We start from the raw sequence: 112,819 nt of genomic DNA, 5'->3' as shown, positions 1-112,819 counted from the left end.
GTCTTCGTCGACGGCAAGCTCGTCTCCTGCCGCGGCGGCAAGATCGTCATCACCACCGCACCCCAGCGCAATCCGGCCAGCGTGCGCCCGGCGCTGCCGGCCGGCAAGCTGCCCGTGCTCACCCGGCTGCCCTGACCCCCCCAACGATCGGCCCGTCACCTCTCGGTGGCGGGCCGATCCAATACGCGATGAAGACCGACCGCGGACGCGTGTCCTGCCCCTTGTTCGGGCGACGCGTCACGTAGTACTACTCAAGCAAGCCCCGGCCTGCCGGGGCATGCTGAACTCATGCCGCTGACCAAGCCTCTGTCGGGCGCCGACGAACTGGCCGCCGACACCCCGCCGACCCGCGACCGCGCCGTCGACGTAGCCCGCCTGGCCGCGCTCATCGTGGTCATGTTCGGCCACTGCGCGCTGCTGCTGGCGACGATCGACTCCGGCGGCGTCCGAATTGGCAACATCCTCGGAGAGATTCCGGCACTCACGCCGGTGACGTGGATCGTGCAGGTCATGCCTCTGTTCTTCCTCGCCGGAGGCGCCGCGGGGGCATACGGCTGGCATGCAGGCAAGTCGTGGGGCACGTGGCTGGTCGCGCGTGCGCAGCGATTGTGCCGTCCCGTCTTCTGGTACCTGGCGGTCTGGACGGTCGGACTGCTCGCCGTGCGACTGACCCTCGGCGCGGACTCCGCCGCAGACCTCGGTCGCGAGTCCGTCGCGCTGCTGTGGTTCCTGGGCGTGTACCTGGTCGTGCTCGCCTTCGTCCCCGCTCTGACCCGACTGTCGACGGGCCGCCAGGTCGCGGTCTTGGTGGCCGGTCTGCTGGCCGCGGCCACGGCCGTCGACAGCATCCGGCTCTCGGTCGGTACTCCGATGGCCGGAGTCGCGAACTTCGTCATCGTCTGGCTCATCCCGGTCGCGCTAGGCGTCGGGTACGCGCGACGGTTGATCAGCCCGCGCGTCGCGCTCGCGGTGGGGGCCGGTGCGCTCATCGCGCAGACAGTACTGGCGATGGTCGGGCCCTACGAGGTGTCGCTCGTCGTCACCGGAACCGAGCACTTGTCGAACGTTTCGCCGCCCACCCTGCTTCTCGCGTTGCACTGCACCTGGGTGTCCGCCGCGTTCATCGCCTGTGCAGGGGCGATCCAGCGGTGGGCTCAGCGCCCACGGGTCTGGTACGTCGTCGCGGTCGGCAACGGGGGAGCGATGACGCTGTACCTCTGGCACATCGTCGCGATCGCCATCGCCGCATTCTCACTGCACGCGATCGGCCTCGATGCGTATAACGTTGACGCACCGTACTTTTGGGCACGGCTCGCCCTTCGCGCCGCCGTGTTCGCCGTCGTCATGTTCGTCCTGTTCCGACTGCTCTCGCCGCTCGAGCATCGCCGCCTGCCGTGGTGGGACGCACCAGTGGGCGCCACCGGGGCACGGTCAGTCGCGGCCGGTGTGCTGATCGTGCTCGCGGGCGTGGCGATGGTGCTGCTGGCCAAGAACGGGCTGACCGGAACCTTCGGCTGGACGATGCTGGGTTGCTTTACGGCGTCGGCTGTTTCGGCGCGGGCCATGGCACGGGCCTAGGCTTGGCCCTCACCCGCTGCGGCCACCAGAACCACCGGCCGAGCAGCGCGGCGATCGACGGTGTCATGAACGCGCGGATCACCAATGTGTCGAAGAGCAGACCCATGCCGATGGTGGTGCCCATCTGCGCCACCACGGTCAACTCGCTGACCACCATCGACATCATCGTGAACGCGAACACCAGGCCTGCCGCGGTCACCACCGATCCGCTGCCACCCATGGCCCGGATGATCGCGGTGTTGACACCCGCGGGCAGTTCCTCCTTCAACCGGGCGACCAGGAGCAGGTTGTAGTCGGCGCCCACCGCCAACAGGATGATCACCGCCATGGCCATGACCATGAACTGCAGCTCGATGCCCAAAATGTGCTGCCACACCAGAATTGACAGACCGAAGGACGCCCCGAGCGACAGCACGACGGTGCCCACGATCACCGCGGCGGCGATGACGCTGCGCGTGATGATCAACATGATGGTGAAAATCAGCGCCAGCGCGAGGATGCCCGCGATCATCAGGTCGTAATTGTTGCCCTCTTGCATGTCCTTGAACGCCGCGGCGGTACCGCCGACGTAGATCTTGGCCCCTTCGAACGGCGTGCCTTTGATGGCCTCTTTCGCGGCCTGCTTGATCGCGTCGATGCGTTCGATACCGTCGGCGCTGAGGGGATCGCCCTCGTGCTGGACGATCATTCGCACGGCACGACCGTTGGGCGAGATGAAGTTCTCCATGCCGCGCCGGAATTCCTCGTTGTCGAAGATCTCAGGCGGCAGGTAGAACGTGTCGTCGTTCCACGAGTCGTTGAAGGCATCGCCCATCGCCGACTGGTTCTCGCTCATGGCGGCCTGCTGATCCTGCATGCCTCCTTGAGAAGCGTGCATCGTCAGCATCATGGTCCGCATGGTGCGCATCGACTCGATCTGCTCGGGCATCAGCGCCAACAGCTGCGGCATCAGCGCATCGAGTCGCTCCAGGTCCGGAATCAAGTCCTGGACATTGTCGGTCAGCTTGTTCGTGCCGTCGATGGTGTCGAAGATCGACCGTACCGTCCAGCAGACCGGGATGTTGAAACAGTGCGGTTCCCAGTAGAAGTAGTTGCGGATCGGACGCATGAAGTCGTCGAGATCAGCGATGTGATCCCGCAATTCGGCCGTGTCGGCGGCCATGGTCTTGGTCTTCTGCACCATGCTGTGCGTGGTCGCGTTCATCTCGCCCATCAACGCCATCATCCGCGTCATGGTGTCGATGTTCTTCTGCATCTCGTCGGCCTGCACCAGCATGTCGGCCATGCGGTCCTGGGTGTACTTGCGGTTCAGGTCCTGGCCGACCCCGCCGAGACTCATTTGCGCTGGGATCGTGCTGAATTCGATCGGCTTGCCGTTGGGGCGGGTGATGGTCTGGACCCGTGAGATGCCCGGCACCCGGAAGACCGCCTTGGCGATCTTGTCGATCACCAGGAAATCGGCCGAGTTGCGAAGGTCGTGATCGGTCTCGATGAGCAGCAACTCAGGATTCATGGTCGCGGGGGAGAAGTGCCGTTCGGCGGCCGCGAAGCCCTGATTCGCCGGCAGATCGGCGGGCAGATACAAACGGTCGTTGTAGTTGGGCTGGTACCCGGGCAGCGTCAACAATCCGACCAGTGACAATGCGACGGTCGCGAGCAAGACCGGCCCGGGCCAGCGCACGATCGCGGCGCCGATCTTGCGCCAACCACGGATGCGCATGGCGCGCTTGGGTTCCAGCAGACCAAAACGGGTCGCGATCGTGATGATCGCCGGACCGAGCGTCAGCGCAACGAACACCGCCGTCGTCATACCCACCGCCAGCGGCACACCCAGTGACTGGAAGTACGGCAGCCGGGTGAACGACAGGCAGAAGGTGGCGCCGGCGATCGTCATACCCGAGCCCAACACCACATGGGCGGTGCCGCGGAACATGGTGTGGAACGCCGACTCTCGGTCCTGACCCAGCGTGCGGGCTTCCTGGTAGCGCCCGATGAGGAAGATCGCGTAGTCGGTGGACGCCGCGATCGCGAGCGTCACGAGTAGGTTCGTCGCGAATGTCGACAGCCCGATCAGGTCGTGGTACCCGAGGAAGGCCACCACTCCGCGCGTGGCCGCCAGCGCCAGGAAGACCATCACCAGTGTGATGAGCATGGTGCCGATCGACCGGTAGACCAGCAACAGCATCGTGATGATGACGGCGAACGTCGCGTACTCGATGATGCGGATGCTGCGGTCGCTGGCGATCTGCTGGTCGGCGACCAGGGCGGACCCGCCCGTGACGAAGACCTTTACCCCCTGCGGAGGCGGGATGCTGTCGACGATGCTCTTGACGGCTTCCACGGACTCGTTGGACAGCGCCTCGCCCATGTTGCCGGCCAGATAGGCCTGGACGTAGACGGCCTTGCCGTCGGCGCTCACGGCCGCGGCCTCTGTCAGCGGGTCGCCCCAGAAGTCCTGGATGTGCTCGACGTGCTTGTCGTCGGCTTCGAGCCTGTCGACGAGTTCGTCGTAGTAGCGGCGCGCGTCGTCGCCCAACGGCTGCTCGCCCTCGAGGACGATCATCGCCGAGCTGTCGGATTCGAACTCTTCGAAGACCTGGCCGACGCGCTGCATCGCGATCACCGACGGAGCCTCCGAGGGGCTCATCGACACCGAGCGCATCTGGCCGACGACCTCGAGTTGCGGCACGGTCACGTTGAGCAACGCGATCAGCGCGATCCACCCGACGATGATGGGTAGGGCAAGCCGCCGGATCCACTTGGCCAGGGCAGACCGTTCGGAATGCGCGGCGTGTTCGGTTGAAGGCGCGGTGGGAGCGCTCACCAGGAATTCACCTCGGCGGAGCTCCTCCCTAGGGGTGTTAGGACCGCCTTAGTTCCTACCAGATGTGGGCCTTGAAACGGTAGTCAGATCCGCCCTGCAGCGAACTCTGCAGCTTGGTTAACCAATCCGGCCTGGACATAGGCGACGTGTGCGCCCATGTCGCGTCCCCCCTCGAAGCAGATCGGGTCGTTCGGGACACACAGGTCGATCGTCTTGGCCGCGTAGTCGGGCCCCACAGACGGCAGCGGCCCGGGCGACAGCCGATCGGCAAAGCTGCTGCGCGGACCGCCGAACAGGGCGACCGCGGCGACGTGCGGAACGACCGTCGGCGCCATCTCGGCGGTGGCGACGTCCATCACCGCGGCACCCTGGGAGTAGCCACCGAGCACCATCCTGGTCGCGGGGCAGCCCGCGGCCATCGATTGCACGTGCGCACGGGTGTCCTCGGCGCCTGCACGCGTGCTCACCGCAAAGTCGCGACTGGCGGGATAGTCGACGGCGTAGACACCCAGGGACCGGTCACCCAACCGCGACCGCACCGAGTCGACGAAGGCCTGTCCGATTCCGCCTACACCCGGCGGCTCGGTGGTCCCGCGCGCGAAGACGATCTCGACCTCCGGGCACGGGACCGCCTGGGCAGCGGGGACACCGATCAGTGCGGACAGCGTGATTGCGGCGGGCAGGAGGGCCGCGCGACCGGCGAATGGGCTCATACGGGTATTTCGCCGCGCGGGGCCAATACGTGACATCACGCCGGACGCCGTTAACGAGACGTCAACGGAGCGGACCAAGGGCAAAACGGACCGATGACGGGTCGCTAGGCGTCCGCACAGCTTTCAAGATGCCGAGCACGGCGAAGCAAATTACGCTCGCTTCGCCGATCTTGACTGCGCAGCGCGGGTGCGGCGGAATCCGGCCGGAAGGCGAGGCGACGTGGACACGGTGCTCGGGCTGTCGATGACATCGACCGGTATCGCGTGGGTCCTGCTCGAAGGCGAGGGCGCCGATGCGAAGACGGTGGATCACGACCACTTCACCGTCGTCGCCGACGTCGCCACCGACGGCGACATCTCCACCCACGAAGCAGCGGTGCGGGGCGCGCGGGCGATCGCGTCCGCCAGCGGTCATCGCGTCGAAGCGATCTGCATGACGTGGAGCGCCGATGTCGACGCGAAGGCCGAACTGCTCCGGAAGTCGCTGTCCGACATGGGGTTTACGAAGGTGGCGACGGTACGGATGACGGACGCCGCTCGAACGTGGGCCGGCACGCTCGAGTCCTCCGATGAATTCGACGACGTCCAGGTCGCGCCGGCCCGCGGCGCCGCGCTGTCCAGACCGGTACTCAGTGCTGCCGCGCCGTCCACACCGGTAGGGAAGTCGACGCGGCAGCGCTCCCGGCGCCGGTTGAGTTCGCACGGCCGGGCCGCGATGGTCCTCGCGGCGGGCGTGGTCGCCCTGTTCGCCTTCGGTCCGGAACTCGCCGGCTGGGATTCGCCGGACGCCAGGGTCGACCCTTCGGCCGAGACCGCGCCGATGACTCCGGCGGCCGCGGTGTCGGACGCCGGCCCGTCGATCAGCGTCCATGCCGTGCCGTCGGCGCCCGTCGTCCCGATCGTGGTGAAACAGGTGATTCCGCGACCGGTACCGGCACCGGCCGCGGTCGCGTCACCAGAAGCGGTATCCGACGTCGCCACCGACACCGCCGTCGCTGCAGAGGTCACCGCGCAACCGGCCACGGAAACGGTGGCACCGGTGGCCCACCTACATCAGGCACCGATCGCGACAGTCGTTGTGGCGCAAGCAGCTCCGGCAGCGCCGAGCCCGGCGCCCGCTGCCCAACCCGCTACGGCGCCGCCGGCGTTCGTGCCACCCGCGGATCCGATTCAGGCGGCGTTGAGCCCGCTGTTCGGCGGGCTGCCCTGACCCGCGCTACGGCGCGGTGGTCCAGTTCCAGATCTCGGGCTGGCTCGGCGGGTAGTTCATGCACACATCGGTCGCGTGCGCGACGACACCCTTGTTGTTGAAGAAGAGCTTGGCCCAGTTGCCCCACCGGGTGGCCATCTGCTCGTAGAACACGTTGGTGGCGGTGTTCTCCGCGTACTGACGGCGACCGGCGTAGTCCAGCGAGAAGAACCAGTAGATCCGGTCGCGGGCGCCCTTCTGTACGTCGGCGGGCCGGTTCCGGTAGTCGATCATGTAGCGCTCGAAGTAGAACGGGTCCTCATCGCGAACGGCGGCCATGTACTGGTCGACCGTGCAGGTGGTCCTCATGATCCGGTTCGGGATCGGGTAGTCGTCGGTGGCGTCGGCGGCTGCGGTGGCCGGGAAGATCATCGCCGCGCAGCCGAAGGACGCCAGCGCAATGGTGGCTTTACGAAACACTTTCGGACTCCTAGCTCTCGCGGTCACGGGCTTGGTCGAGGGTGTGCAGGAGGTCGGGGCAGTAGAAGCGCAGCGCTCCGGCCAGGAACTTCCACGACTGGTCGGTGCTGTTCTGACCCCGCGCCAGCTGCTTCTGGACGAACTGCGCCGAAGCGAAGGCGTCGCGGTCGACACCCTTGCGTATCCGCTTGCAGGTGATCTTGCCGATCCAGGCGTTGTAGTCCTTCTGCCCGTAGATGCCGTACGTGTGCAGCTCGTTACTGAAATCGGTGTCGATGTCCTGCGCTTGGGCGGGTGCGGCCAGCACCAGCGCCGCCGCTGCGGCAGCAACCCCACTGATCAGTCGTTTCATGACTGTGCTCCTTCCCCCCCTGACGGCGTCAGTTCCCTCGGTTTCGGCCACGCTACAGGCACTGGACGTTCTCGCACCCGCTGTGGCCACCAGAACCACTTACCCATGAGCGCCGCGATGGACGGCGTCATGAATGCCCGGATGACAAGAGTATCGAACAACAGGCCAAGTCCGATGGTCGTTCCGACTTGTCCGATCACTGTCAATTCGCTGACAGCCATCGACATCATCGTGAACGCGAACACCAGACCCGCAGATGTCACGACCGAACCGCTGCCGCCCATCGCCCGGATGATCCCGGTCCGGATGCCGGCGTGCAGCTCTTCTTTCATCCGCGACACCAGCAGCAGGTTGTAGTCCGCGCCGACCGCCAACAGGATGATGATCGCCATCGCCATGACCATCCAGTGCAACTCGATGCCCAGGATGTGCTGCCAGATCAGGATCGACAACCCGAACGACGCGCCGAGCGAGATCACCACAGTGCCAACGATTACCGCGGCCGCAACGACCGCGCGGGTCAACAGGAGCATGATCGTGAAGATCAGGGCGAGCGCGAGGATGGCCGCGATCATCAGGTCGTAGCTGTTGCCGTCCGACATGTCCTTGTAGACCGCCGCGGTGCCCGCCAGGTAGATCGTGGAGCCCTCCAGCGGCGTGCCCTTGATGGCCTCCTTGGCGGCCTGCTTGATCGCGTCGATGCGCGCGATGCCCTCTGGGGTCATCGGGTCACCGTCGTGGGCGATGATGAAGCGCACCGACTTGCCATCCGGAGAGATGAAGTTCTCCATGCCCTTCTTGAACTCTTCGTTGTCGAAGACCTCCGGCGGAAGGTAGAAGGAGTCGTCGTTCATCGACGCGTCGAAGGCATCACCCATGGCAGTCGAGTTCTCCTGCATGGCTGCCATCTGGTCCTGCAGACCCTTTTGCGACGAGTACATCGTCAGCATCATCGTCCGCATCGTCTTCATCGTTTCAATCATCGGCGGCATCAGCGTGACCATCTGCGGCATCAGCTGGTCCAGTCGCTCCATATCGGGCAGCAGGTCCTGGATGTCGTCGGTCATCGTGTTGATGCCGTCGAGGGTGTCGAAGACCGACCGGAACGCCCAGCAGATCGGGATGTTGAAGCAGTGCGGTTCCCAGTAGAAGTAGTTGCGGATCGGTCGAAAGAAGTCGTCGAAGTTGGCGATGTTGTCGCGCAACTCGGCCACGTCGACCGTCATGTCCTTCATCTTCGTGACCATGCTGTGCGTGGTCGCGGCCATCTCCTCGGTGAGCTTGGACATCCGCTCCATGTTCGCGATGGTCTTGGACATCTCGTCGGCCTGCACCAGCATGTCGGCCATCCGGTCCTGCAGGTACTTCTGGTTCATCTGCTGGGTGGTGCCCTGCATGCTGATCTGGAACGGAATCGACGTGTGCTCGATGGGTTTCCCGTCGGGCCGGGTGATGGCCTGCACGCGCGAGATTCCGGGCACGCGGAAGATCTGCTTGGCGATCTTGTCGATGACCAGGAAGTCGGCGGAGTTGCGAAGGTCGTGATCGCTCTCGATCATCAGCAGTTCGGGATTCATCCGGGCCGGCGAGAAGTGCCTGTCGGCCGCCGCGTATCCCTCGTTGGCCGGCAGATCGGCCGGCAGGTAGTTGCGGTCGTTGTAGTTGGTCCGGTAACCCGGCAGCGCAAGGAGGCCGACCAGCGACAGGGCCACCGTCGCGACCAGGATCGGTCCGGGCCACCGCACGACGGCGGCGCCGACCTTGCGCCAGCCGCGCACCCGCATCGCCCGTTTGGGTTCGAGCACCTTGCCGAACCGGCTCGCGACGCTGATGATCGCCGGCCCCAACGTCAGCGACGCAATCACCGAGGTCACCATGCCGACGGCCAGCGGCACACCCATCGTCTGGAAGTACGGCAACCGCGTGAAACTCAGGCAGAAGAGCGCGCCCGCGATCGTCAGACCGGACCCCAGCACCACGTGCGCCGTGCCGTGGAACATCGTGTAGTACGCGGTCTCTCGGTCTTCTCCGGTACCGCGCGCCTCTTGATAACGGCCGGTCAGGAAGATCGCGTAGTCGGTTCCCGCGGCGATCGCCAACGTCACCAACAAGTTGGTCGCGAACGGGGAGAGCCCGATGATCTCGTGGTAGCCGAGGAACGCCACCATGCCGCGGGCGGCGGCCAACTGCAGGACGACCATCACCAACGTCAGGATCACGGTGATGATCGACCGGTACACGAGCAGCAGCATCGTGATGATGACCGTGAACGTGAGGGCCTCGATGACCCGCATGCTGCGGTCGCTGGCGATGTGTTGGTCGGCCGCCAGTGCCGCCGGACCGGTCACGAACACCTTCACGCCCGGCGGTGGCTGCATGCCATCGACCAGGTCCTGGACCGCCTCGACCGACTCGTTGGCCAGCGCTTCGCCCTGGTTACCGGACAGGTACACCTGCACGTAGGCGGCTTTGCCGTCGCTGCTCTGCGCGCCGGAGGCGGTGAGCGGATCGCTCCAGAAGTCCTGGACGCTTTGCACGTGCTTCGTATCGGCTTCGAGCTTGGCGACCATCTCGCCGTAGAAGGCGCGGGTGTCCTCGCCGAGGGGTTGCTCGCCCTCGATCACGATCATGGCCGAGCTGTCGGAGTCGTACTCCTGGAAGACGTGGCCGACACGCTTCATCGCGATCATCGACGGAGCGAAGTCCGGGCTCATCGAGACCGCGCGCTCCTGGCCGACCGTTTCCAGCTGCGGCACAGTCACATTGAGCACCGCGATGACCGCGATCCAGCCCAGGATGATCGGGACCGCGAACGTGCGGATCGTCCGCGGGATGAAGGGCCGCTTGGCCCGGCGGACGGAAGGGAAGGCGTCCGTCGGCGCCTCGTTCGTCGGTGAGGTCATGCGGATTTCACAAAGCAGAAGGTTTGGGCGTTCACGCCAGTGGAGGTTCTTTCGTCCTTGATCTCGTCATCGACGGTGATTCGGCAGGTGATGGTCTGGCCGTCTCCCTGCGCGACGATGTTGGGCGCGGCCGACGGCGCCGTGGTCTGAAGTGTCAGCGACCAGGGCAACGACGCGCCGTCGATGCGCTGCGGCCTGGCGTCGAGGTCCAGATAGTTGATGTCGGCATACGAGCCGGTACCGAAGATCTCGTATTTGATGACCTTCGGGTCGAACGGTTCGGGGTCGTCAGCGAACACCCGGGGGGTGACGATGACGCCTTCGGCGCCGAAGAAGGTCCGGATGCGGCTGACCGTGAAACCCGCGATGGTCACCACAACGATGATGACGATGGGCAGCCAGACCTTTCTCGCCTTCCGGAGCATTACTGCGTCCGCCCGATGCAACCCATATCCGCCCTCAAGTCGTATTCGTCGCTGTGCATGCGTCTGTGCGTAACTTAGCCCGTATAAGTTCTCATTGAGCCCTAGGTTAACTCAAGTCAGAGTGCTGCTGGTCACCCGCGCGTCAACCGTGTGGGCCAGGTCACGACGACTTGATTTCGAAACGGTCCAGGTAGCGCTCGATGAACGCTTCCGCCTCGGCATGACCTCGGGTTATGCCGAGCCCCCGTTCGAGAAGGACGATGCGGGCCAAGCTGGTGACGATCATAGACATGACCACGGGCGGGAATGCCTCTACGTCGGCGCCGTGGGCCTTCATCGCCGCGGCCACCACGCGCTCTTCGACGCCCCCGAACCGCTCGGCGTAGGCCGCGATCTCACTGCGGATGTCCTTGCGGTGATTGGCCAAGGCCATGAACTCCATGAAGAGCCGCGCCCCGTGGGTGCTGTTCAGGCGCCACAGCGCGTGCAAGGGTTCGTCGGCATCGGCGGCTTCACGCTGACGGGACAGGTTGGCCTCGGCGCCTTCGCGCAGCACGGCTAGGAACAAATCGTCCATGCTCGGGAAGTAGTAGTGAACCAACGCGGGCTTCACCCCGGCCCGGGCCGCCACCCTCCGAGACGTGGCTGCGGCGTAGCCCTCTTCGAGCATGACCTGGGCGGTCGCCTCGATCAGGGCTGAGCGAGCGGAAGACTCGCGTCCACCCCTTGACCGCTCGCCGACGGGGCTGCTAGACATGGCGCCAGCCTAGATGTTGGGCGATCGCCCAACAAGTGAGGGGAGCTGCGGCGATGGCGGGTCGGGTGGCAGGCAAGGTCGCATTCGTCACCGGTGCGGCACGCGGTCAGGGACGCAGCCACGCGGTGCGGTTGGCACAGGAGGGCGCCGACGTCATCGCGGTCGACATCTGCCGCGGTTTTGAGGACTCGACCGCACCGGCGGCCACTCCCGAGGACCTCGCCGAGACCGCCGACATGGTCAAGAACCTCGACCGACGCATCGTCACGGCCGAAGTCGACGTCCGCGACTTCGACGCGCTGAAGTCCGCCGTCGACAACGGCGTGGAACAGCTTGGTGGCCTCGACATCGTCGTAGCCAACGCCGGCATCGGCACCACCGGCGTGAAGCTGCACAAGATGGCCGAGGACCGCTTCGACGAGACGATCGACGTCAACCTCAGCGGCGTATGGAAGACCGTCAAAGCGGCGGTTCCACATCTCCTGGCCGGCGGCCGCGGCGGATCGATCATCCTCACCAGCTCGGTCGGCGGCACCAAGGCCTACCCGCAGGTGGGCCACTACATCGCCGCCAAGCATGGTGTCGTCGGGCTGATGCGCACCTTCGCCGTCGAACTCGGAGCGCACTCGATCCGGGTCAACAGCGTGCACCCGACCCATGTCTGCACCCCGCTGTTGATGAACGAACCGACCTACCGACTGTTTCGTCCGGACCTGCAGAACCCGGGACCCGACGATCTCGCGCCGATCTGCCAGTCGTTCCATTTCCTTCCGATCCCGTGGGTGGAGCCGGTCGACATCAGCAACGCCGTGCTGTTTCTCGCCTCCGACGAAGCCCGCTACATCACCGGTGTGACTCTGCCCGTCGACGCCGGCAGCCTCCTGAAGTAGGGGAGAACCGATGACCGCTGTTGACGAGAAGGCCCACGGCAGCGCCGTTTACTACGACCCATACCGGGTGGACATCGTCGCCGACCCGTATCCGACGTATGCCCGCCTGCGGGAGGAAGCGCCGCTCTATTACAACGAGTCCTACGACTTCTGGGCGCTGTCGCGCCACGACGACGTCGAGCGGGCGCTGCTCGACTGGCAGACGTTCTCCAACAGCCGCGGCGACATCCTCGAACTCATCCAGTCGGAGTTCGAGATGCCCAAAGGCGTGATGATGATGGAGGATCCGCCGGTTCACACGAGGCTGCGCGGCCTGATGTCGCGGGTGTTCACCCCGCGCCGGATGGCCGAGCTCGAGGACCAGATCCGCCAGTACTGCGTCAACTGCCTCAATCCGTTGGTCGGCGCGGAGCGGTTCGACATCATCGCCGAGCTCGCGTCGATGATGCCGATGCGCGTCATCGGGATGCTGCTCGGCATCCCCGAATCGGAGCAGGTGACGGTGCGCGACGCCAACGACGCGAGCCTGCGCACCAAACCCGGCTCACCCATGAAAGTGGTGCGCGCGGACAAGATCGCCGACGGCAGTATCTACGCCGAATACGTTGACTGGCGCGCGAAGAATCCCTCCGACGACCTGATGACCGCCCTCCTCAACGTCGAGTTCGAGGACGAGGACGGCGTGACGCGCAAGCTGACCCGCAAAGAGGTCCTGCACTACACGCAGGTGGTCGCGGGCGCAGGCAACGAGACCACCGGCCGGCTCATCGGCTGGCTGGCGAAAGTGCTCGCCGAGCACCCCGATCAGCGCCGCGAGGTGGTAGGGGACCGCTCGTTGTTACAGCGGGTGGTCGACGAGACGCTGCGGTACGAGCCGACCGGTCACAACGTGGCCCGTATGGTCACAAGGGGTTTCGAGGCCCACGGGCGGACCGTGCCGGCCGGCAGCGCGATGCTGCTGATGTTCGGCGCCGCCAACCGGGACCCGCGCCGCTACGACAATCCGGACACCTTCGACATCCATCGGGACAACATCAGCCACATCACATTCGGCAAGGGGGTGCACTACTGCCTGGGCGCCAACCTCGCCCGGTTGGAGGGCCGCGTCGCGCTCGACGAGCTGCTCAACCGCTGGCCGGAGTGGGACATCGACACCGAGACCGCGCGGCTCGCGCCGACGTCGACGGTCCGCGGCTGGGAGCGGCTCGACGTCGTATTGCCCTGAGGCGGGCAGCTTTGGGACTTAACAGGTTGATCGCACGCACCTGATGCGTGCGATCAACCGGTTAAACGGTTTTCTGCGGAGCCGGCGGTTTGCGACGGTGCCGTTTGGGGCAAGCTCGTCGCATGAGCAAGATCATTTCTCGTGCGATGGTCCTCGCCGCAGCTGCCGGCCCGATCGCGGCATTCTCGATCGCAACCGCGGCAACCGGCGCGGCGCAACCCCTCGACTGCCCGAACGGGTGGTGGGATCCGGTGGCGAACGTGTGTCGCGGTCCGGTGGCAACCGCTCCGTTGGCATGCGCGCCGGGCGAGTACTGGAATCCGATCTCCAACGTGTGTCGCCCACTGGGCCAGTACTAGTCGCGATCCGGCCAGGCTGCCTGCGCTCTAGTCGAGCGCGAAATCGATGACGCCTCGGATGATCTCGCCCTCCAGCAGGTCGTCGTACGCGGTGTTGATGTCGTCGAGCCGATACCGGCGGGTGATCATCTCGTCGAGCTGAAGTAGGCCCGACTGGTAGAGGGTGGCCAGTCGGCTGATGTCGGCTCGCGGGTTGCAGGAACCGAAGACGGTGCCGACGAGGTTCTTGTTCCACAGGATGAAGTCCTGCAGCGCGATCTTCGCCGATCGTGTTGTCTGCGCCGTCATCCCGGTCAGCACGCAGGTGCCGCCCTTGCGCGTCAGCTTCAGGTAGGCGTCGACGTCCCCGCCCGCGATCAGCGACGGCGCGGCCACCACGCTGTCCGCCATGACCCCGTTGGTGAGGTCGCGGACCAGATCGAGCGCTTCTGCGACGGTCGAAACACTGTGTGTGGAACCGAACTGCAGCGCTGCCTTCTGCTTGAACTCGACGGGATCGACGGCCACGATCTGCGCGGCGCCGTTGATCCGCGCGCCTTGGATCGCCGCGGTTCCGATGCCACCGGCACCGATCACCACCACGGTGTCACCCCCGCGCACGTTGGCGCGGTTGGCCGCCGAACCGTAGCCCGTCGGAACCGCGCAGGACAGCAGCGCGCTCGTGACGAGCGGCAGGCGCGGGTCGATCTTCACCAGCGAGTGCGCCGACACCACGGTGTGCTCGGCGAAGGCGCCGACCTTGGACAGATGGCCGAGTGGACGGCCGTCGGTGGTGTGGTGGCGAAAGGTCTGGTCGGTCGGCATGCCCGGCACCATCGTCCCGGCGCCCTCGTCGCACAGGTACTCCAATCCGGAGGCGCACCAACGGCACTGGCCGCACACCGCGACGAACGACATCACGACGTGATCGCCGACCGCGAATTCGGTCACACCCTCGCCGATCTCGAGCACCCTGCCAGACCCCTCGTGGCCCCCGATCATCGGGAACATCGGTGTCAGACCGTACTGGCGGGCGATCTCGTTGGAGACCGACATGTCGCCCTTGAGGATGTGATCGTCGGAGTGACACAACCCGGCCGCGGCCATCTCGACGAGCACCTCACCCGCGCGCGGCGGGTCGAGTTCGAACTCTTCGACCGACCATGGACCGCCGACGTCGTGCAGGATCGCCGCACGGCTCCTCATCGTGTCGGGCGGAACGTGACCGGCAGATGGATGGGGGAGCGGAACGGCAGGCCGGCGAGCCGGGTGTCCTCATCGACCTGCAACTCGAAATCCGTTGCACGGTCGAACAAACTGGTCAGCATCACCCTGGTCTCCACTCGCGCCAGGTGCATTCCCAGACAGCTGTGCAGTCCACCGGCGAACGAGGTGTGAGCACGCCGCGGGCGGTGGATGTCGAATACATTCGCGTTGTCCCAACGCTTTTCGTCGCGGTTTGCCGATCCGATACAGAGGTTGACCTGTGCGCCCTCCGGTATGGGGACACCGTGGATTTCCACGTCGCGCGTCGTGGACCTCGGCACGCTCACCAACGGCGTCTCGAACCGCAACCCCTCCTCGAACGCGGCTCCGATCAGCTCGCGGTTGCGTTGGACCGCCTCGAGTTGGTCAGGGTGCGTTAACAGGAGATACAGCAGGTTGCCCGACGACCGGTAGGTGGTCTCCAGCCCGGCGGGAAGCAAGAGTCGCAGAAACGAGATGATCGCCTCGTCGGTCAGCCGTTCACCGTCGATCTCAGCGCCGACCAAGTCGCCGATGACGTCGTCGGTCATCCGGCGGCGCCGCTGGTTCACCTGCTCCTGGAAGTACGCGCCGAGTTCGACCGAAGCGGTCAATCCCGCCTCGATGTCTTCGGTGATCGAGATCAGTTCGAGTGAGAGGCGGCGGAACATCTCCAGATCGTCTTGCGGGAGCCCCAACAACTCTGCGGTGACGCGGGTCGGGAACTCGAAGGTCACCGCCTTGACCAGGTCGACCTCGCCGTCGTCGATGAACTCGTCGACCAGCTTCTCGCAGATCGGGACAATCACCTCGGGTTCCCACTGGGCCAGCGCGGTCTGCCGGAACGCCTTGGCCACCAGGCTGCGGTGGTCATGATGTTGTTTGCCGTGCATCCCGAGGATGGTCGGACCGAACACCAACTCGATGGTGCGGTGGTACACCTCCGAGCCGTAGACGTCGCTGTCGCGGAAGGCGTTGTACACGCTGTCGTAGTCGAACAGCGTCCATTCCTCCGGTGGCAGGAGCTCCGGCGGGATGTCGGTGGTGTCCATGATGGTGCCGCGCCACACCGGCTCCGTCGTGCGCATGCGCTCGAAGAATCCGTAGGGATCGCTGGCCACATCGGGAGCGGTCTGGTCATCCGAACGGGTGCTGATCGTCACCTTGCCTCCCGGCAGCGGGGTTGGCGCTCTACCCGCCCATCTTTACTATTTTAGGGAATCTAGGTCAAGGTAAGCGCAGGGCGGCGGAGCCACTGAAATCACGTATTGGCGCGGCGTTGTGCCTCGAGGGGGACGACGGGCGGACGGGCCGACGGTCCGCGCGTGATCGCATGCAACCTGATCTCCGGCACGTCCACCGCCGGGTCGACGGTGTCGAGCCAGGCGACGGCGTCGGCCACATCCGCTGCCCGGATCGCGTACATCTCGAACGGCACGTCCTGAAGCATCTCGGTCTCGACGGGCCCGGGAGTGACGACGTGCACATTGATTCCGTCGCGGTCGACCTCCTGCGCCAGCGCGCCGGCGAAAGCGTTCATACCCGCCTTCGCCGCCGAGTAGGCGGTGCGGGCGCGCATCGGCTCATGCGCCGCCGACGACGAGATGAACACGAACCGGGAGCCGGCCCGCATCCGTGGCAGCGCGGCCGACGTCACCACGAAGCAGGAGTCCAGGTTCGCCGACATCGTCGCGCGCCACTGCTCGAAAGTCTGTTTGCGGGCGTAGGTTCCACCGAGGACACCCGAGGCGTGCACGAGCACGTCGATGGTGCCTGCCGCCTCGACGGCGGGGGAGAACCCCGACGGCAGGCTCGCGTCGGCGACGACGTAGCGCGCGCCCATCTCCTCGGCGGCGGCCCGTAGCGGCGCCTCCCGCCGTGCCGTCAACACCACGTCGTAACCGAGTTCGGCGAGCTTGCGCCCGCACGCCTTGCCAATTCCACCGCTACCGCCGGTGATCAAAGCCGTTCGCACGCATTGCCCTTCAAGCCGTCTAACGCTTCCGCTGCGCGAGCGCCTGCGGTGACAGTGCGACGATCCGTTGTTCGGGATTTCCTGCCAACAGGTAGGTCTGAGTGTCGGCGACGTGCTTGGCGGCCAGCTTTCGTGCGCGTTCGCCGTCGCCCGCCTCGATCGCGTCGGCGATCTTGGTGTGGACGGACAACGCGATGCGGCGCTTGTTCATCGCCGGGTACTCGCCTCTGGCGGCGCTGTCTTCGGCCCACCAGTTCAGGTGCCCGGTCCACAGTGTCTCCAGGCTGCCGACGACCGCGATCACCGTGTGATTACCGCAACCGCGGACGATCTCGTCGTGGAACTGCCCGCCGATCTCGGTGAATCGCGCTCCGTCGTCGATGTGTTCGGCCATCGCCGCATTGAGGTCCCTGAGCTTGGGGATGAGCGTCTTACCGCGGTCGGGTCTGCGCGCGGCGAGCGCCGCACACATCGGATCGAGTTCCTGTAGCGCCGTACCGAGGTCGGCGAGCGGCACGTAGTCACTCTGCAGCAGCAAGCCCAGCATGTAGGCGGCGCTGGCTTTGGCGGGCGCGTGCACGACCGCTCCGCCACGGTTGCCTCGACGCACCGAGACGAGGCCTTCAGTCTCCAGAATTCGCAAGGCTTCTCGTAACGACACCAGGCTCACGCTGAACTGCTCGACGAGCACTTCCTGACGCGGCAGCAGGTCACCGTCGTTGAGCTCACCCTCGATGATCTGGCGGCGCAACTCGTCGGCGACGATCTCCGCTGTGCGGCGCGCCCCGAGGCGGCGACGTGCCTCGGGCCCGATTCCCAGTGTTGTCATATCTTAGCAATATTAACAGTGATAGCCCGGCCACCTGCAGGGTTGCCGTGCCATGCGGCGATGGTCACTAAGATGACGGCGGACCGGGAGGTATGCGTGGGCGACGGTGTGAGTGGCACGGTAGCCACCCCGCTACACGATGTGCGGGTCCTCGAGATCAGCGACCGCATCGCCGGGGCGTACTGCGGCAAGCTTCTTGCCGATGCGGGCGCCGACGTGGTCAAGGTCGAACCACCCGAAGGAGATCCGCTGCGCCGGGTCACGGTCACCGACAGCACGCTCCGTGACGATGCCGACTCGCCGCTGTTCTGCTATCTCAACGCCGGAAAGCGCAGCGTCACAGCCATTTCAAGTCATCTGCTGTCGTGCGCCGACATCATCGTGGTGACCGCGGATGAGGCCACGGCCCGCCGGTACGGTGTCGACAGCGACGCGCTGCTGGCGGCCTCACCCGGATGCATAGTCGTCTCGATCTCTGACTTCGGCTGGACGGGGCCGTGGTCTCGGCGGCCCGCCACCGAATTCACGCTGCAGGCCGCGTCGGGGCTCACCGGGTTTCGTGGCGATCCGGCGGGTCCGCCGATCTCGATCGGCGGAGACCTGGGGGAGTACATGGGTGGAACGTGGGCCGCCTACGGTGCGCTGGCTCTGCGGCGGCGCGTACGTGACGGCGGAGCGGGTGGCCACCTCGACATGTCGATGCTCGAGGCCATCACGCTGATGCAGAGTGGGGAATGGCTGCATTCGGCGCTCCTGCAAGTCCCGCCCGTGCGGCGGTCGGTGGAGGTGCCGTCCATCGAACCCGCCAAGGACGGCTACGTCGGCATCAGCATGGTGACCGGCCAGCAGTGGCTGGACTTCGCTGCGATGGTCGACTGCCCGGAGTTGACGGAGATCGCCCAGTTGCAGTTCCAGATCGGCCGGTGGGACTACCGCGACTGGATCCGCGAACGCATCGACCCGTGGATGAGGCAACGCACGGTCGCCGAGATCGTCGAACTGGGACAGCTGTTCCGGTTGCCGTTGGCGTCTTTGGGCAACGGCGCGACCATTCCGTCGATGGACCACCTTCGCGAACGCGGGGTCTACATCGACAACCCGGCCGGGTTCCGTCAGCCGAGGCCCCCGTGGCTGATGTCGAGCGCGCGTCCCGCACCGGTGGCCACCTCACCCGCGGTCGGGGACGGTGACGATGAAAGGCTCTGGGAACCACGGGATCTGCGTGCCGAATCGGCGCCGACCGGGCGCATGCCGCTCGCGGGGGTGCGGGTCGTCGACTTCACCGCGTTCTGGGCCGGTCCGGCTGCCACCCATTCGTTGGCTGCGTTCGGCGCGGACGTCATCAAGGTCGAATCCATCCAGCGTCCGGACGGTATCCGCTATTCGGGCGGGATGCGCAAGGACGTCGACGACTGGTGGGAGTACGGCTGGGTCTTCCACGCGATGAACACCAACAAGCGGTCGGTCACCCTCGATCTGCAGTCCGAGGAGGGCCTTCGGCTGGTTCGGCGCCTGATCGGCCAGGCGGACGTCGTGGTGGAGAACTTCTCGCCGCGCGTGATGGAGCAATTCGGCCTCGACGCAGCGGAACTGCTCGCCCTCAATCCGCGCCTGGTCGTGGTGCGGATGCCCGCGTTCGGATTGACTGGACCCTGGCGCGACCGCGTCGGTTTCGCTCCGACGATGGAGCAGATCGCGGGCCTTGCCTGGGTCACTGGGATGCCCGACGGCCCGCCGATCGCCCCGCGCGGAGCCTGTGATCCGCTCGCCGGTGCGCACGCCGCCTTCGCGACGCTCGCTGCACTCGAGTTCGCCGACCGTACCGGTGAGGGGCAGCTCGTCGAGGTGCCGATGATCGAAGCGGTGCTCAACGTAACAGCCGTTCAGACAATCGAATACGAGGTGTTCGGGCGGGTGATGGAACGACGAGGCAACCGGGGGTACGGGGCGGCCGTACAGGACGTCTATCGGTGCGCAGGCGACGACAGCTGGATCGCACTCGCCGCGCGCACCGAAGACGAATGCGCCGCGCTGGCCGATGTCACCGGAGATGCGGAGCTCGAGACCTGGCTTGGCGCACGCGACGCCGAAGCCGCCGCGGAGGAGTTGGTACGTGCGGGCGTGCCCGCCGCAGTCGTGGTGTCGCCATCGCTCGTCACCGAGAACCCTCAGCTGCGGCACCGCGGGTTCTTCGAACGCCTTGACCATTCCCGTACCGGGGAAAACCTCTACCCGTGCCCACCATTCACGCCGCTGGCCGACAGCGAAGCCTGGCTGCAGCGCCCACCGCCGACACTCGGTGAGCACAACGCCGAGGTCCTCACCACACTGTGCGGTCTGACCGCAAGCGACCTGGAGCGGCTCGAGGCCCAGGGTGTCATCGGGTCGCGGCCGAAGGGGTTGTGAATTCAGCGTCGCCGCAGCGACATCGGCATCGAGTGGTAGATCGTCATGTTGTTGGTGAGGCTCGGATAGGTGACGTCGACCCGCCCGAGCGTGATGTCCTCGGCCCTGCACAACACCTCGTCGAGCACAGCGCGAATCTCCGCCCGGGCCAGCATCGCACCGAGGCAGTGGTGTGGTCCGCCGCCGCCGAAAGCCACGTGCGGGTTGTCCGCGCGAGCGATGTCGAATGCGAACGGATCGGCGAAGACGTCCTCGTCGCGGTTGGCCGACCGCAACATCGACACCACGCGCTCGCCTCGGGGGATCGTGACGCCGTCGATCTCGACATCGACCTTGGTGACCCTGCTCCAGAACGCCACCGGGGTGGACCATCGCAGCACCTCTTCGACTGCGGACTGGCGCACCGATGGGTCCGCGCGGTAGCGCTCGATCTGGTCGGGATTGTCGACGAACGCCCGGAGCCCGTAGGCCAATGCGTTCTTCGTGGTGTCGCTGCCCGCGAACGCGATCACGAAGAAGAAGATGTCGAGTTCGGTGGCCGGAATCGACAGCTGCTCGCCGTTCTCGTCGGTCACCACGGCCGTGGCCAAGGTGCTCCAGATGTCGTCAGTGGGGCGCAGGCGCTTCGCGGCGGTCAGTTCCGAGGCATAGGTGAAGACCTTGCCGAACAGCTCGAGATGCTGCTGTTCGGCCTCCCGTCCCGACGAGGCCGAATTCGCCTGCAGGATCAGGTCGAAGGTCTCGAAGATCTCCGGTCTGTCCTCCTCGGGTATGCCCACGATGTCGCCGATCACCGACATGGGCAGAGCATCGGCGACATCGGCGATCCAGTCGCCGCCGCCGCGCTCCAGCAAGTTGTCGATCAGGCCGGCGGCCCGCGTGCGGATGTCCTGTTCGAGCTTCCCGATCGCCTTCGGGGTGAACGCGTGTGACATCACCCGGCGCCGCTTGAGTAGTTCGGGCGGATCCATGTTGATGATCGTCGGGAACGCTCCCACCGCACCCACACCTTGGATCAGCGGTCCCTCGGCGGCGGTGAACGATTCGGTATCGCGGTGGATGCGGTGCATGTGATGCACCTTGGTCGTCATCCAAAAATCGCGCTTCAGCGTCGCCGCCACCCGGTCGGTGAGTTCGTGTTTGAAGATCGGTCGCTCGCGCCGCAGCTCTGTGAACAGCGCGTCGGGAAAACTGTTCTGCCACAACGCCGGATCGGACAGGTCGACCGGAGTGGTCGTGACCATGTGCGGTTCCCTTCGCCGTCCTTGACCCAGAATGCCTAAAATAGTAAAAATAGGCAACGGACAGCGCCGCTGAGCCCGGCTGGTGCGTGCGCGGACGGAGTTGCGATGACGGACACGGTCGACGATCCCACCCTCGACCCGTCGGAGCGTGAGTTCGGGCCCAGCGGTATCAGCCTGTCGACCTACCGGTTCCCGACCGGATGGTTCATCGTCGGGTTCTCCTCGGACCTGGCCGACGGTCAGGTCAAACGCGCCCACTACTTCGGCGAGGAGCTGGTGATCTTCCGGACGCAGTCGGGTCGGGTCAACGTGCTCGACGCCTACTGTCAGCACCTGGGTGCGAACATGGGCGTCGGCGGCACCGTCGAGGGCGAGAACATCGTCTGCCCGTGGCACGGCTGGCAGTGGACCGGTGAGGGCACCAACGCGCTGATCCCGTACAGCAAGATCGGCTGCAAACAGAACGTACGGATCAAGCGCTACCCGTGCACCGAGTGGTACGGCTTCATCCTCGTCTGGCACGAACGTCACGGCCGCGCGCCGTACTGGCAGCCACCGGTGTTACCCGAACTCGAGACCGACGAGTACTACCCGCTGCACCCCCACACCCGGATGGTCAACAGGGTCAAGGTGCATGCGCAGATGATCATCGAGAACGCGGCGGACCCCTACCACGTCCAGTACGTGCACAAGGCGGCCAATCCCGCCAACACCGCGTCGTTCGAAGTGTCCGGCTACCACCTGCATGCGACGGTGAACGCGAATTTCGGTGGGGGACGGGCCAAGACGTGGCTCACCCCGAACGGGCCCGTGGACGCGAAGATCATCTACGACAACTATTCGCTGGGCCTCGGCGTCGTGCGCTTCCCGTCGGAGCTGGTCGCCACCGTCCAGGTGACCGGCCAGACGCCCGTCGACGAGGACTACACCGATTACTTCTACACCCAGGCATCCATCCGCGAAGCCGGTGATCGCGGTGACAAGCCCACCGGCCGGGCGGCGAAGTTCTTGCAGCTGCAGCAGGAAGTCATCAAACAGGACTTCTTCACCTGGGAGAACATGAAGTACCTGGAGAAACCGAACCTTGCGCCCGAGGAGGCCCGCGACTACGCCGCGCTGCGCCGCTGGGCGCACCGGTTCTATCCCGGTACCCAACCGTCGGCGTCCGACTTCGGGTACACGGCGACCGGCGAACCCGACCCGTCCGCGGCGCAGGTTTGATGCCCACGGACCGGACATGGCGCGTGGAGCCCGCGGCTTTCGGCGTCGAACGGTTCACGGTCGCTTCGGTTCTCGACCGCCGTGCCGACCAGTTCGGCGACGAGGTGATGATGTCGATCGACGGTGCGCCCATCACGTTCGCCCAGATGCGCGACCGGTCCCGCGCCGCCGCGGCGATGCTGGCCGATCGTGGCGTGCGCCGCGGTGACACCGTCGCGCTGTTCGCCGGTACCTGTCCGGAGTGGGTGTACTTCTGGCTCGGCGCCGCCCGGTTGGGCGCGGTGAGTGCGGCGGTCAACGCCGCGAACAAGGGTGATTTCCTGTCGCACGCGCTGAACGTGTCGCAGGCCAGGCTGGTGGTGACCGACGAGGCCCGTCGCGCTCGACTCGCCGAGGTGGTCGACCAGCTCGACGCTCCGGCGGCGACCCTGCTGATCGACGATTCGGTCGCCGCGGAGTTGAGCACATCGCACGGCGTCACCTGCCCGACGGTGCACACCGATGCCGACGACGTAGGAGTGCTGTTCTTCACCTCGGGAACCACCGGTCCGTCGAAGGCGGTGGCGACCACGTGGCACTACCTGTTCGTCGCGGCCGCCACCGTCGCGTCGGCGTGGGAGTACGGCCCGGGCGACGTGATCTGGACGGCGATGCCGCTGTTCCACCTCAGCGCCGCCCCGACGGTGCTGGCGCCGATGCTCGTCGGCGCCACCAGCGTGTTGGCGGGCGCGTTTCACCCCGCCGAGGTGTGCGACGAGCTGCGGGCCTGTGGCGCAGCGGGGTTCGCCGGGGCGGGTGCGATGGTGTCGATGCTGTGGACTCTGCCGCCCGACCCCCGCGACGCGCAGCTCGGGATCCGCTTCATCTCGGCCGCACCCATTTCGGCTGAGCTGTACCGCGCGATCGAGGACCGCTACCGGTGCCGCGTGGTGACGATGTACGGGCTGACCGAGGCGTTTCCGATCGCATATAAGGCGGTTTCGGACGACGGCGTCCCGGGTACGTCAGGACAAGTCAACCCGGCCTTCGAGGTACGCATCGTCGACGGGGACGGCCGCCCCGTCGCCGTCGGGGTGACGGGTGAGATCGCGTGCCGGCCGCGGACAGCGCATGTGATGAGCGAGGGGTATGTGTCGTCCGCGCCCGGGCACCGCGGCCTGCGGATCGAACCCCACTCGGAGTGGTTCCGGACGGGCGATCTGGGTTTCCTCGACGACAACCAGAATCTGACGTTCGTCGACCGCGCCAAGGACTCGCTGCGCCGACGCGGGGAGAACGTGTCCTCGGTCGAGCTCGAGCAGGTGGTGATGCAGCACTCGGCGGTCGCCGAAGCCGCCGCGGTCGCCGTCCCGAGCGATGTGGGTGAGGACGACATCCTCGTCGTCGTGGCCGTACGTCCCGGTGCGACGGTCGACCTTCCCGAGCTGCTGGACTTCTGCGCGGCGCGCATGCCGTACTTCTGCGTGCCCCGGTACCTCGAAGTGCTGGACGAGATTCCGAAGAACGTCATCGGGCGGGTGCGAAAGGATCTTCTGCGGCAACGGGGCCTGAGCTCGGCGGTATGGGACCGCGAAGCCCACGGCTACCTGCTGAGTCGGTGAAGGAGTCACACGATGGCATTGAGCTACCAACAGCAGTACGTGCTCGACGGGCTGGCGGGGCGGGCAGGAATCCTCAACCTCGACGCCAGGCACAACCGATTGTTCTCCAGCGGTGACCTGACCGGCTGGCTCGCCACCTTCCGGCATTCCGGTGCGACCTACACCAGGGGCGAGGAGTCGTTCACCACCCTTGCCGACGCTTTCGACGGTGGAAATGGTCGGCGACTGGTCACCGTCGACCACGACATCACCGTCGACGGCGTCGAAGCGACTCAGCAGTGCGTCGCATTGCTGTTCTGTGACAACGAACTCCAGGCCACCGGCAGCTACACCGACCGTCTCGTCTACGAGCGCGGCGGGTGGTACTTCGCCTCGCGCCGACTGGCCTGGGATGCGGTTCCCCGTGAGAGCGCGCTGCCGGGGTGACCGAGACTGTGCGCTACGAGCTGGCGTTCGGCACGTATGACGACGCGTTGCAGATGGTCGGCACGCGCACGGAGCCGCGGTACGCCGGGACCGCAGTGAGCGCGGCCCGCATCCAGCACTTCGCGGCCATGGTCCGCGACTCCAATCCGGGCTACTGGGACGACGATTTCGCCCGCCGCCAGTGGGGCGGGTTGCTGGCCCCACCCGGGCTGCTGATGGGGTGGCTGATCCCGCCGCCGTGGCTGCCGAACCGCCGACCGCCGCTCGCCGCGATCGCGATTCGCGTGCCGCTGCCCGGCACGACGTTCATCAACGCCGCCAACGACGCCGAGTTCCCCTGCGCCATCGTGGAAGGGGATCGCTTGCACGTGATCGAGGAGGTCGTGTCGGTCTCGCCTCCAAAGCGCACTCGCCTCGGGATCGGCCACTTCGTGCAGACGTGCGACGAGTTCCGCCGCGACGACGGCACATTGGTCGCCGTCAACCACAACACCTTGTTCCGGTTCACACCCGAGGCGCAAACGTGAAGGCAGAGGACGGCGTGCACTGGGAGCGGGTCACGGTCCCTACGGACCTGCCGGAACTGGTGGACCACATCGACTACCAGCGCGTCGTGATGAACCCCGGTGCAACGTGGGATTACTTTCCGGCACACTACGATCCGCGCTACGCCGAACAGCAGGGGTATCCGACGATCTTCGTCAACACGATGCACATCGCCGGATTCGTCGACCGTATCGCCACCGACTGGGCCGGCCCCTACAGCCGGGTGGTGCGCCGCAAAATCACCCTGCTGGGCTCCATCTACGCCGGCGACTCGATGGTGGGTCGCGGGCGCGTCGTGGCCAAGCGGGACAGCGGCCTGGTCGATCTGCAGATCACCGTGAGCAACCAACGCGGCGAGCTGTGCTGCCCGGCGGAGCTGACGCTCGAGCTGTCACGTTAGGTCGGGCATCTTGTCCGCGCTGATGGTCGTCTGCAACTCGACGTACTCCGACAGTCCCTCCGCACCGAACTCGCGACCGATTCCGGACTGCTTGAACCCCCCGAACGGCATGGTCGTATCCAGCGTGTACATGTTGATCCCGTAGGTGCCGGTCCGAATCTGCGCGGCGATCTCCAGCCCGTGCGCGACGTCGGCCGTCCAGACCGAGCCTGCCAGCCCGTAGTCGCTGTCGTTGGCGATCCGGATCGCGTCGCGTTCATCGGCGTAGGTCAGCACGGTCAGCACCGGCCCGAAGATCTCCTCGCGGGCGATACGCATCTCGTTGGTGGCGTCGGTGAACAGCGTCGGCTGGACGTACCAACCGCGCTCACGCGGTGAGTCGGTGCCGCCCAACACCATTCGCGCCCCCTCGGCGAGCCCCGCTTCGATGTAACCCTGCACCCTCTGCTGTTGACGTTGCGCCACCAGCGGGCCGATGTCGGTGGCATCGTCGGCGGGATCACCCACCTGAAGACCCGACATCATCGCGCTCAGCGCGTCCACCACATCGTCGTGTCGGCGTTCGCTCACCAGGATCCGCGTCTGCGCGACGCAAGCCTGCCCGTTGTTCATCAGGCTGGCCGTCTTCAAATGCTCGACCGTGCGGTCGATGTCGGCGTCGTCGAGGATGATCGCCGCCGACTTGCCGCCCAACTCGAGGCTGACGCGTTTGAGTTGCTCCCCGCATACGGCGGCGATATGGCGTCCGGTGGCCGACGAACCGGTGAACGAGATCTTGTCCACTCCGGGGTGACGCACCAGGTGCTCACCGGTGTCGCGTCCGCCGGGAAGGACCGAGACGACGCCTTCGGGGAGGTCGACTTCCTCGAGCATCTCGGCCAGCCACAGCGCGTCGATGGGCGTCTCGGGAGCCGGTTTGACCACGACCGCGCAGCCTGCGATGAGCGCCGGGATCATCTTCGGCATGATGAGGAACTGCGGCACGTTCCACGGCACGATGGCACCGACCACGCCGACGGGCGCGCGCCGGATCTGTACGTCGCCGAACAACCCTCGGCGCCGCTCGATCCACGGGAACTCCTTCGCGGTGGCCAGGGTCAGATGCATCTGGGCCAGCGCACCGGTGGCCTGCCCCAACCGGCTGAAGCTGCGCGGCGAGCCCATCTCCGCGGTGATGAGGTCGGCCATCTCGTCGGTGTGAGCCGCGTAGACCGTCGCGAGCTTCTCGACCTTCTCCATGCGTTCGTCAACGCTCATCCGCGGCCACGGGCCCTCGTCGAACGCTGTGCGCGCGGCCTGCACCGCGCGGTCGACATCGCCGGCGGCGGCCTCCGGTGTCTGGCCGATCCGCTCCTCGGTGTGCGGTGAGATGACCGCGATACGTTGCCCGGTGGCCGGCGCTTCCCAATGGCCGCCGATGAAAAGCCGTTCGTATGTCAGCGATCTCAAGACAGCGCCTCCTCGTCGACCCACGGGCGAGTTCCGCATCGAGCGCACCGTACGCCCGCCAAAGTCGCTATTTATGCAAACTTAGCAAAATGGCGAGCCGGGACGGTGCGCCGACTCGGCCGCGAAATGGCATTCCGGAAGGCGTCCACTCGAACTTTCCCTGCCGGAATGCCATTTCGCGAAAGAGGGGCGAGTGTTGCGAAAACCGCGGGTGATGGCTCTCGCGGGCGTATCGTCCGCTCAGGGTCGGCGATGATAGGGAGGTCATCGATGGCGCTCGTGAAGTGGCCGTCATTGCGCCGGGCTACGCGATGGGCTGCAGCGACGGTGGCCGCCGCGATGCTGCCGGCCCTCGCTGCCGGCGGTGCGAGCCCAACCGCACAGGCCTTTTCGGATCCGAGCCTTCCGATCGAACACCTGGAAGTGCCGTCGGCGGCGATGAACCGCACCGTTCGCGTCGAGTTCCTCGGTGCCGGCGACGACTCACCGGCGTTGTATCTGCTCGACAGCATGGAGGCGGGCGACGAACTCAACGGCTGGGACATCAACACCCAGGCCTTCGACTGGTATGACGGCTCCGGCATCTCGGTGGTGATGCCCGTCGGCGGCAAGTCGAGCTTCTACTCCGACTGGTATGCGCCCGCGGTCGGCAACGGCACGACCTACACGTACAAGTGGGAGACCTTCCTCACCCAGGAACTGCCGGTGTGGCTGGCCTCCAACAAAGGGGTCCGGCCGACCCGCAACGCCGTGGTCGGGTTCTCGATGGGCGGTTCGGCGGCGCTGATCCTGGCGGCCTACCACCCGCAATTGTTCAGTTACGCCGGATCGCTGTCGGGCTTTCTGAACCTGTCCGCGCCCAACGGCCCGGGTCAGGTCAGGGTTGCGCAGATGTGGAACGGCGGCTTCGATCCCGCCGCGATGTGGGGCCCGCCCGGCGATCCGGCGTGGGCCCGCAACGATCCCACGGTGCAGGCCGGTCGGCTCGCCGCCAACGGAACGCGCGTCTGGATCTACTGCGGCGACGGCACACTCACCGATCCCGCGCTGACCAATCCCGACGCACCCATCGCCGGGCTCGGCTTCCTCGAGGGCTTCGCGATCGAGTCGAACCGGGCGTTCGTCGACGCATACATCGCCGCCGGCGGGAACAACGGCGTCTTCAACTTCCCCGCGGGCATCCACAGCTGGGGCTATGCAGGCCAGCAGTTACAGCAGATGAAACCCGATATTCAGCGAGTGCTCGAAGCCCAGCCGACAAACCAACAGTGAAGCGGCGCACACGGTTTCGCGCTAGGCGTCGTCGCTGGGGGTGGAGTCGGGATCGGATGCGTCCAAGACGCTGACCGCGATGCCGTACGGCAAGAACCGCACCTTGCGGGCGGGATCGGTGTTGTTCTTGTTGGCCCGCAGCGCATCCAACTCGGTGGGGTAGACCTGCTCGATGTGCGCACCGCCGTCGTCGTCCACGGTGTATATCGCCCACACCCCGTCACCGGTCTCCCCGGTGGTCTCCGGTTCGCGTCGGGGCCGCGACGAGCGGGTGAACTCGTCAACCAGGTTGGCCCAGCCCGCGCGTTCCCCTGACGTGCTGAAGAACCTGCCGAAGCCGTCGAGCGCGTCGCGCAGACCCTCACCGGCTTCGCGCACGACGCGGTCGAACTCCTCGGGGTCGAACCCGAACGGGCCGTTGCTGCTCATCGTGCCTCCTCCTGGGGCGCCCGCACCTGTGCGCGGTATCTCTTCCAGTGTGCCCGCATGCGGGGAAGTAGTCGACTGAAGCGATCCCGAAGTGGTAGGCAACCTCTATGGCCATCTCCCGGGCCGACGCCCTGGCCGCCGTCGAGCGATCCCCGGCCGCGGTCGCCGTCCACGATCGCGAGGCGTGGGTCGCGGCCTTCACCTTCGACGGGATCGTCGAAGACCCGGTCGGTTCGCAACCGCACCGCGGGACGACGGCCATCGCCCGCTTCTACGACACCTTCGTCGGTCCGCGCGACATCGCGTTCCACCGCGACGTCGACATCGTGGTCGGCTCGACGGTGATCCGAGATCTGGAGCTCGAGGTCCAGATGGCGGCCGGTTTGACGATGCGGATTCCCGCCTACCTGCGCTACCACCTCGAAGTCGACGCGGACGAGCTGAAAATCGCTGAGCTGTCAGCCTATTGGGAACTTCCGGCGATGGTCGGGCAGTTCCTCAGAGGCGGGATCCGATCGGTGCCCGCCGGGCTGCAACTGTCGCGGGGGCTACTGACGAACCAGGGCATCGTCGGGGCGCTCGGCTTTCTCGGCGGCTTCCGTGGGATCGGCCCCCAGGGCAAGCGACGGTTCGACGAGTTCCTGGCGGCTGCCCATGCCGGTGACGAGGTCGGGCTGCGGCGCTGGTTGGGCGGCGGCGCACAGATCACCGCAGGTGAGCACACGCCGATGGGCAGCACCGAGCTACTCTCCCGGCTGACCGGCGCCCGCTCGCGCAAACTGATCGGTTCGGGGCACAGCCTGGTGTGCGGCATCGAGGGCGCCGGGTCGCGCGATGTGCTCATCGCCGACGTGGCGGCGACACCGTTCTCGATCAGGCGAATCCGCTACTACGCCGCCCCGGTGGGCTGAACCCACCCGACGTTTCGCCTCCTCGGGCCCGGGGCAACCCAGCAACCATGCGACACACTGATTCACGCGAGATCGCCGTTGTGGGTGTCGTCGTGGCCGCGGTGCTGGCGTCGTGCCTGATCCTGCCCACAGTCGGACGGCTCGCGACGCTCGAGCACATATGGGCGGCCGCCGCGATCTTGGGCATCCCGACCGTCGCGGTGCTCACCGTTACCGGTTACCGGTACTACGGGCCTGCCCGCAGCATGGCCGTCGCGGTGGTCGTGATGAGCGTCGCCCTGCTCGCGAGCTGGGTGTTCTCGGTTTACGTCGTGGCCGCCGCGATGAGCGGTTCGACGACAACGCTGGCCATGGGGGTCCTGCTGTACGGGACACCGGCCCTCATCGTGGCGGTGCTCGGGCTTCTGGCGCTCAAGCTGGTGCCTCCCCGGTTTCCGTCGAGGGACCGTTTGACCACATCCACGGCGGGTAATCCGGCCGCATGACTCCGCGCGAAGACGACGACAGCAGCGAAGAGGGCGTCACCGAGGACGACCACGTGGCAACCTCGCGCGCCGGCAAGGACAGCGGCGGCGACGACGGCACCTACGTCGGCCAGACGTTCTCCGACGACGCCTTTGACGCGGAGGAGAGCGGGGCCGAGGCACGCAGCAACGACGGTCGTTGACGGTCAGGCACACGGGGTCGCGGAACGGTCGCGGGAACGTCGCGAGGGGCGTGTACGAGGTGTCTCAATTCGGTCGCGGCGGTCGCGTCGCGTGCAGCGCGAACTGGGCGCGTGAGACTGTATGAGCACCATGCCTGTCGACGATGAGCCCACCGAGATCACCTACGAGGAATTCGGCCGCAGATTCTTCGAGGTTGCCGTGACCGAGCAGCGCGTCGGCAGCGCCATCGCCGACATCGCCGGCGACGAGTTCGAGATGGGCCCGATCGCTCAGGGTCCGGGCAAGATCGCGAAGGTCACCGCCAAGGTGCGGATCCAGGAACCGCGACTGACCCGCCACGTGGGCCCGATGATCACGTTCGCCATCCGCATCCCCCTGGAGATCGACATGATGGTCGATCTGCGCATCGACAAGCCGAAGTTCATGGTTTTCGGCGAGATCGCGCTGAATGCGACCGCCCGTGCCGCGGAACCGTTGCTCTTGATCCTCGACGTCGAGAAACCGCGGGCCTCCGACATCTCCATCCATGTCACGTCCAAGTCGCTGCGGGGGGAGTTGGTTCGCATCCTCGGTGGCATCGACGCCGAGATCCGGCGGTTCATCGCCGCCCACGTCGCCGGCGAGATCGACAGCCCGGCCTCCCAGAAGGCCAAGGTGATCGACGTGGGCTCCACCATCGACACCGCCTGGACGGGCGTCTGAGGGTTCCACAGCGTAGGCTTCCCGGGTGCTTAGCAAACCCGTGTCGGCGCTCGCGCTGACCTCCGGACTTCTCGCCGCAGCGGCCGTGGTGGCCGCGCCCGCGCAGGCCGACCCCGTCGACGACGCCTTCCTAAACGCGGTGTCCGAGGCCGGCGTCGTCATGAGCGATCCGAGCAGTGCCGTCGCCGTCGGCCAGCAGGTGTGCCCCATGCTGGCCGATCCGGGCCAGAACGCCGCCAACGTCGCGGCCAAGGTCGCCGAAATGGGCGGCATGTCGCTGGGCCCGGCGACCATGTTCACCGGCATCGCCATCTCGATGTTCTGCCCTGCAATGGTGTCGTCGATCGGCAGCGGTAACTCGCCGATCCCGCTGCCGTTCCTCGGGATCTAGACCCCGCCAGGGTCTGCTAAGGACGCAGGGCCGCCGTCACCCGCTCGACGCCGGCACCGACCGCGAGGTCACGGTGTCGTGCGGTCACCTCGGCGCCGCCGGTGCGCAGCACATCGACGACGTCGGCCACGACACCGGCCTTCTCGGCGCTGACCTCCGCCCCGAGAGCCCACCACGACATCAGCGCGTCGAGCCCGCGCCCGGGGTCGGCGCCGTGGTCGACGAGCGCCGCGACGGTCGCGGGCAGCACGAGCCGCGCGGCCCTGTCGATGGGTTGAGTACCGTCGGGCAGCGCTGCCTGGACCGGCGCACCGGCACGGACCAGGGCGCGCACCATTTGCGGGTTGACGTTATCGCTGTCGCTGCTGAGCACGTGCAGTGGTGTCGCGCCCTCGGAGTCGAGCACCGCCGGGCAGACGCCGTTGGCCAGGGCGTGGTTCAGCGCCACCGTGCGACCGTTGCGCACGATCTCGTGCAGGATCCTGGTGTAGCGCTCACCGTGAGCCGACAACTCGATGCGGCGTCCCGCGTCGGCGCCGGCATCGATCAACGCCACCGCGATGCCCAACCCCGGTGAGCGCACCGCGTACCAGAGCGGTGATGCACCACACGCGTCCACCGGATCGGGATCGGCACCCATCGCGAGCAGTTCGATCACCGCCGAGTCGCCGCGCTGCGCCCGGTCGAACAGGTCAAGGACGTCCGGTGGTAACGGCTCGGTCCAATCCGGTGGGGCGACGCCGAGCGCGGCCAGCGCCCTCAACGAAGCCTCGCGTTTGGGGCCGAGGTCGTACCAGGGCCACGGGCCTTCGCCTCGGGCGACGAAATCGGAGACCGGCATGCGGGTTTCGGTGATATTCGGCCGTTCGCCGTCGGCGTGGTCGGTCCGGAAGACCACATCGGCGCCGTCTGACAGGACCACGACCCGTGCGGGCCCGTCCTGATACCGGGCGAGTTCGGCCACAGCCAGGATTGTGCCCAAACGCGAAGAGGGGCACCCTCGCGGGTGCCCCTCTCGTGCCCTCTTTCACGAACCGGCTACTTGACGTCTACGTAGACGAGACGGTCCTGATGCGTGATGAAGTTATGGCTACTCCCGATCACCGGGCTGCCCGCATCGATCCGGGTGAAGGTGGGGCCCTCGCGGACCGCGACCACCTCGGCCTCGCTCAGCGGGGCGGTGCCCACCTGAGTGACGACGACCCTGTATCCCTCAGCCTTGAGCTGGTTGATGGTGTCCTGTGCGTTCTGCCCCCCAGAAGGTGCGGCGGCCACCGGTGCGGCCAGCCCGATCAGGGCGGCTGCCAGTCCGCTCGCTACAGCTGCGATTCCTATCTTCTTCATATGCTGCCTCTTTTCCATGTCCGCGAGCCGCCGAAGCGGTCTTCCGCCAACGAATTTCGGTGTTGGGCGCGTCCGATCGGCTCATAGGCGGCAACGAAGAAGGAGCCGGTTTAATTCCCTGGCAGGAAATGGCCGAAAGAATGGCAGATTTTAAGCGGCGCAACGTTGTTCGGTGTGCGCAATAACGTCAGAGCAGGCGGCCCAACCGGCTCAGTTGCAGCGGACGGCCGACGGCACTCAACTGTCCGAGAATGTCCTCGAGCCTGGTCAGCGGCAGGTCCATCCGCCACTCCGCCACCGACGCCGACAGCCGTACCACCCCCGGCGCGAAGCTGATTCCGGTCAGTTGGACACCGTGCGGCAGTTCAGGCAGCCGCACGGGATAGGCCGGGGTCCGCGCCGGCAGCGGACAGCGGGTCCGGCGAAAGGTGATGCAACGTGGTTTGAGCCACAGCGTCGAGCCGTCGAGATGGGCGTCGACCTCGAGGTGGCCGGCCCCCGGTCGTCGTGCAAGGCGCAGCCGGGCCACACCGTCGGCGCCGATCGCGCCCGCGAGCCTCGGCGCGGCCCAACGGAACACGTCGTCGAGAACCGGCGCCGGAATCTCCAGCGTCAGATCGACGGGCGCCGCGACCAGGACCGGTGGTGCCGTCGGTCGTATGTGGACGTTGTGCAACACCGCGGTGGCATGGTCGAACCGCGCCTCGTTGCACCGGATGTCGCGTGCGGCCAACCGGACGTCGTTGAGCTGGCCGACCGACAGGCCGCGGGGGTCGAGATGCGAGTCGAACTCGGTGACCGTCAGCGTCAGGTCCGCCTCATCGAGTTTGACGCTGAGCCGCCTGCCCACCACCAGCCGGCGCACCGTCATGAACAGCGTGCGGTACGCCGCGGCGGCGCCTGTGGTGACCGGCGTTACCGCGGCCGACGACCACAACGCGGTCAACATGTCGATCGGTCGGAACGGATCGAATCGGCGCAGAGGTTCCGGGCGCGTCATGCCTCCAGCATTCCCCGCCGGGACCGGTTCCGTACAGTCGGGCCCATGACCTCCGTGGTAATCGTCGGCAGCGGCTTCACCGGTTTCGAATGTGCGCGGACTCTGGCCAAGAAATTGCGTAATGAGCGCGCCGACGTCGAGATCTCACTCATCTCGCCGGTCGACTACATGCTGTACACGCCGCTGTTGCCGGACGTCGCGGGCGGGTTGGTCGATGCCCGCTTCGTCGCGATCCCGCTGGCCAACGCGTTACGCGGCGTGCAGGCGATCCGCGGCCGGGTCGACGAGGTCGACTTCAAAGGACGCACCGTCACGTTCACCGATCCCGAGGAACGGTCGCGCGCGCTGTCATGGGATCGGCTCGTGCTGACGCCCGGTTCGGTCACCAAGCTGTTCGACGTGCCCGGCCTCGCCGAGCACGCGCGTGGTCTCAAGTCGACCGCCGAGGCGTTGTTTCTGCGCGATCACGTGATCCAGCAGCTCGAACTGGCCGACGTCGACGACGATCCGGGCCGCCGTCAGGCACGGCGCACGATCGTCGTGGTCGGCGCGTCGTACTCGGGGACGGAACTCGCGGTGCAACTGCGGGCGCTGGCCGACTCGGCAGCCAACCAGATGGGCTTCGACCCGAGCGAGGTCAAATTCCTGCTGCTCGACCTCGCCGAGCAGGTGATGCCGGAAGTCGGGGAGAAGCTGGGCGCTGCGGCGCAGCGTGTGCTCAAGGAGCGTGGCATCGATGTCCGGCTGGGGGTCACGCTCAAGGAAGTGCACGCCGAACACGTTGTGCTCAGCGATGATTCGCTGGTCCGCACCCATACCGTGGCGTGGGTCACCGGTGTGACGGGAGCGCCGCTGATCGAAAAGCTCGGGCTGCCGACCGAGCGCGGCCGGCTGAAAGTGACCACCGAACTCCAGGTTCCCGGCCATTCCGGGGTATTCGCTGCGGGCGATGCCGCCGCGGTGCCCGACGTCACACAGCCGGGCAAGATCACGCCGCCGACCGCCCAGCACGCCACCCGGCAGGGAAAGGTGTTGGCGCGCAACGTCGCAGCCAGCCTCGGTGTGGGCAAGCCGAAGCGTTACAAGCACCGCAACATGGGCCTGGTCGTCGACCTGGGCCCGCGCTACGCCGTGGCCAATCCGCTCAACATCCAGTTGTCGGGCTTTCCCGCCAAGGTCGTGACCCGGGCCTACCACGTGTACGCCATTCCGCGGTTCGTCAACCGCTGGGCGGTGACACTGGCATATCTGACCGATGTGTTCTTCGACCGGCCCGTCGTCTCGTTCGGGCTGTCCACGCAGGAGGACGCGGAGTTCTCGGCCAGCGAGGGTATTCCGACGCCGAAAGCCGGCTGATTCAAACCCGTTGAACCGGGGAACTGTGTCGGCATGGCTACTTATCGCGTGCTGAATCCCAAGGGCGAGGTTGTCGACACGAAGGACATCGAGAGCGCCGACGACGCCCACGCCTGGTTCGTCGACCAGAAGGCCGACCCCGAACTCGGCTGGCGCATGGAGGTCAAGAACGACGATGGCGACTGGGACTTCTTCGACAGCAGCGAGGGCGACCGCAAGTACTAGCGCTGACAGTGTCGTGTCACTCGCAGTCCGCGACCGACCGCATTTGTACGCCTGAGCGCGGCGTGTCGCGGTGCAGACACGGTCGCTCGCGGGAGGAAAAATGAGGGCGTGCCGAAGCTGAGTGCGGGACTGCTGCTCTACCGGGTGCGTGACGGCGCAGTCGAGGTGCTCATCGGCCACCCGGGCGGGCCGTTCTGGGCGCGCAAGGACGAAGGGGCCTGGTCGATCCCCAAGGGCGAATACGACGAGGGCGAGGACCCGTGGGCCGTCGCGCGCCGTGAATTCGAAGAGGAACTGGGCAAACGCCCGCCGGAAGGCCCGCGCATCGAGTTCGCACCCGTCAAACAGCCCAGCGGCAAGATCGTCACCGCATTCGCGGTGCGCGGCGACCTCGACCTGGACGGCACCTTCTCCAACACGTTCACCATGGAGTGGCCGAGAGGGTCGGGCACGATCAGGGAGTTTCCCGAAATCGACCGGGTGGGTTGGTTTTCCGTGGCGCAGGCTCGGTCCAAGCTGTTGAAGGGTCAGCGGGTCCTGCTGGACCTGTTGCTGGCGGCAATCGCAGACGACGCACCGGTCGAGTCTCGATCGCATTGATCGTCAACGCGCGGCCGTGGATTCGCCAGCCGGCCCGTGTCCGCAGATACTCGTCGTCATAGCGCAGATGCCACACCAGATCGGACGCCTGACCGTCGCTGACCGTCCAGTGGTGGGCGATGCAGGTGATGCGGCCGAGTGCGTAGTCGGGTTCGTCGGCCGCGGCGTACACCTCGCCGACGATCGCGTGTTCGGTCCTGGGCACCGCGGCCAATGCGGCCATCGCCGCCCGCACCCCGTCGCGGCCTTGGTGGCGGCGCACCGGCTCCAGCGCCCGCGGCGGGTCCGGCAGCCGCAGCTCGGCGCTCTCGGTGAACAGCTCGGCGACGTCGTCGAAGCGGCGGTCGTCGACGGCGGAGGCGTAGACGTGCACCAGGTCGGCCAGCGCCAGTCGGTCGGCGGTGCGCAGCCTCATGCGCCAAGCCCCAGCCGCTGCGCGCATGCGGACAACGCGTCGCGCGCTTCGCCGATATCGGCCGTCGGCGGCATGGCCAGGATCAAGCGGTCCGCACCGAGCGCCTCCAGTTTGGCCGCCCGCTCACTATCGACCTTGGTGACGAGATGCCCGAGCGAGAGTTCCAGCGCATTGGGGTCACGCCCGCACCGTTCGGCCTCCTCGCGCATCAACGAGACGAGTTCGGCCAGTTCTGCGCCGCCGACGCCGAGCGGTTGAAACCCGTCGCCGAGCCTACCCGCTCGCCTTGCCGCCGCCCTGCTGTGTCCTCCAATGTGAATTGGTATGTGCGACAGGGGCTTCGGGTAGCACATGGCGTTGTCGAAATCGAAGAACTCGCCGTGGAAGTCGGCTCCTTCGGGGCGGTCCTGCCAGAGCAGCCGCAGCACGGCGAGTTGCTCGTCGGCGCGCCGACCCCGGCTGCCGAAGTCGGCCCCGCACGCCTCGATCTCCTCTTTGAGCCAACCCGTCCCCACGCACAGCCGCAGTCGTCCGCCCGAGAGCGCGTCGACGGTCGCCACCCGCTTGGCCAACACGACGGGGTGATGGTTGGGCAGCACGAGCACGCCGGTGGCGAGGCCCAGTCGCCGGGTGTGACCGGCCAGGAAGGCGAGCAGGTCGAGCGGATCGGGCACGTCGCAGTCGGCGGGCAGTTCGACCCGGCCGGACGCGTCGTAGGGGTAGACGCTGGTGTACTCCGACATCAGCACGGTGTGCTCGACCACGACCAGTGACTCGAACCCGCAGGCCTCCAAATGCGTGGCGAACGCGGCCATGAAGGCGGGGTCTGCGGTGACGCCCGCCGCAACGGGCGCGACGACGGCGTATTTCATGGCAGCGGCGGCAAACCGTTGCTTTCCCGGATGTCCCGGCGACACTCGCGGCGGGTCTGGCCGGTCTGCTCCATGCACACCCGGACGGGCGATTCCTCGGCGACCGGCAGCGGTGGGTCGGTCACCTCGGTGGTGACCGTCGGGCTCGGGACGTCGCCCTCGGTCAGTGACCAGATCGTGGCGCCCGTGCTCTGCAGGGTCGAGCAGTAGGCGGTCGAACCGTCGTCGGTCTGGGCGGTCGCGCCCTCGGGGGAGCAGTCGGCCCCGATCACCGCGGCGGAGTCGTCGGCGGGCGTGGACGCCGTTGTGGTGGCGGCGTCGTCGTCGGTCGCGGTGGTCGTGGGAGTGTCGGTCGCCGTGGTCGTCGGCGGCGGCGGAGGTGGCGGTGGAGGAGGTGCGGCTGGCGGCGTCGACGACGCAGCTGTCGCCGACCTGCCCGGGGTGTTCGCGCGTTCCTCGCCGAACAGGAAGGCCGCCACCACGACCGCGGCGACCAGCAGCACCGCGAGCACCGCGGGCACCAGCAACCCCGGCCGCAGCCACGACTTCTTCGGTTGGGCGGCGGCCACGGCGAGTCGGGTGCTGTCGGGGTCCGACGAGGCGACGCCGAGGTGGTGGCTGAGCGCCCTGGCGAAGTCCGCGCAACGCTCGAACCGGTCTTTGGGGTTCTTCGACAGCGCCTTGGCCAGCACGGGGTCCAGGTTCGCGAGGTCCGGTCGGTGGGAGCCGATCGCGGGCGGCGCCGCCGACAGGTGCTGGCTGATGACCACGGCCGGATTCGAGTTGCGAAACGGCGGCGACCCGGTCAGCAGATGAAATGCGGTGGCGGCCAACGCATATTGATCGGCGCGGCCGTCGAGCGTTTCACCCATCAACTGCTCGGGCGCGGCGTAGGACACCGTGCCCACCGTCATGTTGGTCGCGGTGAGACCGCTGACGTCGTCCGCCCAGCGGGCGATCCCGAAATCGGCCAACAGGATTCGCCGATCGTCTGCCTCGGGCCTGGCGAGCAGGATGTTGGCGGGTTTGACATCGCGGTGCAGCAGGCCGCCTTGGTGGGCGTAGTCCAGGGCGTCGGCGATGGCGGCGACGATCGCGGCGACCTCTCTCGGAGGCATGCCGTTGGGATGGTGCTCCTTCAGCAGCTGCCCCGCGTCGGTGCCGTCGACGTAGTCCATCGAGATCCAGATCTGGCCGTCGGCCTCGCCGCGATCGTGGATCCCGACGATGTGCGGGTGCCACAGCGTGGCCGCGATGTCGGCCTCACGCTGGAACCGTCTGCGGTACTCGTCGTCGGCCGACACCGACGCCGGAAGCACCTTGAGCGCGTCGCGTCGGGGCAGGCGCGGATGGTCGGCCAGATAGACCTCACCCATTCCGCCGGAGCCGAGTAGTCGCACGATGGTGTATCCGGCGAAAGTCTCCCCCTCGGCCAACGGCATGGGCGAATAGTACGAGACGACTACAGATCGAGTGTCAGATGGGAACCTTCGGCGGCGCGGGAGATGCAGATCAGCATCAGCCCGCCGTCGCGTTCGGTGTCGGTGAGCAGCGTGTCGCGGTGGTCGACGGCGCCGGCCAGCACCCGGGTGCGACACGTACCGCAGAAGCCCTGCTGGCACGAATACGGCGCCTGAACACCGGATCTGCGCAGCGCTGCGAGCAGCGTCTCCTCGGCGCCGACGTCGATGGTCTGGTCGCGTGCGGCCACCGTCACCGAGAAGTTCGTGCCGTCCTCGACGGGCGGGGCGGCGAACCGTTCGAAATGCAGTTCCACGTTGTCGCGCCCGACCAGCCGCTCGCGGATGACGGTCAGCATCGCCGCCGGACCGCACGCGTAGACCGCGGTGCCGTCGGGGCAGTCCCCGAGCAGGTCGTCGGCGTCAGGTAGTCCGTCGACGTCGTCGGTGCGAATCTGCACGCGAGAGCCGAACCGTGCGACTTCCTCGATGAACGGGAGGCTGTCTTGGCTGCGGCCGGTGTACACCATCGACCACTCCACACCGAGCGCCTGCGCCAGCCGCAGCATCGGCAGGATCGGGGTGATGCCGATGCCGCCTGCGACGAACCGCAGCCGCCGGGTGGGGGAGCCGTAGCCGGGGACGGTCAGTGGGAACGCGTTGCGGGGCCCGTGTGAGGTCACGGTAGCGCCGGTATGCAGCCCCTCGTGCACTTCGATCGACCCGCCGCCGCCGTCGGGGATGCGCCGCACCGCGATGCGGTAGCTGTCGGCGCGGGCGGGATCGCCGCACAGCGAGTACTGCCGCACCAGCCCGCTGGGCAGCGTGATGTCGATGTGCGATCCGGGATGCCACCGGGGCAGCAGTTCGCCGTCGGCGGCGACCAGTGTCAGCGCCACGACGTTCTCGTCGCGGGCCACCACCTCACGCTCGGCGACCCGCAGGATCAGGGTGCGGTCGAGCTCGCGGGGAGGTGTGACCTTGCGGACGGCGCCGGCCAACGCTTCCATTGAATTGATCACGACGTCGGCGACGCCGATCATCGCGTAGCGCCGGCCCGGCCGCAGCGGATGGGCAGGCAGTTGCCGGTAGCGCTCGCGCAGACCCATCAACGGTGCGCGGCGCGCGCGGCGGGTGAGGTGGCCAGGTAGGCAACGGCCTGGGCGGTCGACCCCATGTCCTCGGGCGAGTAACCGGGCCGGAAGTAGGACAGCGTGTTCGCCCCGAACAGGGTCCGGAACTTCGGCAGCAGGCCCAGTTCGGAGTCGCGCATCCGCAGGCGCTGCATCTGGAACCAGCCGATGTCGCTGCTGGGATCGGACTTCAGCAGGTACCAGGTGCCGCGTTGGAAGAAGGTGAACATCGCCGTCGCAGCGACCGTCATCGCCCGGATCCGGTCGGGATAGCTGTCGTGGAAGTAGACCGCCACGTCGTGGGCGACGCAGCGGTGCTCGACCTCTTCGCTGCCGTGCCAGCGGAACAGGTCGACCAGGGTCGGGTCCGCTCCGTAGTCGTCCCAGGTGGAGTTCAGCGCGAAGTCACCGAGCACGGCGGTGTAGTGCTCGATCGCCGCGATCAGCCACAGCCGCTCGCACAGGTTGCTGAGGCGCCGTTCGGGGTCGTCGAAATGCTTTGGCGCCAAGACCTTTTCAAACATATAGCCGACGAGGTCCAGCATCGGCTTCGGGTCGACCCCGTTGCCGATGAGGAAGTCGGAGATCACATCGTCGTGGGCTGCGGCGTGCGTCGCCTCCTGACCGATGAAGCCGCGGATGTCGTCGGCGAGCTTGGGATCCCTCACCAAGGGCAGCGCCTCGTTGTAGGTGCGGACGAACCAGTGCTCGGCGGCGGGCAGCACCACATTGAACAGGTTGATCATCGTGGAGGCCACCGGATGGCCGGGGATCCACTCGAGGGGCACTCCGGACAGGTCGAAATGCACCTTGCGGGCCTGGATCTGTACCGGGCCGGGGTCGACCTCGTGTGCGAAACGGCGTGGACGCATGGCTTCCACCGGCTGAGCCGGCAAATGGCCCCCAGGGCGGGCCGGCGATAGTGCCATCGGCTCCTCCTTCGTGCCGCACAGTCTACGTGCGGTAGGCGGGAGGGCAGGTTTGCGGTAGGCGGGGCGCGTCTATAACACGTACATGGCTGCGATCGACGACGTTCTCGGATGGGCCAAGCAGCAGGTGGCCGACCGGGTTCCGAAGGCGGACCTGGACCAGCGCGATCCGGACTACATCCGTGAGCAGCTGCCGGGGCTGTGGCTGCTGGCGTCGTTGTACTTCCGCGCCGACGTCCGCGGCCTGGACCGCATCCCCGCCGACGGCCCCGTGTTGCTGGTGGGCAACCACAGCGGTGGCAACCTCCCGCCCGACACGTTCGTGTTCACGCTGGCGTTCAGCTCGTACTTCGGCGTCGAGCGGCCGTTCTATCAACTCGCACACAATCTCGTCGTCTCGATGCCCGGCCTGGGTTCGCTGCGCAAGTTCGGCACCGTGGCCGCCAACCACGAGAACGCCAAGCTGGCGCTGGAGTCCGGTGGGGCGCTTCTGGTGTACCCGGGCGGCGACTACGAGGTGTTCCGCCCGTCGTGGCACCGACACGAGGTCGATTTCGGCGGTCGCAAGGGCTACGTGAAACTCGCCCGCGACGCCGGTGTGCCGATCGTGCCCGTCGCCAGCGTCGGCGGTCAGGAAGCCGCGTTGTTCCTCGACCGGGGCCAGTGGTTGGCGCGACTGCTGAGGGCCGACCGGCTGGCCCGCCTCAAGAGCGTGCCCATCCTGCTGGCGCCGCCGTGGGGGCTGACCGTCAGCGACTTCATCCCGCGGCTGCCCCTGCCGACGAAGATCGCGATCGAGGTGCAGGACCCCATCGATGCCGACGACATCGCGGCCAGCGACGACGACGTCATCAACGACAAGGTGTTGAGCAGCCTGCAGGCAGGAGTCGACAAATTGGCCGCCACCCGACGCTTCCCGGTTCTGGGCTGACGACGATGAGAGTTCAACGCCAGTGCGTCATCGACGCCGACCGCGACCAGGTGTGGAAGGTGGTCAGTGACCCGCAGTGCTATCCGGACTTCATGGCCAGCCTGGAGCGCTGGGAGACGCTGACCGATCCGCCCGCCGGCCTCGGGTCCCGCTACACCGTGCACTGGAAGGTCGGTTCGGTGCCGATCGGCGGCACCGTAGAGGTCGTCGAGTTCGACGCGCCGCGTGAGGTGTCCTGGATCGGGCTCACCGGGGTCTCACAACGCGGCCGGTTCCGGTTGCGCGAAACCGGAGACGGCCGCACCAAGGTGACGTTCCGGTTGTCCTACGAGTCCGCGGGCAATCTTTTGGGCCTGATCGCCGACCGGGTGGCCGCGCGCCAGGTCGGCCGCACGATGAGCCGGACGCTGACCAATCTGCGCCAGATGGTGGAGGGCTGACCCTCAGCCGGCCGGGGGTGGCGGCGGGGTGCCCGCGCCGGGGGCGCCCTGGATCGGTACCACCGGGGTCGGAGTGACGGTGGTGACGCCGTTTCGACCGACCGTCGGACCGCCCGAGGGACCTTGCTCGGCGATGAAGTCCGCCGCCTTCTGGCTGCAGTCCAGCATCAGCAGCATCCGGCCGCCCGAGGTGATCTTCTGTTGGTCGACCAGGCACTCCGCCTGGGGGAGCACGCTGCCGACCGAACCGCCGAAGTAGGCCTTGACGCCCTGGGACTTCAGGATCTGCAGCGCCCGGTTGTACGGTTCGCCGACCACGTTCACACTGCTCGGTTGCGACATCGCGATGCCGGCGCCGACGAGTGCCGCCGAACCGACAGCCACGAGCCCGCCGCTGAGCACAACAAGCTTGTTCACGTGATCTCCTCAGGTCGGTGCGGTGCGAACATATCGCAGCCGTGACGAATGTGAAACCGGAGCAGACGGCGTCGGCGTTACACCGCGGGGCGCACCGCTTTTCGCATGACCTCGCCGAGCCGCGCCGCGGTGACGTCGTCGAAGACGTGCTCGAGCAGCAGTTTCCTACCGTCCGGGCCGGCCAGCGGCACTCGCCAGTTCGGATACTCGTCGGTGGTGCCCGGCTGATTCTGGGTGCGCAGGTCGCCGACGGCGTCGGCCAGCGACAGCGACAGCAAGCGCGACGGGGTGCGGCCGAGATAGCGGTGCAGGGCCTCGACGATCTGCGCGGTGTCGGCCTCGGTATCGCCGCTCAAGAGCCCGACGCGGCGCAGCTCGTCCAGCCAGCTGTTCTGCTGCTCGCGGTCGTCGGCCAACTCCTCGGCGGCCGGCCGCGTCAGCAGCCCGAGTTCGTCGCGCAGGCGGACGTGTTCGCCGGCCAGATAGCCGGCGGTCGGAGGCAGGTCGTGTGTGGTGACGGCCGACAGGCAGTACTCGCGCCACCGCTCGGCGGCCAGCGGGGCCCCCGCCGGTCCGTGAGCGCCGTCGCGGTCGGCCTCGAACCACAGAATCGAGGTACCGAACAAACCGCGCTCATTGAGGTAGTCGCGCACCCACGGTTCGACGGTGCCGAGGTCCTCGCCGACGACGACGGCTCCCGCCCGGTGGGCCTCGAGCGCCACGATGCCGATCATCGCCTCGTGGTCGTAGCGCACATACGTGCCGTCGGTGGGCCGCGCCCCGTTCGGAATCCACCACAGCCGGAACAACCCGATGATGTGGTCGATCCGCACACCGCCCGCGTGCCGCAACACCGCGTTGACGAGTGCGCGGAACGGCTCGTAGGCGAGCTTCTCGAGTTCGTCGGGCCGCCAGGGCGGTTGCGACCAGTCCTGGCCGAGCTGGTTGAACTCGTCGGGAGGAGCGCCCGCTGTGACGCCGAGCGCGAGCACATCCTGCAGGGCCCACGAGTCCGCGCCGTGGGGGTCCACGCCCACGGCGAGGTCGTGCATGATGCCCAGGCTCATCCCGGTCTGCAGCGCGGTGGCCTGCGCCGCGGTGAGCTGGTCGTCGAGCTGCCACTGCAGCCAGCGATGGAAGTCGACGGAGTCGGCGTGCTCGGCGGCGAACTCAGCGACGGCGTCACCCGCAGGATGCTGCAGTTGCCGAGGCCATTGGTGCCAGTCGGCGCCGTACCGTTCGGCCAGCGCGCACCAGACGGCGAAGTCGTCGAGGCTGCGGCCCTCGCGCTCCCGGTAGGCGGCGTAGGCCAGGTCCCGCCCCGCCGAGCGCGGTACCTCGTAGACCGCTTCCAGCGCCGAGCGCTTCGCCTTCCACGCCGCGTCACGGTCGACCTGCTCGCCGCGGTGGGCACGCGACTGCACGGCCTCGCGCAGTTTGCGTAACCGGTTGCGGCGGCGGACATAGGCGTATTCGGGGATCGCTTCGACCCGCAGATAGATCGGGTTGACGAACCGGCGCGAGGTCGGAAGGTACGGCGAGGGCTCCATCGGCGCGACCGGAGCGGCCGCGTGCAGCGGATTGACGAGGATGAATCCCGCGGCATGTTGGGCGGCCGACCACACCGCCAGGTCGGTCAGATCGGTCAGATCGCCGATACCCCAAGACTTTTCGGACCGCACGCTGTAGAGCTGGGTGGCCAGGCCCCAGTTCCTGCCGGAAGGGGGCACTAGCGACGCGGGGGAGACGATGACCGGGGTGCTGAACTCCGCCCCGTCGGCGTGCAGCTCCAGGCGGTGGTATCCGATCGGCAGGTCGGCGGGCGTCTCGAAGGTCGCTTCGCCGACCAGTCGTCCGTCCAATTCGTAAGGGGGTCTGTTGTTTTCGAGTTGGGGCAGGTCCGTCCGCATCGACCCGTTCTCCAGTCGGATTCGCAGCGACACCGCGTTTCCGTGCGTGACGTGCACCCAGAACGTCGAAGTGGCGCCGGTGCGCCCGATGATCGTCGGCGGAAGGTGGCGTGACCAGTACTCGCGGTCGTGCGCGGCGAGTGCGGCGGCGCGGTCGTCCTCGGTGCCTGCGGCGACGCCCAACGCGGCCAGCACCGAGACCAGCGTCGAGGAGGCCACGGCGATGCGCGTCCCCGTCCAGTCTTCGTAATCGGTTGCGACACCGTAGCGTCGCGCCAACTCCACTAGCGACGCGGCGGGCCCTGTCATGTCGCCAATCTTGCCCGGAATCGGTCACCACGTCTCATCACAGGCTCGCTCATACCCGATCTGCGCGAAGTCAACCGGCACTGAATCCGGCCTCGGCTCTGGTGGGTAGTGTCGGCCGGTATGGCGCCCGACCGACAGGAGACGGCCGAGGCGCAGAGTCGGCGGGCGCGACTCGCGGTGGCAGCGCTGTTCTTGACCAACGGCGCCGTGTTCGCGAACCTGCTGCCGCGCTACCCCGAGATCAAGACCGATCTGGGGATGTCCAATTCGGCGTACGGCGCGGCGGTCGCCGCGTTCTCGGCGGGGGCGCTGGCGGCGGGGCTCAGCGCGGCCGCGCTCATCCGGCGTTACCGCTCGTCGCGGGTGGCTGTCGTCGGCACCATCGGAATCGGTGTCTTCGTGATGCTCGCCGGCATGGCGACGTCTCCGGTGTTGTTGGCCGCCGGGCTGTTCGCGGCGGGGGCCTGCGATGCGGTGACCGACGTCGCGCAGAACGCACACGGCTTGCGGGTGCAACGCATCTACGGTCGTTCGATCATCAACTCGCTGCATGCGGTGTGGGCGGCGGGCGCGATCATCGGCGGCGTGATGGGCGGGACGGCGCTCGCGTTGGGCATTTCGCGCCCGCTGCATCTCGGCTTCTCAGCGGTGCTGTGCAGCGTGGTCGTCATCGTTGCGTACCGCTTTCTGCTCCCGGGGTCCGATCACGACGACCACCGGCAGGGGCGCGCCGACCGAGCGGGCGGTGCCGGCGGTGCGGTGTACGCCGCGCTGCTCGCGCTGGTACTGATCGCGGTGGCCGGTGCGATGGTCGAGGACGCCGGCAACTCCTGGGCCGTGTTGTATCTGCGTGACGCGCTCGCTGCGCCCGGGCCGATCGCGGTGTCGGGCTACATCGCCGTGGTCACATTCCTTTTCATCGGCCGACTGGTCGGTGACCGCCTGGTCGACCGGTTCGGGGAACGCACCGTGGTGCGCACGGGTGGCGCGATCACCGCGATCGGTATGGGCCTGGCGCTCGCGTTCCCGTCCGTTCCGGGCACGATCGCCGGTTTCGCGATGGCCGGCCTCGGCGCGGCCACCCTGGTGCCGTCGGCCATGCACGCCGCAGATCAGCTGCCGGGCCTGCAAGCGGGCAGCGGCCTGACCATCCTCACCTGGCTGATGCGCATCGGGTTCCTCGTCGCCCCGGTGCTCATCGGGGTGATCGCGGACGCGACGAGCCTGCGTACCGGCCTGCTCGTCGTGCCGATCGCCGGCATCGCGGTCGTGTTGTTGTCGGGTGTGCTCAGTGCGCGACGCCGCCAAGCTCGATCGTGAGCACGCCGCCGACGACGAGCGCGATACCCAGAGCCATCACCCAGGTCAGTGGTTCGGTGAACACGAAGCGCGCGATGACCGCGACCAGCGCCACGCCGCACGCGGTCCACACGCCGTAGGCGACGCCGACCGGCATCCCGAGCGCCAGCGTCAGCCACAGCAGATAGAACGACGCCAGGTAACCCAGGACGATCGGTGCGATCCAGGCCCTTCTGCGGAACCCCTCCGAAGCCCGCAGCGACAGCGTCGCGAATACCTCGAAGACGATCGCGCCGGCCAGTGTCCAGTACATCACCGGTGTTCGACCACCCGGTGCGAACCGAGCTCGATCAGCAGCACACCGGCGATGATCAGGCCGATGCCGGCGACGATCGGCCAGGTGAACGGGTCACCGAACAGGACAGCGGCGAGAACCGCGGTACCCGCCGTTCCGACCGCTCCCCAGATTCCGTACGCCACCCCGACCGGCACTCCGGCGCGCAACACCAGCGTCAGGAATGTGAAGGCCGCGAGGTAGCCCCCGACGACGACGAGAAGCCACGCCGAATGATCCTGGGACGCCCGCAGCGACAGCGTCGCCGCGACCTCGACGACGATCGCACCGGCCAGCAGGGCCCACTTCTGCACGCGATCAAGCTAGCCGACCGGTGGGCTGTGCCCGTGCGGCGAGAGCGGAACCGCTGACCGGACGGCCTGTTCGGACGCGCGCGTAGCCTGAACTGGCTGTATTCCATCGATGGAGGAGTCCCATGCCGTACGACGTGGAGTTCCGGTGACCGCAGGGGCACGGGGCCGCGACGACGCGCTCGTTGTCGACACCGCGTACGGACCGGTTCGCGGCCTCGACGACGGCACCGTGAAGGTGTGGAAGGGGGTCCGGTTCGCCGCCCCGCCTGCGGGTGAGCTGCGGTGGCGGGTGCCCGAACCGCCGCAGCGCTGGTCCGAACCGGCGGACGCCACGAGCGTCGGCCCGGTGTGTCCGCAGCCGACGGATGCGCGCATCCCGATCGACCTCGGCGCTCCGCAGGGCGACGACTGCCTGAGCCTGAACGTGTGGGCGGCGTCGAACATCGAGCCGGGCGCGGGCAAACCGGTGATGGTGTGGGTGCACGGTGGCGCCTACGTCCTCGGTTCGTCGGCGCAGCCGCTGTATCACGGCCGCACGCTCGCCGCCGACGGCGATGCCGTGATCGTCACGGTGAACTACCGCCTCGGAGCGTTGGGCTTCCTGGACCTGTCGGCGGTGAGCGACGACTTCGCCACCAACCTCGACCTGCGCGACGTGCTGTTCGCGCTGCAGTGGGTGCGCGACAACATCGCCGGGTTCGGGGGAGACCCGAACCGCGTCACCGTCTTCGGAGAATCCGCCGGTGGCGGGATCATCACCACGCTGCTGGCCAGCCCGGCCGCCGCCGGCCTGTTCGGCGCGGCGATCGCGCAGAGCTCACCGGCGACCTCGGTCTACGACCGCGAGCGCTCGCAACGGGTGGCGGCGCTGTTGCTCGACCGGCTCGGGCTGAGCTCCAGCGACGCCCAGCAGTTGGTTTCGGTGCCCACCTCCGCGCTGATGACTGCCTCCAAGCAGGTTTTCGACCACATCCCGGTGAGCACCCCGGGCACGCTGGCGTTCGCGCCGATCATCGACGGCGATGTGGTGCCTGCGCATCCGGTCCAGCTCGCCCGGGATGGGCGCACCCTCCCGGTGCCGCTGATCATCGGCACCAACAAGCACGAAGCCGCACTCTTCCGCTGGATGAAGTCGCCGCTGATGCCGATCACGCCCAAGGCGATCCGGGCGATGTTCGCCGAGATCGCCGCCGAACAACCCGACCTGCAGCTGCCCGACGAACAGCAGATCCGCGCCGCGTACCGGGGCCGAGGAAAGACCATCGGTATGGGCGTCGCGCGCGATATCGGGTTCCGGATGCCGTCGGTCTGGTTCGCCGAGGGTCATCGCGAGGTCGCACCCGTGTACCTCTACCGATTCGACTTCGCCACCCCGATGTTGCGGCTGCTGCGGCTCGGCGCCGCGCACGCGACCGAATTGCCGTACGTCTGGGGCAATCTGGTCGCCGGCCCCAAGGATCCGACCTTCAAGCTCGGCGGGCGCAAGACGGGGAAGGAGGTCTCGGCGCGCATCCGGCGGCGCTGGGTGAACTTCGCCGTCGACGGCACACCCGGGGGCTTCGCCGGCGACCCGGTGTGGCGGCCGTACCGCACCTCCGATCGCGCCACCTTGCTCATCGACGCCGAGGACAGGGTGGTCGACGACCTCGACCACGATCTACGCACCGCGTGGGGCGATCAAGTGCTGAGCTTTCGCTGAGACGTATGCTGGGCCCGGAGGTTTCGAAGTGGATGTGAGTGGCGCCTTCTCGCACGTATTGCCGCCGTTGATGCACGATCCCGTGGTCTTCGCGGTGCCGTTCTTCCTGCTGCTGCTGGTCATCGAGTGGGCGGCCGCCCGCAAGTTGGCCCACGAGGAGGCCGATCGTGCACCGGCCGGTGCGTATCAGCGGTCCGACGCGTGGGCCAGCATCTGGATGGGCGTGGTCTCGATCGGCACGAGCGGGGTGCTGAACTTCATCGCGCTGCTGGGCTATGCGGCGTTGTTCGTCTACGTCGCGCCGTGGCAGTTACCCGCAAATGCGTGGTACACGTGGGTGATCGCGATCGTCGGGGTGGACCTGCTCTACTACGTCTATCACCGGATGGCGCATCGGGTGCGGCTGATCTGGGCCACTCATCAAGCGCACCACTCCAGCCAGTACTTCAACTTCGCCACCGCGCTGCGCCAGAAGTGGAACATCAGCGGTGACGTGTTCCTGCGGGCGCTGCTGCCGCTGTTCGGCGTACCGCCGTGGATCGTCTTCGCCAGCTTCTCCATCAACCTCATCTACCAGTTCTGGATCCACACCGAACGCATCGGGAAGCTCTGGGGCCCAATTGAATTCGTGTTCAATACGCCGTCGCACCACCGGGTGCACCACGGCATGGACCAGCAGTACCTCGACAAGAACTACGGCGGCATCTTCATCCTGTGGGATCGGCTGTTCGGCAGCTTTGCGGCCGAGACGGTCCGCCCGCACTACGGGCTGACCAAGCAGGTCGACACCTACAACATCTGGACGTTGCAGACACACGAGTACGTGGCGATCGCGCGTGACGTCCGCAGGGCGCGGCGGTGGCGCGACAGGCTCGGCTACATGTTCGGCCCGCCCGGGTGGGGGCCGGCGCGACCGCCGCTCGTCGCAGAGCAGCCGCCGGCCCCCGTCAGCGCCTGAGCCACGCAGCGCCTCTGCGCGCCGTAGTCTGCGCTGTGTGAACACCGTCTTCGACGCCCCGGTCAACGCCGGTCTGGTCGAACGTTCGCTGGCGACAAGCACGTTGGGCTCGGTGTGGCTGGACGAGCGCGTCGGCCCGCCGCGGCCGCAGTTCCCCGCCCTGACGAAGCCGGTCACCTGCGACCTGATCGTCGTCGGGGGCGGATACACCGGCTTGTGGACCGCGCTGCACGCCGCGCGACGCGACCCCGATCAGCGCATCGTGCTCATCGAAGCCAACCGGGTGGGCTGGGCAGCCTCCGGCCGCAATGGAGGCTTCGTCGAGGCCAGCCTGACGCACGGCGCCGCGAACGGAAAAACCCACTGGCCCAATGACTTCGACGTTCTCGAGGAAATGGGCTTGGACAACCTCGACGGTATGCAGGCCGAGATCGCCGAGCTGGGCCTCGACACCGACTGGCAGCGCACCGGCACCCTGACAGTGGCCACCGAACCGCATCAGGTGGAGTGGTTGCGCCAGGCCGCGGCCGACGGCGAGGGGGAGTTCCTCGACACCACCCAGGTTCGCGACCAGGTGGCCTCACCGACCTACCTCGCCGGCCTGATCGACGCCCACACCTGCGCGATCGTGCACCCCGCCAAGCTGGTGTTCGAACTCGCCAGGGCGTGCCAGGACGCGGGCGTGCGCCTCTACGAGCACACCAACGCCGCCCGGCTGGATTCGGGTGGCGTCGGGTTGCGTATGCAGACCGGCCAGGCCGTCGTCACCGCGCGGCAAGCAGTGCTCGCGACCAACGTCTATCCGAGCCTGCTCAAGCGCAACCGGCTGCATACGGTGCCGGTGTACGACTACGTGTTGGCCACCGAACCGCTCACCGACGACCAGCTGGGCCGCATCGGCTGGCGCGGCAGGCAGGGAATCGACGACTGCGCCAACCAGTTCCACTACTACCGCCTCACCGCGGACAACCGGATCGTCTGGGGCGGGTACGACGCCGTCTACCACTTCGGGCGCAAAGTGCGGCCCCGCTACGAGGACCGGCCCGCGAGCTACCGACGGCTGGCCGAGCACTTCTTTTTGACCTTCCCGCAACTCGACGACGTCCGATTCAGTCATCGGTGGGCCGGCGCGATCGACACCAACACCCGGTTCTGCGCGCACTGGGGACTGGCCAGGGACGGCCGCGTCGCATACGTCAACGGCTTCACCGGACTGGGCGTTGGCGCTTCCCGGTTCGCCGCCGACGTGTGCCTGGACCTGCTCGAAGGCCGGCCCACGCCGCGCACCGAACTGCAGATGGTGCGCGAGCGTCCACTGCCGTTCCCTCCCGAGCCGCTGGCCACCGTCGGCATCCAGGCGACCCGGTGGTCACTCGACCGGGCCGACCACGCCGCCGGACGCCGGAACGCCTATCTGCGGACGCTGGACGCGCTAGGCCTCGGTTTCGATTCGTAGCTGTCCCGTGCCGAAACCGCGGCCGGGGCGTAACGTCTCTGTGACCTTCACCGATGGGCAAGTGACGGGACCATCGTCGAGTGGTTGCTCCTGGTCGGGCGGTGATTGTCAGCTCTCCCGACCCGGTAAGCGGCTCACAACGCGCCGGTGCCGAAACTTCATCGGCACGACGAGCGGAGACGACAGTGCGCCGACATTCGCTACGGGTACTGGCGGCGCTGGCCGCCCCGATCACTGCGGTTGCGCTGATGTCGGCGCCCGCGCAGGCCAACCCGGGCGTCCTGGTCTATCCCGGCATGGAGATCCGCCAGGACAACAACGTCTGCACGCTGGGTTATGTCGATCCGGCGACCCGGATCGCGTTCACCGCAGGCCATTGCCGAGGCAGTGGGCCGGTGCGCGACCGCAACGGCAACCTCATCGGTATGCAGACGGTGTACCGCGACAACACCCCCAACGGTGCGACCGTCGACACCAATCACCAGATCGCCGACTGGGAGGCGATCGCGCTCGCACCCGACGTCGCGGTCAACAACGTGCTGCCGGGCGGCAAGGTGCTGGTGGCCGACCCCGGTGTCGTGCCGACGGCCGGGCAGCCGGTGTGCCATTTCGGCGTGGTCACCGGCGAGAGCTGCGGCAACGTCGAGGCCGTCAACAACGGCTGGTTCACGATGGCCAACGGTGTGGTCAGCCAGAAGGGCGACTCGGGCGGCCCGGTGTACGTGATCACCCCCGACAACCGGGCGGTGCTGATCGGCATGTTCAACAGCACCTGGGGCCAGTATCCGGCCGCGGTGTCCTGGCAGACCGCGAGCCAACAGGCCAGCGAGGCCGTCATCTCCGCCGCATCCGCCAACGTCGGCTCCGTATCCCTGCCCTAACGCACGAGCTCGAACACCGGAATCGACGGCGCCGCGGCGCGCAACTCCTCCAGTGAGGACGTCGGCGTCAGACCGCCGACGTGTCCCTTGACCTCCCAGAACCAGCGGTCCAGGTAGCGGACGAGCAGCTCGGGCTTGACCTCGTCGGGCACCTCGGCGATCCGCACCTCGCGGCGGCGCCACCGCGGACCGACCTCGACGACGCCGGCCGCCCTTGCGTTGCGGGCCCACTGGGTGTGACCGCGCGGGGAGACGAGGTAGTCGCGACCGCCCACCGGGAGCACGTTCACCACCACGCTTCGGCGCTTGCCCGTCTTGCGGCCTCGCACCGAGAGCGCCTTAGTCCCGGCAACACTGACACCGGCCTCGGCCAGCCAGCGGAAGACGTGGTTGATGACGCGGGCGGCCCGCGTCGGTTCGTCGTAGCGCGTTGTCATCCCAGGGGACCTCCTCGATCAGAGAGCGGTGCTCTCTAACTGAGGGTGCCACCTCGCCGCGACAAAATCAAGAGCAGTGATCTCGCCTTGTGTCACACTCGGCACATGGGCAAACGGGCCGAGAGCCGGCAGCGGATCGAGGAGCAGATCATCGAGTTGGGTCGGCGTCACCTCGTGACCGACGGCGCGGCCGGGCTCTCGCTTCGGGCGATCGCCCGCGACCTCGGCATGGTGTCCTCAGCGGTGTACCGCTACGTGTCCAGCCGCGACGAACTGCTGACGCTGCTGCTGGTCGATGCATATTCCGAACTCGCCGATCACGTCGACCACGCCCGAGGCGAAGGCACACCGTGGCGCGATCAGTTACGCGCGATGGCGCACGCCGCCCGCCGATGGGCGGTCGAGGAGCCCGCCTCGTGGGCGCTGCTCTACGGCACCCCGGTGCCCGGATACCAGGCGCCCCGAGAACGCACCGTGGGCCCGGGGACCCGCGTCGTGGCTGCCTTGTTCGACGTGGTCGACGCCGGTATCGCCGCCGGTGACATCCCCTCGTCGAAAACGGTGGTCGACGAACCGTTGTCGTCGGATTTCGAGGCGTTGCGCGACGAGTTCGACTTCGGGGGCGACGACGGCGCGATCGCCAAGAGCTTCCTGGCATGGGCGGCGCTAGTCGGTGCGATCAGCCTCGAGGTGTTCGGCCAGTACGGGCCCGACACGCTGACCGATCCCGCGGCGGTCTTCGATCTGCAGATCGGCCTGCTGATCGACGCACTGCAATCAAATAAGTATTGACTTATATAAGTTGTGGCTTTAATTTGTAGGGGTGCACGCGTTCGACGTCCTCGGCGATCCGGTGCGCCGCCGGATCCTCGAGCTGTTGGCCGACGGCGAGCAGCCCGCAGGAGCCATCGCCGAGACCATCGGCGTCGAGTTCGCGATCACCCAGCCCGCGGTTTCGCAACATCTGAAAGTGTTGCGCGACAACGGGTTCACTTCGGTGCGGCCGGACGGTCAGCGCCGTCTCTACGCGGTCAACGGGGCGGCGCTGCGCGACGCCGACGAGTGGCTCGCCGGCTTCCGGCGGTTCTGGTCGCCGAAGCTCGACGCGCTCGGCACCGAGATCGCGCGCGGTAAGCGACAACGACGAAAGAAGGCAACATGACCGAGATCGACGTGGACCACCAGATCAGTGCCGTCGCACGCACCGTCGGGAAACGCACGATCGACGCCGGCGAGGCGCACGTCGTCACCATCAAGCAGACCTACGACACCGATCAGGCGGATCTGTGGGATGCCGTGACCAACATCGAGCGCATCCCGCGGTGGTTGATGCCGATCTCGGGCGACCTGAAGGTCGGTGGCAGCTATCAGTTGCACGGCAACGCCGGCGGAACGATCCTGACGTGCGACCCGCCGAAGGGCTTCACCGCCACCTGGGAGTACGGCGGCAACACCAGCTGGATCGAGGTCAGCGTCGGCGACCAGGGCGCGGACCGGGCACAGTTGGTCATCGAGCACATCGCCGTCGTCGGCGACGAGATGTCGCTGCAGTTCGGCCCAGGCGCCGTGGGCATCGGCTGGGACTCGATGGTGCTCGGGTTGGCGATGCATCTGTCCACCGGGGAGGCGGTCGACCCGGAGTTCGGGGCACAGTGGGTCACCACCGCCGAGGGTCGACGCTTTCTGGCGTTGTCCAACGACGCCTGGTACCAGGCGAACATCGCCTCCGGCGCCGACCCCGCCGCCGCGCGGGAGGCCGCCGACCGGTGCCTGAAGGCGTACTACGGCGAGGCCTGAACTAGAACACGTTCTAGCCAAGTGGACAGCCCGCGGATATTCTCGACGCGATGCTTGCCCAGACACCTGTCCAGATCGCGTGGGTGACGCGGGACCTCGAGGCCACCGAGAGCGCGCTCACCTCGATGTTGGGCGCCAAGAAGTGGGTGCGCATGCCCGGCGTCCACTTCGCCCCGGAGGCGTGCACGTACCGCGGTGAACCCGCCGACTTCGTGGCCGACATCTCGCTGAGCTACGCAGGCGACATGCAGCTCGAACTGATCGCACCGGTCTCCGGGCGCAACATCTACGCCGACTTTCTCGACACCGCGGGCCCCGGCATGCACCACATCTGCATCGAGGTCGACGACGTGGAAGCGGCACTGGCCGAACGGAAAGCCGAGGCGGTGCAGCGCGGCGTGATGCCCGGCGGCATGGAGTTCGCCTACATCGCCGCCGCCGGTGTTCCGTACCTGGAGATCGCCCACATCCCCGACGAGATCAGGGCATTCTTCGACTACATCAAACAGGAGCAGCAGTGAGCACCATTGAGATTCCCGACACCGTCGACGCCGCTGATGTCGCGTCGTGGTCCGACGAATTCGATGTCGTGGTGGTCGGATTCGGCATCGCAGGCGGGTGTGCAGCGGTCAGCGCCGCCGCCGCGGGCGCCCGGGTGCTGGTGCTGGAGAAGGCCGCCGACGCCGGCGGGACCAGCTCGATGGCCGGCGGACACTTCTATCTGGGTGGCGGGACCGCGGTGCAGCAGGCCACCGGTCATGAGGACAGCGCCGACGAGATGTACTCCTACCTCGTCGCGGTGTCGTGTGATCCGGAGCTCGAAAAGATCCGCGCCTACTGCGACGGCAGCGTCGAACACTTCAACTGGTTGGAGGACTTGGGTTTTCAGTTCGAGCGCAGCTACTACCCGGGCAAGGTGGTGGTGCCGCCGGGCACTGAAGGCCTCTCGTACACGGGCAACGAGAAGGTGTGGCCGTTCTGCGAGCAGGCCAAACCGGCACCGCGCGGCCATTCGGTGCCGGTACCCGGTGAGCTCGGGGGAGCCGCGATGGTCATCGACCTGTTGGTCAAGCGCGCCACCGAGCTCGGTGTGCAGATCCGCTACGAGACGGGAGTAACCAACCTCGTCGTCGACGACGGGTCGGTGGCCGGCGTGCGTTGGAAGCACTTCGGCGAGACGGGCGCCATCAAGGCGAAGGCGGTGATCATCGCCGCGGGCGGGTTCGCGATGAACCCCGAAATGGTCGCCGAGCTCACGCCGGCGCTCGGCCAGAAGCGCAAGACCAAGCACCATGGCGAGGTGGAGCCCTACATCCTGGGCAATCCGAACGATGACGGCCTGGGCATCCGGATGGGCATCTCGGTGGGCGGCGTCGCCAAGAACATGGATCAGCTGTTCATCACCGCGGCGGCGTATCCGCCGGAGATCCTGCTCACCGGTGTGATAGTCAACAAGTACGGCCACCGCTTCGTCGCCGAGGACTCATACCATTCGCGCACTTCGGCTTTCGTGCTCGAACAGCCTGAGCAGACGGCCTATCTCGTCGTCGACGAGGCCCACATGGAGATGCCCGAGATGCCGCTGATCAAGTTCATCGACGGTTGGGAGACCGTGGAGGAAATGGAAGCGGCGCTGGGTATTCCGCAGGGCAACCTGGTCGCGACCCTGAATCGGTACAACGAATTCGCCGCTCGCGGTGAGGATCCCGACTTCCACAAACAACCCGACTACGTCGCAGCCCAGGACACCGGCCCGTTCGCGGCGTTCGACCTGTCGCTCGGGCGCGCGATGTACTCCGGTTTCACCATGGGCGGGCTGGCGGTGTCGATCGACGGAGAGGTCCTGCGCGAGGACGGCTCCGCCGTCTCAGGCCTCTATGCGGCGGGAGCGTGCGCGTCCAACATCGCCCAGGACGGCAAGGGCTACGCCAGCGGAACCCAACTCGGCGAAGGGTCGTTTTTCGGGCGGCGGGCGGGTGAGCACGCAGCCAGGCGCGCGGGCGCACACGCCGTGGCGCGTTAGACCTTCGCCGGTTCGTCACCCTCGACGCGACCCAGTCGCCAGTCGCCGTCGCCCAGCAGCTCCAGTTCGTGGGTGTGGTGCTGTTCGACCGTGCTGCGGTGGCTCACGCTGACCAGGATGGTGTCGGGCAGTTCGGTGCGAACCAACTGGTAGAGCATGAACTCCAGGCCCTCGTCCAGGGCCGACGTGGACTCGTCGAGGAACACGGCCTTCGGTTTGGTCAACAGGATCCTGGCGAACGCGATCCGTTGCTGTTCGCCGGGGGAGAGCACCTTGGCCCAGTCGTCGACCTCGTCGAGGCGGTCCGCCAGATGCGGCAGCGCCACCTTGTGCAGCGTGTGTTTCAACGTCCTGTCATCGATCTCGCCGACTTCGTTGGGGTAGCTGACCACGGTGCGTAGATCGCCCAGCGGCACATACGGCATCTGCGAGAGGAACATCGTCTCGTTGGGCCCACACGGGCGAGTCAGTCGGCCCGAGGTGAACGGCCACAGCTGCGCAAGGCTGCGCAGCAGGGTGGTCTTGCCGCTGCCCGACTTGCCGGTGACCACCAACGAGTCACCGACCTCCAGCCGCATGTCGAGCGGTCTGATCAGTTGTCGGCCATCGGGAGTGCGGACTTCGACGGCGGAGAGTTCGACGGTGCCGTCCGCGCACGGCGCGGTGGTCAGTTCGGGCAGCGCCCGGCCCTCATCGTTGGCGACCACCAGGCCGTGCAGCCGGATGATCGCGGCCCGATAACCGGCGAACTGGTCGTAGACGTTGCGGAAGAACGACAGGCCGGCCTCGATGTTGCCGAACGCCGCCGCGGTCTGGCTCATCGCGCCGAGCGTGATCTCACCGGTGAAGAACCGGGGAAACTGCAGCAGATAGGGCGGCACGACGATGATCTGGTCCATCGACAGGTTCCAGCCGTAGAAGCCCATCATGCGGTTGATGTAGCGCTTGTAGTTGCTGACCACCGGCGCGAAGAGCCGCCGCAGCCCTGACCTTTCGGCGATCTCGCCGCGGTAGAAGGCGACCGCCTCGGACGCGTCGCGCAGGCGCACCAGCGCATAGCGGAAGGCGGCGTTGAACTTCTCGTTGTAGAACGACAGCCAGATGATCGGCCTGCCGATCCAGAACGCGAAGACCGAAGCGAGCAGCACGTACGCCAACAGAATCCAGAACATCGCCCGCGGCACGTCTCCGATGAACGGCAGCGTGAGCGTCCCCGACAGGTTCCACAGGATCGCAGTGAAGGAGACCATCGAGACGATCGCACTGATCGCGCCGAACAGCAGCGTGGCTGTCGAGGTGTTGTTGGGTGTGTTCGGCAGGCCGCCGACGCCGGCGGTGAAGATGTCGATGTCGTACTGGATGCGCTGGTCGGGGTTGTCGATGGTGTCGTCGATGAATCGGCCGCGGTAGTAGGCCTTGTCGTCCAACCAGTCACTGGTGAGCCGGTCGGTGAGCCAGACCCGCCAGGCCAACATGAACCGCTGGGTCAAGAAGAGGTCGAGCATGATCCGCGCGACGTGGATGACGGCCAGGATCGCGAAGATCATCATCGACAACCAGAACCCGTCCCTGCCGGAGTTCCGGATGGCGTCGTCGCCGGTGCCCAGGCCGGACGCCACCACCTGGAAGCTGGTCATCATGTCGTTGCCCTGGAAGGTGAACAGCACCGTCAGGCGGACCCCGATGATCACCGAGAGCAGCAGCGTGCCCAGCCACAGCCAGATCCTGACGCTCTCCGGACCCTTGAAGTAGTCGCCGGTGATCCGCCAGAACTGACGGCCCCACTCGGTGAACTTCGCGATGAGCACCAAGACGATCAGAGTGCACACCGCTGTGATCGCCCAGGCCCGGGCGATCCACACCAGCGATATCCACAGTTCACTGCCCCAGTCCAGCGTCGGGGTGAACATTCCCTCATTCACTCCGGCAAGGTACCTTCTCCGACCGCCGCAGGCGTTTCAGAGGGACCAACCACGGGCCGCGAGTCGGACAACGTGCGCTCATCGGGCGAATGTGGAGCGCAGATGGGCAGCCAGGTCCTCGGCGTCGACATGCGCCGCCACGTAACCGAGATAGCCGTCGGGCCGCACCACGAACATTGCTCGGTCGGCGCAGTGGTAGGCGCGGGCGAACTGTCCGTCTGCGTCGCGGATCAGCGGCAGCGCCGTGTCGGCGACGTCGGCGTCGGGCGCGGCGACCAGGTGCACGGTCATGCGCTCGCCCGCGACGGCGATCGCCGCTGCGGCGGCACGTTCGAAGTCCGCGACGTCGGCGGGGCCACAGCCGGCACCCGCGTACAACAGCGTGGTGTGGTCGCGGCCGAAGAGCTGGAACAACCGCAGCGGGCCGGTGACGGTATCGCGTGTCAGCCCGTTCGCGTCGTCGGCTCGTCGTCCTGCACCCGACGCGACGATCGGGCTGTCCGCGTAATCGATGAGCAACTGCGCCTCGCGGCGGATCACGTACTGCGGATCGGTCGAGTCGGCGCCGATGCCGTCGCGGGCGCTGCGCACGGTGCGCCCGACCACCTCCTCGCCGACCGGCCGGCGTTCGGCGTCGTAGCTGTCGAGCAGATCGGGCGTCGCGGCGCCCGACACCGCCAACGCCAGTTTCCAGGCCACGTTGTGGGCGTCCTGGATGCCGGTGTTCATCCCCTGCGCGCCGGTCGGCGGGTGGATGTGGGCGGCGTCGCCGGCGACGAACACCCGGCCGCACCCGTAGGCGTCGACGATGCGGTGACTGATCCGGAACACCGACGACCAACGCAGGTTGCGCGCGGTGGTCGGTTCGGGGGAGAGCCGGTCCAGGACGGCCTGGATGTGGTGCAGTTCGGGCGCGCGGGCACCCTCGAAGCCGTGCGCGACACCGTCGGCGGGCGCGCTGGCCAACTCGTCGGGCACCAGCATCGACATCCGGTACCGGCGGTGATGTTTCGAGTCCGCCCGCGCAGCGTCGGGCAGCGGTATGCACACCAGCAGATCGTCGGTGGCGCCGTCGGTCTGGTGCATCGACCGGACGGCGTAGCCGCGCGGAAGCGACCAGTCCACCTCGACGTCTCCGAGCATGTACTGCTCGGCGAACGCGCCGCCCTCGAAGGTGAGCCCCAGGGCCTTGCGTACCGTGCTGTGCGCGCCGTCCGCGCCGACGAGGTAGCCGGCCCGCACAGTGCGTTCACCGTCCCCGATCAGTGTCGCGCTCACGCCGTCGGCGTCCTGGTCGAAGCCGGTCAGTCGCCAGCCACGCTCGACGCGCACTCCGCGCGCCGCGAGTTCGTCGCGCAGGACGGCTTCGGTGGCGTACTGAGGAATCGCGACGAAGCCGAAGGGCACATCGGCGGGGACGTCGAAGTCGGCCTTCGCGACCTGTTCGCCGTTGACGTAGACCAGCTGACCGCGCATCGGGGTTGCCGCGTCGAGGATCCGTCCCAGGATGCCCATGTTCTCGAACACCTCGAGTGAGCGTGGTTGCACACCAACGGCTTTGGCGTACCGCGGCGGCTCGGGCAGCGGGTCGACGATACGGCAGTCGACGCCGCGCCTGGCCAGTTCGATGGCGGCGGTGAGACCGACCGGACCGGCGCCGGCGATCAACACTTGCGTTTCCTCGGGGTTCCTCACGCGTGGTTATGCTGCCACCATGAGCAGCGATGCGCCGGTTCCGTCGACCGTGAACGCGGGGCATCTGGTCGCGCGGCGGTTGCGGGCGAGCGGAATCGACACGGTGTTCACGCTTTCCGGCGGGCACCTGTTCTCGATCTACGACGGTTGCCGGGCGGAGGACATCCGGCTGGTCGATACCCGCCACGAGCAGACCGCCGCGTTCGCCGCCGAGGGCTGGTCCAAGGTGACCCGGGTACCGGGTGTCGCGGCGTTGACGGCCGGGCCCGGTGTCACGAACGGCATGAGCGCGATGGCCGCCGCGCAGCAGAACCAGTCACCGCTGGTGATCCTCGGCGGTCGCGCACCGGCCATGCGGTGGGGGCAGGGCAGGCTGCAGGAAATCGACCACGTCCCGTTCGTCGCGCCGTTGGCCCGCTTCGCCGCGACCGCCCAGGCGCCGGATGCCGTTGCGGCACTGGTCGATGACGCGCTGCGCGCCGCGGCCGGGACGGCGGGCGGGCCCTCGGGTGTGTCGTTCGTCGACTTTCCGATGGACCACGTGTTCAGCGAGGCCGCGGACACCCGCGCGCCAGGAGCGCTGAGCGAACCGACCGCGGTGGTGCAGGCCGACGGCGCCGCGTTGAGCGCTGCGCTTGGCCTGCTGGCCGAGGCGCAACGGCCGGTCATCATGGCCGGGACCAACGTCTGGTGGGGGCGCGCCGAGACGGCGCTGCTGAATCTGGCCGAGGCGCTGCGTATTCCGGTGCTGATGAACGGGATGGCCCGCGGCACGGTCGCCGCCGACCACCAGCTCGCGTTCTCCAGGGCGCGGTCAAAGGCGTTGAAGCAGGCAGATGTTGCGCTGGTGATCGGCGTGCCGATGGACTTTCGGCTGGGCTTCGGGGGTGTGTTCGGCGCAGATACCGCGCTGATCGCCGTCGACCGATGCGCCCCGGATCGACCGGCCCCACGACCGGTCGCCGCCGGCCTGTACGGCGACATCAGCGCCACGCTGTCCGCCCTGTCGACGGCCGGCGCCAACTCTCACGAACCCTGGATCGCCGACCTGCGTGCCACCGAGACCGCGATACGTGCCTCCGAGGCCGATGAACTGCGCGACGACCGCACGCCGCTGCACCCCATGCGCGTGTACGCCGAGATCAGCGCCATGCTCGACCGCGACGCGATCGTGGTGGTCGACGCAGGCGACTTCGGCTCCTATGCCGGCCGCGTCATCGACAGCTACGTGCCCGGCGCCTGGCTCGACAGCGGCCCGTTCGGCTGCCTGGGTTCCGGACCGGGCTACGCCCTGGCCGCCAAGCTGGCCCGGCCCGATCGCCAGGTGATCCTGCTCCAGGGCGACGGGGCGTTCGGGTTCTCGGGTATGGAGTGGGATACGTTGGTGCGTCACGGGATTCAGGTCGTTTCGGTGATCGGCAACAACGGTGTCTGGGCGCTGGAGAAGCACCCGATGGAGGCGATCTACGGCTATTCGGTGGTGGCCGACCTGCGGCCGGGCACCCGATATGACGAGGTCGTGACCGCGCTCGGCGGACACGGCGAGTTGGTGTCGGCGCCCGCCGAACTGCGACCCGCCCTCGAGCGCGCCTTCTCCTCGGCGCTGCCCGCGGTGGTGAATGTGCTGACCGATCCGACGGTGGCCTACCCCCGTCGCTCCAACCTGGCATAGCCCTATTTCCGCGAGCGCGCGTGTTTGCGCACGAAACGCCGCCAAATCTCAGCACTTTGCGCACCCTCACACCGCAGCGAACGCGACGAAAATCGCTCGACCCGTTCGGCGTTCGGGCCATGCTGAACTCATGGAGGTGCACATTCACAATTCCGCCGACGAGTTCCGCACAATCGCCGAACCGGTGTACCGGCGCGACCCGGTCGCCAACACCGTCGAGCTGACGGTCCTCGCCGCGGCGATCCCCGACGACACCCTGCTGATGTCGGTGTGGCAGAACTCGGACGTCGTCGCTGTCGCGATGCAAACACCGTCATACCCGTTGGTGTGCAACGGTATTCCGATAGATTGCGCCGACGTCGTCGCCGGCGATCTCCTAAGGAGGCGACCCGATCTGACCGGGGTGCGCGGGCTTCGTCAGGTCGCGGTCGCAATCGCCGACGCCTGGCAGTCGCACGGCGGGCATCCGGGCAGCGTCACGCTCGAAGAGCGGCTCTACCGGCTGGGGATCCTGCGGTCGCCGACCGGCGTTGCAGGAGCGCCACGATGGGCCGACGAGGCCGATCGCGCCCTCCTGACCGATTGGATGGAGCGCTTTTTCGGCGAGACGTTCGGCCACCCCCGCGACGGCGCCGCGAGGGCTCGCTTCGTCGACGCCGCTGCCGTCCGGGGCGGCCGGTTCCTGATGTGGGACGTCGACGGCACACCGGTCAGCACGGCGCTGCTGCATGCGCCGGTGGCGGGGGTGTCGCGCATCGGCCCGGTCTTCACACCGGCGGAGCACCGGGCCCATGGCTACGGCTCGGCCGTCACCGCCGCGGCCTGCCAGGCCTCGCTGGAGCGCGCCGACGCGGCGGTGGTGCTGTTCACCGATCGTGCCAACCCGACCTCGAACGCGATCTATCGAAAGATCGGCTTCGAGTCGGTGTGCGATTTCGCGCGCATCGACTTCCGTACGGTCGACCCACCCTGTGGGCCCGCACGTGAGTAGGGGACGTGCGCAGACTGCTGCCGAAATGCGGCGTCGCGAAGCGGGCACGCGCGCCCGCGGCCAGGAGCGCAGCGCGTACGGTAGCGGTGTGGCAAAGACGAAGACCCGCACTTCAGGTCGTGTCAGCAATAAGTTCTGGAAGCTGCTCGGCGCCAGCACCGACCGGAGCCAGGCGCAATCGATGGCGCAGGTGCGCAACTCGGCGGACTTCGACGAGAAGGCCGCGGCGCTCGACGACGAAAAGCTGGCCAAGGCCGCCAAGTTGCTCAACCTCGACGACCTCGCCGAGTCGAGCGACATCCCGCAGTTTCTGGCGATTGCCCGCGAGGCCGCCGAGCGCAAAACCTCGCTGCGGCCATTCGACGTTCAGCTTCTGGGTGCCCTGCGCATGCTCGCGGGCGACGTGGTCGAGATGGCCACCGGTGAAGGCAAGACGCTCTCGGGTGCGATCGCAGCGGCCGGTTACGCCCTGGGCGGGCGCAGTGTGCACGTCATCACGATCAACGACTACCTCGCGCGCCGCGACGCCGAATGGATGGGCCCGCTTCTGGAGGCGCTGGGCCTGACCGTCGGCTGGATCACCGAGAGTTCGACGGCCGAGGAGCGCCGCGCGGCCTACCAGTGCGACGTCACCTACGCCTCGGTGAACGAGATCGGGTTCGACGTGCTGCGCGACCAGTTGGTCACCGACGTCGCCGATCTGGTCTCGCCGAACCCCGACGTCGCGCTGATCGACGAGGCCGACTCGGTGTTGGTCGACGAGGCGTTGGTGCCGCTGGTGTTGGCCGGCACCACCCACCGCGAGACCCCCAAGGTCGAGATCATCCGCATGGTCGGGGAACTCACCCCCGGCGTCGACTACGACACCGACACCGACAGCCGCAACGTCCATCTCACCGAGATCGGCGCCCAGAAGATGGAAGCCAAACTCGGCGGCATCGACCTGTACTCCGAGGAGCACGTCTCGGGCACGCTGACCGAGATCAACGTGGCGCTGCACGCCCACGTCCTGCTGCAACGCGACGTGCACTACATCGTCCGCGACGACGCCGTGCACCTGATCAACGCCTCGCGCGGCCGCATCGCGCAGCTGCAGCGCTGGCCCGACGGCCTGCAGGCCGCGGTCGAGGCCAAGGAGGGCATCGAGACCACCGAAACCGGCGAGGTGCTCGACACCATCACGGTCCAGGCGCTGGTGAACCGGTACGCGACGGTGTGCGGTATGACCGGCACCGCGCTGGCGGCCGGCGAACAGCTGCGCCAGTTCTACAAGCTCGGCGTGTCACCGATCGAACCGAACAAGCCGAACATCCGCGAGGACGAGCCCGACCGGGTGTACGTCACCGTGGCCGCCAAGAACGACGCGGTCGTCGAGCACATCAAGGAGGTTCACCAGACCCGCCAGCCGGTGCTCGTCGGCACGCGCGACGTCGCGGAATCCGAAGAGCTGCACGAGAAGCTGGTCAAGGCCGGTGTTCCCGCGGTCGTGCTGAACGCCAAGAACGACGCCGAAGAGGCCGCGGTGATCGCCGAGGCCGGCACGCTGGGCAGCGTCACGGTGTCCACGCAGATGGCAGGCCGGGGTACCGACATCAGGCTCGGGGGCTCAGACGAGGCCGACCACGATGAGGTCGCCGAACTCGGCGGGCTGCACGTCATCGGCACCGGCCGCCACCACACCGAGCGATTGGACAACCAGTTGCGAGGCCGCGCCGGGCGCCAGGGCGATCCCGGCTCGTCGGTGTTCTTCTCGAGCTGGGAAGACGACGTCGTCGTCGCGCATCTGGAACCCAACAAGCTGCCGATGGAGACCGACGAGGACGGCCGCGTCGTCAGCCCCAAGGCCGCCAGCCTGCTCGACCACGCACAGCGCGTCGCCGAAGGCCGGATGCTGGACATCCACGCCACCAACTGGCGCTACAACCAGCTGATCGCCCAGCAGCGCTCGATCATCGTCGAACGACGAAACACCTTGCTGCGCACGCCCACAGCGCGCGAGGAGCTCGCCGAGCTGTCGCCGAAACGTTACGAGGAGGTCGTCGAACGGCTGGGTGAGGAGAAGCTGGAGACGATCTGCCGGCTGATCATGCTCTACCACCTCGACCGGGGCTGGGCCGACCACCTGGCGTACCTGGCCGACATCCGCGAGAGCATCCATTTGCGGGCGCTGGGCAACCAGACCCCGATCGACGAGTTCCACCGCATGGCCGTCGACGCGTTCGCATCGCTGGCCGCCGACGCGATAGAGGCGGCCCAGCAGACATTTGAAACCGCGCCGTCGATCGAGGACGAGCCGGGCGTGGACCTGTCGAAGCTGGCCCGGCCGACCTCGACGTGGACGTACATGGTGCACGACAACCCACTGGCCGACGACTCGCTTTCGGCGCTGAGCCTGCCGGGCGTGTTCCGCTAGGTTTAGCCCATGACCGAGGCGCATGGCCAGGTGCCTTCGCCGCCGGAGGGGGCGGGTCAGGCCCGCGACCGGGTGCTCACCGTGCCCAACGTGCTCAGCGCGGTGCGACTGGTACTGGTGCCGGTCTTCCTGTGGCTGCTGCTCGTGGTGCATGCCAACGCCTGGGCGGTGGCCGTGCTGATGTTCAGCGGGTTCTCCGACTGGGCCGACGGCAAGATCGCCCGGCTGGTCGACAACCAGTCATCGCGGCTGGGGGAGCTGCTCGATCCCGCCGTGGACCGCATCTACATGCTGACGGTCCCGATCGCCATGGGGCTGCACGGGTCGCTGCCGTGGTGGATCGTGCTCACCTTGATCGGGCGTGACGCCGTGCTGGCCGCGACGCTGCCGCTGCTGCGCAGCCGTGGCCTGACCGCGCTGCCGGTCACCTACATCGGCAAGGCCGCCACGTTCGCGTTGATGTCGGGTCTGCCGCTGATCCTGTTGGGGCAGTGGGACGCCACGTGGAGCCGGGTGGTGCTGGCCATCGGGTGGGGCTTTCTGATCTGGGGTCTGCTGATGTACCTGTGGTCAGGGGTGCTTTACCTGATCCAGGTGGGCATGGTGGTGCGCCAACTGCCGAAGGTGTCGCGATGACGCAGAGTTTCCGCAACACACTCGGTGGCTATGACCCGGAGTCGGGCCGCAACGCTCACGAGGCGAACCGGCCGACCAAGATTCCGGTGCCGTCGCTGCTGCGGTCGCTGTTGACCGATCACCTCGATCCGGGGTACGCCGCGTCCGCCGAGGCGAAGGCCGCCGGCCGCGAGCGGCCGAAGTGGCAACAGTGGGCCTGGCAGCTGGCGGGTGCCTTGCTGCTGGTGGTGGTGTTCGCCGCCGCGGTGGCCCAGGCGCGCGCGACCGCACCCGGTGTCCAGGAGACGCAGCATGTGCTTGCGGGCAGCGTGCGGACGGCGCAGGCCGACACCACCGCGGCCGCCGAGCGCCGGGACACGCTGGCGGCCGAGGTCGACGACGAACGCCGCAGGCGCCTGGAGGGCGACGCACGCGGCCAGCAGTTGCTCAGCCGCCTCGACGAGGCGAGCTTCGCCGCCGCGGCCACGCCCGTGATCGGGCCCGGGCTGACGATCACCGTCACCGACCCGGGCGCGTCGTCGGCCAACCTGAGCGACGTGTCCAAGGAACGGGTCCCGGGCAGCAGGCAGGTGATTCTCGACCGCGACCTGCAACTGGTCGTCAACTCGTTGTGGGTCAGCGGCGCCGAAGCGCTGTCGGTCGGCGGTGTGCGGATCGGCCCCAATGTCACTATCCGACAGGCGGGCGGCGGCATCCTGGTCGACAATCAACCGATCAGCAGCCCTTATGTCGTCCTCGCGATCGGACCGCCGCACGCGATGCAGGAGGTGTTCGATCGCAGCCCGGGCCTGCAGCGGCTGCGGCTGCTGGAGGCCTCCTACGGTGTCGGGGCGAGCGTGAGCACCGGCGACGGGTTGCAGCTGCCCGCAGGCTCGGTCCGAGAATTGAACTTCGCCAAGCAGATTGGGCAATGACACGAACATGAAGTCAGACACATGATCGGAATCGCCGCACTGATCGTGGGCGTGGTGCTCGGCCTGGTGTTTCACCCCGACGTGCCCGAGTTCGTCCAGCCCTACCTGCCGATCGCGGTCGTCGCTGCGCTCGACGCAGTCTTCGGCGGCCTGCGCGCGTACCTGGAGCGCATCTTCGACTCGAAGGTGTTCGTGGTGTCGTTCGTGTTCAACGTGTTGGTCGCCGCGCTGATCGTCTACCTCGGCGACCAGTTGGGGGTCGGCACGCAGTTGTCGACGGCGATCATCGTCGTGCTCGGAATCCGGATCTTCGGCAACGCAGCCGCTTTGCGCCGCAGGTTGTTCGGCGCGTGATGACGAGGCATGCCCATGAATGAGCACACACCGCAGCATTCCCTACCCGATGACAACGACGACCGTCGCGCCGGCGGCGGCCGCCACGAACTGCCACCCGACGAGCCGTCTCAGGCCATCGGCGATCTACGCGCGGGCGGAATCGCCGGGGAGATGCGGAGGGGCCGCTCCCAGGTGGTGTTCGGGGCGCTGGCCGTGGTGCTGTGCGTACTGCTCGGTGTGGCGATCGTGACCCAGGTTCGACAGAACGAGTCCGGTGACTCGCTCGAGACCGCCCGGCCCGCTGACCTGTTGGTGCTGCTGGACTCGCTGCAACAGCGGGAGGCTGCGCTGAACACCGAGGTGAACGATCTGCAGCGCACGCTGGCGCAATTGCAGGCGTCCGGCAGCAGCGACCAGGCCGCCATCGAGAACGCCCAGGCCCGGCTCGCCGCGCTGTCCATCCTGATCGGCACCGTGCCCGCGACCGGCCCCGGTGTGACGTTGACCATCACCGACACCGCGCCCGGGGTGCCCGCCGAAACGCTGCTCGACGTGATCAACGAACTGCGCAACGCCGGCGCCGAGGCAATGGAGATCCGCGGTGGGGGAGCCGACGCGCAGACCGCGGTGCGCGTCGGCGTCGACACCTGGGTCGTCGGCAACCCGGGCGCCCTGGTGATCGACGACGTCACCATGAGCCCCCCGTATTCGGTTCTGGCCATTGGCGATCCGCCCACCCTGGCCGCGGCCATGACCATTCCCGGCGGCGCCATGGACAGTGTCGAACGGGTCGGCGGCAGCATGGCTGTGCAGCAGTCCGACCGCGTCGACGTGACCGCCTTGCGGCAACCGAAACAGCGCCAATACGCTCAGCCAGTCAAATAAGGGTCAGTTGCCAACCCGGGCCGAACCGCTGAACAACGAGGAGCGCCGTGAGCGAAATCCCAGCCGACCTGCACTACACCGAAGAACACGAGTGGGTGTTGCGCACCGGCGACGACACCGTGCGCGTCGGTATCACCGATTACGCCCGGTCGGCGCTCGGTGACGTGGTGTTCGTCCAGCTGCCCGACGTCGGTGCCGAGGTGACTGCCGGCGAGTCGTTCGGCGAGGTGGAGTCCACCAAGTCGGTGTCGGACCTCTACGCCCCCGTCACCGCGAAAGTCGTTGCGGTCAACGGTGATCTCGAGGGGAGTCCGCAGCTCGTTAACTCCGATCCCTATGGGGAGGGTTGGCTGGTCGAGCTGCAGGCCGATCCCGCCGCCCTGGAGCAGGGGCTGGGCACACTGCTGGACGCCGACGGCTACCGCAGCACAGTGAGCGAGTGACGGGTTGTTAGGGTTTTGCAGACCGGACGCCAACTAGGGCGGATCCGGCGGTGGTGGGCACAATCGCGCTCGCCGCGCGGTACGGTCGACATCAGACGCGGTATCGCCACAGCAGCCAGTTAGGAGCAGCGGGTGACGGAAAACGACCAGAACTCTGGGACCGACCAGACGTCTGACGAAGTCACCGTGGAAACGACGTCCGTCTTCCGCGCCGACTTCCTCAACGAACTGGACGCCCCGGCCACGGCTGGCACCGAGGGCGCCGTTTCGGGCGTCGAAGGTCTGCCCGCCGGATCGGCGCTGCTGGTCGTCAAGCGCGGGCCGAACGCGGGATCGCGGTTCCTGCTCGACCAGCCCACCACGTCGGCCGGTCGGCATCCCGACAGCGACATCTTCCTCGACGACGTCACGGTGAGCCGCAGGCATGCCGAGTTCCGCCTCGAAAGCGGCGAGTTCCAGGTGGTCGACGTCGGCAGCCTCAACGGCACCTACGTCAACCGCGAACCGGTGGACTCGGCGGTGCTGGCCAACGGCGACGAGGTGCAGATCGGGAAGTTCCGCCTGGTGTTCCTCACCGGCCCGAAGAACGACGACAGCGGTCAGGGCGGGTAGTGGTCGACCAACGCATGCGCGAAGAGTAACGATGGGCGCACCCGACACTCCCGCGCTCACTGGGATGTCGATCGGAGCGGTCCTCGATCTGCTGCGACCGGACTTCCCGGACGTGACCATTTCCAAGATCCGGTTCCTGGAGGCCGAAGGCCTGGTCACCCCCGAGCGCACCGCGTCGGGTTATCGGCGGTTCACCGCGTACGACTGCGCACGTCTGCGGTTCATCCTCACCGCCCAGCGCGACCAGTACCTGCCGCTGAAGGTGATCAAGGCACAGCTCGACGCACAGCCCGACGGCGAGCTGCCCCAGAACGGATCGGCATACGGCGTACCGCGTTTGGTTCCGGTGTCCTCAGACGGCACAGACGGCGCCGACGCTCCCGGGGGTGCGGCGGCGGTGGCCCCGACGCAGGTGCGCCTGTCGCGGGAGGATCTGCTGGCCCGCTCGGGCGTCGGAGAAGAACTGCTGGGCGCGCTCGTCAAGGCCGGCATCATCACGCCCGGACGAGGCGGATTCTTCGACGAGCATTCCGTGGTGATCGCCCAGTGCGCCCGCGCTCTGGAGGACTACGGCGTCGAGCCCCGGCACCTGCGGGCGTTCCGGTCGGCGGCCGATCGGCAGTCCGATCTGATCGCCCAGATCGCGGGGCCGATCGTCAAGGCCAACAAGGCAGGCGCCCGCGACCGGGCCGACGACCTGGCACGTGAAGTGGCGGCCTTGGCGATCACATTGCACACATCGTTGATCAAGTCGGCTGTGCGCGACGTACTGGATCGCTGAGGATTAGACTCGAAGCGATGGCTATGAAGCTCGCTTCTTCGGTGCGGAGGGCAGACACAGATGGGTGAGGTTCGTGTGGTCGGCATTCGCGTGGAGCAGCCGCAGAACCAGCCGGTCCTGCTGCTGAGGGAGTCCAACGGCGACCGGTATCTGCCCATCTGGATCGGCCAGTCGGAGGCCGCCGCGATCGCGCTCGAACAGCAGGGCGTCGAGCCGGCCCGGCCGCTGACACACGATCTGATTCGAGATGTCATTGCCGCGCTTGGTCATTCGCTCAAAGAGGTGCGCATCGTCGACCTGCAGGAGGGCACCTTCTACGCCGACCTGATCTTCGACCGCGACATCAAGGTCTCGGCGCGTCCGTCGGATTCCGTGGCGATCGCGCTGCGGGTCGGGGTGCCGATCTACGTCGAGGAAGCGGTGCTGGCGGAGGCCGGGCTGATCATTCCCGACGAGAACGACGACGAAGCGGCGGGCGCGGTGCGCGAGGACGAGGTCGAGAAGTTCAAGGAGTTTCTCGACAGCGTCTCACCGGACGACTTCAAGGCCACCTAGAGGCGGCCGACGTCCTGCGGGTTTGTCACGGAAACGTCTCGTCGCTTCGACACGCGGCGCAGGGTTTCCCCATCGGCGAATCGGGCAGCCATACTTTGGGGGCCGGACCACTGATGGGCAGTCCGCGGACGGCGAGAAGCGTATGCTCGACACACTCGGGCTTGGCAGATGTGTGCCCCACGCAGGTCACAGAGGCGGGTTCGATCGGCGAGAGGAATCTGGAAGTGGGAGACACGCCACGTCAGGAGCAGCTGGACCTCACCGCTGCCAGCGGCCCCGCGGATTCGGAACTGACCACCACCCCGGAGCCGGCTGGAGAACCCGTCCAAGCCGGGCTGTTCCCCGACAACTCCGTTCCCGACGAGCTCGTCGGCTACCGCGGCCCCAGCGCCTGCCAGATCGCCGGCATCACCTACCGCCAGCTCGACTACTGGGCTCGGACGTCGCTGGTCGTACCGTCCATCCGCAGCGCGGCAGGCTCGGGCAGCCAGCGGCTGTACTCGTTCAAGGACATCCTGGTCCTCAAGATCGTCAAACGCCTGCTCGATACCGGTATCTCGCTGCACAACATCCGCGTCGCCGTCGACCACCTACGCCAGCGCGGGGTTCGCGATCTGGCCAACATCACGCTGTTCTCCGACGGCACCACGGTCTACGAGTGCACGTCGGCCGAAGAGGTCGTCGACCTGCTGCAGGGCGGCCAAGGCGTGTTCGGCATCGCGGTTTCGGGTGCGATGCGGGAGTTGACCGGCGCTATCGCCGATTTCCCCGGTGAGCGCGCCGACGGCGGCGAGTCGATCGCGGCGCCCGAGGACGAGTTGGCCTCGCGGCGTAAGCACCGCGACCGCAAGATCGGCTGAGATTCCGGCCACGCACCCGCACGCTGTCGAGGTCAGCGCCTCTGACGGTAAACTCGTCAACGCATCGCGCTTGTGCGGGAGAGTTTCGTGGCGGCCAGTCACGGACGCCGAAGGAGCAACACCTCTCCGTCAACCTCTCAGGCACCCAGGACCGCACGAGACCCCGATGCCTCTGGAAAGCGGTGAGCTCCGGTCGGGTCCGCCCGGCCGCCCTCGCCCGCCCATGGGGAAAGGCGCATCTCGCACCGTCGTGAGCGCCGAATCTCTCAGGCGCCCGCAGCGGGTCGACGACAGAGGGGGAGGAACCCAGCGGTCCTCTGCCTGCACGCGTCTGGAGTAGCCCGAGTGTTCGATCACCATCAGCCCAATTTCGCCGACCGCCACATCGGACCGGATGCCGACGCCGTCGCCACCATGCTCGAGACGATCGGAGTCTCCTCGCTCGACGAACTCGCCGAGAAGGCGCTGCCGTCGGGCATCCTCGACGCGCTGTCGGCCGACGGTTTGGCCCCGGGGCTCGACCGGCTGCCCGCGGCCGCCTCCGAGGACGAGGCGCTGGCCGAACTGCGCGCGCTCGCCGACGTGAACACCGTGGCCGTGTCGATGATCGGCCAGGGCTACTACGACACGCTGACCCCGCCGGTGTTGCGCCGCAACATCCTTGAAAACCCCGCCTGGTACACCGCCTACACCCCGTATCAGCCGGAGATCAGCCAGGGCCGCCTCGAGGCGCTGCTCAACTTCCAGACCATGGTGACCGATCTGACCGGGCTCGAGGTCGCCAACGCGTCCATGCTCGACGAGGGCACGGCGGCCGCCGAGGCGATGACGCTGATGCACCGCGCAGTGCGCGGGCCGTCGAACCGGCTGGCCGTCGACGCCGACCTGTTCCGCCAGAGCGCCGCGGTGCTGGCCACCCGCGCCGAACCGCTCGGCATCGAGATCGTCACCGCCGATCTGACCCGGGGACTGCCCGACGGCGACTTCTTCGGCGTCATCGCTCAACTGCCGGGAGCCAGTGGCGCCGTCGTGAACTGGAGCGAGCTCGTCGCCCAAGCCCATGACCGCGGTGCTTTGGTCGCGATCGGTGCGGACCTGCTGGCGTTGACGCTACTCACCCCGCCCGGTGAGATCGGCGCCGATGTCGCGTTCGGAAGCACCCAGAGATTCGGTGTGCCAATGGGTTTCGGTGGACCCCACGCCGGATATCTGGCCGTGCACGCCAAGCACGCGCGCCAGCTGCCGGGCCGGCTTGTCGGGGTGTCGCTCGATGCCGACGGCGCGCCGGCGTACCGGCTGGCGTTGCAGACCCGCGAACAGCACATCCGCCGCGACAAGGCCACCAGCAACATCTGCACCGCGCAGGTGCTGCTGGCGGTGATGGCCGCGATGTACGTCAGCTACCACGGCGCCGACGGCCTGACCGGGATCGCCCGCCGGGTGCACCAGCGGGCGCGTGCGGTGGCGGCCGGGTTGACGGCAGCCGGGGTCGAGGTCGTGCACCGCGAGTTCTTCGACACCGTTCTGGCCAGGGTGCCCGGCCGGGCAGCGGCGGTGCGCGAGGCCGCCAAGACACGCGGCATCAACGTCTGGCTGGTCGACGACGACCACGTCTCGGTGTCCAGTGACGAGGCGACCACCGCTGCGCATGTCGAGGCGGTGCTGTCGGCCTTCTCGGCGACGCCGGTCGATTCGGAGTTCGACGGCCCCGGCATCGCGACGCGCACCTCGGAGTTCCTCACCCATCCGGCGTTCACGCGGTACCGCACCGAAACCGAGATGATGCGCTACCTGCGGTCGCTGGCCGACAAGGACATCGCCTTGGACCGCAGCATGATTCCGCTCGGATCGTGCACGATGAAGCTCAACGCGGCCGCCGAGATGGAGCCGATCACCTGGCCGGAGTTCGCGCGCCAGCATCCGTTCGCACCCGCATCCGACACCCCGGGGCTGCGGAAGCTGATCGCCGACCTGGAGCAGTGGCTGATCGACATCACCGGATACGACGCGGTGTCGCTGCAGCCCAACGCGGGCTCGCAGGGCGAGTACGCCGGCCTGCTGGCGATCCAGGCGTATCACGCCCAGCGCGGTGAGCCCGACCGGAACGTCTGCCTCATTCCGTCCAGCGCGCACGGCACCAATGCGGCCTCGGCGGCGCTGACGGGCATGCGTGTCGTGGTGGTGGCGTGCCGACCCAACGGCGACGTCGACCTCGACGACCTGCGCGCGAAGGTGAGCGAGCACGCGGATCGACTGTCGGCCTTGATGATCACGTACCCGTCGACGCACGGGGTGTACGAGCACGACATCGCCGACATCTGCGCGGCGGTCCACGACGCGGGCGGTCAGGTATACGTCGACGGCGCCAACCTCAACGCGCTCGTCGGCCTGGCCCGGCCCGGCCGCTTCGGCGGCGACGTCAGCCACCTCAACCTGCACAAGACGTTCTGCATCCCGCACGGGGGCGGCGGCCCCGGCGTCGGCCCGGTCGCGGTGCGCGCGCACCTGGCGCCGTACCTGCCCGGCCATCCGCTCGCCGAGGAGCTACCGGACACCTACACGGTGTCGGCGGCGCCGTACGGGTCGGCGTCGATCCTGCCGATCAGTTGGGCCTACATCCGGATGATGGGCCCAGGCGGGTTGCGCGCCGCCTCGCTGACCGCCATCGCGTCGGCCAACTACATCGCGCGTCGCCTCGACGAGTACTACCCGGTGCTCTACACCGGCGAGAACGGCATGGTCGCCCACGAGTGCATCCTCGACCTGCGCACCATCACCAAGCAGACCGGCGTGACCGTCGACGATGTGGCAAAACGACTGGCGGACTACGGTTTCCACGCACCCACCATGAGTTTCCCGGTGGCGGGCACGCTGATGGTCGAGCCCACCGAGAGCGAAAGCCTCGCCGAGGTCGACGCGTTCTGCGAGGCGATGATCGCGATCCGCGCTGAGATCGACAAGGTCGGCGACGGCACCTGGCCCGCCGAGGACAACCCGCTGCGCAACGCACCGCACACCGCGGAGTCCCTGCTGATCGACGATTGGAAGCACGCTTACACCCGCGAGCAGGCGGCCTATCCGCTGGGCAAGAACTACCGCCCGAAAGTGTGGCCGCCGGTGCGTCGCATCGACGGTGCGTACGGCGACCGCAACCTGGTCTGCTCGTGCCCGCCCGTCGAGGCCTTCGCGTAACCACCCAACTGCCCGCCGAACGTGGGTTACCCGCACGCCAAACGCGAGAAAAGTGTGCCGGTAACCCACGTTCGGCAACTAGGGGCGCGGCGTGTGAGCCGGGTCGTCGCCGGGCGCTAACCGAGGAAGTTCGCGATCGCCGCCGTCAGTTCGGGGGAGTCGGAGCTGGCGAGGTTCTGGTAGCTGCCGCCGCTGATCTCGGCAACCGCCTCCCAGGTTGCGCGATCGGAGTCCGACCCGAAGTCGATGACGTTGACGGCCACCGGCTTGGCATCGTCGAATGCGCCGCGGATGTACTGCTGCAACCCTTCTCCGTTGAGGGTCTGGTCGGTGTGCGGCCCGGTGGTGATCACCAGGACCGAATTCTCCTGTCCTTCGCGGAAGTTCGCCATCGCTTCGGTGTAGACCAGCCGCAGCGTGGTGAACGAGACCGCACCCCCTCCGGAGGCGGACTGTTGGTCCAGTGCTGACGTCAACGCCGCCGAGCGGGGCTGGCCGTCGACTTGGTCGCTCAGCGGTCCGGTGCTCACCTCCGAACGGCCCGCGGTTCCGTCGAACGTCCACAGGCCCACCGCCGACGAGGCCGGCAACGCCTGCAACCGGGCGTTCAGCGCGGCAACGACGTTCTGCAGCCGAGACCGTCCGCCTTCGTCGGTGGGCATCGACTGGTCGAGCATGATCGTCACCGCCGGGTTGGCCGCCGGGGCGGTCAGCGCGTTGGCCAGTTGCGCGCGTGTCTGGTCGTCGCCCACCGACATTGGAGCAGGCACCGGCCCGAAGTCCACGACGTCGCTGTCGGGCAGCGTTCCGCCTTCGGTGCGGAAACCGGCCTTGGCCAACTCCGCGAGCTGTTCGGGTTTGCGCATGAACCGGGCGAATTCGCTGGCCGCGCTCTTCTGTTCCTGCGACAGCCAATCGCCCGACACCAACACGGCCGGGTAATCGGCCACCGCCGCGGGACCGGGCGGCAGCCATCCCGAGACCACGCCGGCGGCATTGGGCAGACCGGCGCTGCGCTGATACAGCTGCTGTTCGGTGATGGCGACGGCGTGCACGGGAGCCGCCGCCGGATCGGATGCCTTGACCAGCGCGTCGAACGCCGTCGAGGTCTTCTTGTCCGGCAGCTGCGGTTGACCCGCCACGACGGTGTTCACCGCGCGTATGCCCTCACTGGCCGGCGCACCGGCGGGCACCGACGCGGCCGCGATCGCCTCCGCGGCGAGATACGACGCATCGCTGTCGCCGCTCAGTGGCAGCGCCAGCCGCAGCGCGCCCCAGCCGGCCAGATTCAGTCCGTCCAATGACGACGGATTGCTCTGTAATGCCGGAATGGTCGACCAGTTCTGTTGCGCCAGAGCGTTCTTCAACTCCGGCCGAACGGCCAGCACCACCGGCGACGTGGCCAGTGACCGGCTGTCGATGATCGCCTGCGCGCCCGACGAGGCCTCGAGCCGCGCCGCCGACACCGAGCTGCCCGGCACCCACAGCGCGGGACGATCGCCCAACTCTTGAGGCCACGCCTCGGTGAAACCGTTGACCACCTGGTCGGATTCGGCCGGTTTGACGCCGACCTTCACGCATTTGTCGGCCACCGGGGCGGCGGTCTCGTTGTACCGGTTCGCCAGCGACTGGATCGGCTCGGCGATGTTCGGGTCGACCACCACCGCGACGGACAGCTCACCGTCGACGCACCGCGCGGCGGCCTGATCGGTGCGGTCGGACAAGGCGTCACCGAAGAATCGCCACAGGATGACCGCGCCGACGAGCACAACGACCGCGACCAGGGCGGCGATGACGCCGACGCTGACACCACGCCTGCCCGGGGTGACCGCGCGATGGCTACCGGTCCACTCACCGCCCTCCCACTCACCGCTGTGCGCCGGGCCCGAGCGCGGCTGGACTCCCGGCGGGGGAGTCGATGCGCCGGTCTCGGGCTCCGAATAGTCGCGTTCGAAATCCGAGTAACCAGGGTCCTCCGGACCATCCGCATAATCGGGACGGTCGACGTCGCCGTACTCGGAGCCGTAACCTGCGTCATAGCTTCCGGGTCCCGGTTCCGGACGATCGCCGAGATAGCCGAAGCGTTCGGTCTCCGACTCGTCGTGACGATCGCCGAAATCCCCGCCTGCCGAATCTTCGGGATCCGGTTTACTGTGCCTGCCCACTTCCGCCCTCTACTTGCGACGCCGACCGGTCACCGGATCACGCACCGCCGTGTTCGGCCTTGTACTCGCGGCGGCGGCGATGCAGGATCGGCTCGGTGTAGCCGTTGGGTTGTTCGGCGCCCGAGAGGATCAACTCCTGCGCGGCCTGAAATGCGATGTTGTGGTCCGGATCCGTTGCCATCGGCTTGAATTCGGGATCCTGCTCATTCTGCTTGTCGACGATTGCGGCCATCCGCTTGAGGCTGGCCACCACATCGTCGGGCGTGATGACGCCGTGGCGCAGCCAGTTCGCCAGCAGCTGACTCGAAATGCGCAGCGTCGCACGGTCTTCCATCAGCGCGACGTTGTGGATGTCGGGCACCTTCGAGCAGCCGACACCCGCGTCGATCCAGCGCACCACGTAGCCGAGGATCGACTGGCAGTTGTTGTCGACCTCTTCGCGGATCTCCTCGGGCGCCCACGCCAGCTCCTTGGCCAGCGGCACGGCCAGCAGCTGTTCGACCCTGGTGCGCTTCTCGCCTTCGAGGTCCTTGTGCACCGCGTACACGTCGACCTCGTGGTAGTGCATGGCGTGCAGGGTGGCCGCGGTCGGCGACGGCACCCACGCGGTGGTGGCACCGGCCTTGGGCTGGCCGATCTTCTGCTCGACCATGTCGGCCATCAGGTCGGTCATCGCCCACATGCCCTTGCCGATCTGGGCCTTGCCGGAGAAACCGGTCGCCAGCCCGATGTCGACGTTCTGGTCCTCGTAGGCCTGGATCCACTGGGTGCTCTTCATCGCGCCCTTGCGGATCATCGGGCCGGCTTCCATCGAGGTGTGGATCTCGTCGCCGGTGCGGTCGAGGAAGCCGGTGTTGATGAACACCACCCGGTCGGCGGCGGCCTTGATGCAGGCCTTCAGGTTGACGGTGGTGCGGCGCTCCTCGTCCATGATGCCGACCTTGAGGGTGTTGGCGGGCAACCCGAGCACATCCTCGACGCGGCCGAACAACTCGACGGTGTAGGCCACCTCGTCGGGGCCGTGCATCTTGGGCTTGACGATGTACACCGAGCCGGTGCGGCTGTTGACCAGCGGGCCGTTGCCGTCTCCGGACTTCAGGCCGTGGATCGCGACGAGGCTGGTGAACAGCGCGTCCTGGATGCCTTCGAAGACCTCGACCTCTTGGCCGTTGGCGTCCGTCCGCACGATCGCGTCGTTGGTCATCAGGTGTCCGACGTTGCGCACGAACAACAGGCTGCGTCCGGGCAGCGTCAGCTCGCCCTCGCCGTCCGGGGTGGTGTAGGTGCGGTCCTCGTTGAGCTTGCGGGTGAAGGTCTTTCCGCCCTTGCTCACCTCTTCGGTGAGGTCACCGCGGTTGAGGCCCAGCCAGTTCCGGTACCCGAGCACCTTATCCTCGGCGTCGACGGCGGCGACCGAATCCTCGAAGTCCATGATCGTGGTGACGGCGGATTCCAGGACGACGTCCTTGATGCCCGCGGCATCGGTCGAACCGATGGGCGATTCCGGGTCAACGAGAATCTCGACGTGTAATCCGTTGTTGCGCAACAGCACCGACCACTGCGGCGAGCCGAGGTCTCCGGTGTAACCGACGAACTGCTCGGGTGCCGCGAGCCCGACCGACGAGCGCTCGCGCGAGGAGTCAGCAGCCGAAGCGTTGTCGTCGCCCAGGTCGACCAGCAGCTGGCCGTCGTCGATGCGCAGACCGGTGGCCTCGCTCCAGGTGCCGGAGGCCAACGGCGCAGCGCCGTCGAGGAATCGGCGGGCGTAGGCGATGACCTTGTCGCCGCGAACCTTGTTGTAGCTGGAACCCTTGTCGGCGCCGTCGTCCTCGGAGATCACGTCGGTGCCGTAGAGCGCGTCGTAGAGCGAGCCCCAGCGGGCGTTCGCGGCGTTCAGCGCGAAGCGGGCGTTGAGGATGGGCACCACCAGCTGAGGTCCGGCGGTCGTGGTGATCTCGTCGTCGACGCCCGCGGTGGTGATCGTGAAGTCGTCGGGCTCGGGGAGCAGGTAGCCGATCTCGGTGAGGAACGCCTTGTACGCGTCATGGTCGAGCGGCTCGATGACCCGCTGCCGGTGCCACTTGTCGATGCGGGCCTGCAGATCGTCGCGTCTGGCCAGCAGTTCTTCGTTCTTGGGCGTCAGATCGGCGACGACCTTGTCCACGCCGGACCAGAAGGTGTCGGGGTCGATGTCGGTGCCGGGCAACGCCTCGTTGTTGACGAAGTCGTACAGCACCCGGGCCACGCGCAGGTTTCCCACCGTCACGCGATCGGTCATCATTCCTCCTCGAACTGTCGTCCCAGCTTACCCAGCGGTAACCCGGCTTATCGTCAACCGGCTGGTCAGCCGTCCCGGGCTGCTGCGGTCAGAAGCCGTTCGCACCGATCGGCGAGGTCGTCCCGCAGCGGGGCCGCCCGCTCCGCGATGGTTTGCTGGATCCGCACGTATTCGGCTCGACCGGCCGGTGTCTCGATCGCGATCGGCTCGAATCCGTATTCGCGGAGATCATAGGGGCTGGCCCGCATGTCGAGTTCGCGGGCTTCGGCGGCCAGCTCGAGGCAGTCCATCACGAACTCCGAGTTGATAAGCGGGCCGAGCTTGAACGACCACTTGTACAAATCCATCGCGGCGTGCAGACAGCCAGGTTGTTCGGTGGCGACCTGGCTCTGCCGGGTCAGCTGTTCGGCGTTGCGTCCGGCGGCCGGTTCGGTGAAGAAGCGGAACGCGTCGAAGTGACTGCAGCGCAGAGGCATCGACTCGACGACCGCGTCGGTGCCCGCCGCGCCGAGCCGTAACGGCACCCGGTCGTGGCGCACCGTCGACGACCGGTAGACCATCGCCCACTCGTGCAACCCGAAACAATTCAGCCGGGCCGGGCGCGCCGCCGTCGAACGCAACAGCCGGACGACGAACCGCACGGTGTCGATCCGCGCCGCCAGGTACTCCGGGCTCACGACCACCCCGGAGTGGTCACTCGCGTACCCCGACCGGCTCAGGAAGCGCTGTGCGCCGCCGGCCAAAGCGAGACCGAAACCGGGGTGCCACATCCGCAACTTGGCGGGCCGCAAGCTGTAGTAGGTGAACAGGAAGTCCCAGACCGGGTGCTTCTCGCCGCGACGGGCGCGACGACGGTGCGGTGCGCAGAACGCGTCGGCCCGGCGCTGATGCGCCCGCTCTCGGGTGCTCCAGTCCGACTCGTCGAGCACGGAAGCGCCGCGCACGGCGACGTCAGACACGATGGGTCCCGTCGCGCACGGTGCCCACCAAGTCCTCGACGAGGTCCTCGAGCGCGACCATCGCCTCCACGCTGCCGTCGGGCGCGGTCACCAGCGCCAGGTGGCTGTTGGTGCGCCGCAGCCGCGACAACGCCTCCGGCAACGGGAGCGACGACGGAACCACCGGCAGCGGGCGCACCATCGACAGGTCCAGCACGGCGTCAGGGTCGTTGACGAAGGCCAGCACGTCCTTGATGTGCAGGTATCCCAGGTAGGTGCCGGAGGCGTCGGTGATCGGGAAGCGCGAGTAACCGGTCTCGGCCAGCGCCTCTTCGACGGCGCCGACGGTCGGCCCCGCCCCCTCGCGCGCCACCGACACCGTCCGAATGTCGCGCAGCGGGAACGCGACGTCCTTGACCGCGCGATCGCGAATCTGCAGGGCGCGGGTGAGCCTGCTGTGTTCCTCGGGGTCGAGCAGCCCCTCGGACAGCGATTCGGCGATCATCTCCGACAATTCGACCGTGGACACCGTGACGTCGAGTTCGTCCTTGGGCTCCACCCCGAACACCCGCAGGGTCACGTTGGCACACCAGTTGTAGAACGCGATCAAGGGACGTGCCATGCGGATCCACACCAGGTAGGTAGGTATCAGCAGCATGGCCGCCGACTCCGGGCCGGCGATCGCGATGTTCTTCGGCACCATCTCACCGAGCAGCACGTGCAGGACGACCACGATGGCCAGTGCGACGACGAAGGACACCGAGTGCAGCACCGCGTCGGGCACACCCACGGCGTCGAACGGCTTCTCCAGCAGATGCGCGACGGCGGGTTCGCCGACGCGACCGAGCAGGATCGAACAGATCGTGATACCCAGCTGAGCGCCCGCGAGCATCAGCGACAGGTGTTCACCGGCGCGGATCACGGTGACGGCGCTCTTCTTGCCCTGTTCGGCCAGCGCCTCGAGCCGATCGCGCCGCGCGGAGATCAAGGCGAACTCCGAGGCGACGAAGAACGCGTTGACGGCCAGCAGCAGCACCGTCAGCAGCACACCGAAGAGGTCACCCATCGGTACTTCTCCCGTCGACCTCGCCGGTGCGGCCCAGTTCGGTGAGCTCGAGCAGGTCGATTCGGCGGCCGTCCATGCGCAGCACGGTGGCCAGCCAGCGATTCGGACTCTCGAGCGGACCGTCCGGGTCGAACGCCTCGAGCTCGACCGACTCACCTTCGTCGGGGATGTGCCCGAGCTTCTCGAGAACCAGGCCGCCGATCGTCTCGTAGTCGCCCTCGGGGGCGCGGAACGCCGTGGCGCTTGCCACCTCGTCGATGCGCAGCAGGCCCGATATCTGCCAGCCGCGGCCCGCGGGCACCACATCGGGGGCCTCGTCGTCGTGCTCGTCGCGGACGTCGCCGACGATCTCCTCGATCAGGTCCTCCACGGTGACCATGCCCGCGGTGCCGCCGTATTCGTCGACCACCAGCGCGGTCTGGAGGCCGTTGGCGCGGATCTGGGTCATCACCGTGTCGCCGTCCAGAGTCGATGGCACCTTGGCGACCGGCAGCGCCAGCGACGCCAGCCGGGTGGTCGCGCGTTCGTCGATCGGCACCTCGAACACCTGCTTGACGTGCGCGATCCCGATCGTCTCGTCGAGGTCTCCGCGGATGATCGGGAAGCGCGAGTATCCCGTCCTGATCGCGGCGGTGACCAGCTCGGCGACCGTCGCGTCGGCGTCGAGGGCCTCGATCTTCTGCCGGGGGGTCATGAGCTCCTCGGCGGAGCGATCACCGAACCGCAGCGACCGGTCGACCAGCACCGCGGTGACGGGATCCAGTGCTCCGCTGCGGGCCGAACTGCGCACCAGCGACACCAGTTCCTGTGGGGAGCGCGCCGAGCGCAGCTCCTCGGCGGGTTCGATGCCGAGGCGACGCAGGATCATGTTGGCCGTGCCGTTGGTCAGCCGGATCAGCGGGGTGAACAGCGCCGAGAACAGCAGTTGCGGTCCGGCGGACCAACGCGCCGTCGGCACGGGCCGGGCGACCGCGAGGTTCTTGGGCACCAGCTCGCCGAACACCATCGAGATCGAGGTGGCGATCGCGATGGCCAGCACCAGCGCCAATCCGCCGGTGTAGGCCGGGGGTATGCCGATCGCGTCCAGGCCGGGGTGGATCAACCGCGCGACGACGGGTTCGGCCAGGTAACCGGTCGCCAGCGTGGTGATCGAGATGCCCACCTGGGCGCCGGACAGCTGGAACGACAGCGTGCGGTGCGCCCGCTGGACCATCTTGTCGCGTCGGTGGCCGCTGCGTGCGTTGGCGTCCACGGTGATTCGCTCGAGCGCGGTCAGCGAGAACTCGGCGGCGACGAACACCGCGGTGCCCGCCGTCAGCAGCACGATCGCCAGCAGAGACAGCACCGTCGAAGCGACGCTCATCGGGGTGTCCTCGCGCAGATGCCGGACCTGTTGCCCGGCCGTCTAGAGGAAGGCTCGGCGTCGGGAGGCTCGGGCCGCTCGGCCCGGTTGGCCCCCTCTGCAACCCGGGCCTCGACGGGTGCCTGCGGCACGGGATCCCTTTCGCGTAGAGGACTGAAGGAAACCCATGGTAACGGGTGATCTTGCGGGGGAGGGATCACCAACCCGTGGGCAGTGGATGCCCCTCGGCGAAGCCGGCCGCCGACTGCACGCCGAGCACCACCTTTTCGTGCAGTTCGCCCAGATTCGCCGCGCCGACGTAGGTGCAGGTGCTGCGCACCCCGGACGTGATGTGGTCGAGCAGGTCCTCGACACCTCCGCGGGACGGATCCAGGCCCATCCTCGACGTCGAGATGCCCTCCTCGAACAGCGCCTTGCGGGCCCGGTCGAACGACCCGTCACCGGCGGTTCGGGCGGCCACCGCGCGTTTGGACGCCATTCCGTAGCTCTCCTTGAAGGGCTGATTGTCGCGGTCGCGCATCAGGTCGCCGGGGGACTCGTAGGTGCCCGCGAACCACGAGCCGATCATCACGTTGGATGCGCCCGCAGCCAATGCCAATGCGACATCACGCGGGTGCCGGATACCGCCGTCGGCCCACACGTGCGCGCCCAATTGCCGTGCCGCAGCGGCACATTCAACGACCGCGGAGAACTGGGGTCGCCCGACGCCGGTCATCATGCGCGTGGTGCACATCGCGCCCGGTCCGACACCGACCTTCACGATCGACGCCCCCGCGCTGAGCAGGTCCCTGGTGCCCTCGGCGGAGACGACGTTGCCCGCGGCCAGCGGCAGCCCGAGGTCCAACGACGAGACCGCCTTGATCGCATCGAGCATCTTGACCTGGTGTCCGTGGGCGGTGTCGATCACCAGCAGGTCCACCCCGACCTCGGCCAGGCTGCGCGCCTTTGCGCCGACATCGCCGTTGATCCCGACCGCCGCAGCGATCCGCAGGCGGCCGCTGTCGTCGACCGCGGGTGTGTAGATCCCCGCCCGGACCGCACCGGTACGCGTCAGCACGCCTGCCAGCGTCCCGTCGCTCTCGGTGAGCACCGCCACGTCGACCGGGGCGTGCTCGAGCAGGTCGAACACCTTGCGCGGCTCGGTGCCCACCGGCGCGGTGACGAAGTCGGAGACCGCGACGTCGCGCACGCGGGTGAACCGGTCGACGCCCTCGCAGTTCGCCTCGGTGACCAGGCCGATCGGCCTGCCCTCGAAGGCGACGACCGCGACGCCGTGGGCACGTTTGTGGATCAGCGCGGTCGCATCGGACACCGAGTCGTCGGGGGAGAGCACCACGGGAGTGTCGACGACGAGGTCGCGGCTCTTGACGAAGTCGACGGTCTCTTTCACCGCGGAGATCGGCAAGTCCTGCGGCAGCACGACGATGCCGCCGCGACGGGCCACCGTCTCGGCCATCCGCCGGCCGGCGACGGCGGTCATGTTCGCCACAACGACCGGGATCGTGGTGCCCGAGCCGTCGGCGGTCGACAGGTCGACGTCCATCCGGGATTGGACATCCGAGCGTCCGGGGACGATGAAGACGTCGTTGTAGGTCAGGTCGTATGCGGGCCGGTGGCCCTCCAGAAATCGCATGTCGGTCCAAGTCTAGTGGCCCGACGACGCCCGGTTCCCTGCCGAGAGAACGCTAGGCCTCGACCTCGCTGAGGTCCCCGCTCCACAGCGTGTGGAACCGCTTGGCGGGGTCGGTGTCGATGCGGCCGTAGGTGTGCGCGCCGAAATAGTCCCGCAGGCCCTGCGTGAGGGCAGCGGGCAGGCGCTCCTGGCGCAATCCGTCGTAGTAGGACAGTGCCGAGGAGAAACCGGGGATCGGGATGCCCAGTTCGGTGGCGGTGATGACGACGCGGCGCCAGCTGTCGATCGCCGCCTCGATCGCGCTGCGGAAGTACGGCGCGACGATCAGCGTCGGCAGGTCGGGGTTCTCGTCGAAGGCCTCTTTGATCCGGTTGAGGAACTTGGCCCGGATGATGCAGCCGCCGCGCCAGATGGTGGCCATGTCGCCGGGGGTGATGCCCCAGTCGTATTCGGCGCTGCCGGCCTGGATCTGGTTGAAGCCCTGCGCGTAGGCGATGATCTTCGACGCGTACAGGGCTTGGCGGATGTCCTCGACGAACTTCTCGGCGTCACTGGGCTTTTCACCGAGGTCGCCGGAGGCCAGGCCGGTGGTGGCCTTGCGCTGGGTCACCGATCCCGACAGAGCGCGCGCGAACACGGCCTCGGCGATACCGGTCACTGGGACGCCGAGGTCGAGTGCTGATTTCACCGTCCAACGTCCGGTGCCCTTCTGCTCGGCCTCGTCGAGGATGACGTCGACGAGCGGCTTACCGGTCTTGGCGTCGGTCTGGCGCAACACCTTGGCGGTGATCTCGACCAGAAAGCTGTCCAGGTCGCCGGAATTCCATTCGTCGAAGACGTCGGCGATCTCGCCGGCCGACTTGCCCAGCCCGTCGCGCAGCAGTTGGTAGGCCTCGCCGATCAGCTGCATGTCGGAGTACTCGATGCCGTTGTGCACCATCTTCACGAAGTGGCCCGCCCCGTCAGGCCCGATATGGGTGCAGCAAGGGACGCCGTCGACATGCGCCGAGATCTCCTCGAGCAGCGGACCCAGCGATTTGTAGGACTCGGCCGGGCCGCCGGGCATGATCGACGGCCCGTTCAGCGCACCCTCCTCGCCGCCCGAGATGCCGGCGCCGACGAAGTGCAGCCCGCGCTCGCGCATCGCCTTCTCGCGGCGGATCGTGTCGGTGTAGAGGGCGTTACCGCCGTCGATGATGATGTCGCCTTCCTCCATCGCATCGGCGAGTTCGTTGATCACCGCGTCGGTGGGGTCCCCGGCCTTGACCATGATCAGCACCCGCCGCGGCTTCTCCAGAGCGTCGAGGAACTCGGCGATGGTCTCGCTGCGCACGAACTTGCCCTCCGAGCCGTGCTGGTCGAGCAGCGCGTCGGTCTTGGCGATCGAGCGGTTGTGCAGCGCGACGGTGTACCCGTGCCGGGCGAAGTTGCGCGCGATGTTGGATCCCATGACGGCAAGCCCGGTCACCCCGATCTGAGCGGTACCGGTGGTCGCGGAAGCGGATACGTCAGAGCTCATGCGGGCAGCCTTTCGTTGTTTTGTTGTGTGAACGCCTCGTTCGCGCCGCTTGCCCCTAAGCGGTGAACAGCCGCTGCAGTTCGGTCAGCCACGGAAGCACCACCGCGAAGGTGGGCACCACGAGCACCGCGGCCGCGGTCGTGTACGCGCCTGCGGCCAGCACCCGGCTGTTGGGCCGGCCTCCGAGCCGACGTACCCGTAGCAGGGTGGTGGGTCCGCCCGCGGCCAGCGCACCCGACGGCGTACGACCGGCCGCGCACGCGACGAGCGCGCGGGCCAGGGGAGTGGGACCGGCGATGCGCACCGCCGCGTCGTCGGCCAGCATCTCGACCAGCAGTCGGACCGCGTCCAGCGCGCTTCCGCTGCGGACGAAGCGTGGGAACGCCGCGTTCACCGCGGTGAACATCTCCAGCACGAGATCGTGCCGGGCGCGCAGGTGCGCGCGTTCGTGGCTGAGGATCGCCGAGATCTCGTTGTCCGCCAATGTCGTCAGCGTGCCCTCGCTGACCACGACGCGGCTGCGCACGCCCGGCAGGCAGTACGCCAGCGGCTGGTCCACGTTCAGGATGCGCAACCCGTCACCGGCGTGGGCGTGGACCCACTTCTGCGACTTGCCCACGAGGTCGACGACCATCCGGTGGTGGGCGCGACGGCGCCGCGTCGCGATGGCCACCTGCAACACCGACACGATCAGCCGCGCACCGATCACCAGTGTCAGCGCGAAGACCACGACGTAGGCGATCCACACCGGCCAGCCCATGACGGCGATCTCGCTGGTGATGGTGGCGGTCGGCCGACCGTCGGGACCCGGCGCGAAAAGCCTGCTCGCAATGGCGATTCCGGCCGAGAAGGCCGACAGGACGGCGGCCAGCGCGATCGCCTGCCACAGCACAATGGCCGCTCGCGGTGCGCGGAACGGCCACGACGCGCGCGCCAGGACGGCGGGCACCGGTCCCGACAGGACCAGCGCCAGGACGGTGAAGGCCAGCGCGGACACGCCGTCAGTCTCTCTCAGCCGGTGCCCGAATTACCAGCGGGCGGTGAAACGCGAACCTTGCTCTCCAGTTCGGTCAGTGCGCGACGCAACGCCGCGGCTTCGTCGGCGCCGACGCGCTCGACAAAATGCACCAGCGCGGCTTCCCGGCTGCCCGAGTCGGCGGCCTGGTCGAGCGCGTCGACCATCAGGCCCGCGACGAGTTCATCGCGGCCGTGGGTTGGTGCGTATCGGTGGGCGCGGTCATCGCGGTGCTGCACGACGAGGTTCTTCTTCGCCAGCCGCTGCAGCACGGTCATGATCGTGGTGTACGCCAAGTCGCGTTGGGCGGCGAGCGCCTCGTGAACTTGGCGCACGGTTTGGGGTTCGCGAGAGGACCACAAGTGATCCATCACCGCGCGTTCCAGTTCCCCCAGACGCGTCAACTTCGCCATGGTCCGTTCATCTCCTAGAGGCTATTGATCCAGCGTACTACGTCTTACTACGGTGCGTCGTATTTCGCCTGGTGGACAAGGGCCCACCGTCGCCCGGCTCGAACCTCCGCCCGTGGTCACCGCCCATCCGAAGGGTGGTGTGAAAGCAGTCACAGGGTCTGGTCGTCGTGACGCGCGTAGCTATAGTAAGCCTTACCTAACTTGAATACGGGAGGCCCTATGACGGTATTGGTCGACGATCCACTCATCGCGAGCATGGCGATCCACAGGACGTTGCCGCTGCATGAGTCGAGTCGACGACTCCGTGAGCTCTATCCCGAGTGTCCGCGGGTCTACGGCGTCGCGGTGATGCGGGACCTGTCCCGGCGACGGTGGTGGCCGCTGGCCGACGCGCTGAGCACGGACCGTCTGCAAACGATGTTCGATCTGGCCGCCCAGGAGACCGACGGCCGCGCCGCGGTGGCACACCAGTTGGCGGCCACCCTCGCCCACGTGGTCGTCGGGCGCGTCGTGCCGCTGGTTGTACTCGAAGGCCGCGCATGGGACACCGGCCTGGAGAACCTGTGGGTTCACGTGGATTCCGAAGGTGCGATCGATTGGGTCGGCGTCGTCGACCCGACGCTGCGGGCCCTTCCCGACGATCCGTACTTCGACCACAGATCCAACCGCGCCGGAAACTCGACGCGCGACGGCATCGTGGCGCTGCCCAGCGAGGCGGCGTTGACGACATGGGTCGCGCACCGCAGCCACCGCGCGCTGGCGCCGCTGTTCGCCAAGCTGGTCGAGATCAGCGGGGGAGCGATGTCGGTCGCCTCGATGTGGCACGTCGTGGGCGGGGCGGTCGTCAGCGCCGCCACGCAGGTGCCGCTGCTCGCCGGCTCCAGCGAGTGGACAAGCATGCAGCGCGGGCAGGCCGTGCTCGACGCGCTCGTCGGCTTCGGACTTCCGGTCCGGGGCACCTCACGACCAATCGCGGGGAAAGTCTTGCTTAATTAGGCAAGCCTTGCCTATGCTTTGACCAGAGATCAACACGAACCACCGGACCGCGCCGGAGTCCTGAGGGCTGCAGAGACCCCCGGTCCACACGGAGGACGAGCCCCGCACCATTGGTGCGGGGCTCGTCCGCATGTGCCCCCCGAATACCGTGTGCGTCAGGCGTTTTCGCCGCCGGCCTTTTCCACGACGCCACCGCTGTCGGCCCAGTCGCCGAACGCACCGAGGTTGTACACGTCCTGATAACCGAGCTCTTTGAGCGCCTGCCCCGAGAGCGCCGAGCGCCCACCGGAGGCGCAGTACACGATCACGGGCTTGTCCTTGGCGAAGTTCTGGTCGTGATACGGCGACTCGGGATCGGCTCGGAACTCGAGCATGCCGCGGGGAACGTGCACGGCGCCCGCCACCTTGCCGCTCTTCTCCAGTTCGGGGGCGTCGCGGACGTCGACGACCAACGCACCCTTGTCGATCATTTCCTTCGCCTCGGCGTGGGAGATCTTGGGCACCACAGCGTTGGCGGCTTCAACGAGGTCTTTCGCGGTCTTGGCCATGGCTGACCCTAACTCCGCGCACCCGGCGCGGTCACGGTGTCGGACAGCGTGTAGACACGTTCCGTGACTTCCGACCTGCCTTCCGACCTGGGGAAGGGCTTCGACACCGAGCTCGGCCTGACCTATCTCGAACTCGGTCCCGACGGCGGCCGCGCACAGCTGACGATCACGGACAAGCTGCTGCAGCCCTACGGCATCGTGCACGGCGGCGTGTACTGCTCGATCGTGGAGAGCCTGGCGAGCGTGTCCGCCGCGGTCTGGCTCGCCGACAACGGTGGCGGGAACGTCGTCGGCGTCAACAACAACACCGACTTCCTGCGGGCCATCTCCTCGGGAACCGTCACCGCGGTGTCCACACCGATCCACCGCGGCCGGCGTCAGCAGCTCTGGCAGATCACCATCACCGACAACGACGACCGGCTCGTCGCGCGCGGACAGGTGCGGCTGCAGAACATGCCCGCGGAGTGACAGCCCGCGTGCGCTGCTGATCGCCGCGCACCGTGGCAATATCGCCCACTATGCGTTTATCTCCGCATGAGCAGGACCGCCTGCTGATCTCCTACGCGGCCGAGCTCGCCCGGCGCCGGCAGGGCCGTGGCCTGAAGCTCAACCACCCCGAAGCGGTCGCGCTGATCACCGACCACCTAATCGAGGGTGCCCGCGACGGCCGCACGGTGGCCGAGCTCATGGCCAGTGGCCGCGAGGTTCTGAGCCGAGACGACGTCATGGAGGGCGTGCCGGAAATGCTCGAGGACGTCCAGGTCGAGGCGACGTTCCCCGATGGCACCAAGCTCGTCACCGTCCACCATCCGATTCCATGACCAGACCGATGGTGCCCGGCGAAATCCTGTACGGGGACGGCGACATCGAGATCAACGCGGGCGCCGAGCGGCTCGCGATGGAGGTCGTCAACACCGGAGACCGGCCGGTGCAGGTCGGCAGCCACGTCCACCTGCCGCAGGCCAACGCCGCGCTGTCCTTCGACCGCGCAGCCGCGCACGGCCACCGGCTCGATATCCCCGCGGGGACCGCGGTGCGGTTCGAACCCGGTGTCGCCCAAACCGTCTCGCTCGTCGCGCTCGGAGGCTCGCGCGAGGTGCACGGGCTGAACCTCGACCCGCCCGGTCGGCTGGACCCGCCCGGCCGTCTGAACAACCGATGAGCACGTCCGCCGAGAGCAGAGGAGCCCGATGACCCGGTTGCCACGCGCCAGATACGGCGCCCTCTTCGGGCCGACCACCGGCGACCGGATCCGACTGGCCGACACCGACCTGTTCATCGAGATCACCGAGGACCGCAGCGGCGGGCCCGAACTCGCCGGAAACGAGGCCGTCTTCGGCGGGGGCAAGGTGCTGCGCGAATCCATGGGGCAGGGACGCGCAACACGTGCCGAGGGGGCTCCCGACACCGTAATCACCGGAGTGGTGATCCTCGATTACTGGGGGATCATCAAGGCGGACATCGGCATTCGTGACGGGCGCATCACCGCGATCGGCAAGGCCGGCAACCCCGACATCATGTCGGGCGTCCATCCCGACCTCGTGGTCGGGCCGTCGACGGAGATCATCGGGGGCAACGGCCGCATCGTCACCGCGGGCGGCGTCGACTGCCATGTGCACCTGATCTGCCCGCAGACGATGGCCGAAGCGCTCGGCGGTGGCATCACCACCATGATCGGGGGCGGAACCGGCCCGGCGGAAGGCAGCAAGGCCACCACGGTCACCCCCGGGGCATGGCATCTGGCCCGCATGCTCGAGTCGCTGGACTCCTGGCCGATGAACATCGCGCTGCTCGGCAAGGGCAACACGGTCAGCGCCGAGGCCATGTGGGAGCAGTTACGCGGCGGCGCATCGGGATTCAAACTTCACGAGGACTGGGGTAGCACTCCAGCCGCGATCGACGCCTGCCTGACCGTTGCCGACGCGTCGGGCGTACAGGTCGCACTGCATTCAGACACCCTCAACGAGGCCGGCTTCGTGGAGGACACCGTCGGCGCGATCGCGGGCCGGTCGATCCACGCCTACCACACCGAGGGAGCAGGCGGCGGACACGCTCCCGACATCATCACCATCGCCGCGCAACCGCACGTGCTGCCCAGCTCGACCAATCCGACGCGCCCGCACACGGTCAACACGCTCGACGAGCACCTCGACATGTTGATGGTGTGCCACCACCTCAACCCCAGCGTCCCCGAGGATCTCGCGTTCGCCGAGAGCCGCATCCGGCCGTCGACCATCGCCGCCGAGGACCTGCTGCACGACATCGGTGCGATCTCGATGATCGGCAGCGACGCCCAGGCGATGGGCCGCATCGGCGAGGTGGTCATCCGCACCTGGCAGACCGCTCACGTCATGAAACGCAGGCGCGGTGCGCTGGACGGCGACGGCTCGGGGGCGAGCGCCGCCGACAACCACCGCGCGCGACGCTATGTCGCCAAGTACACGATCTGCCCGGCGATCGCGCACGGCCTCGACACCGAGATCGGATCGGTCGAGGTGGGCAAGCTCGCCGATCTCGTGCTGTGGGAACCCGCGTTCTTCGGTGTGCGCCCGCACGCGGTGCTCAAGGGCGGCATGATCGCCTGGGCCGTAATGGGAGACGCCAACGCGTCGATCCCGACCCCGCAACCGGTGCTGCCGCGCCCGATGTTCGGTGCGGCGCCGTCGGCCGCCGCCGCCACGTCGGTGCACTTCGTCTCGCAGCAGGCCGTCGACGACGGACTGGGCGACCGGATCGACGTGAAGCGGCGCCTCGTACCGGTCAAAGACGTCCGCGACGTAGGCAAGGCCGATATGCCGCTCAACGACGCGCTGCCACGCATCGAGGTCGATCCCGACACCTTCACGGTCCACATCGACGGAGGTGTCTGGCAGGAACAACCGGCGGCCGAACTGCCGATGGCACAACGGTATTTCCTCTTCTGAAGCTGATGACGAACCTGACCACGCTTCTCGCACTGGCCGATTCGCGGTTGCCGACCGGCGGGCACGTGCACTCCGGCGGCATCGAGGAAGCGATCACCAGCGGGCTGGTGGCCGACGTGACCACGCTGCGGGCATACCTGCGACGACGCATCCGCACCCAGGGCCTGGTGACCGCCTCGCTGGCCGCGGCCGTGCACACGGGAACACTCGCGCCCGCGCAGGCCGACCACGAAACCGACGCCCGCACACCGGCGCCCGCCGCCCGCCAGGCATCGCGCGCACAGGGTCGCGGCCTCGTGCGGCTGGCCCGCCGGGTGTGGCCCGACGACGACTGGGACGCGCTCGACGCCACCCCACACCTGTCGGTCGCGGCGGGATGGGCCGGACGCGCGGCGGGGCTGAGCGCTGAGCAGACCGCCCTCTCGATGGTCTACACCACGATGACCGGTTCGGCGACCGCCGCGCAGCGCCTGCTCGCGCTCGATCCCGCCGACGTCGCCGCGCTCACGTTCGAGCTGTCGGCGCTGTGTGACCAGACCGCGGCCACCGCGGCAAAGGAACTGGCCGACCTGTCCGATCCGTTGCTCGACGTGCTGGCCCAGCGCCACAGCAGGCGTGAGCGCCCCCTCTTCGTCTCGTAGTGCGCCCCGAAAGGATCGTCATGCCACCGCATTTCACCGACGGCGAGCCACACCACCATCTCGAGCGACCCAAGCGCACGCGCCGACGGGGGGAGCCGTTGCGCATCGGCGTCGGCGGGCCGGTGGGTTCGGGGAAGACCGCACTGGTCGCGGCGTTGTGCCGACAGCTGCGCGACGAGGTGTCACTGGCCGTACTGACCAACGACATCTACACCACCGAAGACGCGGACTTCCTGCGACGCCACGCCGTGCTGCCCGACGAACGGATCGCCGCGGTGCAGACCGGCGGCTGCCCGCACACCGCGATCCGCGACGACATCACCGCCAACCTCGACGCGGTCGACGACCTCATCGCCGCAAACGACCGGCTGGACCTCATTCTCGTCGAGTCCGGCGGCGACAATCTGACGGCGACGTTCTCGTCGGGGCTGGTCGACGTGCAGATCTTCGTCGTCGATGTCGCAGGCGGCGACAAGGTTCCCCGTAAGGGCGGTCCCGGCGTGACTTACTCAGACCTGATGGTGATCAACAAGACCGACCTCGCCCCGCTGGTCGGAGCCGACCTCGACGTGATGGCCCGCGACGCGGCGGCCGTGCGCGGTGAGCGCCCGTTCGTGATGATTTCGCTCACCGAGGACCCGACGGCCGCCGCGGTGCTGGACTGGGTGCGCGCCCAACTCCGGGTGCCCGTCTAGTGCGGTCCGAGGTGCTGATCGTCGCACGGCGGGACCGCAGGCCGCGTATCGAGTGCGTGGGCGGTCTGGCCACCCGGCTCACCGGGCCCGACACCGTCCATCTGGTGTCGGCGGCGGCGACCCCGCTGGGTGGCGACGTCCTTTACTTCCGCGTCGTCGTCGAACCGGACGCTCGGCTGCGGATACGCACCGCCGCCGCGACGGTGGCCCTCCCAGGGGCGAAAACCCTTGATTCTCACGCGATCTGGGAGCTCGACATCGACGGAGAGCTGGACCTCGACCCCGAACCCACGATCGTGGCAGCCGACTCACGTCACCACACCTCGGTCCGCCTGGAAGTCGGCGCACATGGACGTGTCAGGCTCCGCGAGCGGGTGCAGATCGGCAGATCCGATGAGTACCACGGGTTCTGGTCAGGGTCGCTGCACGCCGACGTCAACGGCACTGCACTCCTGCGGCACCGCATCGAGTTGGGCAGGGGTTCGGTCACCGACGACGAGATCGGCGCACCGATGGCCGCGATCAGTGAACTGAGCTATCCAGACGCCGAGGTCGACACGGTGGGTGAACCGCTGGCGCTTGCCGCGGGCGGCTGCCTGGCGACCTGGCAGGGCGCGCGGCTCTAGCCTGCGACCTTCTCGGTGTCGCGCACGCCCGCGGCGATCTCCTGAAGCTCCTCTATTCGGGTGCGGGCGTAGGCCTGCTGCTCGGTGATCGTCAGGTTGCCGCGCTGCGTCGACAGGAACGTCACCGTCCACGACACCAGCGTGGTGAGCTTGCGGCGGAAACCGACCAGATACACCAGGTGCAGCACCAACCAGGCCAGCCAGGCGATGAAGCCGCCGAACTCCAGCGGGCCGATCTTGGCGACGGCGGAGAACCGCGAGACCGTGGCCATCGAGCCCTTGTCGAAGTACTGGAACGGTTCGCGCTGCGTGGGGTCCGCGCCCTTGAGCTCGGCCCGGATCGCGTTGGCGGCATACCGTCCGCCCTGGATGGCGCCCTGCGCCTGGCCGGGCACACCCTCGACATGGGCCATATCGCCGACGACGAACACGTTCGGATGGCCGGGCAGCGTCAGGTCAGGGTTCACGAGCACGCGCCCGGCCCGGTCGACCTCACCTTCGGACTGCTCTGCGAGGTCCCGGCCCAGCGGGCTGGCCTGCACACCGGCCGACCACACCTTCGTCGCGGACTCGATACGCCGGATCGTGCCGTCGGAGTCCTTGACCGTGATGCCGTTGCGGTCGACGTCGGTGACCATGGCGCCAAGCTGGATGTCCACGCCCATCTTCTCGAGCCGGTCCTGCGCCTTTTTGCCCAGCTTCTCGCCCATCGGGGGCAGGACGGCGGGTGCGGCGTCGAGCAGGATCACCCGTGCGGTGGTCGAATCGATATGGCGGAACGCACCTTTGAGGGTGTGATCGGCCAGTTCGGCGATCTGGCCGGCCATCTCGACGCCGGTCGGACCCGCGCCAACCACGGTGAACGTCAGCAGCTTCTCGCGTCGCGCCGGGTCACTGGACCGCTCCGCCTGCTCGAACGCGCTGAGAATGCGCGCCCGCAGCTCCAACGCATCGTCGATGGACTTCATGCCCGGCGCCCACTCCGCGAAATGGTCGTTTCCGAAGTAGGACTGGCCGGCCCCTGCTGCGACGATGAGCGAGTCGTACGGGGTGACGTAGGTGTGGCCCAGCAGCTCCGACTTGACCGTCTGGTTGGCCAGGTCGATGTGGGTGACGTCGCCGAGAAGAACCTGGCAGTTCTTCTGCTTGCGCAGGATCATCCGCGTCGGGGGAGCGATCTCGCCGGAGGGGATGATGCCGGTGGCCACCTGGTACAGCAGCGGCTGGAACAGATGATGGGTGGTCTTGGCGATCAACTTGACGTCGACGTCGGCTCTCTTGAGCCTCTTGGCAGCGGTCAGCCCGCCGAACCCTGACCCGATGATGACGACCTTGTGCCGATCAGATGCAGTGGCTCCGGGATGGCTCATATTGGGCTCCTCGACGGTGCTTCCACGTGCAGTTCACTACCCGTAACGGTAGTCGCCTGAACACCCGATCAGTGAACGGGTTCGTTGTGTTATATCCCACCCGGCGCCCGGATCACCCGCCAAGCAGCGGCCGGAGGGCTTCGCCGACCGCGGTGACCCGGCCGGGGTGGTACCCGTCGAGGCTCGTCACCGGGCTCAAGATCACCCCGTCGACACCGGCGTCGAGGACCTTGGTCTTGATCTGCTCGGCGATCTGATCGGCACTGCCGAACACCGCCTGCTGTTTGTAGTCGTCGGGGATGATGTCGCCGGTGACGTTCTCGTCGATGATCGCGACGACGAGCATGCTGGTTTCCAGCGTCGCGGGGTCGCGGCCGATCTCCTCGCAGCGCTCCTTGACCACCTGCACCTTGCGCGGCAGCTCGTCGAAGCCGGCGATGATGTTGAGGTGGTCGAAGTGTCGGGCCGCCAGCGGAATCGTCTTCTTCTCGCCGCTGCCGCCGATCATCAGCGGGATGTGGTCCCGGAACCGCGGTTCGGCCATCGCGTCTTTGGCGCGGTAGTACTTGCCGTCGAACGTCGGGCGCTCGCCGCGCAGCATCGGGAGGATGATCTCCAACGCCTCGCCGAGCTTGTTGAAGCGGTCGGTGAAGGTGCCGAACTCGTAGCCGAGGCTGTCGTGTTCGAGCTCGTACCAGCCGGTGCCGATGCCAAGGATGGCGCGTCCCTGGCTCATCACATCCAGCGTGGTGATCGCCTTGGCCAGCAGCGTCGGGTTGCGGTAGGTGTTGCCGGTCACCAGGGTGCCGAGCTGGACCCGCTCGGTGGCCGTGGCCAGACCGCCCAGCGCGGTGTACGCCTCGAGCATGGGCTGGTCCGGCGTGCCGAGCCCGGGGAGTTGATAGAAGTGGTCCATCACGAAGACCGAGTCGAAACCGGCGGCCTCGGCCTCCTGCGCCTGTGCGATGACAGTGGGGAAGATTTCGGCGACGCCCGTGCCGTACGAGAAGTTCGGGATCTGGAGTCCGAGTCTGATGGTCATGAGAGCACGAAACCACACCTAAGCGGAGCGGTCATCCCGTTTAGCTCCGTGCGAACAGCGGAATAGTCAGCCGAAGTTTGCGAGCGCGCCCTTGCTGACGTGCAGCACCTGGCCGGTGATGTGCCGCGCCGCCGGTGTGGTGAGGAAAAGGGCGAGGCGCGCGATCTCGTCGGCGACCGGCGGCGGCGTCCGCGACAGGCCTTCGTAGCCGGGTTCGGCGTTTCGTCCCGAGGCCACCGCGTTGACGGTGATGCCTCGAGTGCCGAAGTGCTCGGCCTGACCAGCGGTCCAGTCCGCGAGCGCGGCCTTGATCGCCGCGTCCGCGCTGCCGACGGCCGGGTTTTCGGCGACCACGTTGACGATCGAACCGCCCGAGCGCAGATGGTCACCGAGGATCTGCACCGTCAGCACGGCGGAGACGACGGTCGAGTCAAGTGCCGCACGCCATGCGCGAGCCAGGTCCGACAGCGAATAGGTGCGCGGATCGCCGCCGTCCCACCCGGGGGCGGGCACGTTGACGATCGTGTCGAGGTGATGCGGGAACTGCTGTCGCGCCGCTTCCAGGCTGTCGGGATCGGTGTTGTCGAGCACGATGGCGTCGACGTCGAGTTCCTTCGCGGCGACCTCGAGTTCGTCGCGGCGGGCACCCACGATCACAACGCGGTGACCGGCGTCGCGGAAACCTTCGGCGATCGTGCGGCCCAGATCGGTGTCACCTGCGGTGACGAGCACCTCCATCGCGAAGACCTCCCTGTCGTGTTCGACGCTGCACGCAGCGATCCTCTGAAATGTTACTGGACAGTAGCTACAGCACGAAACCGGCGCGCAGGCGCGAGTCCCATAGGGTTTGGCCTGTGGAGTGCGAGGCGGGACGGGTTGAGTAACCCGGCTGGTCTGCCGCGCTGGCTGTATCTGCCCGCCGCGGTCGGCGCCCTGTTCGTCGCGGTGCCGCTCGTGGCGATCGCGGCCAGGGTGGACTGGCCGAACATCGTGCAGCTGATCAGCAGCGAGTCCTCCGTCAACGCCCTGTTGCTGAGCCTGCGCACGGCGACCGCCAGCACGTTGCTATGCCTGCTGGTGGGCGTTCCGATGGCGCTGGTCCTCGCGCGCAGCGACAGTCGACTCGTCCGAACCGCACGACCCCTCATCCTGCTTCCGCTCGTGCTGCCTCCGGTGGTCGGCGGGATCGCGTTGCTGTACGCATTCGGCCGGCTCGGACTGCTCGGCCAGTATCTGGAGGCCGCGGGTGTCCAGATCGCATTCACGACGACGGCGGTCGTGCTCGCGCAGACGTTCGTGTCGCTGCCCTTCCTGGTCATCGCGCTCGAAGGGGCCGCCCGTACGGCCGGAACCGGGTACGAAACCGTGGCCGCCACTCTGGGCGCCCGTCCGTCCCGGGTGTGGTGGCGCGTCACGCTTCCGCTGCTGACGCCCGGCCTGGTCTCGGGCGCGGTGCTGGCGTTCGCCCGGTCCCTCGGCGAGTTCGGCGCGACGCTCACGTTCGCCGGCTCCCGCGAGGGCGTCACCCGGACGCTGCCGCTGGAGATCTATCTGCAGCGGGAGAGTGACCCCGATGCCGCGGTGGCGTTGTCGCTGCTGCTCGTGGTGGTGGCAGCCGTGGTGGTGCTGGGGTTGGGGAGTCGACGGCTGCGCGGTGACAGTGCGTGGAGCGCGGCGTGACCGGTGTCAGCGTGCGTGCGGTCGTCGAGCAGCGCGGCGTCGACGTCGCGTTCGACGTCGACGGCGGTGAGGTGCTGGCCGTGCTGGGCCCCAACGGCGCTGGCAAGTCGACGATTCTGCACGTCGTCGCGGGACTGGTCCGGCCCGACGACGGTGTCGTACGGGTGGGTCGGCGCGTGCTCACCGATACCGCGTCGGGTGTCCATGTGGCGACCCACGACCGCCGCGTCGGACTTCTGATGCAGGATCCGCTGCTGTTTCCGCATCTCGACGTGGCCGCCAACGTGGCCTTTCCGCCCGGCAGCACGCGCCCCGAGCATTGGCTCGCACAAGTCGACGCGATCGAACTCGCCGACCGCAGGCCGCGTCAGCTGTCCGGAGGACAGGCGCAACGGGTCGCACTGGCGCGTGCATTGGCGGCCGAACCCGACCTGCTGCTGCTCGACGAGCCGTTGGCCGGGCTCGATGTCGCGGCCGCCGCTGCGATGCGCAAGGTGCTGCGCGACGTGCTCACACGCGACGGGCGGTCCGCGGTGTTGGTGACCCACGATGTGCTCGACGTGGTCGCCCTTGCCGATCGGGTGCTGGTGCTCGAATCCGGCAGTATCGTCGAAATAGGCTCTGCTGCAACGGTACTGGCGGGCCCACGGAGCGATTTCGGCGCCCGGCTGGCCGGGGTTAACCTGGTTCGAGGGACGGCGGACGGCCACGGCGTCCTGACCACCCGGTGGGGCGCGGTTTGGCACGGCAGCCCGGCGTCGGATATCGCGACCGCGGGGCCGGCGGTCGCCCTGTTTCATCCCGCGGCGGTCGCGGTGCACCGCGACCGGCCGCACGGCAGCCCCCGTAACACCGTCGAAGTCATCATCGCCGAACTCGACGGCCGCGGCCCCGCGATCCGGGTGCGGGCCGAGGAGCAGCCCGACGGCAGCCCGGGGCTCGCCGCTGACATCACCGCCGACTCCGCGACCGAACTGAGGCTTACTCCTGGCGAGCGGGTGTTCTTCGCGGTGAAGGCACAGGAGGTCACGCTGCATCCGGCCCAGTAACGGGAACCGGAGCGGGCGCGAAAAACAAGCGAGTCCCGGGCATCGACAGCGGTTCGGCCACCCCGCGCCACGCGCGGGTACTGTGCTGCGTCAGCAAATCATAGCGTTACGGCTATCAGTGCTTATCGTCTTCTCAGCTATGTCTTATTTATCCTCATTTTGAGCAATTCACACTTGCGTCACGGCGGTAACACGGTAGTTTCTTTCCCATGGATCAGCCGGACGCGATTTCAGCCCCGCGCAGGGGGCTCTCGAGGACATTGGCGGTCGCGGCGGTGACCGGGGCAACCGCCATAGCGCTCGCGCTCCCGACGGTGGCCCAGGCGCAGCCCGAGCCCACGCCTGCGCCGCCCCCACCGCCGCCGACGGGGAACACCTTCCTGCAAGGGCCTCCGCCGCCTCCGGCACCAGGGGCGCCCGCACCCCCTCCGGCACCAGGGGCTCCCGCGCCCGGCGCGCCGCCTCCCGCACCCGGCGCCCCGCCGCCACCTCCGGCACCGGGGGCGCCTGCACCGGCACCCGGTGCTCCGGCACCCGCACCCGCCGATCCGAACGCGCCGGCCCCGGCGCCCGGCGATCCGGGCCGCGTCGACTCGGCCGCGGGTGGCCTCAGCTATGTCGTGCCCGCCGGATGGAAAGTGGCGGATTCGACGCAGCTTTCCTACGGCCAGGTGTTGCTGACCAAGGACGCCCCCGAAGGCGCCGAGCCGCCCAACGACACCAGCATTTTGCTCGGCCGGCTCGACCTGAAGCTCTTCGCGGGCGCCGAGACGGACAACACGAAGGCTGCGCAGCGGTTGGCCTCCGACATGGGCGAGTTCTTCATGCCGTTCCCCGGCACCCGGGTCAACCAGGAGACCGTCGAGCTCAATGCCGATGGCATGCCGGGCGTCGCGTCGTACTACGAGGTGAAGTTCACCGACACGAACAAGCCGAACGGACAGATCTGGGCCGGCGTGGTGGGCAACCCGGTCGAACCGGGTACGCCGCGCGGTCAGCGCACCCCCGAGCGGTGGTTCGTGGTCTGGCTCGGCACCGCGAACAACCCTGTGCCGAAGGAAGAAGCGGTGACGCTGGCCAATTCGATCCGGCCGTACACCCCACCCGCGGCGCCTGAGGCCCCGCCCGCCGATCCGAACGCACCGGCGCCACCGCCGGCCGATCCCAACGCGCCGCCTCCGCCGCCAGCGGATCCCAACGCGCCGCCGCCTCCGCCGGCCGATCCCAACGCGCCTGCCCCGCGGCCCGCGGTCGGCGTGCCGGTTCCGGTCGCGCCGGAGAACGCGCCCGGGATGACACCCCCGGCCTGACGTAGCGCGAAAGCTTCCTCCACGGCATCAAGCCGTGGAGGAAGCTTTTGAATTCTCCTGCGCTGGTGCGATTTGTCAGGGGCCGACCCGCGGCGGGTTGGCGTTTGAGACGTTCACGATGATGCAGTTCGTGCCGCCGAATCCCATGGCGCCCGCGGTCTGACACCGCTCGAAGTTGCCGTCGGCGCCGACCGGTCCGTCACAGATCGTGCCGCCGCCCCACGGCGTCCAGCCACCCTGGCATCCGGCGTTGGCCGGAGCGGCCAAGGCGATGCCGCTGGCCGCCAGCGCTCCAACCGCCAGTGCAACAAGTGTTTTCATCTTCCACCCTCTCCTTCGCGGTACCGGTCTTCGCGCCCGGTACTGAGCCTTCGCCGCAGCAGTACGGCGGTTCGTCGTTATCTACAGGTTATGCCGTTGTTATCACCGAGGAATCAGGATTTCCCCTACAAGTGTTCGGGCCGGCGCACAGGGATCACCTGCCGCACACCAGATCTGTCCGGTTCGCCGCCGCCGTCGTTAGCGTTGTTCGCTGACAGTGAAGACGCCCGAGGGTGGTGCCCGTGCCACCGCGGGGCGACCATGTGGTGATGAGCGTCTCAACCATGACCGCCTGGCAGGTTCGACGGCCGGGACCGATGGCCACGCGGCCCATGGAACGCGTGCGAATCGAGGTTCCCCGCCCGGGACCCGGCGAGCTTGCGGTGGCGGTCCGCGCATGTGGCGTGTGCCGCACCGATCTTCACGTCGCCGAAGGCGATCTGCCCGTGCACCGGCCCCGGGTCGTGCCGGGCCACGAGGTGGTCGGCGAGGTCATCGAGGTGGGGGAGAGCGCGGGCGCGGAGTTCTCCGTCGGCGACCGCGTCGGCATCGCGTGGCTGCGACATACGTGTGGGCGATGCCGGTACTGCCTCAGAGGCGACGAGAACCTGTGCCCACAATCGCGTTACACGGGTTGGGATGCCGACGGTGGGTACGCCGAGTTCGCCACGGTGCCAGCGGCATACGCGCATCCGCTACCAGCGGGCTACTCCGACACCGAGCTGGCGCCGCTGTTGTGCGCCGGGATCATCGGCTATCGGGCGCTGCTGCGCGCGGACCTCCCACCGGGTGGCCGGTTGGGCATATACGGATTCGGCGGTAGCGCGCACCTGACCACCCAGGTGGCCGTCGCGCAGGGCGCCGAAGTTCACGTGATGACGCGCGGGGAAGCCGCGCGCGAGCTGGCCATGGGCCTGGGGGCAGCGTCGGCTCAAGGCGCCGACGAGCGTCCGCCGGTCGACCTCGATGCCGCGATCCTGTTCGCGCCCGTCGGTGAGCTCGTCCCGCCGGCGCTCGAAGCGCTCGATCGTGGTGGCACCCTTGCCATCGCGGGTATTCACCTCTCCGACATCCCGACGTTGAACTACCAGCGTCACCTCTTCCAAGAGCGTCAGCTCAGATCGGTCACCGCCAACACTCGCGCCGACGCCCGGGCCTTTCTGACTTTCGCCGGTGAACACCACATCAAGGTGACCAGCCCGCCATACCCGCTCGACCGGGCCGACGCCGCGCTGAGCGATCTGGCCTCCGGCCGTGTCTCCGGGGCCGCGGTCTTGGTCGTTTAGAGCTCGGCCATCGCGGCGCGGAGCCGGCCCACGAGATCCCCACGGCCGTACCGGTAAACGGGACCGGTCCCGTCGGCCAGCAGGATACGTAGCCGCGCCATGCCCCGCGCTCCGGCCATCCGGGGAGAGTGCAGCCGCAGCGTTACCTCGTCGATCACGTCCTCCGCGGCGGCGATGTTCGGTACGTGCAACGGCACCCGCGAGGACATCAGCGGGCCGTGCCCGCGGGCATCCCGGACGATCCGTCGCAGTGCCCTGGCCACCGCCTCGCGCTCGGCGGTTGACGTCAGCCGGGCGCAGTGCGCGGCGTACGCGCCGCTGTCGGGTGCGACGCCGCCGACGGCCGCCATCCGGTCGAACTTGTTGGCCCTCAGCCGCGCCACCACCCGCGCGCGTAGAGAGGGGGCAGCAGCCCCGCTCGCTGCCGCCGCAAACGGCGACACAAGGGTTGGTGGATTCGGATTGTCCGACATATCGATCCTCGTTAGCGCACGGATGTGTGACCACTGACAACTTTATAACGGTCACGCATGACCGGTCAAATTGAATTAGCAGTCACGCAAAGCTAGGCTTGCCATATGACTCGCATGCGGTGGTTGGGCGACCAGGAGACGAAACCGGCACCGCCGCGTCTCGCCCTGGTTCAGAGCTTGGTCAACACGGCGGAGTTGCCGTCCGGCCCCGACCGTTTGGCCGATCCGGACGACGCGCGGCCGTGGCTGCAAGACAAGGGGTTGCTGGATCCCGGAGACGGCATCGACGAGGGCGACCTCGATCTACTGCGTGGTGTGCGCGAGGCCCTGCGCGCGATGCTTGTCCACAACGCCGGTGGTCCGCCGCCGACTGCGGCGGCGTTGGCGCCGCTGCGGGCCGCGGCCGGTGGCGCCGCACGGGCCGAGGTCGAAGACTCGGGGCGGATACGGCTTTCGGCGGTGGGCACCTCGCTGCACGACCGCCTCACCGAACTGCTACTGGCGATCCACGATGCACAGCGCGACGGCTCCTGGTCGCTGTTGAAGGCGTGCGCCAACGAGGAGTGCCAGTGGGCGTTCTACGACCGCTCGCGTAACCACGGTGGCACCTGGTGCAGCATGGCGACTTGCGGTAACAAGCTCAAGAACCGGGAGTTTCGCGCCCGAAAGCGCGCCTCGCACTGACGTCAGCTCAGATGCCACACGAACGCGGCCGCCAGCGCGCCGAGCCCGTTCAGCGACCAGTGCAGCGCGATCGGCGCGATCAGGCTGCCGCTGCGGCGGCGCAACCAGGTGAAGACGAAGCCCGCGATGCCGGTGGCGACCACCGCCAACGTCACGCCTGCGACCGTGCCCATCACACCTCCGCCGAAGATCCGGGTGAAGCCGACGTTGCTGCTGGTCAGGCCCAGCGAGGTGGCGATGTGCCAGAGTCCGAACAACAGCGAACCGGCCGCGGCGACACCACGCCAGCCCCAGGCGCGGTCGAGCGCTCCGTGCAGCACCCCGCGGAACGCCAGTTCCTCGGGGATCACGGTCTGCAGGGGGATGATGACCATCGACGCGATGAGCGCGCCCGAGATCGTGGCGTAGTTGTTGTTCATGAACATCGGCCGCGTCCACGGCAGCAGCGCACCGATCGCGATGACCGACAACACCAGCGCGACGGCGCCCAGCGCGTAGCCGGTTCCGGACTTCAAGTGTTCGCGGCTCAGGCCGAGTTCGGCCCACCCGAGGCCGCGGGAGCGGACCAGCGCCACCAGAAGCAGCGCCGCCGCAGGCACCGTCGCCACGCTGGCCCACGGCGTGGTGAAGTGCGCGATCAGGTTCGTCAGCGCCAACACCACCACGACCACTGCGATGTCGACGTAGGTGCGGAAGTGGTGCAACGCGGAGAGCTGGTCGACCAGCGGATGCGGGCGCTCGGCGAGGGCGGCTTGGTCGGACACGAAAATCCAGTCTAGCGGTCGTGTTCGCTGAGGGTGTCCTGCGACAGTGACGGCGCTTGGTAATCCGGGTCCCACGTCCACCCCGAGATCGCCGGATCGTCCTCGCCGTGTTCCCGGGTGTAGCGCCGGGCCGCCAGGCGCGCGTCGGCCATCTCCTGGCGCAGCCCGGCCACGCTGCTGCCCAGATTGGCGACGCGGTCGATCACGTCCATGACCAGGTGGAACCGGTCGAGGTCGTTGAGCATCACCATGTCGAACGGGGTCGTCGTGGTGCCGCGTTCCTTGAAGCCGCGCACATGCAACTGGGCGTGGTTGGCGTGCCGGTAGGTCAGTCGGTGAATCAGCCAGGGATAGCCGTGATAGGCGAAGATGATCGGCTTGTCTTTGGTGAAGATCGAGTCGAATTCGCGATCGGACAGGCCGTGCGGGTGCTCGGACTCCGGTTGCAGCCGCATGATGTCGACGACGTTGACCACCCGCACCTTGAGCTCGGGCAGCCGCCGACGCAGGATGTCGGCGGCCGCCACCGTTTCCAGGGTCGGGATGTCTCCGGCGCACGCGAGCACCACGTCCGGCTCCCCGGTCGTGTTGCTCGCCCACTCCCAGATCCCCAGACCGCGCGTGCAGTGCGCGATCGCCGAATCCATGTCCAGGTAGTTCAGCGCCGGTTGCTTACCGGCGACGATCACGTTGACGTAGTGGCGGCTGCGCAGGCAGTGGTCGGCCACCGACAGCAACGTATTGGCGTCCGGCGGCAGATACACCCGCACGACTTCGGGTCGCTTGTTGGCGACGTGGTCGATGAAGCCAGGATCCTGGTGCGACGCGCCGTTGTGGTCCTGGCGCCAGACATGCGATGTCAGAAGGTAATTCAGCGATGCGATCGGCGCCCGCCAGGGCATCTCCCGACTGCTGTTGAGCCACTTGGCGTGCTGGTTGAGCATGGAGTCGATGATGTGGATGAACGCCTCGTAGCAGTTGAACAGCCCGTGTCTGCCCGTCAGCAGGTATCCCTCGAGCCAGCCCTGGCAGAGGTGTTCGGACAGCACCTCCATCACCCGGCCCTCCGGGCCGAGGTTCTCGTCGTCGGGAGTGACCTCGGCCAGCCAGGCCTTGTCAGTCACCTCGAGGGTCGCCGACAGCCGGTTGGACGCGGTCTCGTCGGGTCCCATCAATCGGAATCGGTCGGCGTTACGCGCGATGACGTCACGAAGAAACGTCCCGAGCACCCGGGTCGCCTCGGTCGATTCGGAGGCGGGGTCGTCAACCGGCACCGCGTAATCGGTGAAGCGCGGCAGGTCCAGATCCTTGAGCAGGAACCCGCCATTGGCGTGCGGGTTGGCGCTCATCCGCCGCTGTCCGCGCGGGGCGAACGCGCGTAACTCGGGCAGTAGCGCGCCGTCCTCGTCGAACAGTTCTTCGGGCCGATAGCTGCGCATCCACTCCTCGAGCTGGGCGCGGTGTTCGGGGTTGGTGTGGGTGCCCGACAACGGAACCTGATGGGACCGCCACGTGCCCTCGACCTTCTTGCCGTCGACCTCCTGCGGGCCCGTCCAGCCCTTCGGTGTCCTCAACACGAGCATCGGCCACAGCGGCCGGCCCTGCTCGCCGTCGAGGCGAGCGGCGCGCTGGATCGCGGCGATCTGGTCGAAGGCCTCGTCGAGCGCCGTCGCCAGCTGCTGATGCACGTTGGCCGGATCGTCACCGGCCACGGTGATGGGCCGATAGCCGTAGCCGAACATCAGCGACTCGAGTTCCTCCTGCGGAATGCGCGCGAGAACCGTGGGGTTGGCGATCTTGTAGCTGTTGAGGTGCAGGATGGGCAGCACCGCACCATCGGTGACCGGGTTGAGGAATTTGTTCGAATGCCAACTGGCCGCCAGCGGCCCGGTCTCGGCTTCGCCGTCACCGATGACACAGGCGACCACCAGGTCGGGGTTGTCGAACGCCGCGCCGTAGGCGTGCACCAGCGCGTAGCCCAACTCCCCGCCTTCGTGGATGGACCCGGGAGTCTCCGCGGCGACGTGGCTGGGGATGCCACCGGGGAAAGAGAACTGGCGGAACAGCTTTCGCATTCCCTCGGTGTCTTCGGAGATACCCGAGTACACCTCGCTGTAGGTGCCTTCGAGATACGCGTTGGCCACCAGGCCGGGACCGCCGTGTCCCGGGCCGGTGATGTAGATGACGTTGACGTCGCGGTCGCAGATGAGGCGGTTCAGGTGTGCGTAGACGAGATTGAGGCCCGGTGTCGTGCCCCAGTGGCCGAGCAACCGGGGCTTGACGTGCTCGGGCGCCAGCGGCTCGCGCAGCAGTGGATTGTCCAGAAGATAGATCTGGCCGACGGACAGATAGTTGGCGGCGCGCCAGTAGGCGTCGATCAGGTCGAGTTCATCGGCGGACAGCGTGGGGGACAGGGCCTCAGCAGTCATCTGACTCATCATCGTCGAAACGGGTGAACGGGTGTGCCACTCCTGTACCCGATGCGCGCGAAGCTACCCATTAGCCTGTCTGGCGTGTTGGGATTCGCAGTGCCGCAGTTCGGGGTGTCGGCCCGGGCGGACCTCGCGCGCTACGCGGCCAGCGCCGAAAGCCTCGGTGCGGACAGCCTCTGGGTGGGCGACCGCTTGTTGACCGCGGTGCACCCCAGCGTCGGCTACGCGGGTCAAGACACCATTCCCGAACAGTTCCGCGCCGGCCTGGACCCGTTCATCGCGTTGGCGGTGGTGGCCGCCGCGACGTCGCGCGTCCGGTTGGGTAGCAGCGTGTTCGTCGCACCGTGGTACCCACCGGTGCAGCTGTGCCGCCAGCTGACCGCCATCGATGTGGTCAGCGGGGGCAGGCTCGTTCCCGGTTTCGGAATCGGGTGGTCGCCGGAGGAGTTCCTTGCCGCCGGCGCCCCGTTCCGCGCCCGCGGCGCCCAACTGGACGAGGTGCTCGATGCCCTCGAGCAGCTGTGGACGACGAATCCCGTGGAACACGAAGGCAAGCGGTGGTCGATCCCGTTGTCGTGGGTGGACCTCAAACCGGTCCAGCAACCGCGTCCGCCGATCTATCTCGGCGGGTTCACTCCGGCGAGCCTGCGGCGCATCGGGACGCGCGGCGACGGGTGGCTCCCGGCCGTGCTGGTGCCCGGAGGCGTCATGCCCGAGTTCCTTGCGACGCAGCGCCGCGCCATCGACGACGCCGCCCGCCAAGCCGGCCGGGATCCGTCGGCCATACACACCTGTGTGCGCATCAACGTCGCCGGCGGCACACCGATCGATGCGGTCGCCGAGGCGGTGCGGACGCTGGCCGACGCCGGTTATCCGGACGTCTTCGTCGACCTGATGTACGTCGCCACCGACACCGACGACCACCTGCGGTGGGTCGAAAGTCTCCTGGCGGCATGAGCGAACCACTGCTGGCATCCGTGCGGGTGCTCGACCTCGGCGGCGCCGAATCCGACGGGGTGAGCCGGCTCTACGCCGACCTCGGAGCCGATGTCCTGAAGATCGAGCCGCCCGGTGGGCGGTCCGACCGGCAGGCGCTGCCGGCCGTGGCCGGAGCGAGTATTGCGTTCCGCTTGCACAACGCGAACAAGCGGTGCGCGGTTCTGGACCCCGCCAGCCCCGACGGCCGTCGGGCGCTGCGGGATTTGGCGGGCACCGCCGATATCATCGTCGACGGCGGAAGGCCCGGCGGGGCAGGCGCATTCGGAACATCGTGCGCCGCCCTGGCTCAACAGTTCGGCCACCTCGTCGTGTTATCGGTCACGGACTTCGGCGCCGACGGGCCGTATGCCTCGTGGCGGGCCACCGACGCCGTGTTGTACGCGTTGTCGACGGCACTGTCGCGTACCGGGCCGACGGACGGCACCCCGGTGCTTCCCCCGATCGGACTGGCATCGGGAACCGCTGCGACACAGGCGGCATGGGCGGCGCTGGCCGCCTACTACCACCGGCTACGGACTGGGACAGGCGATTACATCGACTTCTCCCGATTCGAGGCGGTGCTCCAGTCGCTGGATCCGCCGTTCGGATCAGAAGGTCAGGCGGCCGTCGGAGTCAAGAGGACCACCGAAATCTGGCGCGGCAGGCCACGCAACCAGAACATCTATCCGATCTTCGCCTGCAGGGACGGGCATGTCCGGATCTGCCTGCTGTCCCCGCGTCAGTGGCAGGGCATGCGCGCCTGGCTGGGTGAACCCGAACAGTTCGCCGACCCCAAGTTCGACACGATCGCGGCGCGGTACGCGGCGTCTCGCGAACTCAACGCCTTGATCGGCGATTTCGTCGCAAACCAGACGATGGAGGCTCTGGTCACCGAGGGACAAGAGCGGGGCGTTCCCATCGCGGCCGTGCTCACCCCCACGGAGACGCTGGCCTCCGAGCACTTCCGCGCGGTCGGTGCGCTGACCACCGCCGAGTTCGCCCCGGGCGCCGATGTCGTCGCCCCGGTGGGGCCGTTCGTCGTCGACGGCCATCATCGCGGTCTGAGGTGGTTGGCCCCCGCTCCCGGCGCTGACGAACCCACCTGGGCCACAGCGTCATCGGTGACAGCACCGCGGGGCACGGTCGCCCCGCAGCGTCCTTTCGAGGGGATGCGCATCCTCGACCTCGGCGTCATCGTCGCCGGGGGCGAGCTGGGCAGGTTGTTCGCCGACCTCGGCGCCGAGGTGGTCAAGATCGAGAGCGCCGCCTATCCCGACGGGCTGCGCCAGGCCCCGCCCGGTCAGGTGATGAGCAGGTCCTGGGCGCTGACCCACCGCAACGAGCAGAGCCTGGGGCTCGACCTGCGTACGCCCGCGGGCGCCGACCTGTTTGCCCGCCTGGTCACAGGCGCCGACGCCGTGTTCGCCAACTTCAAGCCGGGAACGCTTGCGTCGCTCGGATTCTCCAATGACCGTCTGCGGGAGCTGAATCCGCGCATCGTGCTCGCGGAGAGCAGCGCCTTCGGCGCGGCCGGTCCGTGGAGTTCGCGCATGGGGTACGGGCCGCTGGTGCGGGCCACCACCGGGGTCACCGCGTTGTGGGCGTCTGCCGACGGCGGCTTCTACGATGCGACGACGATCTTCCCGGACCACGTGTCGGCGCGGCTCACCGCGATCGCCGCACTGGCCGCGCTGATCCGGCGCGACCGAACCGGACAGCCCGCACACGTGCACGTCTCGCAGTCCGAGGCCGCGGTCAGCCAACTGGCAACCCGCTACGTCACCGAGTCCGCGCGTGCGGCAGGCCTGCCCGTCGTCGACGACACAGCGGCGCACGGTGTGTACCCGTGCGCCGGTGACGACGAGTGGTGCGCGATCTCGCTGCGCTGCGAGACCGACCACGCCGCATTGGGATCGGTCACCGGCGGCGTCGACACCGCGGAATGGACCCGCACCCGCGACAAGACGGTGGTGGCGCGCATTTTGCAGGACGCCGGGATCGCCGCCGCGCCCATGAACCGTGCCGTCGATGTGCCTGCCGACCCGCAGGTGCGTTACCGAAAGCTGTACTCCGCCATGGAGCATCCGCTTTTTGATGCGCCCATGCTCACCGAGACGGGGCCGGCGCCGTACACGAACATCCCTCCCGCCCTGCTGAGGCCCGCGCCGATGCCGGGGGAGCAGACCAGAGAGATCTGCCGACAGATCCTCGACATCCCCGCCGAGGAGACCGATCGGCTCATCGCCGACGGCACGCTCTTCGCATACCGAGAAAGGCCGTGATGGAAGCCAGGACGCCGGTGTTGGTCGGCTACGGACAAGTCAACCAGCGCGACGAGAACCCCGACGTGTCGCCGATCGACCTGATGGTCGCGGCCGCACGCCAAGCAGCGGACCCCAGAGTCCTCGAGGCAGCCGACTCGGTTCGGGTGGTCAATCTCCTTTCGTGGCGGTACCGCGATCCGGGATTGCTTCTCGCGCAACGCCTCCACGCCGTCAACGCCGCGACCCGCTATACCGGGGTCGGCGGTAATACGCCGCAGTCGCTGGTCAACGAGGCGTGCCGAGACATCCAGAACGGTCGGGCCGAGGTGGTTCTGATCGCGGGCGGTGAGACCTGGCGCACCCGAAGCCGGCTGCGCGCCAAGGGCGTGCGGCCGGACTGGCCGCGCCAGGACGAGTCCATCCCGATGGCCGAGGGCGCCGACGAAGGGGTCCCGATGGCCGGGCCCGCCGAAATCAAGATCAGCCTGGACCGGCCCGCCTACGTCTACCCGATGTTCGAGCAAGCCCTGCGTATCGCCGCGGGCGAGTCCGACGAGGAGCACCGACGCCGGATCGGTGAGCTGTGGGCACAATTCAGTGCGGTCGCCGCGGACAACCCCCACGCGTGGGTCCGAGATGCGGTACCGGCCGAGCAGATCTGGCAGGCCGGACCGGGCAACCGGATGATCAGCTGGCCCTATCCGAAGCTGATGAACTCCAACAACATGGTCGACCAGGCCGCGGTGCTGGTGCTCACCTCGGCAGACAAGGCCACGCATCTGCAGATCCCCAGGGACCGTTGGGTGTTCCCGTACTCGGGCACCGACGCGCACGATACCTATGCGATCGGCGAGCGCGCGGAGTTCTCCACGTCTCCTGCGATTCGGATCGGGGGGCGGCGGGCCCTGGAACTGGCCGAGGTCGGCATCGACGATGTCGGGCTCGTCGACGTCTACTCGTGCTTCCCTTCGGCGGTTCAGGTGGCCGCCAACGAGCTCAGCCTCCCGATCGCAGACCCCGCCAGACCGCTGACGGTGACCGGCGGGCTGACCTTCGCGGGCGGGCCGTGGAACAACTACGTGACCCACTCGATCGCGACCATGGCCGAACGACTCCTCGCCGCCCCCGGCCAGCTCGGGTTGATCACCGCCAACGGCGGATACCTCACCAAGCACAGCTTCGGCATCTACGGCACCGAGCCGCCGCCACACGAGTTTCGTTGGGAGGACGTACAATCGGAGGTCGACCGCGAGCCGACCCGAACGGCGCTCGTGGACTGGGCCGGGGTGGGCACCGTGGAGACGTGGACGACACCGTTCGACCGCGAGGGCTCACCGGAGAAGACGTTCCTCGCGGTCCGCACCCCCGACGACGAGCGGGTGCTGGCGGTCATCCCAGACGCGGCGGGGGCGGCGGCGACGGTCGACGAGGACATCTCGGGCGCGAAGGTCCAGGTCAATCCGGACGGTACGGCCGCATTGAGGTAGCCGGTACGGCCGCGTTGCGGTAGTCAGTCGAGGTCTGCCAACAGCGCGTCGATGCGCTGGCGGGCCGCCTCCGCCGCGCCCGGTCCGACGACGGCATGGACCCGACCGGCCTCCACCGCGGCGATCGCGGCATCGGCGACCACGGCAGGGCTGATCGCACCACGCATCGCGCCATCGTTCCGGTCGTCGGGGACGCTGACCGCCCCGGGCGGGGTAAGACTCGCCGAGTTGGGTCCCAGCGGCGTGTCCACCAGCCCGGGGCACAACACGGTCGCACCCATATCGCTTGAGACGGAGCGCAGTTCGATGTCGAGCGTCTCCGTCAATCCGACGACGGCGTGCATGGTCGCGTTGTACGGCCCGAGGTGGGGCAGCGGGATGAGCCCGCCCGCGGACGCGGTGTTGAGGAAGTGCCCGGAGCGTTGCGCGACGAACAGCGGAGTAAAGGTCTTCACCCCGTGTACGACACCCATCAGCTTGACGTCGATCAGCCACCGCCACGTCTCGATCCGCTGCTCCCACCCCGGCGTCTGTTCGCACACCACCCCGGCGTTGTTGCACACCAGATCGACGCGTCCGAAGCGGTCCAAAGTGTGCGCCGCCAGCGCATCGACATCGGCCGCGTCACGCACGTCGACGCGTACCCCGGTCACTGCCCCCTCGTGACCGGACAGTGCGTCGACCGCCGCGGGTATCGCATCCTCACGGATGTCGGCGATCACCACGTCGACGCCGCGACGCACCAGATGCGTGGCGAGCGCCAAACCGATTCCACTGGTTCCGCCGGTGACGACGGCGACCTGTCCGGGCTCGATCCTCATGGGGGCCTGCCTTTCTCGTCGCTACGGTGCGTTCGCGGGCACCTCGGTGTATCGCGGCTGAAAACGCTCGGGGGCGAAGGTGAATCCCTTGCCGGTCACCTCGCTCATGCACGAGACGCCCGCGTCCTGCACATTGCAACGGAACCCGGCGACAGCCAGGATCCGGTTGAATTCCAGCACCTTCGCGTCGTCGAGGACGAACTGCGCCTGCTCCAATGCCGCGAAGCGGGGTTCACCCTCGCGCTCGACGATGATCGCGTTCGGCGCGACCTGCTCACCGGCGCCGTTGTCCACCGTGGCCGGTTCGCCGGTGATGTTCATGCTGGACAGCGGGGAGGCGGCCGACTGGCAGCCCGCTTTGTCACGCGGTATGACGGCGCACGCCCAGCGTCCACTCGGCGTGGTGAAGAAGTAGACGGCCGACCCGGCTGGATGCGCGACGTAGTCGAATGCGTCGACCAGGTGCGCGCTGTTGGGCGGCGGGGCAGGCGCTTCGGAGGTCGTGGAGGTCGGCGACGCCACGAACGGTTCGTCGGTGGTGACGATCCGCTCGGCCGAGCACCCCGCGACCAGGGTCGCGACGGCCGACATCAGACATAGGACACGCATCTCGGCTCCTAAGCGTGCCGGAACCGGTTTTCGTCCGCGCAGCGGGGGGTGGCCGATCAGCCGGCCAGCATCACTTTGAGCTTCTGCGCGTTCCAGACCGCGTGCCCACCCAGGTCGTTGTTGAAATAGACCAGCGTCCGTCTGCCTTCGTTCTCCCACGCCGAGATCCGGTCGGCCCAACGCCGCAACGCATCGTCGGGGTAGGAGCCCGCGTACATCGAATCCTGGTCCGGGCCGTGCATCCGGATGTACACCAGCTCACTGGTCGCCCGCGGGACACAGCGCAGACCCGCACCGCTCATCACCACGTAGGCGGCGCCGTGGCGCTCCAGCAATGCGTAGACCGACGGGTCGTCCCACGACGGATGCCGCAACTCCATCGCCACCGGAATGTGATCGGGCATGAGCTTGAGGAAGTGCTCCAAGCGGGCGTCGTCGCGCTCGAGTTCCGGGTGCAGTTGCACGAGCAACGCCTCACTGCGGTCACCGAGCAACTCCCAGCACCGGTCGAAGCGCTCGACCCACGGCTCCGGCTCCCGCAGCCGGCGGTAGTGCGTGAGTCCGCGTTGGGCCTTCACCGACATCGTGAACCCGTCGGGCAGCCGCTGTCGCCAACCGGCGAACGCGCTGTCCTTCGGCCAGCGGTAGAAGCTGGCGTTCAGTTCGACGGTGTCGAACTCCTCGACGTAACGGGCCAGCCGTTTGGCTGTCGGCAGCCCCGCCGGGTACAGGACGTCCTTCCAATGGTCATACGACCACCCGGAAGTGCCGATCCGGATCACCATCGCGTCATTCCCGCGCCATGACGGCGTCACGCAGGTCGTTGTCGAGCGACACCTTGACCAAGGCGCCGGCCAGCTTTGCACACTTGCGTGGCGCCAGCCCGGCGAGCTCGTCGCTGGCACTTGGCAATCCGAGCTTGCGCGCGGCACTGCTGGCACGCGCGTCGAAGTAGGGGCGGATCCATGTCCAGGTGTCCTGGACCTCCCGCAGGAAGATGTCGGCGCCGGTGTCGCCGATACCCTTGAATCCCTTGAGCGAACGCCTCAGCGCGGTCGCGTCGTGATCCTCGGTCCCAGCGAGATTGCGTAAATCCCCGCCGTATTCGTCGACAACGCTCTTGGAAATATCGGTGAGCCTGGTCGCCGAGCTTTCGTCGTACCGAACGTAGTGAGCACGGCCGAAGGCGCGAATCATTTCGGCGCGGTCGGCGTCGAGGACGGACTTGGGGGTGCGCAGACCCGCGCGGAACAACTCCCGCGCGGCTTCGACCGCGATCGAGGCATCGATCGGTTTGCTCGACAGCATGCACAGGGCCAGCAGCTGAAAGAGCGGCATCGGCTTGTCCGCCAACCGGATACCGGCGTCTTCGGCGTAGGTCGTGCCCGCCTGCTCGAGGAGGCGCTTGACCAGCTTCTTACGTGCTGCGGCGTCCACGTCGGCTGGCGTACCCGCGCTCTTTCGGGGGCAAACTCTTGGCATAGCCGGCCCCGCGGATGACCCACGGTCGCAGTTGCCGCTTCGTGACCAGGCCTGCGCCGTCCACCCGCAGCCATCCGCGCATCTCTCTGCCCGCCATCACCATCGGTGCGAC

The 112,819-nt window shown here is 67.7% G+C and carries 112 protein-coding genes, 1 pseudogene and 1 riboswitch (2 of these 114 only partly in view); of the genes and pseudogenes, 62 read left to right on the top strand and 51 right to left on the bottom strand.

The genetic code is table 11. The annotated features are described in order from the left end of the window. A protein-coding gene (locus A5759_RS24310; RefSeq protein WP_066808895.1) for a hypothetical protein crosses the window boundary here: on the top strand, window positions 1-135 show its final stretch. 186 nt of this gene lie to the left of the window's left edge; the window shows 135 of its 321 coding nt (coding positions 187-321); its start codon lies beyond the left edge, outside the window; it ends in the stop codon at window positions 133-135. 153 nt (window positions 136-288) lie between these two features. Next, window positions 289-1,578, top strand: coding sequence for an acyltransferase (locus tag A5759_RS24305; protein ID WP_068201859.1), 1,290 nt, complete (start codon window positions 289-291; stop codon window positions 1,576-1,578). Here A5759_RS24305 and A5759_RS24300 read toward each other — a convergent pair. Both A5759_RS24300 and A5759_RS24295 read right to left on the bottom strand, forming a co-directional pair. Next, on the bottom strand, window positions 1,535-4,402 hold the full coding sequence (locus A5759_RS24300) for an RND family transporter (protein WP_068201857.1): 2,868 nt from the start codon (window positions 4,400-4,402) through the stop codon (window positions 1,535-1,537). The two genes, A5759_RS24305 and A5759_RS24300, sit on opposite strands and share 44 nt — an antisense overlap. Window positions 4,403-4,485: 83 nt before the next feature. Next, the gene (locus A5759_RS24295; protein WP_068201855.1) at window positions 4,486-5,115 is read right to left on the bottom strand and encodes a cutinase family protein; all 630 of its coding nucleotides are present in this window, start codon (window positions 5,113-5,115) and stop codon (window positions 4,486-4,488) included. A gap of 220 nt (window positions 5,116-5,335) precedes the next feature. Between A5759_RS24295 and A5759_RS24290 the strand changes: the two genes are divergently transcribed. Further along, the gene (locus A5759_RS24290; protein ID WP_068201853.1) at window positions 5,336-6,325 is read left to right on the top strand and encodes a hypothetical protein; all 990 of its coding nucleotides are present in this window, start codon (window positions 5,336-5,338) and stop codon (window positions 6,323-6,325) included. A gap of 6 nt (window positions 6,326-6,331) precedes the next feature. Here A5759_RS24290 and A5759_RS24285 read toward each other — a convergent pair whose 3' ends face one another. From A5759_RS24285 to A5759_RS24265, 5 genes are all read right to left on the bottom strand, one after another. Beyond that, window positions 6,332-6,736, bottom strand: coding sequence for a DUF5078 domain-containing protein (locus tag A5759_RS24285; RefSeq protein ID WP_082693726.1), 405 nt, complete (start codon window positions 6,734-6,736; stop codon window positions 6,332-6,334). 58 nt (window positions 6,737-6,794) lie between these two features. Continuing rightward, a complete protein-coding gene (locus A5759_RS24280; protein ID WP_068201851.1) occupies window positions 6,795-7,136 on the bottom strand; it encodes a DUF732 domain-containing protein in 342 nt (113 codons plus the stop codon). Beyond that, entirely contained in the window at window positions 7,133-10,039 is a 2,907-nt protein-coding gene (locus tag A5759_RS24275; RefSeq protein WP_068201849.1) for an RND family transporter, read from the bottom strand. The genes A5759_RS24280 and A5759_RS24275 overlap by 4 nt, the downstream gene beginning before the upstream one ends. Continuing rightward, window positions 10,036-10,464: an MmpS family protein gene (locus A5759_RS24270; protein ID WP_064396475.1), complete on the bottom strand. Its 429-nt coding sequence runs from the start codon at window positions 10,462-10,464 to the stop codon at window positions 10,036-10,038. Before A5759_RS24270 ends, A5759_RS24275 begins: the two co-directional genes overlap by 4 nt. Before the next feature lie 160 nt (window positions 10,465-10,624). Further along, entirely contained in the window at window positions 10,625-11,134 is a 510-nt protein-coding gene (locus A5759_RS24265) for a TetR/AcrR family transcriptional regulator (protein ID WP_066844102.1), read from the bottom strand. 140 nt (window positions 11,135-11,274) lie between these two features. Between A5759_RS24265 and A5759_RS24260 the strand changes: the two genes are divergently transcribed. The 3 genes from A5759_RS24260 to A5759_RS24250 all read left to right on the top strand — a co-directional run bounded on the left by A5759_RS24260 (window position 11,275) and on the right by A5759_RS24250 (window position 13,695). After that, on the top strand, window positions 11,275-12,111 hold the full coding sequence (locus tag A5759_RS24260) for a mycofactocin-coupled SDR family oxidoreductase (RefSeq protein WP_068201847.1): 837 nt from the start codon (window positions 11,275-11,277) through the stop codon (window positions 12,109-12,111). A gap of 10 nt (window positions 12,112-12,121) precedes the next feature. Next, entirely contained in the window at window positions 12,122-13,336 is a 1,215-nt protein-coding gene (locus tag A5759_RS24255) for a cytochrome P450 (RefSeq protein WP_068201845.1), read from the top strand. 122 nt (window positions 13,337-13,458) lie between these two features. Beyond that, window positions 13,459-13,695 carry a hypothetical protein gene (locus tag A5759_RS24250; RefSeq protein WP_066844094.1) on the top strand — a complete coding sequence of 79 codons (237 nt, stop codon included), beginning with the start codon at window positions 13,459-13,461 and terminating at the stop codon, window positions 13,693-13,695. Window positions 13,696-13,722: 27 nt separating this feature from the next. Here the strand turns inward: A5759_RS24250 and A5759_RS24245 are convergent, their stop codons facing one another. From A5759_RS24245 to A5759_RS24230, 4 genes are all read right to left on the bottom strand, one after another. Then, window positions 13,723-14,880 carry a Zn-dependent alcohol dehydrogenase gene (locus A5759_RS24245; protein ID WP_068201843.1) on the bottom strand — a complete coding sequence of 386 codons (1,158 nt, stop codon included), beginning with the start codon at window positions 14,878-14,880 and terminating at the stop codon, window positions 13,723-13,725. Beyond that, window positions 14,877-16,082 (bottom strand): cytochrome P450, encoded by a 1,206-nt coding sequence (locus A5759_RS24240; protein WP_068201841.1) that lies wholly within the window; start codon window positions 16,080-16,082, stop codon window positions 14,877-14,879. The genes A5759_RS24245 and A5759_RS24240 overlap by 4 nt, the downstream gene beginning before the upstream one ends. 98 nt (window positions 16,083-16,180) lie before the next feature. Beyond that, on the bottom strand, window positions 16,181-16,894 hold the full coding sequence (locus A5759_RS24235) for an SDR family NAD(P)-dependent oxidoreductase (protein ID WP_068201839.1): 714 nt from the start codon (window positions 16,892-16,894) through the stop codon (window positions 16,181-16,183). Window positions 16,895-16,913: 19 nt separating this feature from the next. After that, complete coding sequence (locus A5759_RS24230; RefSeq protein WP_068201836.1) at window positions 16,914-17,723, bottom strand: FadR/GntR family transcriptional regulator; 810 nt, start codon at window positions 17,721-17,723, stop codon at window positions 16,914-16,916. Between the two features lie 72 nt (window positions 17,724-17,795). Between A5759_RS24230 and A5759_RS24225 the strand changes: the two genes are divergently transcribed. Beyond that, window positions 17,796-20,129: a CaiB/BaiF CoA-transferase family protein gene (locus tag A5759_RS24225; protein ID WP_068201921.1), complete on the top strand. Its 2,334-nt coding sequence runs from the start codon at window positions 17,796-17,798 to the stop codon at window positions 20,127-20,129. A gap of 2 nt (window positions 20,130-20,131) precedes the next feature. Here A5759_RS24225 and A5759_RS24220 read toward each other — a convergent pair whose 3' ends face one another. Further along, window positions 20,132-21,373 (bottom strand): cytochrome P450, encoded by a 1,242-nt coding sequence (locus tag A5759_RS24220; RefSeq protein ID WP_068201834.1) that lies wholly within the window; start codon window positions 21,371-21,373, stop codon window positions 20,132-20,134. 105 nt (window positions 21,374-21,478) lie between these two features. On the opposite strand from A5759_RS24220, the gene A5759_RS24215 reads away from it, so the two are divergent. The 5 genes from A5759_RS24215 to A5759_RS24195 are packed head-to-tail and all read left to right on the top strand — an operon-like array spanning window position 21,479 to window position 25,567. Further along, on the top strand, window positions 21,479-22,594 hold the full coding sequence (locus tag A5759_RS24215) for an aromatic ring-hydroxylating dioxygenase subunit alpha (RefSeq protein WP_068201832.1): 1,116 nt from the start codon (window positions 21,479-21,481) through the stop codon (window positions 22,592-22,594). Then, a complete protein-coding gene (locus A5759_RS24210; RefSeq protein ID WP_068201830.1) occupies window positions 22,594-24,195 on the top strand; it encodes an AMP-binding protein in 1,602 nt (533 codons plus the stop codon). The genes A5759_RS24215 and A5759_RS24210 overlap by 1 nt, the downstream gene beginning before the upstream one ends. Before the next feature lie 12 nt (window positions 24,196-24,207). Further along, entirely contained in the window at window positions 24,208-24,621 is a 414-nt protein-coding gene (locus tag A5759_RS24205) for a nuclear transport factor 2 family protein (protein ID WP_066844069.1), read from the top strand. Between the two features lie 53 nt (window positions 24,622-24,674). After that, window positions 24,675-25,148, top strand: a complete 474-nt coding sequence (locus tag A5759_RS24200) for a MaoC family dehydratase (RefSeq protein WP_068201919.1) — start codon at window positions 24,675-24,677, stop codon at window positions 25,146-25,148. Then, window positions 25,145-25,567 (top strand): MaoC family dehydratase, encoded by a 423-nt coding sequence (locus A5759_RS24195; RefSeq protein ID WP_068201829.1) that lies wholly within the window; start codon window positions 25,145-25,147, stop codon window positions 25,565-25,567. Before A5759_RS24200 ends, A5759_RS24195 begins: the two co-directional genes overlap by 4 nt. On the opposite strand, the gene A5759_RS24190 is transcribed toward A5759_RS24195, so the two are convergent. After that, a complete protein-coding gene (locus tag A5759_RS24190) occupies window positions 25,559-27,016 on the bottom strand; it encodes an aldehyde dehydrogenase (RefSeq protein WP_068201827.1) in 1,458 nt (485 codons plus the stop codon). The two genes, A5759_RS24195 and A5759_RS24190, sit on opposite strands and share 9 nt — an antisense overlap. A 270-nt stretch (window positions 27,017-27,286) precedes the next feature. Between A5759_RS24190 and A5759_RS24185 the strand changes: the two genes are divergently transcribed. Then, window positions 27,287-28,288: an esterase family protein gene (locus A5759_RS24185; protein WP_068201825.1), complete on the top strand. Its 1,002-nt coding sequence runs from the start codon at window positions 27,287-27,289 to the stop codon at window positions 28,286-28,288. A 21-nt stretch (window positions 28,289-28,309) separates the two neighbouring features. Here A5759_RS24185 and A5759_RS24180 read toward each other — a convergent pair whose 3' ends face one another. Beyond that, entirely contained in the window at window positions 28,310-28,717 is a 408-nt protein-coding gene (locus A5759_RS24180) for a hypothetical protein (protein WP_066844059.1), read from the bottom strand. A gap of 107 nt (window positions 28,718-28,824) precedes the next feature. Here A5759_RS24180 and A5759_RS24175 point away from each other — a divergent pair, with 107 nt between their 5' ends. From A5759_RS24175 to A5759_RS24155, 5 genes are all read left to right on the top strand, one after another. After that, window positions 28,825-29,628 carry a ketosteroid isomerase family protein gene (locus A5759_RS24175; RefSeq protein WP_068201823.1) on the top strand — a complete coding sequence of 268 codons (804 nt, stop codon included), beginning with the start codon at window positions 28,825-28,827 and terminating at the stop codon, window positions 29,626-29,628. A 47-nt stretch (window positions 29,629-29,675) separates the two neighbouring features. Then, window positions 29,676-30,113, top strand: a complete 438-nt coding sequence (locus tag A5759_RS24170) for a hypothetical protein (RefSeq protein WP_068201821.1) — start codon at window positions 29,676-29,678, stop codon at window positions 30,111-30,113. After that, complete coding sequence (locus tag A5759_RS24165; RefSeq protein WP_068201819.1) at window positions 30,110-30,295, top strand: hypothetical protein; 186 nt, start codon at window positions 30,110-30,112, stop codon at window positions 30,293-30,295. The genes A5759_RS24170 and A5759_RS24165 overlap by 4 nt, the downstream gene beginning before the upstream one ends. Before the next feature lie 121 nt (window positions 30,296-30,416). Next, complete coding sequence (locus tag A5759_RS24160) at window positions 30,417-30,998, top strand: hypothetical protein (protein ID WP_174522722.1); 582 nt, start codon at window positions 30,417-30,419, stop codon at window positions 30,996-30,998. Between the two features lie 25 nt (window positions 30,999-31,023). Next, entirely contained in the window at window positions 31,024-31,389 is a 366-nt protein-coding gene (locus A5759_RS24155) for a DUF732 domain-containing protein (RefSeq protein ID WP_064418532.1), read from the top strand. Between the two features lie 16 nt (window positions 31,390-31,405). Here A5759_RS24155 and A5759_RS24150 read toward each other — a convergent pair whose 3' ends face one another. The 3 genes from A5759_RS24150 to A5759_RS24140 all read right to left on the bottom strand — a co-directional run bounded on the left by A5759_RS24150 (window position 31,406) and on the right by A5759_RS24140 (window position 33,733). Further along, window positions 31,406-32,353 carry an ankyrin repeat domain-containing protein gene (locus tag A5759_RS24150; protein WP_068201818.1) on the bottom strand — a complete coding sequence of 316 codons (948 nt, stop codon included), beginning with the start codon at window positions 32,351-32,353 and terminating at the stop codon, window positions 31,406-31,408. Window positions 32,354-32,427: 74 nt separating this feature from the next. Further along, window positions 32,428-32,733 (bottom strand): hypothetical protein, encoded by a 306-nt coding sequence (locus tag A5759_RS24145; RefSeq protein ID WP_066844189.1) that lies wholly within the window; start codon window positions 32,731-32,733, stop codon window positions 32,428-32,430. 187 nt (window positions 32,734-32,920) lie between these two features. Then, the gene (locus tag A5759_RS24140) at window positions 32,921-33,733 is read right to left on the bottom strand and encodes a hypothetical protein (protein WP_068201816.1); all 813 of its coding nucleotides are present in this window, start codon (window positions 33,731-33,733) and stop codon (window positions 32,921-32,923) included. Window positions 33,734-33,778: 45 nt separating this feature from the next. Here A5759_RS24140 and A5759_RS24135 point away from each other — a divergent pair, with 45 nt between their 5' ends. The 3 genes from A5759_RS24135 (at window position 33,779) to A5759_RS24125 (ending at window position 35,914) form a co-directional block, all read left to right on the top strand. Next, window positions 33,779-35,089 (top strand): NAD(P)/FAD-dependent oxidoreductase, encoded by a 1,311-nt coding sequence (locus A5759_RS24135; protein ID WP_068201814.1) that lies wholly within the window; start codon window positions 33,779-33,781, stop codon window positions 35,087-35,089. A 33-nt stretch (window positions 35,090-35,122) separates the two neighbouring features. Beyond that, on the top strand, window positions 35,123-35,314 hold the full coding sequence (locus A5759_RS24130; protein ID WP_064348755.1) for a hypothetical protein: 192 nt from the start codon (window positions 35,123-35,125) through the stop codon (window positions 35,312-35,314). Between the two features lie 108 nt (window positions 35,315-35,422). After that, window positions 35,423-35,914: an NUDIX domain-containing protein gene (locus A5759_RS24125; RefSeq protein WP_068201812.1), complete on the top strand. Its 492-nt coding sequence runs from the start codon at window positions 35,423-35,425 to the stop codon at window positions 35,912-35,914. A gap of 22 nt (window positions 35,915-35,936) precedes the next feature. Here the strand turns inward: A5759_RS24125 and A5759_RS25765 are convergent. The 5 genes and pseudogenes from A5759_RS25765 to A5759_RS24105 form a co-directional block, all read right to left on the bottom strand. After that, window positions 35,937-36,329: pseudogene (locus tag A5759_RS25765) on the bottom strand (nuclear transport factor 2 family protein); the annotation flags it as partial. Continuing rightward, window positions 36,326-37,201 carry an LLM class F420-dependent oxidoreductase gene (locus A5759_RS24120; protein ID WP_068201810.1) on the bottom strand — a complete coding sequence of 292 codons (876 nt, stop codon included), beginning with the start codon at window positions 37,199-37,201 and terminating at the stop codon, window positions 36,326-36,328. The pseudogene A5759_RS25765 and the gene A5759_RS24120, both read right to left, overlap by 4 nt. Continuing rightward, window positions 37,198-38,643, bottom strand: coding sequence for a serine/threonine-protein kinase (locus A5759_RS24115; protein WP_068201808.1), 1,446 nt, complete (start codon window positions 38,641-38,643; stop codon window positions 37,198-37,200). The genes A5759_RS24120 and A5759_RS24115 overlap by 4 nt, the downstream gene beginning before the upstream one ends. Window positions 38,644-38,663: 20 nt before the next feature. Then, a complete protein-coding gene (locus A5759_RS24110; protein ID WP_068201806.1) occupies window positions 38,664-39,770 on the bottom strand; it encodes a PDR/VanB family oxidoreductase in 1,107 nt (368 codons plus the stop codon). Continuing rightward, window positions 39,770-40,666, bottom strand: coding sequence for a metal-dependent hydrolase (locus tag A5759_RS24105; RefSeq protein ID WP_068201917.1), 897 nt, complete (start codon window positions 40,664-40,666; stop codon window positions 39,770-39,772). Before A5759_RS24105 ends, A5759_RS24110 begins: the two co-directional genes overlap by 1 nt. A 142-nt stretch (window positions 40,667-40,808) precedes the next feature. Here A5759_RS24105 and A5759_RS24100 point away from each other — a divergent pair, with 142 nt between their 5' ends. Next, complete coding sequence (locus A5759_RS24100; RefSeq protein WP_064393679.1) at window positions 40,809-41,654, top strand: lysophospholipid acyltransferase family protein; 846 nt, start codon at window positions 40,809-40,811, stop codon at window positions 41,652-41,654. A gap of 5 nt (window positions 41,655-41,659) precedes the next feature. Next, window positions 41,660-42,094, top strand: coding sequence for an SRPBCC family protein (locus tag A5759_RS24095; RefSeq protein WP_068201804.1), 435 nt, complete (start codon window positions 41,660-41,662; stop codon window positions 42,092-42,094). A gap of 3 nt (window positions 42,095-42,097) precedes the next feature. On the opposite strand, the gene A5759_RS24090 is transcribed toward A5759_RS24095, so the two are convergent. Beyond that, window positions 42,098-42,511, bottom strand: coding sequence for a hypothetical protein (locus A5759_RS24090; RefSeq protein WP_068201802.1), 414 nt, complete (start codon window positions 42,509-42,511; stop codon window positions 42,098-42,100). Between the two features lie 77 nt (window positions 42,512-42,588). Next, entirely contained in the window at window positions 42,589-44,730 is a 2,142-nt protein-coding gene (gene malQ / locus A5759_RS24085) for a 4-alpha-glucanotransferase (RefSeq protein ID WP_068201799.1), read from the bottom strand. Window positions 44,731-44,850: 120 nt separating this feature from the next. Here malQ and A5759_RS24080 point away from each other — a divergent pair, with 120 nt between their 5' ends. After that, on the top strand, window positions 44,851-46,050 hold the full coding sequence (locus A5759_RS24080; RefSeq protein ID WP_068201797.1) for an MFS transporter: 1,200 nt from the start codon (window positions 44,851-44,853) through the stop codon (window positions 46,048-46,050). On the opposite strand, the gene A5759_RS24075 is transcribed toward A5759_RS24080, so the two are convergent. After that, a complete protein-coding gene (locus A5759_RS24075) occupies window positions 46,019-46,342 on the bottom strand; it encodes a multidrug efflux SMR transporter (RefSeq protein WP_068201795.1) in 324 nt (107 codons plus the stop codon). The two genes, A5759_RS24080 and A5759_RS24075, sit on opposite strands and share 32 nt — an antisense overlap. Further along, entirely contained in the window at window positions 46,342-46,677 is a 336-nt protein-coding gene (locus A5759_RS24070; RefSeq protein WP_066844000.1) for a multidrug efflux SMR transporter, read from the bottom strand. Before A5759_RS24070 ends, A5759_RS24075 begins: the two co-directional genes overlap by 1 nt. A gap of 109 nt (window positions 46,678-46,786) precedes the next feature. On the opposite strand from A5759_RS24070, the gene A5759_RS24065 reads away from it, so the two are divergent. The 4 genes from A5759_RS24065 to A5759_RS24050 all read left to right on the top strand — a co-directional run bounded on the left by A5759_RS24065 (window position 46,787) and on the right by A5759_RS24050 (window position 51,671). Then, window positions 46,787-48,376, top strand: a complete 1,590-nt coding sequence (locus A5759_RS24065; protein WP_082962265.1) for a carboxylesterase/lipase family protein — start codon at window positions 46,787-46,789, stop codon at window positions 48,374-48,376. 70 nt (window positions 48,377-48,446) lie between these two features. Beyond that, complete coding sequence (locus tag A5759_RS24060) at window positions 48,447-49,334, top strand: sterol desaturase family protein (RefSeq protein WP_068201916.1); 888 nt, start codon at window positions 48,447-48,449, stop codon at window positions 49,332-49,334. Window positions 49,335-49,371: 37 nt separating this feature from the next. Beyond that, window positions 49,372-50,790 carry an FAD-binding oxidoreductase gene (locus tag A5759_RS24055; protein WP_068201791.1) on the top strand — a complete coding sequence of 473 codons (1,419 nt, stop codon included), beginning with the start codon at window positions 49,372-49,374 and terminating at the stop codon, window positions 50,788-50,790. A 185-nt stretch (window positions 50,791-50,975) separates the two neighbouring features. After that, complete coding sequence (locus A5759_RS24050) at window positions 50,976-51,671, top strand: hypothetical protein (RefSeq protein ID WP_068201790.1); 696 nt, start codon at window positions 50,976-50,978, stop codon at window positions 51,669-51,671. On the opposite strand, the gene A5759_RS24045 is transcribed toward A5759_RS24050, so the two are convergent. Beyond that, a complete protein-coding gene (locus A5759_RS24045) occupies window positions 51,668-52,108 on the bottom strand; it encodes a nitroreductase/quinone reductase family protein (RefSeq protein ID WP_068201788.1) in 441 nt (146 codons plus the stop codon). The genes A5759_RS24050 and A5759_RS24045 overlap by 4 nt on opposite strands. A gap of 105 nt (window positions 52,109-52,213) precedes the next feature. Here A5759_RS24045 and A5759_RS24040 point away from each other — a divergent pair, with 105 nt between their 5' ends. From A5759_RS24040 to A5759_RS24020, 5 genes are read left to right on the top strand one after another with little or no spacing between them, the layout of a single operon-like run. Next, window positions 52,214-52,900, top strand: a complete 687-nt coding sequence (locus A5759_RS24040; RefSeq protein WP_068201787.1) for a TetR/AcrR family transcriptional regulator — start codon at window positions 52,214-52,216, stop codon at window positions 52,898-52,900. Between the two features lie 31 nt (window positions 52,901-52,931). Further along, window positions 52,932-53,270: a helix-turn-helix transcriptional regulator gene (locus tag A5759_RS24035; RefSeq protein WP_068201786.1), complete on the top strand. Its 339-nt coding sequence runs from the start codon at window positions 52,932-52,934 to the stop codon at window positions 53,268-53,270. After that, window positions 53,267-53,905: an SRPBCC family protein gene (locus A5759_RS24030; RefSeq protein ID WP_068201784.1), complete on the top strand. Its 639-nt coding sequence runs from the start codon at window positions 53,267-53,269 to the stop codon at window positions 53,903-53,905. Before A5759_RS24035 ends, A5759_RS24030 begins: the two co-directional genes overlap by 4 nt. Before the next feature lie 50 nt (window positions 53,906-53,955). Continuing rightward, on the top strand, window positions 53,956-54,426 hold the full coding sequence (locus tag A5759_RS24025) for a VOC family protein (RefSeq protein WP_068201782.1): 471 nt from the start codon (window positions 53,956-53,958) through the stop codon (window positions 54,424-54,426). Next, window positions 54,423-55,928, top strand: a complete 1,506-nt coding sequence (locus tag A5759_RS24020) for an FAD-binding protein (RefSeq protein ID WP_068201780.1) — start codon at window positions 54,423-54,425, stop codon at window positions 55,926-55,928. Before A5759_RS24025 ends, A5759_RS24020 begins: the two co-directional genes overlap by 4 nt. On the opposite strand, the gene A5759_RS24015 is transcribed toward A5759_RS24020, so the two are convergent. After that, window positions 55,925-57,838 carry an ABC transporter ATP-binding protein/permease gene (locus A5759_RS24015; RefSeq protein ID WP_068201778.1) on the bottom strand — a complete coding sequence of 638 codons (1,914 nt, stop codon included), beginning with the start codon at window positions 57,836-57,838 and terminating at the stop codon, window positions 55,925-55,927. The genes A5759_RS24020 and A5759_RS24015 overlap by 4 nt on opposite strands. Before the next feature lie 90 nt (window positions 57,839-57,928). Further along, window positions 57,929-59,545, bottom strand: a complete 1,617-nt coding sequence (locus A5759_RS24010) for an FAD-dependent monooxygenase (protein WP_068201776.1) — start codon at window positions 59,543-59,545, stop codon at window positions 57,929-57,931. A gap of 19 nt (window positions 59,546-59,564) precedes the next feature. Here A5759_RS24010 and A5759_RS24005 point away from each other — a divergent pair, with 19 nt between their 5' ends. The 13 genes from A5759_RS24005 (at window position 59,565) to gcvP (ending at window position 73,835) form a co-directional block, all read left to right on the top strand. After that, window positions 59,565-61,217: an acetolactate synthase gene (locus A5759_RS24005; RefSeq protein WP_068201773.1), complete on the top strand. Its 1,653-nt coding sequence runs from the start codon at window positions 59,565-59,567 to the stop codon at window positions 61,215-61,217. Between the two features lie 130 nt (window positions 61,218-61,347). Further along, window positions 61,348-62,208 carry a GNAT family N-acetyltransferase gene (locus tag A5759_RS24000; RefSeq protein ID WP_068201768.1) on the top strand — a complete coding sequence of 287 codons (861 nt, stop codon included), beginning with the start codon at window positions 61,348-61,350 and terminating at the stop codon, window positions 62,206-62,208. 88 nt (window positions 62,209-62,296) lie between these two features. Then, the gene (gene secA2 / locus A5759_RS23995; RefSeq protein WP_068201913.1) at window positions 62,297-64,621 is read left to right on the top strand and encodes an accessory Sec system translocase SecA2; all 2,325 of its coding nucleotides are present in this window, start codon (window positions 62,297-62,299) and stop codon (window positions 64,619-64,621) included. A gap of 9 nt (window positions 64,622-64,630) precedes the next feature. Beyond that, window positions 64,631-65,257, top strand: coding sequence for a CDP-alcohol phosphatidyltransferase family protein (locus A5759_RS23990; RefSeq protein WP_066843961.1), 627 nt, complete (start codon window positions 64,631-64,633; stop codon window positions 65,255-65,257). Then, the gene (locus A5759_RS23985) at window positions 65,254-66,171 is read left to right on the top strand and encodes a DUF881 domain-containing protein (protein WP_068201766.1); all 918 of its coding nucleotides are present in this window, start codon (window positions 65,254-65,256) and stop codon (window positions 66,169-66,171) included. The genes A5759_RS23990 and A5759_RS23985 overlap by 4 nt, the downstream gene beginning before the upstream one ends. Before the next feature lie 21 nt (window positions 66,172-66,192). After that, window positions 66,193-66,525, top strand: a complete 333-nt coding sequence (locus tag A5759_RS23980) for a small basic family protein (protein ID WP_064401724.1) — start codon at window positions 66,193-66,195, stop codon at window positions 66,523-66,525. A 15-nt stretch (window positions 66,526-66,540) separates the two neighbouring features. Continuing rightward, window positions 66,541-67,392 (top strand): DUF881 domain-containing protein, encoded by an 852-nt coding sequence (locus A5759_RS23975; RefSeq protein ID WP_068201764.1) that lies wholly within the window; start codon window positions 66,541-66,543, stop codon window positions 67,390-67,392. A 47-nt stretch (window positions 67,393-67,439) separates the two neighbouring features. Beyond that, a complete protein-coding gene (gcvH, locus tag A5759_RS23970; RefSeq protein ID WP_068201762.1) occupies window positions 67,440-67,835 on the top strand; it encodes a glycine cleavage system protein GcvH in 396 nt (131 codons plus the stop codon). A 132-nt stretch (window positions 67,836-67,967) separates the two neighbouring features. Beyond that, entirely contained in the window at window positions 67,968-68,447 is a 480-nt protein-coding gene (gene garA, locus A5759_RS23965) for a glycogen accumulation regulator GarA (RefSeq protein ID WP_068201761.1), read from the top strand. A gap of 31 nt (window positions 68,448-68,478) precedes the next feature. Further along, window positions 68,479-69,228 (top strand): MerR family transcriptional regulator, encoded by a 750-nt coding sequence (locus tag A5759_RS23960; protein ID WP_068201760.1) that lies wholly within the window; start codon window positions 68,479-68,481, stop codon window positions 69,226-69,228. Between the two features lie 60 nt (window positions 69,229-69,288). Further along, window positions 69,289-69,783, top strand: a complete 495-nt coding sequence (locus tag A5759_RS23955) for a bifunctional nuclease family protein (RefSeq protein ID WP_059098552.1) — start codon at window positions 69,289-69,291, stop codon at window positions 69,781-69,783. A 224-nt stretch (window positions 69,784-70,007) separates the two neighbouring features. Continuing rightward, a complete protein-coding gene (locus A5759_RS23950) occupies window positions 70,008-70,643 on the top strand; it encodes a MerR family transcriptional regulator (protein WP_064418507.1) in 636 nt (211 codons plus the stop codon). 65 nt (window positions 70,644-70,708) lie between these two features. After that, window positions 70,709-70,807, top strand: a riboswitch (glycine riboswitch). A gap of 181 nt (window positions 70,808-70,988) precedes the next feature. After that, a complete protein-coding gene (gcvP, locus tag A5759_RS23945) occupies window positions 70,989-73,835 on the top strand; it encodes an aminomethyl-transferring glycine dehydrogenase (protein ID WP_068201758.1) in 2,847 nt (948 codons plus the stop codon). Window positions 73,836-73,951: 116 nt separating this feature from the next. Here gcvP and A5759_RS23940 read toward each other — a convergent pair whose 3' ends face one another. The 9 genes from A5759_RS23940 to A5759_RS23900 all read right to left on the bottom strand — a co-directional run bounded on the left by A5759_RS23940 (window position 73,952) and on the right by A5759_RS23900 (window position 86,225). Beyond that, a complete protein-coding gene (locus A5759_RS23940) occupies window positions 73,952-76,000 on the bottom strand; it encodes a substrate-binding domain-containing protein (RefSeq protein ID WP_068201756.1) in 2,049 nt (682 codons plus the stop codon). Window positions 76,001-76,037: 37 nt separating this feature from the next. Continuing rightward, complete coding sequence (locus tag A5759_RS23935) at window positions 76,038-78,278, bottom strand: malate synthase G (protein ID WP_068201911.1); 2,241 nt, start codon at window positions 78,276-78,278, stop codon at window positions 76,038-76,040. Window positions 78,279-78,343: 65 nt separating this feature from the next. After that, window positions 78,344-79,237: a 3-methyladenine DNA glycosylase gene (locus A5759_RS23930; RefSeq protein ID WP_082962263.1), complete on the bottom strand. Its 894-nt coding sequence runs from the start codon at window positions 79,235-79,237 to the stop codon at window positions 78,344-78,346. Then, a complete protein-coding gene (locus A5759_RS23925) occupies window positions 79,230-80,282 on the bottom strand; it encodes a hemolysin family protein (RefSeq protein ID WP_068201754.1) in 1,053 nt (350 codons plus the stop codon). Before A5759_RS23925 ends, A5759_RS23930 begins: the two co-directional genes overlap by 8 nt. Further along, a complete protein-coding gene (locus A5759_RS23920; protein WP_068201752.1) occupies window positions 80,275-81,645 on the bottom strand; it encodes a hemolysin family protein in 1,371 nt (456 codons plus the stop codon). Before A5759_RS23920 ends, A5759_RS23925 begins: the two co-directional genes overlap by 8 nt. 196 nt (window positions 81,646-81,841) lie before the next feature. Continuing rightward, window positions 81,842-83,278 carry a GuaB1 family IMP dehydrogenase-related protein gene (locus A5759_RS23915; protein ID WP_066843934.1) on the bottom strand — a complete coding sequence of 479 codons (1,437 nt, stop codon included), beginning with the start codon at window positions 83,276-83,278 and terminating at the stop codon, window positions 81,842-81,844. Window positions 83,279-83,330: 52 nt separating this feature from the next. After that, the gene (gene gndA, locus A5759_RS23910) at window positions 83,331-84,797 is read right to left on the bottom strand and encodes an NADP-dependent phosphogluconate dehydrogenase (RefSeq protein WP_068201750.1); all 1,467 of its coding nucleotides are present in this window, start codon (window positions 84,795-84,797) and stop codon (window positions 83,331-83,333) included. 55 nt (window positions 84,798-84,852) lie between these two features. Next, window positions 84,853-85,794, bottom strand: coding sequence for a M56 family metallopeptidase (locus A5759_RS23905; protein ID WP_068201748.1), 942 nt, complete (start codon window positions 85,792-85,794; stop codon window positions 84,853-84,855). Between the two features lie 14 nt (window positions 85,795-85,808). After that, complete coding sequence (locus A5759_RS23900; protein ID WP_066843927.1) at window positions 85,809-86,225, bottom strand: BlaI/MecI/CopY family transcriptional regulator; 417 nt, start codon at window positions 86,223-86,225, stop codon at window positions 85,809-85,811. A 219-nt stretch (window positions 86,226-86,444) separates the two neighbouring features. On the opposite strand from A5759_RS23900, the gene A5759_RS23895 reads away from it, so the two are divergent. Then, window positions 86,445-87,221, top strand: a complete 777-nt coding sequence (locus A5759_RS23895; RefSeq protein ID WP_068201746.1) for an iron reductase — start codon at window positions 86,445-86,447, stop codon at window positions 87,219-87,221. Window positions 87,222-87,376: 155 nt separating this feature from the next. On the opposite strand, the gene A5759_RS23890 is transcribed toward A5759_RS23895, so the two are convergent. After that, entirely contained in the window at window positions 87,377-87,769 is a 393-nt protein-coding gene (locus A5759_RS23890) for a rhodanese-like domain-containing protein (RefSeq protein ID WP_068201744.1), read from the bottom strand. A gap of 63 nt (window positions 87,770-87,832) precedes the next feature. Here A5759_RS23890 and A5759_RS23885 point away from each other — a divergent pair, with 63 nt between their 5' ends. The 7 genes from A5759_RS23885 to A5759_RS23855 are packed head-to-tail and all read left to right on the top strand — an operon-like array spanning window position 87,833 to window position 92,655. Beyond that, complete coding sequence (locus tag A5759_RS23885) at window positions 87,833-88,237, top strand: PaaI family thioesterase (RefSeq protein WP_068201741.1); 405 nt, start codon at window positions 87,833-87,835, stop codon at window positions 88,235-88,237. Between the two features lie 50 nt (window positions 88,238-88,287). After that, a complete protein-coding gene (locus A5759_RS23880) occupies window positions 88,288-88,590 on the top strand; it encodes an urease subunit gamma (protein ID WP_068201739.1) in 303 nt (100 codons plus the stop codon). A gap of 8 nt (window positions 88,591-88,598) precedes the next feature. Continuing rightward, window positions 88,599-88,931 (top strand): urease subunit beta, encoded by a 333-nt coding sequence (locus A5759_RS23875; protein WP_068201906.1) that lies wholly within the window; start codon window positions 88,599-88,601, stop codon window positions 88,929-88,931. Between the two features lie 28 nt (window positions 88,932-88,959). Next, the gene (locus A5759_RS23870; protein WP_068201736.1) at window positions 88,960-90,693 is read left to right on the top strand and encodes an urease subunit alpha; all 1,734 of its coding nucleotides are present in this window, start codon (window positions 88,960-88,962) and stop codon (window positions 90,691-90,693) included. A gap of 5 nt (window positions 90,694-90,698) precedes the next feature. Continuing rightward, entirely contained in the window at window positions 90,699-91,334 is a 636-nt protein-coding gene (locus tag A5759_RS23865; protein WP_068201734.1) for an urease accessory protein UreF, read from the top strand. A 20-nt stretch (window positions 91,335-91,354) separates the two neighbouring features. Continuing rightward, window positions 91,355-92,029 (top strand): urease accessory protein UreG, encoded by a 675-nt coding sequence (gene ureG, locus A5759_RS23860; RefSeq protein ID WP_068201905.1) that lies wholly within the window; start codon window positions 91,355-91,357, stop codon window positions 92,027-92,029. Then, the gene (locus tag A5759_RS23855; protein WP_068201732.1) at window positions 92,029-92,655 is read left to right on the top strand and encodes an urease accessory protein UreD; all 627 of its coding nucleotides are present in this window, start codon (window positions 92,029-92,031) and stop codon (window positions 92,653-92,655) included. Before ureG ends, A5759_RS23855 begins: the two co-directional genes overlap by 1 nt. Here the strand turns inward: A5759_RS23855 and A5759_RS23850 are convergent. From A5759_RS23850 to A5759_RS23840, 3 genes are all read right to left on the bottom strand, one after another. Beyond that, complete coding sequence (locus tag A5759_RS23850) at window positions 92,652-94,025, bottom strand: NAD(P)/FAD-dependent oxidoreductase (protein WP_068201730.1); 1,374 nt, start codon at window positions 94,023-94,025, stop codon at window positions 92,652-92,654. The genes A5759_RS23855 and A5759_RS23850 overlap by 4 nt on opposite strands. Before the next feature lie 112 nt (window positions 94,026-94,137). After that, on the bottom strand, window positions 94,138-95,067 hold the full coding sequence (locus tag A5759_RS23845; protein ID WP_068201728.1) for an LLM class F420-dependent oxidoreductase: 930 nt from the start codon (window positions 95,065-95,067) through the stop codon (window positions 94,138-94,140). A gap of 66 nt (window positions 95,068-95,133) precedes the next feature. After that, window positions 95,134-95,805, bottom strand: coding sequence for an SDR family oxidoreductase (locus tag A5759_RS23840; RefSeq protein ID WP_066843899.1), 672 nt, complete (start codon window positions 95,803-95,805; stop codon window positions 95,134-95,136). Between the two features lie 138 nt (window positions 95,806-95,943). Here A5759_RS23840 and A5759_RS23835 point away from each other — a divergent pair, with 138 nt between their 5' ends. The 3 genes from A5759_RS23835 to A5759_RS23825 all read left to right on the top strand — a co-directional run bounded on the left by A5759_RS23835 (window position 95,944) and on the right by A5759_RS23825 (window position 99,106). After that, window positions 95,944-96,747 carry an ABC transporter permease gene (locus A5759_RS23835; RefSeq protein WP_068201725.1) on the top strand — a complete coding sequence of 268 codons (804 nt, stop codon included), beginning with the start codon at window positions 95,944-95,946 and terminating at the stop codon, window positions 96,745-96,747. Next, window positions 96,744-97,796, top strand: coding sequence for a sulfate/molybdate ABC transporter ATP-binding protein (locus tag A5759_RS23830; RefSeq protein ID WP_082962268.1), 1,053 nt, complete (start codon window positions 96,744-96,746; stop codon window positions 97,794-97,796). Before A5759_RS23835 ends, A5759_RS23830 begins: the two co-directional genes overlap by 4 nt. Before the next feature lie 209 nt (window positions 97,797-98,005). Further along, on the top strand, window positions 98,006-99,106 hold the full coding sequence (locus tag A5759_RS23825; RefSeq protein WP_068201722.1) for an APA family fibronectin-binding glycoprotein: 1,101 nt from the start codon (window positions 98,006-98,008) through the stop codon (window positions 99,104-99,106). A 75-nt stretch (window positions 99,107-99,181) separates the two neighbouring features. On the opposite strand, the gene A5759_RS23820 is transcribed toward A5759_RS23825, so the two are convergent. Beyond that, window positions 99,182-99,427: a hypothetical protein gene (locus tag A5759_RS23820; RefSeq protein WP_068201720.1), complete on the bottom strand. Its 246-nt coding sequence runs from the start codon at window positions 99,425-99,427 to the stop codon at window positions 99,182-99,184. A 269-nt stretch (window positions 99,428-99,696) separates the two neighbouring features. Between A5759_RS23820 and A5759_RS23815 the strand changes: the two genes are divergently transcribed. Continuing rightward, a complete protein-coding gene (locus tag A5759_RS23815) occupies window positions 99,697-100,713 on the top strand; it encodes a zinc-binding alcohol dehydrogenase family protein (RefSeq protein ID WP_068201903.1) in 1,017 nt (338 codons plus the stop codon). Here the strand turns inward: A5759_RS23815 and A5759_RS23810 are convergent. Beyond that, complete coding sequence (locus A5759_RS23810) at window positions 100,710-101,096, bottom strand: hypothetical protein (protein ID WP_369816265.1); 387 nt, start codon at window positions 101,094-101,096, stop codon at window positions 100,710-100,712. The genes A5759_RS23815 and A5759_RS23810 overlap by 4 nt on opposite strands. 195 nt (window positions 101,097-101,291) lie before the next feature. Between A5759_RS23810 and A5759_RS23805 the strand changes: the two genes are divergently transcribed. Continuing rightward, complete coding sequence (locus A5759_RS23805; protein ID WP_066843886.1) at window positions 101,292-101,870, top strand: CGNR zinc finger domain-containing protein; 579 nt, start codon at window positions 101,292-101,294, stop codon at window positions 101,868-101,870. Window positions 101,871-101,872: 2 nt separating this feature from the next. On the opposite strand, the gene A5759_RS23800 is transcribed toward A5759_RS23805, so the two are convergent. Together A5759_RS23800 and A5759_RS23795 are read right to left on the bottom strand one after the other, a co-directional pair. Beyond that, a complete protein-coding gene (locus A5759_RS23800) occupies window positions 101,873-102,634 on the bottom strand; it encodes a CPBP family intramembrane glutamic endopeptidase (protein WP_068201718.1) in 762 nt (253 codons plus the stop codon). Window positions 102,635-102,645: 11 nt separating this feature from the next. Next, window positions 102,646-105,063 (bottom strand): phosphoketolase, encoded by a 2,418-nt coding sequence (locus A5759_RS23795; protein ID WP_068201716.1) that lies wholly within the window; start codon window positions 105,061-105,063, stop codon window positions 102,646-102,648. An 84-nt stretch (window positions 105,064-105,147) separates the two neighbouring features. On the opposite strand from A5759_RS23795, the gene A5759_RS23790 reads away from it, so the two are divergent. From A5759_RS23790 to A5759_RS23780, 3 genes are read left to right on the top strand one after another with little or no spacing between them, the layout of a single operon-like run. After that, window positions 105,148-106,023 (top strand): TIGR03619 family F420-dependent LLM class oxidoreductase, encoded by an 876-nt coding sequence (locus tag A5759_RS23790; protein WP_068201714.1) that lies wholly within the window; start codon window positions 105,148-105,150, stop codon window positions 106,021-106,023. Beyond that, a complete protein-coding gene (locus A5759_RS23785; RefSeq protein ID WP_068201712.1) occupies window positions 106,020-108,326 on the top strand; it encodes a CoA transferase in 2,307 nt (768 codons plus the stop codon). Before A5759_RS23790 ends, A5759_RS23785 begins: the two co-directional genes overlap by 4 nt. Then, on the top strand, window positions 108,326-109,795 hold the full coding sequence (locus A5759_RS23780) for an acetyl-CoA acetyltransferase (protein WP_068201710.1): 1,470 nt from the start codon (window positions 108,326-108,328) through the stop codon (window positions 109,793-109,795). Before A5759_RS23785 ends, A5759_RS23780 begins: the two co-directional genes overlap by 1 nt. 23 nt (window positions 109,796-109,818) lie before the next feature. On the opposite strand, the gene A5759_RS23775 is transcribed toward A5759_RS23780, so the two are convergent. The 5 genes from A5759_RS23775 to A5759_RS23755 all read right to left on the bottom strand — a co-directional run. Continuing rightward, on the bottom strand, window positions 109,819-110,616 hold the full coding sequence (locus A5759_RS23775; protein ID WP_068201708.1) for an SDR family NAD(P)-dependent oxidoreductase: 798 nt from the start codon (window positions 110,614-110,616) through the stop codon (window positions 109,819-109,821). 21 nt (window positions 110,617-110,637) lie between these two features. Then, entirely contained in the window at window positions 110,638-111,207 is a 570-nt protein-coding gene (locus tag A5759_RS23770) for a hypothetical protein (RefSeq protein WP_231984731.1), read from the bottom strand. Between the two features lie 74 nt (window positions 111,208-111,281). After that, window positions 111,282-112,010 (bottom strand): DUF72 domain-containing protein, encoded by a 729-nt coding sequence (locus tag A5759_RS23765; protein ID WP_068201705.1) that lies wholly within the window; start codon window positions 112,008-112,010, stop codon window positions 111,282-111,284. A gap of 4 nt (window positions 112,011-112,014) precedes the next feature. Beyond that, window positions 112,015-112,707, bottom strand: a complete 693-nt coding sequence (locus tag A5759_RS23760) for an endonuclease (RefSeq protein ID WP_082962261.1) — start codon at window positions 112,705-112,707, stop codon at window positions 112,015-112,017. Continuing rightward, a protein-coding gene (locus tag A5759_RS23755) for a TfoX/Sxy family protein (protein ID WP_066843856.1) crosses the window boundary here: on the bottom strand, window positions 112,643-112,819 show its final stretch. It continues 195 nt past the right edge of the window; only the last 177 of its 372 coding nucleotides appear in the window; the start codon falls outside the window, past its right edge; it ends in the stop codon at window positions 112,643-112,645. The genes A5759_RS23760 and A5759_RS23755 overlap by 65 nt, the downstream gene beginning before the upstream one ends.

It is taken from the genome of Mycobacterium sp. 852014-52144_SCH5372336, assembly GCF_001665615.1.
GTDB lineage: Bacteria > Actinomycetota > Actinomycetes > Mycobacteriales > Mycobacteriaceae > Mycobacterium > Mycobacterium neumannii_A.
This window is presented reverse-complemented; position numbering and strand designations above follow the sequence as displayed.

Excerpts from the sequence above, each read along its gene's own strand:
- A5759_RS23845 (WP_068201728.1), bottom strand. The coding sequence starts at position 95,067 with ATGACCATCAGACTCGGACTCCAGATCCCGAACTTCTCGTACGGCACG.
- A5759_RS24185 (WP_068201825.1), top strand. The coding sequence starts at position 27,287 with ATGGCGCTCGTGAAGTGGCCGTCATTGCGCCGGGCTACGCGATGGGCT.
- A5759_RS24280 (WP_068201851.1), bottom strand. The coding sequence starts at position 7,136 with ATGAAACGACTGATCAGTGGGGTTGCTGCCGCAGCGGCGGCGCTGGTG.
- A5759_RS24115 (WP_068201808.1), bottom strand. The coding sequence starts at position 38,643 with ATGCCGTTGGCCGAGGGGGAGACTTTCGCCGGATACACCATCGTGCGA.
- A5759_RS24245 (WP_068201843.1), bottom strand. The coding sequence starts at position 14,880 with ATGAGGAGCCGTGCGGCGATCCTGCACGACGTCGGCGGTCCATGGTCG.
- A5759_RS23840 (WP_066843899.1), bottom strand. The coding sequence starts at position 95,805 with ATGGAGGTGCTCGTCACCGCAGGTGACACCGATCTGGGCCGCACGATC.
- A5759_RS23770 (WP_231984731.1), bottom strand. The coding sequence starts at position 111,207 with ATGTCGGCCGTCGCGACCCTGGTCGCGGGGTGCTCGGCCGAGCGGATC.
- A5759_RS24215 (WP_068201832.1), top strand. The coding sequence starts at position 21,479 with ATGACGGACACGGTCGACGATCCCACCCTCGACCCGTCGGAGCGTGAG.
- A5759_RS23990 (WP_066843961.1), top strand. The coding sequence starts at position 64,631 with ATGACCGAGGCGCATGGCCAGGTGCCTTCGCCGCCGGAGGGGGCGGGT.
- A5759_RS24135 (WP_068201814.1), top strand. The coding sequence starts at position 33,779 with ATGACCTCCGTGGTAATCGTCGGCAGCGGCTTCACCGGTTTCGAATGT.
- A5759_RS24220 (WP_068201834.1), bottom strand. The coding sequence starts at position 21,373 with ATGGTCACGACCACTCCGGTCGACCTGTCCGATCCGGCGTTGTGGCAG.
- A5759_RS24180 (WP_066844059.1), bottom strand. The coding sequence starts at position 28,717 with ATGAGCAGCAACGGCCCGTTCGGGTTCGACCCCGAGGAGTTCGACCGC.
- A5759_RS24175 (WP_068201823.1), top strand. The coding sequence starts at position 28,825 with ATGGCCATCTCCCGGGCCGACGCCCTGGCCGCCGTCGAGCGATCCCCG.
- A5759_RS24065 (WP_082962265.1), top strand. The coding sequence starts at position 46,787 with ATGGAGGAGTCCCATGCCGTACGACGTGGAGTTCCGGTGACCGCAGGG.
- A5759_RS24130 (WP_064348755.1), top strand. The coding sequence starts at position 35,123 with ATGGCTACTTATCGCGTGCTGAATCCCAAGGGCGAGGTTGTCGACACG.
- A5759_RS23975 (WP_068201764.1), top strand. The coding sequence starts at position 66,541 with ATGAATGAGCACACACCGCAGCATTCCCTACCCGATGACAACGACGAC.
- A5759_RS24260 (WP_068201847.1), top strand. The coding sequence starts at position 11,275 with ATGGCGGGTCGGGTGGCAGGCAAGGTCGCATTCGTCACCGGTGCGGCA.
- A5759_RS23850 (WP_068201730.1), bottom strand. The coding sequence starts at position 94,025 with ATGAGCCATCCCGGAGCCACTGCATCTGATCGGCACAAGGTCGTCATC.
- A5759_RS23920 (WP_068201752.1), bottom strand. The coding sequence starts at position 81,645 with ATGAGCGTCGCTTCGACGGTGCTGTCTCTGCTGGCGATCGTGCTGCTG.
- A5759_RS24225 (WP_068201921.1), top strand. The coding sequence starts at position 17,796 with ATGACGGCGGACCGGGAGGTATGCGTGGGCGACGGTGTGAGTGGCACG.
- A5759_RS23985 (WP_068201766.1), top strand. The coding sequence starts at position 65,254 with ATGACGCAGAGTTTCCGCAACACACTCGGTGGCTATGACCCGGAGTCG.
- A5759_RS23795 (WP_068201716.1), bottom strand. The coding sequence starts at position 105,063 with ATGACTGCTGAGGCCCTGTCCCCCACGCTGTCCGCCGATGAACTCGAC.
- A5759_RS23760 (WP_082962261.1), bottom strand. The coding sequence starts at position 112,707 with ATGCCAAGAGTTTGCCCCCGAAAGAGCGCGGGTACGCCAGCCGACGTG.
- A5759_RS23895 (WP_068201746.1), top strand. The coding sequence starts at position 86,445 with ATGACGGTATTGGTCGACGATCCACTCATCGCGAGCATGGCGATCCAC.
- A5759_RS24160 (WP_174522722.1), top strand. The coding sequence starts at position 30,417 with ATGAGCACCATGCCTGTCGACGATGAGCCCACCGAGATCACCTACGAG.
- A5759_RS23880 (WP_068201739.1), top strand. The coding sequence starts at position 88,288 with ATGCGTTTATCTCCGCATGAGCAGGACCGCCTGCTGATCTCCTACGCG.
- A5759_RS24305 (WP_068201859.1), top strand. The coding sequence starts at position 289 with ATGCCGCTGACCAAGCCTCTGTCGGGCGCCGACGAACTGGCCGCCGAC.
- A5759_RS23825 (WP_068201722.1), top strand. The coding sequence starts at position 98,006 with ATGGATCAGCCGGACGCGATTTCAGCCCCGCGCAGGGGGCTCTCGAGG.
- A5759_RS24110 (WP_068201806.1), bottom strand. The coding sequence starts at position 39,770 with ATGGGTCTGCGCGAGCGCTACCGGCAACTGCCTGCCCATCCGCTGCGG.
- malQ (WP_068201799.1), bottom strand. The coding sequence starts at position 44,730 with ATGACAGGGCCCGCCGCGTCGCTAGTGGAGTTGGCGCGACGCTACGGT.
- A5759_RS23820 (WP_068201720.1), bottom strand. The coding sequence starts at position 99,427 with ATGAAAACACTTGTTGCACTGGCGGTTGGAGCGCTGGCGGCCAGCGGC.
- A5759_RS24045 (WP_068201788.1), bottom strand. The coding sequence starts at position 52,108 with ATGACAACGCGCTACGACGAACCGACGCGGGCCGCCCGCGTCATCAAC.
- A5759_RS23765 (WP_068201705.1), bottom strand. The coding sequence starts at position 112,010 with ATGGTGATCCGGATCGGCACTTCCGGGTGGTCGTATGACCATTGGAAG.
- A5759_RS24255 (WP_068201845.1), top strand. The coding sequence starts at position 12,122 with ATGACCGCTGTTGACGAGAAGGCCCACGGCAGCGCCGTTTACTACGAC.
- A5759_RS24105 (WP_068201917.1), bottom strand. The coding sequence starts at position 40,666 with ATGCGTCCACGCCGTTTCGCACACGAGGTCGACCCCGGCCCGGTACAG.
- A5759_RS23875 (WP_068201906.1), top strand. The coding sequence starts at position 88,599 with ATGGTGCCCGGCGAAATCCTGTACGGGGACGGCGACATCGAGATCAAC.
- A5759_RS24140 (WP_068201816.1), bottom strand. The coding sequence starts at position 33,733 with ATGACGCGCCCGGAACCTCTGCGCCGATTCGATCCGTTCCGACCGATC.
- A5759_RS24015 (WP_068201778.1), bottom strand. The coding sequence starts at position 57,838 with ATGTTCACCCCGACGCTGGACTGGGGCAGTGAACTGTGGATATCGCTG.
- A5759_RS24275 (WP_068201849.1), bottom strand. The coding sequence starts at position 10,039 with ATGACCTCACCGACGAACGAGGCGCCGACGGACGCCTTCCCTTCCGTC.
- A5759_RS23955 (WP_059098552.1), top strand. The coding sequence starts at position 69,289 with ATGGGTGAGGTTCGTGTGGTCGGCATTCGCGTGGAGCAGCCGCAGAAC.
- A5759_RS23775 (WP_068201708.1), bottom strand. The coding sequence starts at position 110,616 with ATGAGGATCGAGCCCGGACAGGTCGCCGTCGTCACCGGCGGAACCAGT.
- A5759_RS24030 (WP_068201784.1), top strand. The coding sequence starts at position 53,267 with ATGACCGAGATCGACGTGGACCACCAGATCAGTGCCGTCGCACGCACC.
- A5759_RS23865 (WP_068201734.1), top strand. The coding sequence starts at position 90,699 with ATGACGAACCTGACCACGCTTCTCGCACTGGCCGATTCGCGGTTGCCG.
- A5759_RS24095 (WP_068201804.1), top strand. The coding sequence starts at position 41,660 with ATGAGAGTTCAACGCCAGTGCGTCATCGACGCCGACCGCGACCAGGTG.
- A5759_RS23925 (WP_068201754.1), bottom strand. The coding sequence starts at position 80,282 with ATGGGTGACCTCTTCGGTGTGCTGCTGACGGTGCTGCTGCTGGCCGTC.
- A5759_RS23815 (WP_068201903.1), top strand. The coding sequence starts at position 99,697 with ATGAGCGTCTCAACCATGACCGCCTGGCAGGTTCGACGGCCGGGACCG.
- A5759_RS23935 (WP_068201911.1), bottom strand. The coding sequence starts at position 78,278 with ATGACCGATCGCGTGACGGTGGGAAACCTGCGCGTGGCCCGGGTGCTG.
- A5759_RS23785 (WP_068201712.1), top strand. The coding sequence starts at position 106,020 with ATGAGCGAACCACTGCTGGCATCCGTGCGGGTGCTCGACCTCGGCGGC.
- A5759_RS23890 (WP_068201744.1), bottom strand. The coding sequence starts at position 87,769 with ATGGCCAAGACCGCGAAAGACCTCGTTGAAGCCGCCAACGCTGTGGTG.
- A5759_RS24025 (WP_068201782.1), top strand. The coding sequence starts at position 53,956 with ATGCTTGCCCAGACACCTGTCCAGATCGCGTGGGTGACGCGGGACCTC.
- A5759_RS23915 (WP_066843934.1), bottom strand. The coding sequence starts at position 83,278 with ATGCGATTTCTGGAGGGCCACCGGCCCGCATACGACCTGACCTACAAC.
- A5759_RS24205 (WP_066844069.1), top strand. The coding sequence starts at position 24,208 with ATGGCATTGAGCTACCAACAGCAGTACGTGCTCGACGGGCTGGCGGGG.
- A5759_RS24000 (WP_068201768.1), top strand. The coding sequence starts at position 61,348 with ATGGAGGTGCACATTCACAATTCCGCCGACGAGTTCCGCACAATCGCC.
- A5759_RS23960 (WP_068201760.1), top strand. The coding sequence starts at position 68,479 with ATGGGCGCACCCGACACTCCCGCGCTCACTGGGATGTCGATCGGAGCG.
- A5759_RS24265 (WP_066844102.1), bottom strand. The coding sequence starts at position 11,134 with ATGCTCGAAGAGGGCTACGCCGCAGCCACGTCTCGGAGGGTGGCGGCC.
- A5759_RS24145 (WP_066844189.1), bottom strand. The coding sequence starts at position 32,733 with ATGAAGAAGATAGGAATCGCAGCTGTAGCGAGCGGACTGGCAGCCGCC.
- A5759_RS23870 (WP_068201736.1), top strand. The coding sequence starts at position 88,960 with ATGACCCGGTTGCCACGCGCCAGATACGGCGCCCTCTTCGGGCCGACC.
- A5759_RS24120 (WP_068201810.1), bottom strand. The coding sequence starts at position 37,201 with ATGAAATACGCCGTCGTCGCGCCCGTTGCGGCGGGCGTCACCGCAGAC.
- A5759_RS24210 (WP_068201830.1), top strand. The coding sequence starts at position 22,594 with ATGCCCACGGACCGGACATGGCGCGTGGAGCCCGCGGCTTTCGGCGTC.
- A5759_RS24060 (WP_068201916.1), top strand. The coding sequence starts at position 48,447 with ATGCACGATCCCGTGGTCTTCGCGGTGCCGTTCTTCCTGCTGCTGCTG.
- A5759_RS23980 (WP_064401724.1), top strand. The coding sequence starts at position 66,193 with ATGATCGGAATCGCCGCACTGATCGTGGGCGTGGTGCTCGGCCTGGTG.
- A5759_RS24200 (WP_068201919.1), top strand. The coding sequence starts at position 24,675 with ATGGTCGGCACGCGCACGGAGCCGCGGTACGCCGGGACCGCAGTGAGC.
- A5759_RS24295 (WP_068201855.1), bottom strand. The coding sequence starts at position 5,115 with ATGAGCCCATTCGCCGGTCGCGCGGCCCTCCTGCCCGCCGCAATCACG.
- A5759_RS24040 (WP_068201787.1), top strand. The coding sequence starts at position 52,214 with ATGGGCAAACGGGCCGAGAGCCGGCAGCGGATCGAGGAGCAGATCATC.
- gndA (WP_068201750.1), bottom strand. The coding sequence starts at position 84,797 with ATGAGCTCTGACGTATCCGCTTCCGCGACCACCGGTACCGCTCAGATC.
- A5759_RS24230 (WP_068201836.1), bottom strand. The coding sequence starts at position 17,723 with ATGACAACACTGGGAATCGGGCCCGAGGCACGTCGCCGCCTCGGGGCG.
- A5759_RS24165 (WP_068201819.1), top strand. The coding sequence starts at position 30,110 with ATGACTCCGCGCGAAGACGACGACAGCAGCGAAGAGGGCGTCACCGAG.
- A5759_RS24080 (WP_068201797.1), top strand. The coding sequence starts at position 44,851 with ATGGCGCCCGACCGACAGGAGACGGCCGAGGCGCAGAGTCGGCGGGCG.
- A5759_RS24005 (WP_068201773.1), top strand. The coding sequence starts at position 59,565 with ATGAGCAGCGATGCGCCGGTTCCGTCGACCGTGAACGCGGGGCATCTG.
- A5759_RS24100 (WP_064393679.1), top strand. The coding sequence starts at position 40,809 with ATGGCTGCGATCGACGACGTTCTCGGATGGGCCAAGCAGCAGGTGGCC.
- A5759_RS23900 (WP_066843927.1), bottom strand. The coding sequence starts at position 86,225 with ATGGCGAAGTTGACGCGTCTGGGGGAACTGGAACGCGCGGTGATGGAT.
- A5759_RS24250 (WP_066844094.1), top strand. The coding sequence starts at position 13,459 with ATGAGCAAGATCATTTCTCGTGCGATGGTCCTCGCCGCAGCTGCCGGC.
- A5759_RS24285 (WP_082693726.1), bottom strand. The coding sequence starts at position 6,736 with ATGATCTTCCCGGCCACCGCAGCCGCCGACGCCACCGACGACTACCCG.
- A5759_RS23805 (WP_066843886.1), top strand. The coding sequence starts at position 101,292 with ATGACTCGCATGCGGTGGTTGGGCGACCAGGAGACGAAACCGGCACCG.
- ureG (WP_068201905.1), top strand. The coding sequence starts at position 91,355 with ATGCCACCGCATTTCACCGACGGCGAGCCACACCACCATCTCGAGCGA.
- A5759_RS24170 (WP_068201821.1), top strand. The coding sequence starts at position 29,676 with ATGCGACACACTGATTCACGCGAGATCGCCGTTGTGGGTGTCGTCGTG.
- A5759_RS24075 (WP_068201795.1), bottom strand. The coding sequence starts at position 46,342 with ATGTACTGGACACTGGCCGGCGCGATCGTCTTCGAGGTATTCGCGACG.
- A5759_RS23780 (WP_068201710.1), top strand. The coding sequence starts at position 108,326 with ATGGAAGCCAGGACGCCGGTGTTGGTCGGCTACGGACAAGTCAACCAG.
- A5759_RS24270 (WP_064396475.1), bottom strand. The coding sequence starts at position 10,464 with ATGCTCCGGAAGGCGAGAAAGGTCTGGCTGCCCATCGTCATCATCGTT.